A 113,285-nucleotide genomic window follows, 5' to 3' on the forward strand; every position below is an offset into this window, starting at 1 on the left:
GATCGCCGCCGTCAGCGTCGTCTTGCCGTGATCCACGTGACCAATGGTGCCCACGTTCACGTGTGGCTTGGTACGTTCAAATTTCTCTTTTGCCATTTTTTACTCCAAAGAACATTCCCGTGTGTTGGTTTAACGTCTGCACTGGATTGCTATTTCGCTCTGCACGGGAACAGCGCGGCATCCGGTCGCAGACAGCGAAGGCAGGCTCGCAGGAGCGCGACTGCCCGTCCCATTCACTTTGCCCTTGCGGCCATGATGGCTTCCGACACATTGCGTGGAGCCTCGCTGTAGTGCTTGAATTCCATGGTGTAGGTGGCGCGGCCTTGTGTGGCCGAGCGCAGAGAGGTCGAGTAGCCGAACATCTCAGACAGGGGCACTTCCGCCTTGATAGCCTTGCCGCCCCCAACCATGTCCTCCATCCCTTGCACCATACCGCGTCGGCTGGAGAGGTCGCCCATGACCGTACCGGCGTAGTCTTCCGGTGTTTCGACTTCAACAGCCATCATGGGCTCCAGGATCACTGGCTGCGCCTTCTTGCACCCCTCCTTGAAGCCGAAGATCGCGGCCATCTTGAACGCGAGTTCGTTGGAGTCCACGTCGTGGTAGGAGCCGAAGTGCAACGTGACTTTTACGTCCACCACAGGATAGCCTGCCAGAACGCCCTGATTGACCGCTTCGTTGATGCCCTTTTCGACTGCGGGAATAAATTCTCGCGGCACCACGCCACCCTTGATGGCATCGATGAATTCCACCCCTTTGCCGGCTTCGTTCGGCTCAATCTTGAGCACCACGTGCCCGTATTGCCCCTTACCGCCCGACTGACGCACGAACTTGCCTTCGGCCTCGTTCACGGTCCCGCGGATGGTTTCGCGGTATGCCACTTGCGGCTTGCCAACGTTGGCTTCGACGCCAAACTCGCGCTTCATGCGATCGACAATGATCTCCAGGTGCAACTCGCCCATGCCGGCGATGATGGTCTGGCCGGATTCTTCGTCGGTCCGAACACGGAATGATGGGTCCTCTGACGCCAGACGATTCAGGGCGATGCCCATTTTTTCCTGGTCGGTCTTGGTCTTTGGTTCGACAGCCTGCGCAATCACAGGTTCGGGGAATACCATGCGCTCCAGTGTGATGATGGCGTTCGGATCGCACAGCGTTTCACCAGTCGTCACTTCCTTCAGCCCGACACAGGCAGCAATGTCGCCGGCGCGGATTTCTTCCACTTCCTGACGATTGTTGGCGTGCATTTGCACGATCCGGCCGATTCGTTCGCGCTTGCCTTTGACCGCGTTGTAAACGGTATCGCCCTTTTTCAAGACGCCGGAGTACACACGAACGAAGGTGAGCTGCCCGACAAACGGATCAGTCATCAGTTTGAATGCAAGAGCGGACAGCTTCTCATCATCACCAGCCTTGCGACTGGTCGGCTCTTCGTTTTCGTTGGTGCCGGCCACCGGCGGGATATCCACGGGCGAAGGCAACAGCTCGACCACCGCGTCCAGCATACGCTGCACGCCCTTGTTCTTGAACGCCGTACCGCACAACATGGGCTGAATTTCGCAAGCCAGCGTCCGGGCGCGCAGACCCGCCGTGATTTCTGCTTCGGAGAGGTCGCCCTCTTCGAGGTACTTGTTCATCAGTTCTTCGGAGGCCTCGGCCGCCGCCTCGACCATCTTCTCGCGCCACTCCTTGGCTTGTTCGACCAGATTGGCGGGGATGTCTTCGAAGGTGAACTTCATGCCTTGTGAGGCTTCGTCCCAGATGATGGCCTTCATCTTGCGAAGATCCACCACTCCGGTGAAATGCTCTTCGGCCCCAATGGGAATCACGACCGGAACCGGATTGGCCTTCAGACGCAGTTTCATCTGATCGTGAACTTTGAAGAAATTGGCGCCCGTACGGTCCATCTTGTTCACGAAAGCCAGCCGCGGAACCCGATACTTATTTGCTTGGCGCCAGACGGTCTCAGACTGGGGTTGCACGCCGCCGACAGCGCAGTAGACCATGCACGCTCCGTCCAGAACACGCATGGACCGCTCCACTTCAATGGTGAAGTCCACGTGACCCGGGGTATCGATGATGTTGAAGCGGTGCTCGGGGAACGAGTTGTCCATGCCACGCCAGAAACAGGTGGTTGCGGCGGATGTAATCGTGATGCCGCGCTCCTGCTCCTGCTCCATCCAGTCCATCGTGGCCGCACCGTCGTGCACTTCCCCGATTTTGTGATTAACACCGGTATAAAACAGGATACGCTCGGTTGTGGTGGTCTTGCCGGCATCAATGTGTGCCGAAATGCCGATATTGCGGTAACGCTCAAGGGGCGTATTGCGTGCCATGAAAATTCTCCATTGATGATGTACTAAAGCCCGCCAGCCCCTGGTTGGGGTTGCGGGCTCGCTTCTGACGTTCTGCCGGGCATCGATGACGCCCGCACGAATCAGAAGCGGAAGTGGCTGAACGCCTTGTTGGCTTCGGCCATACGGTGCACTTCGTCACGCTTTTTCATGGCGCCGCCACGGCCTTCGGTGGCCTCCATCAGCTCGTTGGCCAAGCGCAACGCCATGGATTTTTCGCCACGCTTGCGGGCGGCTTCCTTGATCCAGCGCATCGACAAGGCCAGGCGACGGACCGGGCGCACTTCCACGGGCACCTGGTAGTTGGCGCCACCCACGCGGCGGGATTTGACTTCCACCATCGGTTTGACGTTGTTGATGGCAGTGGTGAAGAGTTCCAGCGGATCTTTGCCGGTCTTCTTTTCCATCGTTTCGAGAGCGCCGTAAATGATGCGCTCTGCAACAGCTTTCTTGCCGCCTTCCATGATCACGTTCATGAATTTGGACAGCTCAACATTGCCGAACTTCGGATCCGGCAAGATTTCACGTTTAGGGACTTCGCGACGACGTGGCATTTTTCACCTCTTTGCTTCAGTTGGCACCTTTGCAGGCACCGCGAGAGTTAACTGATAAGACTCTCACTTACTCGACCCAAACCCGGGTCACTTCGTTCATCTGCTGCGCCACACAGCAAACAAACACCATTTGCTTTTCAGATCCAAACTAATTGGCCTTGGGGTCAGCTCAATTTACTTGGCCTTTGGCTTCTTCGCACCGTACTTGGAGCGAGACTGCTTGCGGTCTTTCACGCCTTGCAAGTCCAGCGAACCGCGGACGATGTGGTAGCGCACACCGGGCAAGTCCTTGACACGACCGCCACGAACCAGCACCACGCTGTGTTCCTGCAGGTTGTGGCCTTCGCCGCCAATGTAGGAAATGACCTCGAACCCGTTCGTCAGGCGCACTTTGGCAACCTTTCGCAGCGCGGAGTTCGGCTTCTTCGGCGTCGTGGTGTACACACGGGTGCACACGCCGCGGCGCTGAGGCGAGTTTTGCATCGCGGGGCTCTTTGACTTGGTCTTTTCGACCTCGCGCCCCTGACGCACCAATTGATTGATGGTTGGCATTGAAAAAACGTCCCTAAACGTTCGAAAAACAATAAACGCTTCTCCGCCCCAAACGCGGAAAAGCTCTCCAGTATAGCGCGGCGAGGGCTTCTACGCAAATCCTGACGCGGCTTGACACGGCGTTCACCGCTTCAACGGATCAAGCTTCAGCGAATCCAGAGCCGCAGGGCATCCCAGGCGCGGCCGATCACACCGGACTCGCCAACCTCATCGAGAACCTGCAGCGGCACATCAACCAACACCTGCTCGCCCCGGCTGACCCGCAGCGTTCCCAGCGCCTGCCCTTGGCGCAAGGGCGCGACCAGCGGATCCGGTCGCAGGACCTGTGTCTTGATCTGGGCTGCTGCCCCGGACGGTACCGCAACCACAATCGCCTGCCCCCGGCCCAGCGGCACATCGGGGCGGACGCCTTTCCAGACTTTCGGCGTCACCACAGCCTGGCGCGCTTCAAAGAGCTTGACGGGCTCGAAAGCGGCATAACCCCAATTGAGCAGCTTCTGCGCTTCTGCAGCCCTTGCCTGTTCACTGGCGGCACCCAGAACCACCGCCAGAAGACGGCGCTCACCGACATTCGGATACGGGCGCTTTGCGGTGGCGACAAGACAGTAGCCCGCCGCATCGGTATGCCCTGTTTTCAGACCGTCAACCGTCGGATCGCGAAAAAGCAGCAGATTCCGGTTGGTTTCGTTGGCCGCCGGAGTGCCCGGATAGCGGTAGCGCTGGATCGCGTAGTAATGCATGAACTGCGGAAAGTCCTGAAGCAGACGCGTTGCCAGCAGGGCGAGATCTTTCGCGCTGGTCTGATGCCCGGGTGCGGTCAGCCCTTCCGGATTGTGGAAGCGAGTTCCTTTGAGGCCGAGGACACCGGCCTGTTCATTCATCAGCCGAACAAACCGGTCAACCGAACCGGCCACCCCTTCTGCCAGGGCCACCGTCGCGTCATTGCCAGACTGGACGATCATGCCCTTGAGCAAGTCATCGACCGGCACGGTCATCCGGGGATCGATGAACATGCGTGACCCCGGCATCTTCCAGGCCCGCTCGCTGACCGGAAGCCGCTGCTGGAGGTCCAGCTTTTTCGACTTGAGCGCATCAAAAACGACATATGCCGTCATGAGTTTTGTCAGCGAAGCCGGTTCGACTGCGTCGTCCGCATTGCGGCTAGCCAAGGTCTGACCGGAGGACAGGTCCATCAGCACATACGCGCGTGCTGCAACCTCGGGGGGCTCTGGCAATTGAGCCCAGGCAGCCGGGCTTTGGATCAGGAACAGAAAAAGGGCCAGCAACAGGCTCGCAAATCGGCAGCTCATGGAAACAACTCGGGAGAATGAAGATGACGCAAGACGACAGAGGGTCAGCGGTCGGGGTGAACAGCGGCCTCGCTGACAAGGTGGCGCGAGACCAGTGACTTGAGAAGGTTCAACTGCCCATGGAAGAAATGTTCGCCACCCGGAACCACCGTAACCGGCAAACCTTGCGGTCGCGCCCAGTCAAGCACCGCAGCCAGCGGCACCGTTTCGTCTTGCTCGCCGTGGATCACCAGGACATGCGAACGAAGCTCCTGCGCTATCTCCGGCACCGCGAACCGGGAAGCTGCGGTGCCGACCAGCACCACCGGTCGCACCAAACGGCTGGCGCCGATACGCGCCAGCGTACTGGCGGCAACAAACGCGCCGAACGAAAAACCGGCCAACGCGACGACCTGATCGGTGGGGCCGACCTGGGCAAGGACCGCGGCCATGTCGTCAACCTCACCAACGCCGTGGTCGTACTGCCCCTCGCTGGCACCGACCCCCCGAAAGTTGAACCGTATCGCCGACCACCCCGCGTGGACAAACGCCCGTGCCAGTGTCTGGACCACCTTGTTGTTCATGGTGCCGCCGAACAGAGGGTGGGGATGCGCAATAACCACTGTCCCGGCACCGGGAGCCGGGTGGGGCGGCGTGTCCACCAGCGCTTCCAACAGCCCCACCGGCCCGCTCAGTGTCAAGGCTTTGGTGTGCAGGTTCACGTCCGTTCCCCGTGGCCGGCTGCACGACCAGCCATACATGACTTGCCCATCGATCGGAAGCCGTTCACCGGCCCAGGTGCGCCGGTGTCAGCAGTCGCTGCACCACCTGCCCGCGCTGCAGATGCGAGGCGACAATCTCGTCAATGTCGGCTTCATCGACATAGGTGTACCAGACGCCTTCGGGATACACCACCAGAACCGGTCCACCCGCGCATCGGTCGAGGCAGCCCGCCTTGTTGACCCGGGTCTGGCCCGGGCCGGCAAGCCCCAGGGCCTTCACCCGGGCCTTGCACCGGTCAAACGCTTCCTGCGCACGATGCTGGGCACAACAGGCTTGCCCGTTGGTGCGTTCATTCAGGCAAAAGAAGACATGGTGGCGGTAGTAGCTGGTGGAATCACTCATGACCCGATTTTAGGGCGCTACCGGCGCATCAGCGAGGCGGGGTCGGACTCGCGACCGGACAGTCGCATCAGCAGATAGCCCAAAGTTGCGAACGGCCAGAGCCAGCCAATCCATTGCGCAAGCCCGTGAAACCGGATGAATCTGCCTTGTTCCCACGCCTGCAAGGTCTGCGAGAAATACGCGCCCTGAGGCGCATTGTTGAGCAGGGCCAGATGCACGGTCACCGCGACCAGCGCCAAGGCGGCGCACCCCCGCCGGGGCAAGGGCACGGTGATCAATGCCGCCACCAAATATCCCAGCAGCCCGGCACGAACCGGCGGGGTCAGCCACGCCCATGCATGAGCAGGCCCGAAACTCAATGCTGCCGAGAGTGCCGATACGCCTACGGCGACGAAGGCCAGGACCAATCCCAGCGCGACACGCCGAACGCGGTCGCGGACAACCGAGTAGGCCAACAGGCAGGGCACCAGAGCGCCCAGCAGCACCGCGACCAGTTCCGCGCCGGGCAGCAGGGGTTGCAGTTCCACTTCGCGCACTGGAACCCACTCCAGAAAAGGCGTATCCATCAGCCAGTCCGCCAAAGTCTCTTCCAGACGCTCCAGAACCTGCCCCAGTCCCAGCGGAACCGGTGCAGGAAACAGCAAGGCCGGAGGCCACAGAGCCAGCAGCACCAGTTCTGCCCGCGTGCCAGGCACGAACCAGCGGTCACGAAACTGGCTCCAACGCGTCAGCAAGCCCAGTTGCAAGCCCAACCAGGCAATCAGACTACCGCAAAGCGCGCCGAGGGTATTGAGCCCCCAGTCCACGTTGGAGGGAACCCGCGACGGCAACAGGACCTGCATCGTCTCCAGGCCGAGCGACCAGGCCGACCCCACCACCGTGGCGACCAGCACCGCACCGAAACGCCAGCCGCTGCGCAACAGGCCCAGCGCCACCAAGAAGCCCAGCGGTCCGTAGCCGACCAGATTCGCCGTGAGGTCAAAGGCAGTCCAGTAGCGAGGCCAAGGCAAGGCGAGAAAGCTCCACAGCGAACCCGGTGGCAAGCGCCACCCGTCGAACGGGTACAAGCTGGCGTAGGCAATGAGTACCGCAAAACACAGGGCCAAAGGCCATGCCAGCGATCGGTTCATTGCGGCGGCCTTTCGGTGGGAATAGCCTGCGTCAGAACGGTTTGAGAACCACGAGCAGCACCGCAACCAGCATCAGGATCACCGGAGCTTCGTTGAACCAGCGGTACCAGCGGTGGCTGCGCCGGTTCTGGTGGCCCGAAAACTGCGCAAGGATCCGCGCGCACGCATGGTGGTAAGCCAGCAGAACCGCCACGACCGCAAGTTTCGCGTGCATCCAGCCATTGCCCGGCCCTTGACCTATGCCATACCCCAGCCAGAGCCACAGCCCCAGGCCGAGTGCAGGGATGGCCAACAAGGTCATGAACCGGAGCAACTTGCGCGCCATCAGCAACAGTCGTTCATATTCCGCCACCGATTCCGAGGGCACCATGGCCAGATTGACGAAGATGCGCGGGAGATAGAACAGACCGGCAAACCAGCTGGCGATGAAGACGATGTGGAGGGCTTTGATCCAGAGCATGGCCGCAGTGTAAGGACACAGGGGTCGCGTCCGGCGTGGCAAGGCAGAAAAAAAACCCCAGCCACACGGCTGGGGTAACAAGCCTTTTTGCTGTCACACATCAAGGCCCCGCTCAGGGAGGAAAAGCGGGGGGCACCGAAGCGCCCAATCAAACTTTAGCAAACACGGCGCCGCATCACAAGGGCTCCCGAAGGATTTCGCGACACTGTCCGATCAGGGAAACCACGTACACGTGCCAACCGGGGAGCGGCCGCGCGCTATCGGCGATCGCGTTGTTCGGGCACAATTTTCCGCATGACCCCCTACGCCCCCTACCCCCATGGCCGCCCGCGCCGCCTGCGCCGCGACGAATTCACCCGCAACCTGGTGCGCGAGCACGCAGTCGGCGTCAACGACCTGATCTACCCCGTCTTCGTGCTCGAAGGACAAGGCCGGCGCGAGGCAGTGGCCTCCATGCCCGGCGTCGAGCGCCTGAGCCTGGACCTGCTGCTGCCAGTGGCCGAGGACTGCGTGAAGCTCGGCATCCCGGTGATGGCGCTGTTTCCGGTGATCAGCGCGTCGTTGAAAGACCCGGTGGGCAGCGAGGCCGCCAACCCCGACGGCCTGGTGCCCACGGTGGTAAGGGCGCTCAAGAAGGAATTCCCCGGCCTGGGCGTGATGACCGACGTGGCCCTGGACCCCTTCACCAGCCACGGCCAGGACGGCCTGCTCGACGACACCGGCTACATCCTGAACGACGAGACGGTCGAAGTCTTGGTGAAGCAGGCCCTCACCCAGGCCGAAGCCGGCGTGGACATCGTCGCCCCCAGCGACATGATGGACGGCCGGATCGGCGCGATCCGCGCCGCGCTGGAAGCCAAAGGCCTGATCCACACCCGCATCATGGCCTACAGCGCCAAGTACGCCAGCGCCTTCTACGGCCCGTTCCGCGACGCGGTGGGCTCGGCCGCCAACCTGGGCAAGAGCAACAAGAAGGTCTACCAGATGGACCCCGGCAACAGTGACGAGGCGCTGCGCGAGGTGGCGATGGACATTGCCGAAGGCGCCGACATGGTGATGGTCAAACCCGGCATGCCCTACCTGGACATCGTGCGCCGGGTGAAGGACGAATTCCGCGTTCCCACCTTTGCCTACCAGGTGTCCGGTGAATACGCGATGCTCAAGGCCGCCGCCGCCAACGGCTGGCTGGACCACGATCTGGTGATGATGGAAAGCCTGCTGGCCTTCAAGCGCGCGGGCGCCGACGGCGTGCTGACCTATTTTGCCCGGGATGCCGCCCGAACGATCCTAAAGATATAGCATTCAAAGACCGTTTCACGCTGGGTATTGACCATTTCTAGCATAAATCGCTTCCTGGCGACACCGGCGGACTGCCACCATGCGAATCTTCCACATAGAGCCACGCGGAGCGCGTGAACTGGCCGACCTGCCCGGGCAGGCACCGACCGAAGGCTTCGTCTGGATCGGGGTGACCCGACGGGAATTCGAAGTGGAGCAGGCCCGAGTCCAGGGCGCGTTACACCGCCTGGCCGGTTCCGGCCTGCTGGACCTGCATGTCTCCGACCTGCTGAACAACCAGTTGCCGTCGCATCATGACTTCACCTCGCAGTACGACGTGCTGGTGTTTCGGCGGCTGGCCACAGGGCTCAGCGAAACGGACCTGTCCCGACCGGGGGAGCCGCTGAGCCGCCCCACGCGCCGCTCCGGCCCGCCCATCCTGCACCGGATCGATACCAGTCCGGTCGGTTTCGGGATTTTCGACACGGTCCTCTTGACCGTCCACCCGGCCAGCTGCACCGTGCTCGACACCTACGCCACCCGCCTGATCGCCAGCCAGCGCGCCGATGAACGGGGCGCCGGCGTACGGGCGCCGGCCAGCCCGGCCGACCTGATGCTGCGCATCGTCAACCACATGGTGGACGGCTATCTGGAGCTGCGCCGGGAGCTGACGCGCCAGCTCGATCACTGGCAGGATGAACTGCTGGACCCCCATGCGCCGTTTCGCAACTGGACCGCACTGCTGGATGCCCGCTTGACCTTGCACCAGCTCGACGACATTTGCGCCGACCAGCGCGACACGCTGGAAGACTGGATCGAGGCCGTTTCGGCCTGGCCGGATGCCGACACGGATGCGGGCCGGCGCGACCGCGAACTGCTGCAGGTACGCAGCCGGGATGTCCTGGAGCACATCGAACGGGTGGTGCACCATGTCCGGCGCCTGGAGCACCATGCCGAAACAGCGGTCCAGATCCATTTCGCGGCGCAAGGCAACCGCACGAACGACACCATGCGCACCTTGACAGCACTGACGGCCATCTTTCTGCCGTTGAATCTGATTGCCGCGGTCTTTGGCATGAACTTCGAGTTCATCCCGCTGTTGCACGAAAAAGCGGGATTCTGGTGGGCGCTGATGGGAATGGTGGGGGTCGGTCTGGCGATGGGCCTGTTCTTCTGGCGCAAGCGTTACCTCGCGCGCAGCGGCCGCTGAGCCCGCGCAGGGCCGCCTCAGACGTAAGGCGGCTGCAGTCCCTCTGCCGCCAGCACGCGCCGCACCGCCGGGCGCTCCAGCATGCGCTGCAGGTACGGACCCAGGCGCGGACGTCCGCGCGCCGGCAGCGCGGCAAAGTTCCGGGTCCAGCGGCACAGGGTGAACACGTAGGCATCCAATGCGCTGTAGCCGGCCCCCATGAACCAGTCCTGTCCGTGCCGGGCGAGTTCGGCATCCAGCTGATCGAGAAGCCCGGCAATCTTGTGTTCGGCCGCGGCCCTGACCTCGTCGGCCCCCGCGGCGTTGCCCTCCGCCACCCAGCGTTCCGGGTAGAAATAGACGATCAGCGCGGTCTGCAGTGTGTTGGTGAGCCACATCAGCCACTTGTAGAACTGCGCCCGCGCGACGCTTCCCACCGGTGGCGCCAGCCCTGCCTGGGGATGGGTGTCACACAGGTGCAGCACGATGGCGGCGGTTTCGTACAGCACCAGAGGCCCGCCAGGCGCGTCGTCCTGCACCAGCACCGGAATCAGGCCGTTGGGGTTGAGCCGCAGGTAGGTCGGGGACTTGTGGGCATCGACCGTGCGATCCACCAGCACCCGTTCGAACGTAACGCCCAGTTCTTCCAGGAGGATGTGCGGCACCATGCTGGCGGTGCTGGGATAGTGGTGGAGCCGAATCATGGTTCGCTTTCCGACGGGAATGGAGTGGACGCAGGTCGCCAGACCCGTCATTTCAGGCCGAACAGCCCGGCCCCGTTCTCCCAGGCCACCTTGCGCGCCACGTCGGGCGGCAGGTCGCCCAGCCAGGTGCGGTAACCGGCCATGGTGTCTTCGTAGTACATCCAGCGCTGGTTGACCCAGGTGTCGGAGCCGGTCAGAAAGCGCCCAGGGTACTTGAGCATCAGCGCGCGCCATTCGGGACACAGTTTGCCACCGTCACAGGTGAGGCCTGGCCGATAGGAGAGTTCGCCCATCAGGCCCGGATATTTCGCCAGCAACGCATCCACCCGCTCCACCGGGGTGCCGCCGATGCCGGTATGGGCCCAGATCAGCCGTGCCTTCTGGCCTTGGGACGGGGTGGCCGCCATCAGCAGGTCGATGGCCACGTCGTCCACATGGGCGAGCACCACCAGATTCTTCTCCTCGGCCAGCGCCATCAGCTTCCTGGCCACCGGCCCGTTGGCATTGGCACTGTCGTAGAGATGGAACTCGCCGATGCCGCGGTAGGGGCCGGCGCCGGTGCCGCGCGCCAGTTCCGCCACCACCATGTCGTAGATGGTGTCGTCGCGAAACCAGCTGTTGTAATCGGCGCGGTTGCGGTAGAGGCGGATGAAGGGCACCACGGTGACGCCGGCGGCACGGGTTTCGGCCCGGGCTTCGGCCAGCGCCCGGGTGCCGTCGTTGGGCCGGGAGTTGGCGACGATGGCTTTCACCCCCGCGCGCTGCATGCGCGCCAGCACATCCGCCAGCGGGTGCGGGCCGGTCTGGCCGTTCCAGGCCTCCTCGTTGTAGTGCAGATGCGCGTCGAACAGCGCTCCCCGGTACTGGGCCTGGACGCTTCCGAAAAAAACTATCAAAAATATAGCTGCAAGCGACCTTTTCATGCTGGGTATAGCCCTCAAACACCCCAAAATCCGATTCGTCATCATGCCCACCGTTCCTGACTACGCCAGCCGGGTCGCGAGATCGGGCGCGAGGGGGCTGACGCCATCGCGCGCCGCCGTTCACCCGACATAGCGGGCGAAAAAAGCCAGCGTACGTTCGCGGGCAAGCGCGGCGGCGCCGGCATCCCAGGCACCCCGCTGGTCGCAGTTGAAGCCGTGGTGGGCCGCATAGACCTGCACCTCCACGCCGGGCTGTGCGGCCTGGAAGGCCTGCACCGTGTCCAGCGGAATCCAGCGGTCCTGCTCGCCGAAATGCGCCTGCACCGGCACTCGCGGCACGCGGGCCGCCTCCTCGGGTGTGGTCATGCCGCCGCCGTAGTACGGCACCGCGGCAGCCAGGCCCTTGAGGGTGCAGGCGGCGCGCCAGGTCAGCAGGCCGCCCCAGCAGTAGCCGACGATGCCGACCTTGCCGCCGGATACCTGTGCCGCGTGGTCGATGGCGGCCTGGATGTCGGCCATCACGCCCGGCGCGGGCAACGCTTCGACCGCCATCTTGTAGCCGAAGCCTTCGGTCATGTCGGCCTCGCCATAGCCCAGTTCCACCCCCGGCTTGACGCGGTGGAAGGTCGACGGCGCCACCGCCAGGTAGCCGGCAGCCGCATAGCCGTCGGCCACGGCGCGGATGTGGGCGTTCACGCCGAAGATTTCCTGCAGTACCACCACGGCGCCACGCGGGGCGCCGGCAGGCGGCGCGACATAGGCGGGGAACACGAATCCGTCGGCGGCGGTGATGACGATGAAGGTGCCCATACAAAGCTCCGATGAAACAATTTGATGCGGTCGGGTTTCAGGCGCGCAGCGCCCGCTCGACGAAATCCAGGCGATCCTGGCCCCAGAAAATCTCGCCCCGGATGACGTAGCTGGGCGCCCCGAACACACCTGCCTCGATGGCGGCCTGGGTGTCGCGTTCGTAGCGCTCCTGCACGTCCTGGCGGTGGGACTGTTCCAGCCTCGCGGAGTCCATGCCTTGTTCGTGCAGCAGCGCGCCCAACACCTTTTCATCGGCGATGTTGCGCTCCTGCGCCCAGCAGGCTGCCAGGATGGCGCCCGTCAGGCGCATCGCGGCGTCGGCGCCGTCCAGCATATCCACCGCAATGATCAGCCGTGCCGCGTCGTCGCCGCTGACAGGAAAGTAGCGCGGGTGCAGGTTCAGGGGTGCATTCAGATGCCTGGAAAAGCGCTGCAGTTCCACCAGGCGGTAGGCCTGCCGCTGGGGCGCGCGCTTGGGCAGTGGCAGGCCACCGGAAACCGGGAACACCTGCCCCAGATCTACCGGGAGCACCCGCACCGTGGCGCCGGTCTCGCGCGCCAGCGCGGCAAACCGGGCGTGGCCGAGGTAGGTCCAGGGGCTTTGGGGCGCGAAGTAATAGTCCACAGTGTGACGCACGGCAGTCTCCGATCGGGTTGTAATAGGGGGTCGCCAACCGCTTTGTACCCGGATTGCGTGAAATCTGCCGAAGTGCTCCCATGAATCAACCCGTATTGCTCATCACCGGAGCCAGCCGCGGCATCGGTGCGGCCACGGCGCACCGCGCCGCGCGCGAAGGCTGGGCAGTGGCGGTGAACTACACCACCCATTCGCTGGCCGCCGACGAGGTCGTGCGCAGCATCCGCGCCGCCGGCGGCAACGCCATTGCCGTGCAGGCCGACGTCGCCGACGAGGCGCAGGTGCTGCGCATGTTCGAGCGCATCGACGCCAGGTTCGGCCGCCTCGATGGTCTGGTGAACAACGCCGGAGTGGTCGATTTCACCGCCCGGCTCGATGAGATGGACATGGCCCGCTGGCGCCGCATGTTCGACATCAATGTGTTGGGCAGCCTGCTGTGCGCCCGCGAGGCGGTGCGGCGCATGAGCACGCGCCACGGCGGCACGGGCGGCGCCATCGTCAACGTTTCCAGCGCCGCCTCGCGCCTGGGCTCGCCCGGGCAGTATGTGGACTACGCCGCCGCCAAGGGCGCGATCGACGCCTTCACCCTCGGACTGGCCAAGGAGGTCGCGGCCGAGGGCATCCGCGTCAACGCCGTGCGCCCCGGCCTGATCGAAACCGACATCCATGCCAGCGGCGGCCTGCCCGACCGGGTGCGCGACCTGCAGCACCTGGTGCCGATGCAGCGCGGCGGCACCGCCGCCGAAGTGGCCGAAGCCATTGTCTGGCTGCTGTCGCCAGCGGCCAGTTACACCACCATGAGCCTGCTGGACGTATCCGGCGGGCGCTGAAAACTTGGAAACCATGACCCCCCCGACCATCCGCTACTACTGGGAAGACATGCCCGTGGGTTTTGTGCGCGACCTGGGCACCGTGACCCCCACCCGGGAGGCGATCCTCGATTTCGCCCGCCAGTTCGACCCGCAGCCTTTCCATCTCGACGACGAGGCGGCCAAGGCCTCGGTTTTCGGCGGCCTGTGCGCCAGCGGCTGGCACACCTGCGCAATGGCCATGCGGCTGATGGTGGACCACTTCCTGTCCGAGGCTGCCAGTCTGGGCTCGCCGGGGCTGGAGTCGATCAAATGGCTCAAACCGGTGTTTCCCGGCGACACGCTGCGCCTGCAGCACCGGGTGGTCGACAGCCGGCCGCTGGCCAGCCGGCCCGAAGTAGGCCTGGTGCGCACCGTCTGGGAAATGTTCAACCAGCGCGGCGAGCAGGTGCTGCACATGGAAGGCTACGGCATGTTCCGCCGGCGCCATCCGGCGTCGCAAGTCTCGCCTGCAAAAATGGCACCCTCCGCCGGAAATGCTCCTGCAGGCTGATTTCGCAAATTAACCAAAGGTTCTTCCGCCAGCTGAAGCCGATTGGAGCGCGCAGTTCCATGTGTAGGCTCTCCGGAAAAAAGCTCCAACGCACCCGATTCCGAATCAAGATATCCGACCCATGACCCAGAGAAGCGATGGCCTGCAGTTGGTTCGAGCGTTTGCCGCATTGTTGGTCGTGGGCTTTCATTTCACGCCACATTTGCCACCTGACTTCCAGAAGATCTCTCACTGGGGATTCATGGGTGTCGACATCTTCTTCGTCCTGAGTGGCTTCGTTGTCGCCTTGAATTCGGAATCGGCTACCGGTTTCGGGGGTGCCAGCCGATTCCTGATTAAGCGAAGTCTGCGCATATATCTGGGGTACTGGCCGGTATTGGCCTTATGGATCGTCGTCGCAGAACTGCTTTTCAACCAGTCGCCGAACATCGCGCACCTGTGGTCCAGCCTGTTGCTCACAGACACCTCCATGGCCAGGCAATGGTTGCCGGTCGCATGGTCTTTGGCGTTCGAAATGCTGTTTTACTGCATGGCTGCGGTATTCATCGCAACGATTCGGCCGAACTGGCGACTGACGGGCTATGCCTGTCTGTTTTTGATCTTGGTGACGTGGAACATGTATTGGCTGGTAGCGCGGCGAGACGAAGTGCTGGCCGGCGTGCAACCTTGGCGCGGCATTCTTTCGGCGTATGGAGTCGAGTTTCTTGCGGGCGCCATGCTGGCCGGCGTCCGAAAGAATTTTCGATGGCACCCACAGTGGCTCCCGTTTCTGCTCGGGTTGGCTGGACTGGGTTTCAGTGTGGGCTCGTTCTCCGACTGGTTTGACAAGGTGGAGTTGCTACGAGCGGGCTCCTTCGGCCTGATCGGCGTGTCGGTGGTACTTCTCGGATGGCTCTCTCCGGTTGGTGATGCCGGCCGGTCCCGCGACAGACCAGCACCACTCCTTCGCGTTGGGGTCTCAATCGGCAATGCATCCTTTGCGCTGTATCTTCTGCACCCGATCGTGCTCGAAGTAGGAGTGTGGGCGGCATCTCGGTGGAGCCCGACAAGCACCGGCGAACCGGCCTTTCTGTCCGCCATGTTTGTTGCCTGCGTGTTGTTTGCTTGGGTGTGGTACCGGATTCTTGAACGCCCGATGTACGACTTCGCGGTAAATCAGCTCCTGACTCGCCCATTTTCGATCGACCATCGCGCCGCCGGATCTTGAGAGGTTTCAGATGGGAGTGGCTCGGGCTGAGGTGTGGCGCACATTTATAACCCGCACAATCGCCGCCATGGACTTCAAACCGCTGATCACGCTGCTGGCCATCGTCAACCCGCTGGCCATCGTGCCGTTCTTCATCCACTACACCCAGGGATTCCCGCGTGAGCAACGCCGGCGCACGATCTGGATTTCGTCGTTCAGCGCCTTCGCGGTCATCGCCACCAGCGCGCTGCTGGGGCTGCAGATTCTGGAGTTTTTCAGCATTTCGCTGGCCAGTTTCCAGGTGGGCGGCGGCATGCTGCTCCTGATCAGCGCGATGAACATGCTCAACGCCCAGCCCGCCGAGGCCAAACCCAGCACCCACGAGTTGGAGGACGGCGCCGAAAAGGCCGCCATGGGCGCCAGCATTGCGGTGGTGCCACTGACCATCCCGTTGCTGACCGGCCCCGCCACCATGTCCACCGTGGTCATTTATGCGGACAAAGCCAAGTCATTCTGGCAATTGGCGACGCTGGTGGGGTACGGCGCGGTGATTGGCCTGGCGACGGCCGTGTGCTTTTCACTCGCGGGACCGATCGCCCGGGTGCTGGGCAAGACCGGCATCAACGTCATGACCCGGCTGATGGGCCTGATCCTGGCCGCGCTGGCGGTGGAGGTGATGAGCGACGGCCTGCACAAGCTGTTTCCGGCCCTGTCGCGCTGACGGATTGGCCCGGGGACGGCCAACCGACGGATTTATTGAAGATTTTTGGCCATACCCAGCGCAAAATCGTCATTCTTTGCTATTGTTTTCGATGAGCCGCATCATTTGATGTGTGGTGTTGCGCAGCCGCTGGGCCAACAGCTGTGTCAGCTTGACCAGCAGTTTGGCGCCCACGGTCGGGTGATCGCGAATCAACCCGGCAATGGCAGCACGGGTCAGGATGGCCGCTTCGACCGGCTCGATGGCGGTGCAGGTGGCGAAACGGGGCTCCCCATCGAGCATGGACATCTCGCCCACCGCCGCGCCGGGACACAACACGGCCAGCCGTTCGGGCGGGGCATCAGCGGCCGGCGCCACGCCTTTGCGCGTCACGGGGCGTTTGGTGACATCGACGGTACCGTCAAGAACCAGCAGCATCCAGTCGCCGCGTTCGCCCTCTCGCACCAGGACACGCCCGGGCTGTGCCCGAACGAACCAGACGGCCTGGGCCAGGGTATCGAGCTCTTCCAGGGTAAAGAAGTCCAGCAACTGCGACTGCTGCAGCCACGGTGCGCTGCGAACCGACAGCGGCGCCGGCGACTCGACCCGCTCCAGACCCTCGCGGGTCAGCCAGTTCTCCAGGTTCGTCGGCGCCTGCATCGCCGGCTCAGCGCAGGTTCTGGCGGCCCAGCCACTGAGCGAGGGCGTCCACGGCCGCGTCACTGGCGGCGGTCAGTGCGCGCACGCCACCGCCGGCGTCGGCGCTGGGTGCCGGGCGCTCGGCGCTGAACACCTGGTGCACCGGCAGGCGCCGCTCCGCCCCGCGACCGCCTGCCGCAGCGGGCGGGATGAGTGTCGCCCGCAGGCGCACCAGTGCGCGCGAGCGGTCGGGTGCGTCAAATACCTGGCTGAACTCCTCCAGCTCCAGCTTGAGCTGCGCCACCGGCGCCTGGCCGGCTTCGAACACAGGTCGATCCTGTTCGAGCCGCGTGCGCAGGCGCTGACGTACCAGATGCGCGGGCGGCATGCTCCAGCGGGCCTGGGCATACGGCCGCAGTTCATGCACGTCTGCGTAGGCCAGGCGGTAGAGCACCGGCACGGCATCCAGCGCGGCCAGCGCATCGGCCTCGGCAAGTACCACAGGCAAACCGGCCACCGCGGGCGCCGGTGGCGCAGCGGCCGCAGACACCGGCCCGAAGTCGTACACCGCCACCGGCAAGGGCTTGTCCGGCAGCGCGGCGCAGCCCCCGAGCAGCGCCAGCGCCAGCGGAAACAACCGGAACGAAAGAAGGGGTGTTTTCATGGGAATGTCTTTCAACGGGCCACCGGCACCGGCGCCACAAAGCCGGCCTCGCCCGGGCCTGGGGGTGTCGGGCCGGTACCGAACAGCAGGGACTGCGGGTTGTCCCCGACGATCTGCGCCGCCCGGCCCACCTGACGGCTGGTCCGCGCCAACTCGTCACCCACGGCGTTCAGACGCGGCAAGCTCTGCTCATTGAGCGTCGCGGCGCCCTGGGCCAGCGCATCGGCGCCGTGGCCCAGGCGCTCGACCAGGCCACTGTCGTCCAGGCGTTTGAGCGTCTGGCGCAGATCGTTGACAGCCAGCCGCGTATCCGACGCCGTGGCCTGCAGCGCCTGCATGGCGCCACGGGTGTCCTGCACCAATTGCGGAATGGGCGTTCGCACCGGCCCCAGTTGCTGGTCCAGCAGCGTGCCGATATCGCGGGACAGCTTGCCCACACTGGCGGCGGATTCACCCATGCGGCCGACCGCGCCGAGCAGCGCGGCCTGGTTGTCGGCGGCCAGCAGCTGGTTGAAACGCCTGGCGGCCTCTTCGAGCTGCCCCAGGGTGCGACCGCCTTGCTCCGTCAGGCGCCCGATCAGACCGGGGCGGACCGGAATCCGGGGTACGCCGCCATCCGCCGCGACCAGCGGTTCGCGTGAGGTGCCATCGTCATCGAGCTGAACGTGGGCAATTCCGGTCAGGCCCTGATAGCCGAGGGTCGCCACGGTCGAGCGGGTGATTGGCGCTTTGGTGTCGATCGCGATTCGCATCAGCACGTTACCGGGGATCTGCGGGTCAAAGCCGATGCTTTGCACCTTGCCGACCAGCACACCTTTGAGCCGAACACCCGCCTGCACATTCAGGCCGCTGACCGCCTCCGGGGAGCTGATCTCGTATTCCGACCGGATCGAGCCATCGCGCGTCAGCCACCAGGCCATGGCCAGCAGCAAGGCGGCCACCAGCAGCACAAAGGTGCCGGCGGCCAGAGCGTGGGCTTTGTTTTCCATCGAGTCGTACCTCCTAGACCACAAACGGGTATTCGCGCAACAGCTCCATCGCGCGCTGCCCCCGCTCACCCAGGAAAAAATGGTGAATGAACGGATGGGCAAACGCTACCACCTCCCGCGGCGGCGCGTTGACAATCACACGCTGGTCGGCCAACACCGCCACCCGCGTGCTCAATTCGAACAAGGTGTCCAGATCATGGGTCACCATCACCACCGTCAGGCCCAGCTCGCGGTGCAAGGATCGCAGCAGCGCGCAGAACTCGTCGGAGCTGTCCGGGTCCAGTCCGGCCGTCGGCTCATCCAGCAGCAGGAGCGGCGGGTCCATGATCAGCGCCCGCGCCAGGGCAACCCGCTTGATCATGCCCCCCGACAGCTCGGACGGCATCTTGTGGGCGTGTTTGACATCCAGTCCCACCATCTGCAGCTTGAGCAGGGCGGCGTCGCGAATCAGTTCATCGGGCAGGCATTTGAGCTCGCGCAGCGCGAAAGCGATGTTCTCCAGCACCGTGAAGGCCGAATAGAGTGCGCCGTGCTGGAACAGCATGCCGACGCGACTGGATGCCCCTTGCCGCCCCATCTGTTCGGCGCTTTCGCCGAGCACCGTCACGGTCCCGCGCGCCGGGCGGGCAAGACCCAGAATCTGACGCAGGAGCACGGTCTTTCCGGTCCCCGAGCCGCCGACCAGCGAGAGCATCTCTCCGGACGCCACCTGCAACTGCAGGTCCTTGTGCACCACGATGTCGACCCCGGCCTGATGGAACACGGTCCACAGGCCGCGGATGTCGATCACCGGGTCGGCGGCGGGCACGGCGGGAACGGTGGAAGTCATGCTCAGATTCCGATGTTCTTGAACAGCACGGCAAACAGCGCATCGATCAGGATCACCACCGTAATCGAGGTCACCACCGATGCGGTGGTTCCCTGGCCCAGACTCTCGGTGTTGGGTTTGACCCGCAAACCGTAGTGACAACCGACCAGCGCAATCATGATTCCGAAAACCGCCGACTTGCCCATCGCCAGCCAGAGGTTGCTGACCTGCACGGCCCGCGGCAGGTTGTTGACGAAGTACGCCGGCGTGATGCCCAGCGCCAGGTCGGCCGCCAGCATGCCGCCGATCAGCGCGGCCAGGGTGGTCCAGAGGGTCAGCAGGGGCATGGCCAGCGCCAGCGCAATGGCCCTGGGCAGAACCAACCGGAATCCCTGGGATATCCCCATGACTTTCATCGCGTCCAATTCTTCCGTCACCCGCATCACGCCGATCTGCGCGGTGATCGCCGAGCCCGAGCGTCCGGCGATCAGTACCGCCGCCAACACCGGGCCCAACTCCCGCACCAGTGACAGGCCAAGGATGTTGACGATGTAAATCTCTGCCCCGAATTGCCGCAACTGCTGCGACGTCAGGTACGCCAGCACCACGCCGATCAGAAAACCGACCATGGCGGTAATCGGCAATGCCGTCGCACCGATGTGATACACATGACCGGAGATGTCGCGCCACGGCCCCTGCCGCGGAGCACGGGCCAGGCGCGCGATGTCCAGCACCAGTTGACCTATCAGTGCCACGGCGTCGCGCAGGTGGTCGACCAGTACGAGCAGGAAATTGCCCAACCCCAGGAAACGCTCCCAGATCGAACGCCGACGCGGAACGGGCGGTGGAACACTCAGGCGGGCCACACGCTCCAGCACCGCCCGGTGCTCGACCGACACCACCAGTTGACCGGGCCATTGGCGACCCCAATGGTTCCAGAGTATCTGGGCCCCCAGGTGGTCCAGGCGGCGCAGCGCGCCAAGGTCCCAGTGGGCATCCAGCGACGGCCCGACCTGGTCCAGCGCACCGGCCAGACTGTCCCATTGCCCGCTTGCGGACACGGCAGCGGCAGTCCAATGGCCGGTCACCGCCACCCGGTCCGGGGCGTCGGCGGTCAGGCGCTGGCGCTCGATGATGGGTGGCGAAGAAGCTTCGGGCATGGGGTGCGGTGCGAGTGCGGTGATGGTAGCGGAGGCTTCGCCTGGCGGGGGTCGATCGCCGCAGCCGGCGGGACTCCTTCCCCGGCAGCTCACCGGCGCCCGCTTTGCGGTATTGTCGTGATCATGCGCCACGAACGCACCCCCCTGGTCTCGGTGGTCATGCCGGCCTACGACCGCGCCGACCGCGTCGGTGCGGCTGTCGAATCCATCCTGCAGCAGAGCCTGACCGACTTGGAACTGATCGTCATCGATGACGCCTCCCGCGACGGCAGCGCCTCGATTGCAGAGCAGTTCCGTGACCGCCGCATGACCGTGGTGCGGCTGCCCGCCAACCTGGGCAACGCAGCGGCCCGAGACATCGGCATGCAACTCGCGCGCGCGCCCTTCCTGGCCGTCATGGATTCGGACGACATCAGTCTGCCGCACCGCCTGGAGCGGCAACTGCATTTCCTGGAGACAAACGCCGAAGTGGATCTGCTGGCGGCTGATGCGACTCGGGTTACCGGCCCTTTGCGCGAGCCGATGCGCTGGCCCCGCGATGACGGGCAGATCAAGGCGATGCTGCTGCATGTTGACGGCGCGATGATCCATCCGACGGTGGTAATGCGCAGCGCCTTCGTGCGATCGTGCGGCATCCGCTACACCGCCGCCATGCGAACCGATGCCGACAATGATTTTTACGTCCAGGCCATGGCGGCCGGAGCGCGCTTTCACAACCTGGGCGAGCCGTTGCTCGACTACCACCGCCACCCGGGCAACGTCACCAACGACCCCCTGTTGCGGCAGCGCAAACGCAGTGTGCGCCGGCGGGTTGCCGGGCTTTTTTTCCCCGAATTGCGGGGCGTCGAAATTGAAGCACTGATTGCCACTTTCGATCCGACCGGCCCGCTGACCGTGCAACAGGCCGCGCATGGACTGAGTGCCCTGGACCATGCGCGGTTGGAGGAGCGTTCATTCTTCGGCGAAAGCCGCGCCCAGGTTCGCCTGCTGGTGGATGAACGCCGCGCAGCGCTGGTGCGGGCCTTGCAGCGGGTCGGCGAGGCCTGAGCGCTGCGACCGCGTCGCTCGCTCATCGGCGCCGTCGTTCGACGGCGTCCCACCCCATAAATGAATACCTAAGTATTTACATAACCCATTGATTTCATGTGGTATTTACAACAAAGAGTCCCCCACCACCGAACCGAATTACCGGAAAACCACACAAAAACCGAGAACTAATGCCGCAATAACACAAACTGGATTGACATTCGCGTAACGGCTCGTAACGAAACCCATCAACTGCAAGCGCGCTTCCTACAATTTCTCCACGGCCAAAGGGCTGGAGTTTCCCGTTGACGTGGCCGACCAAGAGTCAAACAGCATGAAAATTTCAAAAATCAGTCTCGCACTGGCGATCGGCTTCGCGGCTGCTTCTGCCTCGGCACAAACCGCCAACATGGCGGTTTCGGCCACCATCGCCGGTTCCTGCAGCCTTGTCGCCAACCCGCTGGCTTTCAGCGTCTACGACCCTTTGGCCGCTTCCCCTCTGGACGTTGCCACCACCGTCGCCGTTACCTGCACCACCGGTGCCGGCGCGACCTTGGCCATGGGCCCGGGTCTGAACGTGACCGGAGCCGGCGCGGGGGCACAGCGCCGCATGCGCGTCGGCGCGACGGCCAACTACCTCAACTACTCCATCTTCCAGCCGTCCGGCACGGCGCCGGGTGACGCCTGCGCCTACACCGCCGGCTGGGGCAATGGCACCACCGCCGGAGCGGTGCTCGCCATCGGCGCGGCGCCGGGGCCCACCGCCCGCAGCTACAACGTATGCGGTCGTATTCCCGCCGGGCAGTCGTCGGCAATCGGCAGTTATGTCGACACCGTTGTGGTCACCGTCACCCTCTGATTGATCGCCCCCCATTTCTTCCTACTCGTCTCGAACGGAGTTCCCATGTTTTTCAAGAAGTCCCTCCTCGCGCTCGGCCTGACCTTCGCCGCCGCCGGCGCTTTCGCCCAAACCACCGGCAACATCAACGTCAGCGCGACCGTGCAGGCCGCCTGCACCATCACCACCAACAACCTGGCCTTCGGCAACTACAACCCACTGTCGGTTTCCCCGAGGCAGGTCGACACCACCATGGATGTGACCTGTAGCGTAGGCTCCGTCCCGACGGTGTCCCTCGGCGCCGGCAACAACGTGTTGGGGAACCAGCGGCGTATGGCCAATGGCACCGAGCGCCTGAACTACAGCATCAACCAGCCCAGCGCCAACACCCCCGGTGCAGGCTGCGTCTACACCACCTCCTGGGGTGATGGCACGGTCGCCGGGGCCGCGCTGCTCTTGACCGCTGCGCCCAGCCTTGCCGCACGGACCTACAACGTCTGCGGCGAGATCCCGGCCGGCCAGAGTGCCGCGACGGGCAGCTACACCGATGTGGTGGTCGCCACGGTGTCGTTCTGACGCGGCACGGTCCGCTGAGCCCCCGAATGGCCCGCTCGCGGGCCATTTTTCTTGGTTCTCCCCCGTGGTTCAGTTCGCCCCGCGCCGCTACACTGCAGCCATGCAACGCTCCCTGATTGCCGCCTTGGTCGCGCTGACCTTCGCCAGCGCCGGCATCACCCATGCCGGCGAGTTTTCCATCACACCGGTTCGGCTTGATCTGGCCAGTTCGGCACGGTCCCAATTGCTGTCGGTGACGAATCTGGGCTCGACACCCGCCCGCTTCATGGTTCGGGCGGCCGGCTGGACCGTCAATGAGGGCGGCGGAGTGGATCTGGTGCCCGACGACAGTCTGCTGGTTTTTCCGGCCAGCTTCACCATCCCGCCCAAAGGCACCCAAAACGTGCGTGCCGGCACTGACCTGGCACCCGCCGATGTGGAGCGCACCTGGCGTATCGTGCTGGAAGAACTGCCCGACCCCAACCCCACAGCCCAACAAGGCACCACCATCAACGTGTTGTCGCAGCTGTCGGTTCCGGTCTTCATGGCGCCGCGCCAGGTTCGCCGTGAGCTGAAGCTGGGCCCACCGGCCGTGGACGGCAACCAGGCCCGCATCCTGGTAGCCAACACCGGCAACGTCCACGCCCTCGTGACCGCCGTTTCCCTCACCGCGCTGCGTGAGCAGCAGGTCCTGGCCGAAGGGCGCAAGGAGGGCTGGTACCTGCTACCGGGCAGCCAGCGAACGTACGCCATCACCGGCACGGCCGCGTGGTGTACGTCCGGGGTCAACCGCTTCGAGTTGCGCGCCTTTGATCGCGATGGGCAACAGCTTGCCCAACAGGCCCTGGATGCCCGCGAGGTTTGCCGCTAGCACCTTGCGCGAACACAGGCGAAGGGGCGGCGGGTGGGTGCTTGGCCTGCTGCTGGTGAGCAGTCTGAAACCAGCATGGGCGCAAACCCCGCCGGAGCGGCCAGCGCTGTCCTCATCTGCCGCGAATCGGGCCCCATCGGCACCGACGGGCCTGCAGCGGCTGGTTCTGCCGCTGGTGACCAACGGAAGCCCGCGCGATCCGGTGACCGCCTGGATAGGCGACAACGCGCTGTGGCTGAAGGTCGAAGATCTGGTGAACGGCGGCATGCTGGAAGGCAAGGTTCCCCGCGAACGGATTCGAATGATCCGTGACCAGGCCCATGTTCGCCTGCAGGAATTGGCTGACCTGCTGGAGTACCGGTTCAACGAGGCCGAACTGAGTCTGGTGGTCGATTTGCGCCAGGAGGCCATGACGGTCAACGCGGTCAACCTGTTGCAGCGGCCTGCGGCGCCATCGGACAGACCGGCGCCCGTTTCTGCGGCCTACCTGAACTATTCGCTGGTGGGTGCCAGCGGTACCGCCCCGACCCTGTTGACCGAATGGGCTGCCAGCTACCGCGGCCACTCCCTGCTGGCGCAGTGGGTCCGCGACGGACAGGGGCGGTCCTACCGCGGCCCGGTCAGCCTCAGCCTCAATGAGCCGGAACAGAAACGCCAGTGGGTCCTTGGCGACACGCAGTGGCCGGGAACCAGTTTGTTGCCGGGCCTCTCCCTAGGCGGTGTGAGCGTGCGCCGCTTCTACGATTTCGAGCCCGGCATCGTGACGACACCCACCATGGGACTGCGCGGATTCGCCACCACACCGTCGACCGTGGAGATACAGGTCAACGGCGCCGTGGTCTCGCAACGCCCCATTCCTGCCGGCCCGTTCGAGCTCACCGGCATTCTGGCGCAAGCGGGGAGCAACGAAGTGGTCGCCATCATCCGGGACGCTTTCGGACGGGAAACCCGGCTCAGCGGCGAATCGCTGTACGGTTCGCCGTTGCTGCTGCAGCCGGGCCTGTCCACCTTCGCCCTGGCGATGGGGCAGCAGCGGGTGGGCGGCACCGGTCCGGCGCCCGCCTACGGCGACACGGTGGTGGCCGGGCAGTTCAATGTCGGCCTTCGACCCTGGCTGACGGTCGGTGCTGCAGCCCAGGCTGCGCCGGACCATGTGGCTGCGGGCGGCGAAATGACCGCGACCGGCCGGTGGGGTGAATGGAGCGGACAGGTGGCGGGCACCCGCACACCCGAGGGCAGCGGCGTGGCGCTGGCCTTGAGCTACCGGCTGAGCACGCCCCAATGGAGCATGCAGGCCGCCACGGTGCGTCGCCAACGACGCTTTGCCGAAATCGGTGCGGTGGACACCGGCCAGGAACGGCTGCTGGAGCAGACCGAATTTTCGCTGGGCCGACGCTTGGGCGGGGTGGACTGGGCATTGCGGTACAGCCAGCGGCTGACCACCGCGCCCGGGCGAAGTCAGCGCTGGAGCCTCGCGGCCAGCCGCCGCTGGAGCAGCCATCTCAACACCCAGCTGGAATGGTCGCGCCAGACAGGCGCGATCACCGAGACGGCGGTTTCCCTGATGGCCAGCTATTCCCTGGACCCGGAGCACAGCCTGACAACGATTGCGCGCCGGGAAGGCGGGCGATGGTCCGGCTCTGCGGATGTCACCCGGACGCCGCAGACGGCGTTCCGCACCGGGTACCGCTTGTCCCACAGCTGGGCCGGCGACGGTCGCACCCGCCAATCGGCCGTGGTCACACGCGATACCCGGCTGGCGCAGCTGGAACTGCAAGCCAGCCATGAAGCCGGGCGGACGCAGGGCGCTTGGCGCGTTTCGGGTGCCGTGGTGGCCGTTGACGATACCGTGGGACTGACACCGCCGGTGCGCGACGCCGTGGTGCTGGTCCAGGTACCCGATGCGCCGCAGGTCCCGGTCCGGGTCGAGGGACGGGAGGTTGGCCAGACCGACGAGCGGGGTCGGTTGCTGGTCCCGGGCCTGTCGTCGTATTCACGGCAGCGGGTATCCATCGATACCGACGCCCTTCCTTTGTCCTATGAAGTCGGCACGGTCGAGCAACGGGTGAGCGCCCCCCTGCGCGGGGCCGCCGTCGCGAACTTCGAAGTGAAGGTTTACCGCGCGACCATGGGTCGCATCCTCGACCCGGAAGGCAAACCTTTCGTCAATGCGGTGCTGATCCTGCCCGATGGACGCCGCGTTGCGACCGGGACCGCCGGCGATTTCGTGATCGAGGGAGCCGCCCCGTCCGGCACCGCCCGCGTCGAACGCCCCGGAGCGCAGCATTCGGGCTGCACGGTCCGATTCCCGGCGCCGGCTTCAGACCGTTCTGCTTTTGTCCGGATGGGTGCTCTACCATGCACACCATGAGTCTGGTCCGTCCTGCCCTGCGATTCGCCGCCTTGACCGCATTGGCCGTCGGAGGACTGCTGGGCGCCACTGGGGCAAAAGCCCAACTGGCGTGCAATTTACGATCGGTCCAGCCCGTGTTGTTCGGCGCCTACAACCCCTTGAGTGCCAACCCACTGGATGCCCAAAGCAGCATCACCGTCCGCTGCACCGGCCTGGGAATCGGCATCATGAGAATCCAGATGGGGCCGGGCCTTGCCGGCACGGTCGGCAACCGGCAGATGCAGCAGGGTTCGTATCGGTTGTCGTACGGGCTCTATACCAACAACGCCCGGACCACCGCCTGGGGCGACGGCACGGCCGGCACGTCGGCGGTCGTGCGGCTGGTCTTCACCGGGCTGGAGTTCACCCAGCAGATTTATGGGCGCATTCCGCCCGCGCAGAATATGCCGGTAGGGCCCTACTCCGACCAGCTGATCGTTCAGCTCGATTTCTGAGATCCCCTTCGTGTGAGATCGATCGCTTCATCGCCCGCGAGGCCTCTGGCCGAGCCCCCGCCCACCGTCACCCGAGGTGTGAAGCCGTGGCTTGGTCTGGTGGCGTTGGCTCTGTCATGCAGCCCCTGGCCCGCCTGGGGACAGGTGACGCCACTGGACCGCCTGGGGGTCGAACAGGAACGCCTGCGCAAGCTGATCGAAGGCAAACCCAAAGCCTATGAAGATCGCTTCATCGAGTCCGCCGTTGCTGACAGCCCCGCCAATCCCACCGCTGAAGCGCCTGGTGTTCCGCCCGACGGCCAACGCTCGACCATGATCGAGGCCCGGACCAATCTGGGCCAATCCCGCGACGAACCGGTCGCACTGCGCTCGGCGCAGGAACTAGGGATTCGGTTGCTGCATCGCCGCGAAACGCTCAACCACGGCGAATGGATCATGGAAGCGGACTGGCGGCAACGACAGGGTGATGCCGATACCGTCGTCGGCAACACTCCCTCGTTTGGTACACCGCGCGGTCAACGTCTGACGCTGCGCAACCTGGGATTGCCTCTGACCGAACAATGGTTCGCCGATTCCGTGGCCGGCGATTTCACCGCCGAGATCACCGACGCACTGGCGCGCAGTTCCCGCGCCTCACTGGGCGGCAGCGTGGTGCGGGGCATCGGGGCGCGTCTGTACACCCCGGGGGTGGACATCCGACTGGGACAGGGCCGGCTCGGGGGCCTCAGTGGCGGACCGTTTCCCGGCTTCGAGCCCGATGGTGACGCCCGCCTGGCCTGGGTCGGCGCCAGCTACCGCTTCAACCCGCGCGTTTTTGCCGGTTTTCAGCTGATGGATTTCCATCGCAGCGGGTCGCCCAATGATCCTTCTGGGGCAGCCTTTGAATCGACTTATGACCGGACTCGGTCCCTGGCCCTTGCGATCGGGCATGGCCAGGAACCTGCCGCCAACGGCGAGCACCGCGTTCGGCTGGTGGCCATTCACAGCAATGCAAGAAACCTGTCGCGGGGTGGTCACTCGGCGTGGGGATGGTTCCTCGAAGGCGCGCTGCGGCACGGCGGCCTGCGCCATGAGGCCGGGTTGTACAGCGCCCAGCCCTCTCTGTGGTTCGGCGATCGCGCACTCAGTGCCGACAATCGGGGGGTATTCTGGCGCGTCGACGGCCGGAGCGGCGCGGTCAACTGGGGTCTGGGCGCGGACTACGAGTTGACCAATCCGGATGGCGCACCGGGCCGTCCCAGCGGACGGCGGATCGGCCTGTCCTCGCACGCCAACTGGCGAATCGATCGGCGAACGAGCCTGGGCTTTTCCTTTGGCAGCCAGTCGAACCGGCCACGGGCCAGTGGCGAATCGGAGCCGTCCAGCCAAGGCCTGCGAAACGCCCATGCGAACCTCTGGCTGCAAGCCGATCGCCCCCAGTGGGGACGCAGCCGCTTCGGACTGATCCTGCAGCGCAACCAGGCCCTGGTGGCCAACGCGCCGGCCGCGACCGGCGAAGAGATTCAGTGGGAACACGACTGGGTGACCGGGCGTTTCGAAACCTTGCGCCCCGAGTTCACCACCGTTCTGGGCTGGGCCCGCGACCGCAGCTCCGGTGATACGCAGACCTACCCCACCGCAGGCGTCAGCTTCCGAGCCTGGCTGGATGCTGACTGGAGCGTTCAGGGGCAGATGCGCCTGAGCTCCCGCAGCGGCAACCTGAGCACTTCGCGGGGCTTGTCGGGCAGCGTCAGTACGGAGCGTCGCCTGTCGCCCAGCCTGCGCGGAGGGGCTACCGTGCAGTTGAATCAGGCCCGTGTCAGTGCCAACCCGGCGGGAGGCGTCGACCCCCTCCCGGTGCGCAGCGATGACCGGTCGGCGCTGATCTGGCTGCGCTGGGAACAGGCGCAAGGTGCCCCTTTCGGGCCCATCGGCGTTCGCAATCCGGGGTATTCCGGCAGCGGCGACATTGACGGCGTGGTCTTTTTCGACCACAACCGGGACGGCGATCGCCAGATCGGCGAGGCAGGGGTCGCGGGGGTCGAAGTGATTCTGGACAAGCGCTACCGCACCACCACCGATCGCGATGGACGGTTTGCGTTTCCCCTGGTCACCACCGGCCCGCATCAGCTGACCCTGACGCTGGAAACCGTTCCACTGCCCTGGGGGTCGCCACCGAATCCGATGACTGCGGCGACGGTGCCGCTGCGGGGCAGCGCCGCTGTGCGCATCCCGGTCGTCCGCCTGAACGAATAACGATGAGTTCTTTGGTACTCAGCGATAACATGATCCCAATCAAAAACATCGACAACAGGCAGTAACTCTTTGTAATTCCGGCATTTTTTCACTCGCATTGGAGATGACAAAGCCGGAAAATCATGGCATGGCGAATCCCCGCCAGCAATTTACGTCCGGAGATTCTTATGAAACGCAGCATTCGACGCCTCGCAACGGTTGCGGCCGTGTCCACCTTGTTCTGTTCCGGTCTGGCCCAGGCTGAAAGCCAATATGGTTACGACCCCGCCGGTGGCGCTGGCGCCCGCACCGCAACGGCGCGTGTCACCATCACGGTCAACACCCCCAAGCTCATCCTCTTGCGTATTGGCGCATCCGCAGCCGGCGCCGAGGCGGTAACGCTGAACAACGGCATTGCCGGCGCCATTCCCGGCGGTGCCATCACCCCGGGTGCGGCCACCAACAACGCTGTGGCCGACTGGGATGGCACGGCACCGAGCTTTGCCGGCGCCACGGCTGGCGCCGTTCGGGCCTACGCGTGGACCAATGCGCTGAACGGGGGCAGCCTGACCGGCGCCATCACCACCGCATTTGCCGGTACCACGGGCGTCACGGACGCCATGATTGATGTGGCCAGCACCACGGTCAGCGGTGGCGGCCTGAACCATCCGGGCGGTGCGTCCACCACCACGGCGGCGGCAAACCTCGCCACGGCAACGACTTTTGCACGCAACGCTGTTCGCTCGGCAGACTGGGTGTATTCGATTTCGGCCGTGAACGGCGCTGCCATTGCAGCCGGTTCGGATTCGATGACCATCACCTACACTGCTACCACGCTGTAATGCCAGGGCACCCGGCCGGCTGACGACCGTGCCGCGCACCCCTTGCGCGGTACGCCGTCTCGGTCGGCTGGCGGCAGCTGCCTCACATCGAAGCGCCTGCCACCCAAGGACTGCCACCATGTCACGTCGCCTCTTCAACACCTCGCCGGTCGCCCGCACGCTGGCGCTGCTTGCCTGCTTTGGCACCGTCCCGGCGGCCTTGGCCGAGAGCACCTACGGGTACGCGGCGGCGGGGACTGGCACGGTGACAGCCACCGCCCGAGTCAACCTCAGCGTGACCGTTCCCAAACTGATTCTGCTGCGGATCGGATCGGCCAACGCCGTGGTGGACACCGCATCCTGGACCGTGGGCGCCAGCATCCCCGCCGGACCCACGGTGCCGGTCAACGGCAACAACACGGCGGTCAACTGGAACGGCGCCGCGCCCACGCTGACAGCTTCTGCCTCGCCGGCCGCGCTGAACGTGTTTGCCTGGACCAATGCCACCACAGGCACGATCAACTGCGCCTTGGGCGCCTGGTCGCAGGCGGGTGGTCCCGCCAACGCCAACTTCACCGTCACGGTAACCGGCACTTTGGCCCACCCGGGTGCCAACCTGGGCGCTTGCGCATCGGCCGGTTTCACCTCCAACACCCTGCTGTCCGGGACCTGGCAATACGTGCTGGGCGGAACACCTGGGACCTGGGCGGCGGGCGTTTACACCAATGTGGTGACCTATACGGCCACCGGCGTCTGACCAGGGACACCTATGGAACTGCGGCGGGCCGGTGATCTCCACGGTCGGTCGCGCAGGCATCCGCCGGCCTGGCGCCTGCTGGCCGTAACCAGCCTGTTGCTGGGCGTCAGCGCGGATGTGGCCGCCGTGTTCACCTGGGCCAACGTGGCGGTCCCGCGACGGCAGGTCACCCTGCGCATTGGCACCAACACCACCGGCGTCATCGACAACGTGGTCTTCGATGTGACGGGCGCCAACGTCGGCTCCGGCACGGCGGTGACGGCCGGCTCCGGTGACATTTTTGTCCAGGTCACCGTCCGCAAGCCGGTCACCGGCAACCCGGCGCGGGCCCAGTCGCTGACGGTCAACTCATCCGCCGGGCTGACCTGCGTGGGCGGCAGCGGTTGTGGCACCACCGTGATTCCGTTCACCACCATCAGCTGGGACTCGGTGGTGCAGGAAGGCGGCACCTACGCCAACTGGGATGTGCCCAGCGGCACCTTTACCGGCGCAGCCGCCCAGACGCTCTATACGAACAACGTCAACCCGGCTTTTGAAGGCGTCATGGACAGCATCAACACCCTGACTTTTCGCTACGCCAATACGGTCGTCTATCCCTCAGGCAACTACACCGGCCGTGTGGTGTTCACGGCGGCATCGCTGTGACGACCGGGCTGGCCGCCATGCGCTGGCGGGTGCGGCTGGCGGCCATGGCCCTGAGCCTCGGGACGGCCGGAGGGGCGACTTTCGCGCAGCGGCTGGACGACAGCGCGTCGCCGCGTCAGACCATACAGGCACCGCAGGTCCACAGCGAACGCGGCCTGAACCTCGCCGACGACGACCGCGCCCGTTTTGCCGTGTTGTCGTTCGGTCGCATCGAATACAAGCTGGCCACCGCCGCCTACAAGGGCCGCCGCGCCCGCATCGACCTGGTCATTCCCGCTGTCGTGCGGGGGCTGATGGCGCCGGACGGCTTGCAACTGCGCTGGCGCGGCGGGCGCCTGTTTGCCGACGGCGAAGGGCGCGGAGGGGAGCGGGTGCCGGTGTGGTCTGGCATCGTCGCCGATGCGTGGATGATCGACACCCTGGAACTCACCGCCAGGCTGGAGCTTCGCAAGCTGGATCTGCGGGATACTTCCTTCGGTTTTGAATCCTATTTCCAGATCGAGGTGTTGCCGTGATGTTCCTGCCCCCCTTCCGTCGCTTCGCCCTGGGCCTGACCGTGATCGCCGCGTCGGCGGGGCCGGCCTGGGCCGCGCCGTTTGAGATCGCCGTGTCGCCGTCACGCTTCGAGCTGTCGGGCAAGGCGAAGGCGCGCATTGGCCAGTCCCTGACCATCCACAACGTCGGTTCCCAGCCGACCGAGGTTTCCGTCCGTACCATCGACTGGACCTATTCACCGGAAGGACAGATCGGCTATCACGACGAGCTGCTGCCCGGCAGTTGCCGGCCCTGGGTGTTGCTGGAACGAAAGACCGTGAAAATCGCCGCGCGCAGCCAGACCAACTTCCGCTTCCAGGTGGAAATCCCGCCGGATGCCGCACGCTCGGAATGCCGTTTCATGCTCGCGGTCGAAGGGGTCGAGCCGGCGCACAAGGCGGTGATCGACAGCGGCGGTGCCAGCCTGAGCCTGCCGGTGAGCGGTCGGATTGCGGTGGCGGTCTACGTCGGCGTTGAAGGCGCCGAACCCCGCCTGGAGATGGTGCAATGGGGCGTCAAGGACATTCGTGGCAAGCGCACCCCGGTGGTCACCGTGGTCAACAAGGGGGACGCGCACGGCCGCCTGGAGGGCGCGCTGGAGGCGCAGGATGCCAGCGGCCAGAAATTCGAAATGATTCCGGAGGGAACGCCGGTGCTTGCCGGGCAGACCCGCACGCTGCCGCTGCTGGTCAAGCCCGAGGAAGGCAAACCGCCGGTGGAATTTCGCCTGCCACTCAAGACCCGAGGCACCCTCGAATGGGAAAAGGGTGGATTCAAGGTCGAAGCCGAGTTCCAGTGATTGCCTGGAACCACGCCTGTTGCCGGCCTGTCCACGGCGTGGTGGCGGCCACGTTGGTATGGCTGCATTCCAGCGCAGTCGCCGACACCCAGACAGTGACCGCTCCGGTCGGCAACCCGACCCAGGCGGTTTCGGTCACGGCCCGGCTGGATTTCACCGTCAACATCGGAAAATTTCTGTTCTTCCGCGTCGGCACCGGCGCGTTCCCCACACCAAGCATGTTTGTGGATACCGTCGCCTTCAGCTACGCTCCCGCCACGATTCCGGCGGGCGCCGTGGTGCCGATCGACGCCAACAACACCGCTGTCAACTGGAGCGGCGGCGCCCCGGGCTTTGCCACGCCGGGCACGACCGTGCTCCCGGTGGAGGTGCGCAGCAACGCCGGGCCGGTCACCATTCGGGCCACCGCGACGTCCGGGCTGGTCAGCGGGGTCAATTCGATTGCGCTGTCCCGGGTCAGCATCGCATCCAGCGACGCCAATCTGCCGGCGCCGACCATACCGAACGCCGGAACCGGGCCGGCGGTGAATGTGATCGGGACGGCCTTTTCCAATCTGGTGACAGTGCGCAGCGCCAACTGGACCTTTTCCTTCAACCCGGTGCCCGCGCCACTGGCCGGCGCCTATACCGGTCAGGTAACCTTCACGGCGTCAGCGCCTTAACGGGACGGAGCGAAAAAAAGCCGCCCGGCCCGGCGGCTTTTTTTTCGGCAGGTCAGCGGGCCAGGCCGGGTCAGCCGCCGATCACGCCGCCGTCGGTGCGTCGCACCACCACCGTGGCAGAACGCGGGCGCTCACCCTTGTTGGGCCATTGCGAAAAGGCCGTCGCGTTGCGCGCGATCTGGTTGTCGGTGAGGGTGCTGCCGTCGGCGTTCTTGGGGCGGTTGGGGTGGCTGCCAATCTCGCCCGGGTGCTGCACGTTGATGAACATGGTCTTGCGGTCCGGCGTCCAGGTCACGCCGGTGATCTCGCAGCCCGACGGGCCGACCAGGAAACGGCGGATTTCCTTGGTCGCGGGGTCGGCCGCCAGCATCTGGTTGTTGCCCATGTTGGCGAAATCGCCGGTGTTGGCATAGCTGCCGTCGGTCTGTATCCACAGGCGGCCGAAGCTGTCGAACGCCAGCCCGTCCGGGCTGTTGAACAGGTTGCCGGCGTTGATGTTGGCCGAGGGCTTGCGGGCGTCGGTGATGCCGGGTTGCCCGGCCATGACGAAGATGTCCCAGGTGAAGGTCAGCGCGGTGCCGTCGCCGCCGGCTTCGTTCCAGCGCAGGATGTGGCCCCAGGTGTTGTTGCTGCGCGGGTTGGCTTCGTCTACCGGCGGGCGGGCGCCGCCGGCGCTGGTGGTGCCATCAGCGTTGTTGGACGAGGCCGGGCTGCCACCGCGACGGCTGTTGTTGGTCAGGGTGATATAGACCTCGCCGGCATTCTTGGGATTGGCAGCGATCCACTCGGGCCGGTCCATCATCGTGGCGCCCACCCGGTCGGCGGCCTGGCGGCACTTGATCAGCACATCGGCCTGGCTGGCAAACCCGTTGGCGGCCGTGAGGCCGTTGCTGCCTTGCACCAGCGGAATCCAGACACCCGTGCCCATGGCGTCGCCGGTGGTGGCGCCGGCGTCGAAGCGGGCGACGTACAGGGTGCCGCTCTCCAGCAGGCGGCGGTTGGCGGCGCTGGTGGGGTTGGCCTTGTCGAAGGTCCCACTGGAGACAAATTTGTAGATGTATTCGTTGCGCTCGTCGTCACCCATGTAGACCACGACCTTGCCATTGGGCGCAATCACCATCTCGGCGTTCTCGTGCTTGATGCGGCCCAGCGCCGTGCGTTTGACCGGTTTGGAGGCCGGCGCGAAGGGGTCGATTTCGACCACCCAGCCGAAGCGGTGCGGCTCGTTGGGGTTCACGTCGGCATCGAAGCGCGGGTCGACCGTATGCCAGCGGTAGCCAAAGCCCTCCTTGGTGATGCCGTAGCGCGATTGCCCGCCGATGATGTCGGCCTTCTGGTCCTGGAAGCCGGCGGCGATGGTGGCGCCACTGGTGGGCGCGCCGAAGTAGCCGTTCCAGTTCTCTTCGCAGGTCAGGTAGGTGCCCCAGGGGGTCCAGCCGTTGGCGCAGTTGTTCAGCGTACCCAGCACTTCGGTGCCACTCGGATCGGCGGCGGTTTTCATCAGTGCGTGGCCGGCCGCCGGGCCCTGGAGGCTCATGGGTGTGTTGCCATGGATGCGTCGGTTGTAGGGCGAGGCTTTGACATGCTGCCAGGCCCCGTCGGCATGGCGTTTGACATGGTAGACGCCCACGCCATGAGCGGCCTGCGCCTTGCGGGCTTTCTCCAGCGTGAACGGGGCCATCCAGTCGTCAGCCGGCGTGGCGGCTTCGATGGCGTAGAAGTACTCCGGATTGATGTACTCGTGGTTCATCACCAGCAGGCCTTCGTCGCTGCGGTCGCCCAGGGCGTTGCCGGCGGCATTGAAGGGGAAGAACCACATGCCGTCGTGGTTGTCACCAACCTGCTGCTCCTGGTCGGCGGCGGTGTTGCTGGCATCGGCCTTCCAGGCCGGCGCGGTGGGGCTGATGGGTTCGCCCCAGGGCAGGAAAGCACTTGCGACATACCCGGCCGGCACCACCACCGCGTCCGCCATCGAGATGCCAACGGCTGTGAAACCCAGCATTTTTTCGGCGGCAGCCGCCGCGGGCGCCGGTTCGTCGTCACTGCCGCATCCGGCCAGGCCGGTCAAGAACGGCAAGGTCGCAACCCCGAGGCCGCCCAGCAGCAGGCGACGGCGGCTGGGTTGGGCGGCGATCGCCTGCTCGACCACCTGGTCCAGATTGAGGTTGTGGCTGGGGTTGGAGACGCCGTCATCGTCTCGGATGGAATGGGCCATGGTGAACTCCGTGGGGTTGTGGGAAACAAAACCCGCACTGTCACAGCCGGTCATGACATCCGTGTGGCGCCTCCATGGCATTTCGATGAAACCGGGGCCGACGGGACGCCCGCCGGGGCCGCTTTTCATCGGGTTTGGCATCTTTTCGGCCAATACCCAGCGAAAAAAGGTGCTTTTTCGCTATTGTTTTCGAACTTCTGCACGGGGCCAGAGGGCCCACAGCGCCAGCGGCTGCTTCAGGCGTCCGGCCAGTTCGCCCGCCTCGGGGCCCCAGCCGGCGAACCAGTCGGCCCGCACCGCGCCGACGATGGCGCTGCCGGTGTCCTGCGCCAGCACCAACCGATTCAAGGACGTCTGCGGCCCGGCCGACGACAGCCAGACCGGGGTGCCGTAGGGAATGCTCAGCGGGTCGACGGCGATCGATCGGCCCGGCGTCAGTGGCACACCCTGCGCGCCGCGCGGGCCGAACGCGGCGTCAAGCCCTTGCAAGGGCTCCTCGCGGAAGAACACCACCCGCGGGTTGCTCCACAGCAGTTCGTTCAGGCGCTGCGGGTTGCGCGCAATCCAGGCCTTGATGCCGGGCCAGCTGGCATCGCGCACCAAGCCCTGGTCCAGCAGCCATTTGCCCACGCTGCGGTAGGGCTGATCATTGGTGCCGGCGAAGGCCAGGCGCACGGAGCGCAGCTGGCCATCCGCCTCGCGCACCTGCAGGCGCCCGGAGCCCTGGATGTGCAGGATCAGCGCGTCCACGGGATCGTTCAGCCAGGCGATTTCGCGGCCCCGCAGCGCGGCGCGGGCCTGGGGCAAGGTGTCGATGTCCTGGCGGGTGAACCAGGGTTGCCCGGCCGGACGTCCGGCAGGTGGCGCGTACAGTGGTACGGTGAATTCAGCCGTGCGTTGCCGGCTGGCGGTCAGCATGGGTTCGTAATAGGCGGTCAGCAGGCCGGCAGTCTGGGCAGTACCCGATCGCGGCGTGATCCGGTACGGCTGCAGGGTCTGGCGCATCCAGGCCCGCTTTTCATCGTCGCTGCCCAGCGACAGACGTCGTACCGCATCACACAGACCGCGCCAGGGCAGCGCGGGCCGCTCGCAGCTTTTGAGCCAGGCGTTCCAGGCTTCGTCCAGCGCATCGGCGTCGAAGCCGGGAAGTTCGGCCCAGTCAACCGGGCTCCAGACGCTGGCGGCCCGCTCGATGACATCGGCCCCGGGTGGTGGTGACGGAGGCGCAGGCTGTGGGGGCACAGGTGTCGTCGGGGGGGCTGCAAGTGGGCCGACGTCGGCCGGGGAATTTGGCGCGGGCGGGCTGGCGCAGGCAGCGAGCATTCCTACAATCGCTGCCATCACAAGAGGCCACAGGAGTCGTTTCATGGGACTGATTCTGCTTGAAGCGCTGGCAGCCGGAATCTTGCTGGTGCTGATCGTCTGGTGGACGATGTTCTCCGGCCGCAAGGGCGGCGAGCTGCGCCGACCCGACGAAGACACCGCAAAACCGTCGTCCGCGCCCGCTTCAGACAAAAAACCTCAGTAGCCAGCGCAATTTGGTGGTTTACAGCTACACTTTACGTAGCACATTGGCCAACTCGACGGCCGAGCGAACTTCCATCTTGTCGAACACCCGCGAGCGGTGCACTTCGACCGTGCGCACGCTGATATCCAGCCGGTCGGCAATCAGCTTGTTGGGCAGGCCCTCGACCACCAGGTTCATGACGTCGCGTTCCCGGTCGGTCAGGTCGGCCAGGCGCTGGCGCAGCCGCGACTGCAGGGAGCGGTCCTCGCGGGCGGCGCGTGACTGGGCCAGCGCCTGCTCGATCCGGTCAACCAGCTGGTTGTCGGAAAACGGCTTCTCGCAGAAGTCGAAGGCGCCGCGCTTGACGGCATCTACCGCCGTGGGCACATCGGCGTGACCGGTAAGGAAAATGACGGGCATGACCGCCACCAGGCCCCGTTCGAGCAGCCGGTCGAACAATGCCAGGCCACTCATGCCGGGCATGCGGACGTCCAGCAGCAGGCAACAGGCCTGCGGCGGAAGGCCGTCGGGACGCAGCCCGAGCATCGGGTCGGACAAGTGCTGCTCGAACCGCTCGGCGCTTTCGAACGCTTCGCTGAAGATGCGCCGCGAACGCAGCAACCAGGCCATGGCCTCGCGCACGCCCCCGTCGTCATCGACGATAAAAACGGTATCGGCGCTCTGCGGTTGCATCGACGCATTCTAGGTGCGCGCATCGCCTGCGCACCATGGCGCTTACCCGGACCGGCTGGCCGCGTCGACCTCTGAACCCGCCGCAAGTTGCTGCGGCGGGACCGCCAGCGAGAACCGGAATTCGGTTCCCCGCGGACGGTTGGGCTGATACTCCAGCTGACCGCCGTGCTGTTCGACCACGGTGCGGCACAGGCTCAGCCCCAACCCCATGCCTTCGGCTTTGGTGGTGAAAAACGGCGTGAACAACTGGCGGGCGACTTCGTCCGGGATGCCCGTGCCGTGGTCCACCACCGAAAACATGAGGCCCCGACACTGCGCACGCGAGGGCACGGCGCGCACGGCCAGGCGCAACAGGCGTTCTTGCGGCGCTACCGCCTCCATCGCCTGCATGCCATTGCGCACCAGGTTCAGCAGCACTTGCTCGACCATGGTGCGATCACACCAGACCGGAGGCAGATCCGCTTCGATTTCCCGTTCCAGCCGAACCCCGAGCTTGCGGGCCTGCAAACTCACCAGCGGGCCGATGGCATCGAACAGGGCCTGTGCGGAAACGGCCTCCCGGCTCTGGTCGCGGCGACGCACAAAGTCGTGCACGCTGTTGATGACTTTGCCCGCGCGATCGGCCTGACCGGCAATCCGCTCGACCGCCATGCGCAGGTCGGACAGGGCCTGGGCCGTCGGTACACCGTGGGCATCGGACAGCAGATTGAGCGAACCGGTGGCATAACTGGCGATCGCCGCCAGCGGCTGGTTGAGTTCGTGGCTGAGCAGGGATGCCATTTCGCCCACCGTGGCCAGGCGGGCGCTGGCCTGCAGGCGCTCCTGCGACGCGCGTGACAGCTCCTCGACCCGCCGCTGCTCGCTGATGTCCAGAAAGGCACTCATCCACCCGGCCTGTTTGCCCAGCACGTCGATCAGCGGCGCCTCGATGATGAGCACCGGGAAACGGGTTCCGTCCTTGCGCATGAAAACGGACTCGAAGCCCTCCCGCGGGGGCGCGTTGCCCGCCAGGCGAATGGCCTGACGCTGCCGGTACTCGTCGGCCATCTCCGGGGGCCAGTACGGCATGGGAGCACTGCGGCCGAGCAATTCCTCCGCCGCAAAACCGACCATGTCACAGAAGGCCGGATTGACGTAGGTGATCCGCCCCTGAAGGTCCCGCGCGCGCAGGCCGGTCACCAGCGAATCCTCCATGGCCTTGCGAAAGGCCAGCGCCTCGGCCAATTCGCGTTCGGCACGCAAGCGCCTGCGGGTGTCACGCGCCAGCAAGGTCAGGACACTGACCAGGGCGATGGACAGGGCGGTGACCAATGCGGTCAGGAGATTGGGAAACAGGTCGGGCGCCGTGCGCCAGCCGTCCACCCGCAGAACCATCGTGTTGCCGGGCAAATCCAGCAGGTGGTTGGCCGTGAAGACCCGGCTGCCACGCCGCGCGCCGCCGTGCATCGCCAGACGGGTGCCGTCCGCTTCGGTGAGGGAAACCTCCTGGCTGCGGGTAACTTGTTTGCCGATCAGTTCGGTCAGGATGTGGTGCAACGAATAGGTGGCCACCAGGTAACCCGAAACCCCACCGCCGGCGCCCAGCGGCATGCACAGCTCCATGACCTCCAGGCCAAGCCCGTCATACATCGGGACAAAGTAGCTCGCGGAATAGGCGGGTCCGTTGAACTTGCGCGCCGCAGTGCAGGCCAGGGCCACGTCCTGGGACGCACTGGCCCGACCGAGACGGTCAAACACGTCGCTGCGGTACGGTGATGCCGAATGCGCCCTGACGGTCAGATCGGCGTCGCGCCATTCCAGACGGACCAGTTCCCGGTGCTGGCGCAACAGCGCATCGGCGGCCAGGCTCCACAGGACCGGTGTCGCCGGCCCGGTCTGCAGCGCCTGGAGGCCCTGAATATTGCGCGTCAGGGCGGTCCGGATGTCGGTGACCGCCTCGGCCGCGTCCCGATCAAGCCGGCTCTGGAACTGGCTGATCTCGTAGCGCCCGGCAAGCCAGACCAGGGTGGCCAGCAACGCCCCCACCAGCGCCACCAGGGCACCCCAGAGGGACCAGCGGCGATTCCAGGTCAATGCCGGCCATCGGGCCGCAGGAGCGCCCGTCACAGTCGCCGATGCCCCAGGGCCGGAAGGGATTGGCGGCATTCGGTCAGGCGGCTGTGGTCCAGGTCGGCGAGGACCACACCTTCGCCCGAGTCGAGCTGGGCGACGATCTGCCCCCACGGATCAACCGCCATCGAATGACCCCAGGTCCGTCGACCGTTTTCGTGCTGCCCGCCCTGCGCTGCCGCAAGCATCCAGCACAGGTTTTCGACGGCGCGGGTACGCAGCAACAGCTCCCAGTGAGCGCGTCCGGTCACATCGGTAAACGCACTGGGGGCCAGCAGCAGATCGGCCCCTTCCCGGGCATACCAGCGATACAGCTCGGGGAAACGCAGGTCGTAGCAGACGCTTAGTCCGATCTGCCAGACGAAGCCGTCCCGCGACGGCAGGGCAAAACGGGTCGGCCGGTCGCCCGGCTGCAGGACACGGGCTTCGTCGTAGCTCTCGCGCCCGTTGTCGAACCGGAACAGATGCAGCTTGTCGTAGCGTGCGGCCACCTCGCCATTTGGCGAATAGACGAGCAGGCTGTTGCGCACCCGGCCATCCTGTGCCGGGGATGCCTCCAGCGGAAGTGTGCCCCCGGCGATCCACAGGCTTCTCTCGCGGGCGGCTTCGGCCAGAAAGGACTGGATGGGCCCGTCACCGTACGGTTCGCGGATCGCGAGCTTGTCGTCATCCCGGTGGCCCATCAGGCAAAAATACTCCGGCAATACGGCCAGTTCGGCCCCTTGCGCGGCGGCCTGGTCGAGCAGACGGCGCGCACAGGCCAGGTTGTCGGCAAGACGGGGGCTGGAGACCATCTGAATGGCGGCAACTTTCATGGTTTTCCTTCCGGGTTGGCTGGCGTCGAGGAGGGGTTTGCGACGACCCGGGTGACGCGAGGGTCGGCCCAGGTGCCATCGATACGAAACTCCTGGGTCGTGGCGCGGATCAGCGGCTGGCGCAGCACCAGTTGGGCCAGGAACGAGCCGATCCCGACGGCCGGATTGATGGCCGTGGCAATCAGCGATGCGGTACCCGCGTTGATTTCCGGAACCACCAGCACCCGAAGATCCTGGGTTTCCCGGGCGATGTCGGCCTCTCCGTCGAGAAGCACGGCGGCATTGATGCCTTTCATCTGGATATTGTTGGTTCGGGCAATACCGGAATCGAGGGTGACGTCGCCACGAATGAAGTCGAAGGCAAAGCCGGCGGAGAAAACATCGCGAAAGTCCAGCGTGAGGCGGCGCGGCAGGGCCTGCAGACTCAGAACGCCCAGCAGTTTGGCAACCCCCGGGTCAGCCTTGAGAAACTGCCCGGACTGTACGGCCACAGCCATCTGCCCGCTCAGCGTGGGGTAGTGCACAGCAAGCGGCGAACCGTTCCAGGCCACCGTGCCTTCCAGCCGTCCGGAGGCGCGGCGGACCACGTCCCGCATGCCCAGGCGTGCCAGAAGGGCGCCGCCATCGGTAATGTCCAGGGCAAAACGCATGTCGGTGCGTCGGCGGGCTCGGTCAGACCGGGCCGAGCTCTCGACTGGCGCGGCCGCCGGGACGCCCCACCGACCGGAGGCCTGCAAGCGGGCCTCGGGGTTGGAAATATTGAATCGGCTCAATAGCCACTCGCGGCTTGTACCCAGGCTCCGGTTGACCGCTTCCACCTCGACCCGACCCATCTTGATGCCTCGCAGTTCAAGCTCGTCCACCACGATGTCCAGGCCGGGAACCGTCTGCGGCTGTTGGTCCAGCAGCGACTCCACCTCGAACTCGGTACCGGACTCCAGGCGCAGGTGCGCCAGCCGCGCAAAGACGCGACCCGGGTTCGCACCTGCGGCCGGCCGGTATTCCAGATAGCCGCCCAGCTGGGCAGAGTCCACATTGGCCTTCCAGGTTGCGCCGTCGCGGCTGGCGCCCACGGTCACGCGGTCCAGTCGACGATGGCCCACCACCAGTTCTCCCGTCCGGATCGACAGCCGCTGCGGCAGGTAGGTCTGCCATTCACTCCGGTCGAGGCCGCTGGCCGCCTCGCCGGTCAGGGCGGCCGCAGCCTGCTCCCAGGCGTCGACATGCAAAGCCGGCGTCCGAATCGTTGCGGAAACCCCGTCGGGGGGCAGGGCCGGCTGGTCCGGGGATTCGGCGCCGACAAGAACCGTCCCTCTGAGCACACGCGGCTGCGACGTCGACAGGTCGCGCACATAACGCACCTGCAACACGCGGCCCAGGTCCAGTGCGATCTGGTCGCGCAGTGTCCCGGCGCGCGCCCCGGGTTGGACGCTCTCGGTGACCAGCTGACGCTCGAATCGGAGCGGCAGCTGGGTCTCGGCAGGTTTTTGCAGCGGCGCCGGCAGGTTGATTGCCAGCCCCTGCAGACTGCTGCTGATGGACAGCTCAGGCACCCCCCGTCGGAGCGAGAGAACACCGCTGTAGGAGGTGCCGCCCGACAGCAGCCCTGCCGGACGCGACAGAAACGCCAGATCCCCGCCCGCCTGTCGCAAACCCTCGGCCGTTGCCGTGCCTTGTGCGCGGATAACGACGCTGGTCTCGCCGCCGACAATCGGTCGGGTGCCTCCGTCAAGTCGAACCTCCCCACCCAGAAAGCGGGCTTGCGCCCCCACCAGCGCGAAGCCGGATTCGCTGAAAGTCACCAGTCCGCGCAGGCGCGCCAGGCGAGGCGTTGCCGCGCTGATCTGCACGTCATTGCCGGGCAGCGTGACACTGCCCTGTACGCGCGATCGGTCCAGATCCGCCAGCGGAAGACTCAGGCGAAGGCGGTAGTCGGCGTCGCCTGTCGCGGTTGCATCGTCAAGCACCCCACCAGTCATTGTTGACAGGGGCGAGCTGCGCAGGGTGCGCAGCAGGGTATCCACACTGCCACTGGCATCCGCGGTTACGACCACGGTCGAGGCATGACTGAGGTCGGCGATCTGGGCTTCGGCACGGACCAGCCGCAAACCGTCCGCGCCACCGATCGCGCCCCTGGCACCCCGCACCGCCATGGACAGTCGGTCGAACACCAGCTCGCCCTCCAGAGCCGTCAGACGCGGCCACGGCAGTTGATCCCGCGGCTGGATGGATCGGGGCACAAAGGCGAAGTGGGTGTCGCGAACCTTGCCGGCGAAACGGAACTCCCCCTGACGCGGGTCGGCATACGGCAAATCCCACAGGTCGCCACGGATGCGCACGGCCACGTCGCTCGCCATTCCCTGGACAACCGCATCACGGACGTAATGCCGAACGTCCGCCGGGATACCCAGCGGTAGATATCGATGCACACGTGCGCCTTTGGCTCTGACAATCGTTCCCTGCAGGTCCAGCACTCCGGGAAAACGGGATCGGCTGGAGGAAGTCGCCGGATCGCTGGTTCGCCAGGAGCCGCGGGCCTGACCTTCCGCATCGGCGTTCGCGAATCGGACGCTGGCCTGGTTGACCGCGATCGCATCGCCCTGCACCTTCCAGCTGGCCTGGACGTCAAGACGGTCGAAGGCGAGGCGAGGCTCTTCAAATACGCCCGGAAACTCGGCCCACCCGTTGGCAATATCGAATCGGATCTGCCCGCCCCCTTCGTTCAACACCAGATCGACCCGCGCCCCACGAAAGCCGGGGTAACCCGGCGCAGGAACGCCCCCGGTTTCGCGAAAATCCGCCGCGCGGGCGCGCAGCTCCAGATCCCGGCCGTTGACACGGACCTCATACCGTTGCAAGGCACCCCAGGGGCCTTGCCAACGCGCCTCGACCTTCTCCAGTACCCCCGACGCGGGATGCTTTGCCAGCATGGCGTGGGTGCTCGTTCCCAACGGAAGCCGACTGGCCAGTTGACCAAGGACCGCCAGATCCAATCGGTCGGCGTGAAACTCGCCCAATGTGGGCTTTTTCCCCTCGCCGGCCTGATAGACCAGATGCACATTTCCGCCGGGCCAGACCAGGCCATCCGACGTCTCGAACTGCAGATTGCGGGTCTGAAACTCGAACCCGCCCGCAAGGGTCCGGCCGACGACCCGGCCGGTGACCGATTGCAGCGCCAGCGAATCCAGTTCCGGCGCGAGTTGCACAGTGGCACGGGCCAGCGCCAGATCGGCGGCGAGGCCGGTGAGCTGTCCCTGAACCACATCCCCCCAGAAGCGGACCGCGCCGTACCCCTGTCGGACCTGGACATCCAGGGTCAGATGCCGGTGCAAGCGTGAAATGTCTGCCCTCGGGAACTCGCCGAAGATTTGCCCATCCCAATCCGCCCGGTTGCTGGCCTGCCGGGACAACAGCGGGCGACGAAACTGGCCGATCAGGGTAAACCGGTCACCCCAGCCGGCCGGGGGTGACGCCGTCAGGCGCAACTCATGCCGGCGAGCCCGATTGCGAATGACCAGGTCCACACCACTGAGGTCCAGCGGTTCCGCCCCGCGCAACTCATCGGTCCAGCGGATGCGTCCGCCACGAACAACCACTTCACGCTGGGACAGAAACCAGTCGGCGAGGCCCGTATCTTCGCCTCCCCCGGAGGGATCGATGCCGGCAAGAAAGATGCGTCCCTCAGTGTCCCGCCGGACATCCAGTTCGGGGCCGTCCAGGACCAACTGGTCAAACCCGAGCCGCAGGACCGACTGTACCGACAGGGCGACCTGAATCCTGGGCAGTTGCAATGCGGGGCGCCCGAGCGGATCGAGCAGCTGCAAGTTCACCACTTCGACCGAAGGAACCAGCCCGCCTGAGCCGGCTCGCAGCGCGCCGATCTGAACCGGTATGCCCAGGACCTCGCTGGCAATCACCTGCAATGCCGGGCGATAACTGTCGATTCTTGGCAGAATCCAGCCTTGGAGGGCGCCCCAGAACAACGACAGCACCATCGCCGTCGCAATCAGCGCCCACGTCGCGGCGCGCACCAGCGCGGTGACCACTTTCAGCCATCGCGCAGGGGTAGGTGCGGTTTCAAGCATTGGAAAGGCGAGTGTGGAAGGAATTATGACGGGGCAAGTGGAACTGACATCGACCGCGCTCACCATCGGCACCCCCTCCGGCCCGGTCGATCATGTCCCACAGTCCTTCGCCCCCGCCGCCCATTCGCGGTTTGCGCAAAGAATCCGACGCCGTTACGAAACCGACCTGAGTCTGTTGCCGGCGGGACCGCCTGACAAGGCTGCGATATCGGCGATGTTTCACACCTTGCGGCAAAGGGGATTACCGGTCGGCGCAGCGTTGCGCATCGTTCGACAGTTGGTCATGGAACGCCTGATCGTGCTCGATTGCGAGCAGCAGGCCCCACTGGACCTGATCACGCGTGCGGTCACCCACCTGGCGGAATTTGCTCTGGACCAGGCCTGCGAGGCGGCCTACGCCGAGCTGGATACCCGTCATGGTGCGCCGCTGCGCCCGGACGGACAACGGGCCAATCTGTGGGTCATCGGGATGGGCAAGCTTGGCGCCCGCGAGCTGAACGTTTCCAGCGACATCGACCTGATCTACGTTTACGACGAAGACGGGCAAACTGCCGGCACACCGGAAGGCCGAGGAAGAATCTCCGTCCAGGAGTATTTCGCCCGGGTTGTCAAACTCATCTACGGGCTGGTCGGCGAGGTCACCGAACACGGTCAGGTTTTTCGGGTCGATCTTGCGCTTCGTCCGAACGGCAATTCCGGCCCCAGTGTCGTTTCGCTGGGAGCGCTGGAAGAATATCTGTTGGTCCAAGGTCGCGAATGGGAGCGGTTTGCATGGCTCAAGAGCCGTGTCATTGCTCCTGACAGTGCCCTGCGCAGCGGATCGGCACGCAGTCTCGGTGGCGTTGTGCTTCCCTTTGTCTTTCGTCGGTACCTGGACTACAACGTCTTCGAATCGCTGCGCACGCTGCACCGCCAGATTCGAGACCATGCCGCCCGCCGGAGTGCCGGTCATCCGGAGCGGGCCAACGATGTAAAGCTTTCGCGGGGCGGGATTCGGGAGATCGAATTCACCGTCCAGCTGCTGCAGGTCGTCCGTGGCGGACAATTTCCCGAATTGCGCACGCGTCCGACCCAGGATGCACTGCACCGTGTGGCGCGCGCAGGCCTGATGCCACAGGAAACGGCTGATGCGCTCGCACGGGCCTATATCTTCCTTCGCCGCGTCGAGCACCGGATCCAGTACCTGGACGACCAGCAAACCCATGTGCTGCCAACAAGGGACGACGATATTCTGTGGATCGCCCGATCCATGGGGTTTCCGGACAGTTGCGCGTTTCTCGGGGAGCTCGACAGCCATCGCGAGTTGGTTGCCTGTGAGTTTGACCGTCTGCTCGGCGGAGCGGGGGAGAAAGAATGCAAGGGCTGTCAGGGCAAAAATCGCGCTGCACCGCCTCCGGATCTGGAGAGCCTGCTGGAGCGGCTTTCGCCCTTGCTGCGCGAGCGGGTAGGCTTGTGGAGCCAGAACCCGCGACTTGACGTGTTGCGCGATGAAGCGCGTGCCCGACTGATCCGTCTGATTCTGCGGACATCCCAGTGGGTACAGGAGCAGTCCGTTCCCGAAACCGCCGCTGTACGTATGGTGGACTGGATCGAACCCTTGATGCGCCGCGAGAGTTATCTCGCTTTGCTGCTGGAACGCCCCCCGGTCCACCAGCGCTTGCTCCACATGCTGGGCGCGGCCCGTTGGCCGGCCCGGTACCTGCTCAAACACCCGGGCGTCATCGACGAACTGGCCAGCGACGCCTTGCTGGCAGAGCGCTTTGTTCCGTCGGAGTTCCTTTCGGACCTGGAGCAGCGCCGTACCGCGCTGCGCCGCACCGGCGAAGATGACGATGAAAGCCTGCTGAATCTGCTGCGCCGTGCCCATCACGCCGAGGTGTTTCGAATTCTCGCCCGGGATGTGGAGGGGCGGCTGAGCGTCGAGCAGGTCGCCGATGACCTCTCCGCACTGGCCGACGCGGTCTTGCAGGTCACAGCGGATTGGTGCTGGGACCGGCTGCGCAATCGTCACCGGGATCACCCCTCGTTCGGGATCATCGGCTACGGCAAGCTCGGTGGCAAAGAGTTGGGCTATGGCAGCGATCTGGACATCGTTTTCGTGTTCGACGACGACCACGAACGCGCTTCCGAAGTCTATGCGGCTTTTGTCCGCAAAATGATCAACTGGTTGACGGTCAAGACGGGTGAAGGCGACCTGTTCGAGATCGATACCGCCCTGCGCCCCAACGGCAACTCTGGGCTCCTGGTCACCAGCTTTACCGCCTACGCGGACTACCAGCAGCAAAGGGGCAGCAATGCCGCCTGGACCTGGGAGCACCAGGCCATGACGCGAGCCCGCTTCGTGATGGGCAACGCCGCGCTGCGGGTGAAGTTCGACGCGGTTCGCGCCAGTGTCATCACCGCCCCCCGCGACGCCTCAGCGCTCAAGGCCGAGGTGGTGTCGATGCGCGAGCGCGTGCGCGCAGCCCATCCGGTTGCCGCAGACCGGTTTGATGTCAAGCACAGCCCCGGTGCCATGGTTGACGCCGAATTCGCGGTGCAATACCTGGTTCTCTTGCACGGGGCAAAACACCCGTCTTTGACGGATAACGTGGGCAATATCGCCTTGTTGGCCCGCGCAGAGATGGCTGGCTTGCTCCCGGTCGGTGTGGGTCTCGCAGCCGCCCAGGCCTACCGCGAGTTGCGTCGACTTCAGCACCGTGCCCGGCTGGACGAGGCACCCACCCAGATCGACCCGCAACAGGCGGCACCCCAGCGTGAGGCAATTCAGGCGCTCTGGGCACAGGTATTCGAGCCGGGGCCAGCACCCGGATAAGGGGTCGGAGTCCGGGCGATCACAAGGCCCAGTCGTATTCGATGGTCAAAGGGGCATGGTCGGAAAAGCGCTGCGCTTTTTCGATGTGCACGCGCCGGGCGCGCTGCGCAACTGAGGCGGTGGCCAGCTGATAGTCGAGGCGCCAGCCAACGTTCTTCGCCCAAGCCTGGCCACGGTTACTCCACCACGTGTAGCACGCCTCGGTCGCCTCGGGCTCCAGATGCCGATAGACATCGACCAGCCCGCTGTCCAGCAGTCGCCCCATCCAGGCCCGTTCATCGGGCAAAAAGCCGCTGTTTTTCTGGTTGCTCTTCCAGTTTTTGAGGTCGATCGCCTGGTGGGCGATATTCACGTCGCTGCAGATGATCAGTTCTCGTGCGTTGCGGTGTTGCTGAATGAACGGGAAGACGCGGTCGAGAAAGCGGTACTTGGCATCTTGCCGATCGGGGCCCGACGAGCCACTGGGAAAGTAGATGCTGAAGACGGAGAACCGCCGCACGTGCGTGTCGAAGCGCAGTTCGATACATCGCCCCTCCGAATCAAACTCATCCGGATCGAAACCGTAGACCACGTCCGTGGGTTCACGACGGGTGTAAACACCGACGCCGGAATACCCCTTTTTCTCGGCAAAGTGAAAATAGCCCCGCAACCCGGCCAATTGTTCGAAGCGGCCCTGGACATCGGGCGCCTGCGCCTTGATCTCCTGCACGCCCATACAATCGGGGCGAACCTCGTCGATCCATTGTTCCAGACCTTTGGAAGTCGCGGATCGGATACCGTTCAGGTTCAGACTGGTCAATTTGAACAAGGGCTTCCTCATGACGTTAGAAGACCCACACGGGCGGTCGGGAGAACTTGCACAGGCTTTTGTGCAGTTTGCCGTCGATTCCGGGGTGCTTCGGTTTGGTGAATTCAGAACCAAGGCGGGCCGCCTCAGTCCCTATTTTTTCAATGCCGGCCTGTTTGATGACGGCGCCAAGCTGGGCGAGCTGGCCCGATTCTATGCACGTGCCATCGTGGCCAGCGGCATCGAGTTCGACATGATCTTCGGGCCAGCCTACAAGGGCATACCGCTGGCGGCGGTGGTGGCTGTTGAACTCTCCCGCATGGGTCGCAACGTGCCGATCGCCTACAACCGCAAGGAGGCCAAGGACCACGGCGAAGGCGGATCGCTGGTGGGCGCGCCGGTCCGGGGACGGGTTCTGATCATCGACGACGTGATGTCGGCCGGAACAGCAGCCAGGGAATCCATCGCCTTGATTCAGGCCGCCGGGGGCACCCCCCAGGCCGTGGCCATCGCGCTGGACCGGCAGGAAAAGGCAACGGAAGGTGGTGCCGACGTGCCCTGGAGTGCTGTTCAGTATGTCCAGGACCGCCTGGGGCTTCAGGTCTGTGCCATTGCGCGTCTGGCCGATTTATTGCAGTATCTCTCGAAACAGGAAAACAGCGTGCTTTCGACCTACTATGAGAGGGTTGCGACCTACCGGGAACGCTACGGCGTCGAATGACAGGCTGGCTGGCCATGAGACCTATGCACTTGCGCGCCTTTGCACTCGGAATGTCGGTTTCAGCCGCGGCCCTGGCCCAGGTCGAGCAAGGCATATACACCTGTATCGACGGCAAAGGACGGCGCCTGACCTCCGATCGTCCGATTGCCGAGTGCAATGACCGCGAGCAACAGCAGCTCAACCCCAGCGGAACCGTGCGCCGCCGCATTACACCACCGCCGACGGCTCAGGAGTTGGCGGCGCAGGAGGAGCGGGCACGGCGCGAGGCGGAGGAACGTGCCCGGGTGGCCGAAGAAAAGCGCCGGGATCGTGCCTTGCTGATCCGATATCCGAACAAAGAGACCCATGATCGGGAGCGCGTCGCTGCCTTCAGCCAGGTTGACGAAGTCATTGCGGCCGCGCAACGGCGCATTGTTGAATTGACGACCCAGCGCAAAAAACTGGAGACCGAGATGGAGTTTTACATCAAGGATCCGTCCAAGGCACCAGCAACGCTGCGGCGCCAGGTGGACGAGAACACCCACAGCATGCAGGCGCAGCAGCGGTTCATCAGCGACCAGGAGCAAGAAAAGCGGCGTATTGCCGGGCGCTTTGACGAAGAGCTCGCCAAGCTGCGTCAGCTCTGGCAGCTGGCGGCAGCCCCTGCGCAAACCGCCACGCCGTCAGCCGCCATGCGATAGATCGGCGCCAGCGCGTCAGACCAGGCGCTTGCGCAACGCCTCGTTGACCTGCGCCGGGTTGGCCTTGCCCTTGCTGGCCTTCATGACCTGACCCACCAGCGCGTTGAAGGCTTTTTCCTTGCCGGCCTTGAACTGGGCCACGTTGTCGGCATTGGCGGCCAGGACCTCGTCGATGATCTGGTCCAGCGCGCCGCTGTCGTTCATCTGCCGCAGCCCCTTGGCGTCAATCACGCCGTCGACATCCGCACCTTCGCCATTCCACAGGGCATCGAACACCTGCCGCGCCGCGTTGTTGCTCACCGTGCCGTCAGCGATCCGTCCGATCAGCGCGGCCAGCTGGGCCGCCGACACCGGCGCCTGCTCGATGCCCGTTTCACCGGCATTCAGTCGCCGGGACACCTCGCCCATGATCCAGTTGCTGGCGAGTTTGGGTTGGCCGCAGGCGCGGGCAGCGGCCTCGAAATAGCCGGCCATGGCCTTGCTCTGCGTCAGGGTGCTGGCGTCGTACTCGGGCAGACCGTAGTCGGCCACAAACCGCGCGGCCATCGCACGGGGCAGCTCCGGCATGCGCTCCCGCACCTGGGCGATCCATTCCGGAGCAATCACCAGCGGTGGCAGGTCGGGGTCCGGGAAATAGCGGTAGTCGGCCGAGTCTTCCTTGGTGCGCATGGCGCGCGTCTCGCCGGTGTCGGGATTGAACAGCACCGTGGCCTGCTGGATCGCGTGACCGTCTTCGATCTGTTCGATCTGCCAGCGGATCTCGTAGTCGATCGCCTGCTGCATGAACCGGAAACTGTTCAGGTTCTTGATTTCGCGCCGCGTGCCCAGGGGCGCACCAGGCTTGCGTACCGAGACATTGGCGTCGCAGCGGAAGGAGCCTTCCTGCATGTTGCCGTCACAGATGCCGATCCAGGTCACGATCTTGTGCAACTCCTTCGCATAGGCCACCGCCTCGGCGCTGGAGCGCATGTCGGGCTCGGTCACGATTTCCAGCAGTGGCGTTCCGGCGCGGTTCAGGTCAATCCCCGACTGGCCGATGAAGTCTTCATGCAGCGATTTGCCTGCGTCTTCTTCCAGGTGCGCACGCACCAGGCGCACGCTCTTCTTCTCGTCGCCCAGGTAGAACTCGATGGCACCGCCTTGTACCACCGGGATTTCGAACTGGCTGATCTGGTAGCCCTTGGGCAGATCGGGATAGAAATAGTTCTTGCGGGCAAAAATGCTGCGTGGTGCCACGTGCGCGCCGATGGCGAGTCCGAACTCGATCGCGCGCTCGACGGCGCCCCGGTTCATCACCGGCAACGTGCCGGGCAGGGCCAGATCAACCGCGCAGGCCTGGGTGTTGGGCTCGGCCCCGAAGGCGGTGGCGGCCCGGCTGAAAATCTTGCTTTGTGTGGACAGCTGGGCGTGGGTTTCGAAACCGATCACCACCTCGTAACCGTGAATGAGTGTGCTCATGTCAGAAGCCCTCCGGCTTGCGGGTGTGCCAGTCGGTGGCCTGTTGCAGGCGATGGGCGGCGTTCAGCAGCCGCGCTTCCTGGAAATAGTTGCCGATCAGCTGCAGGCCCACCGGCATGCCCCCTTCGCCGAAGCCGGCCGGCACACACATGCCAGGCAGTCCGGCCAGGGAAGCCGGCAGCGTGAAGATGTCGGCCAGGTAGTCGGCCAGCGGATCGCTGCCGTGGTCGCCGAGGTGCCAGGCGACCGTGGGCGCCACCGGGCCGGCGATCACATCGCAGACCGCAAAGGCCTGCTGGAAATCGTCGGCAATCATGCGGCGGATCTTCTGCGCCTGCAGGTAATACGCGTCGTAATAACCATGGCTGAGCACATAGGTGCCGATCATGATGCGGCGCTTGACCTCATCGCCGAAGCCTTCGGCGCGCGTCTTGCGGTACATGTCGGCCAGATCGGTGTAGTCGCGGGCCCGGTGGCCGAACTTGACGCCGTCGAAACGGCTCAGGTTGGAACTCGCCTCGGCCGGCGCGATGATGTAGTAGACGGGAATGGACAACTCGGTGCGGGGCAACGATATCTCGACCAGCCGCGCCCCGAGCTGTTCGTATTGCCTCAGTGCGCTGTCGATGGCCGCCCGCACATCGGCAGCCAGACCGTCTCCGAAAAACTCGCGAGGGACCCCGATGCGCAGACCGTCCAGACCGTCATTCAGCGTGCGGGTGAAGTCCTCGGCGGGGAGATCCAGCGACGTCGAATCGCGGTCCGGATCCGGGCCGCACATCGCCGATAGCAGCAGGGCGCAGTCTTCGGCCGTTCGCGCCATCGGGCCGGCCTGGTCCAGGCTGGAGGCGAAAGCGATCATGCCGTAGCGGGATGCCCGTCCGTATGTCGGTTTGATGCCGGTGATGCCACAAAACCCCGCCGGCTGCCGGATGGAGCCGCCGGTGTCGGTGCCGGTCGCGGCCGGCGTGAGCCGCGCCGCCACCGCCGCCGCGCTGCCACCGGAGGAGCCACCGGGCACCCGGGTCAGGTCCCAGGGATTGCGCACCGGACCGTAGGCCGAGTTTTCGTTGGCCGAACCCATGGCGAACTCGTCGCAATTGAGTTTCCCCAGCGAAACCATGCCGTTCCCAGCGAGATTGCGTACTACAGTGCTATCAAAAGGTGACTGGTAACCTGCCAGCATGCGCGAACCGGCGGTGCTGGGAAAGTCTTTGGTGACAAAAATGTCCTTGTGGGCGATCGGCACACCCTCCAGCGCGCCGCCGGTGCCCGCGGCCAGACGGGCGTCGGCCGCGCGGGCCTGCGCGAGGGTCACCCCCTCGTCCATGGCCAGGTAGGCGCCCAGCCCGGCGTAGGCATTTGAACGGGCCAGAAAGTGGCGCGCGGTTTCTTCGGCGGACACCTCGCGCGCGCGCAGGCGCTCCGCAAGTTCCGCCACGGTCAGATCGTGCAGTTGCGTCATGACGGCGCCCTCACTCGATGACCTTGGGCACCAGGAACAGGCCCCGCTCCACCGCGGGCGCGCTGCGCTGGTTGGCTTCGCGCTGATCCGGTTCGGTCACCTGATCTTCGCGCAAGCGCAGCTGAACCTCTTGAAATGCAGCCACCGGATGCGCCAGCGGTTCGATGCCATCGGTGTTGACGACGCGCATCGCCTCCACAATGCCAAAAAAACCATTGATATTTGTGAGCATGCGCTCACTTTCTTCGGCCTTCAATTCAAGGCGGGCCAGATGGGCAATGCGATCGATTTCCTGGAGGGTCAGGGACATGGTGGCGACAGGTAAGAAAGAACGCGAAAAGTCGCTGTTTCTGGAGGAAACAGCCCAAAGGAGCGACAGGGGATCAGTTATTATCACGCGTTTATGTCCCGGCTTCGGAAGCTGTCCGTGTGCTGGGTAAACGACGTCGTCAAGAATAGAAGTTGCGGGCGATAACCGGCCGATGCGCCGCTCATGCCCGATAGGATGCTGCATGTTTGAAGCTTTTCGTCGGTATTTCTCCACCGACCTGGCCATTGACCTCGGAACGGCCAACACCCTGATTTACGTACGGGACAAAGGCATTGTCCTCGATGAGCCATCGGTCGTTGCCATCCGCCAGGAGGGTGGCCCCCAGGGCAAAAAGACCATTCAGGCCGTCGGCCATGAAGCCAAGGCCATGCTGGGCAAGGTGCCCGGCAACATCGAGGCGATCCGCCCGATGAAGGACGGCGTCATCGCCGACTTCACCGTGACCGAACAGATGCTCAAGCAGTTCATCAAGATGGTGCATCCGCGCGGCGTGCTCAAGCCCAGCCCGCGCATCATCATCTGTGTGCCCTGCGGCTCCACGCAGGTGGAACGGCGCGCCATCCGCGAATCGGCCCTGGGTGCCGGGGCGTCCGAGGTCTACCTGATCGAAGAACCCATGGCGGCCGCCATTGGCGCCGGCCTGCCAGTGTCCGAAGCCTCCGGCTCCATGGTCGTGGACATCGGTGGCGGCACCACCGAAGTGGGGGTGATCTCGCTGGGCGGCATGGTCTACAAAGGCAGCGTGCGGGTGGGCGGCGACCGGTTCGACGACGCCATCATCAACTACATCCGCCGCAACTACGGCATGCTGATCGGCGAGCCCACGGCCGAGGCCATCAAGAAAAGCATCGGCTCGGCGTTCCCTGGCTCCGAAGTCAAGGAAATGGAAGTGAAGGGCCGCAACCTGTCCGAAGGTGTGCCGCGCAGTTTCACGATTTCCAGCAACGAAATCCTCGAAGCCCTGACCGACCCGCTCAACCACATCGTCTCAGCCGTCAAAACCGCGCTGGAGCACACGCCGCCTGAGCTGGGCGCCGACATCGCCGAACGCGGCATGATGCTGACCGGTGGTGGCGCCTTGCTGCGCGACCTGGACCGGTTGCTGGCGGAAGAAACCGGCCTGCCAGTCCTGGTGGCCGAAGAGCCCCTGACCTGCGTGGTGCGCGGCTGTGGCCTGGCACTGGAGCGGATGGAGCGCCTGGGCAGCATCTTCACCAGCGAGTGATGCCGCATCCGGACCGCGCGGTGCCTCCCCCGCCCGGTCCACCTGCCGCACCCCGGATTCCTGAACCATGCCACTGGGAACACTGGACCGGACCCCGCCTCCCTTCTTCAAGCAGGGGCCTTCGGCCCTGTCCCGCCTGGTTTTTTTCAGCGCCCTGGCCGTCTTTCTGATGGTTGCCGATACCCGGCTGCGCATCTCGCAGCCCGTCCGGGCCGCCGTCTCCGTCGTCATCTATCCGCTGCAATGGCTGATCCTCCAACCGGTCCAGGCCGCGCGACACGGTGCCGAGTATTTTTCCGGCCTGCAGGGCGCGCTCGCCGACAAGGACCGGGTTCAGCGGCAGCTGGTCGAACAGGGACGCCGGGCGCAACAGGTCGAGCAGCTGGTCCTGGAAAACCGGCGCCTGCGCGCGTTACTCGACTTGCGTCCGACCGCCAGTCTGGACAGCCAGACGGCCGAAGTGCTGTACGACGCGGCAGACCCCCATGCGCGACGGGTGATCATCGACCGCGGCATGACACACGGCATCACGGCCGGTGCACCGGTCATCGACGAACGCGGCGTCATCGGTCAGGTCACACGGGTCTACCCGCTGGTCAGCGAGGTGACACTGCTGTCCGACCGCGACCAGGCCATCCCCATCCTGAACACCCGAACCGGGGCGCGCGGCGTCGCCTATGGAGATCCGCAAACGGCCGGCGGTTCGCTGGAATTGCGCTTCACGCCGGCGAGTGCCGACGTCCAGGCCGGCGACCTGTTGACCACCAGCGGGGTCGACGGCGTGTATCCGGCGGGTCTGGCAGTTGCCACCATCGTCAAAGTCGAGCGCCGTGCCGATTCTCCCTTTGCCCGCATCATCTGCGCCCCGACCGCGCTGATGGCGGGCAGCCGGCATGTGCTGGTTCTCAAACCCGTGGTGCCGCCGGCACCGCTGCCGGACGTGCCCGCGACACCGGCGGGCAAGGGCGCACGCAAATGAGGGCGGCAGCATGATCATGCGCCCCGGCCAGCAACTGCTGTTGCCGGCCAACCCGCTATTCATCTGGAGCAGCCTGCTGGTGGCTCTGCTGGTCAACATGCTGATCAACATCGGTGGTGGCGGTCGCCCGGCCTGGGTCCCTGACCTGCTGGCCGTGGTGCTGGTGTTCTGGGGGGTCCACCAGCCGCTTCGGGTGGGCGTGGGTGCTGCGTTCTTCTTCGGCCTGTGCATGGACGTGCATCAGGCCAGCCTGCTCGGGCAGAACGCGCTGGCCTATACCGGGCTGTGCTACCTGGCCATCACCATTCATCGCCGGCTGCTGTGGTTCCCGGTGCCATCGCAGGCGATTCAGGTGATGCCCCTGTTTGCGGCCGCACACCTGATCGAGTTGCTGGTGCGGATGATCACCGGTGGCTTTTTCCCCGGCTGGGCCGTCGTGTTCGCACCCCTGCTGGAGGGCTTGTTGTGGCCGGTGGTCAGCATCTTGCTGCTGGCACCCCAGCGCCGGTCGCCCGATCCGGACGACAACCGTCCGCTCTGAGCGCGCCCATGACCGAACTACGCAACGTCGAAGCCGAGATTTCGCGGTTCCGGCTACGGGTGCTGGTGTTCACCGCCATGGTGCTTGTGGCCTTCAGTCTTGTCGCCGCCCGTCTGGTCTATCTGCAGATCGTGCGCCATGACGATCTGGACGAGCAGGCCGAAAGCAACCGCACGGCCGTCGTGCCCATCGTGCCCAACCGGGGACTGATCCTGGATCGCAATGGCGTGGTGCTGGCCACCAACTACTCTGCCTACACCCTGGAAATCACGCCGTCTCGCACCATGAATCTGGAGCAGACGATCGATGAGCTGGCCAAGGTGATCGATATCCAGGCGCGGGACCGGCGGCGCTTTCGCAAGCTGCAAAGCGAATCCAAGAGCTTCGAATCCCTGCCGATACGCACCCGGCTGACCGACACCGAAGTCGCCCGTTTCGCCGCGCAGCGTTACCGCTTTCCCGGTGTGGACATCAAGGCGCGGCTGTTCCGCAACTACCCGTTCGGGCCGGTGGCCAGTCACGCGATCGGCTACATCGGCCGCATCAACCCGGCGGAGAAGGAGCGCATCGAAGAGTCGGACGACGCGGCCAACTACCGCGGAACCGAATACATCGGCAAACTGGGCATCGAACAGAACTACGAAGCGCAATTGCACGGCCAGACCGGGGTGGAGCAGATCGAAACTTCTGCGGGCGGGCGGGCCGTGCGCCGGCTGGCCAGTGCGCCGGCGACACCGGGCAACGCGGTGGTGCTTTCGCTGGACATCAAGCTGCAACAAATGGTGGAAGAGCTGTTTGGCGAGCGGCGGGGGGCGCTGGTGGCCCTGGACCCCGAATCGGGCGAGGTGCTGGCCCTGGTGAGCAAACCCACCTTCGACCCCAACCTGTTCGTCGACGGGATCGACTCCGAGAACTGGCAGGCGCTCAACGAATCCATCGACAAGCCCCTGCTCAACCGGGCGCTGCGCGGCACCTATCCGCCAGGCTCCACCTACAAGCCGTTCATGGCCATGGCGGCCCTGCAAAGCGGCAAACGGACACCCGGCACCATCATCAATGACTCCGGCTCCTGGGCGTTCGGCGGCCATGTGTTCCGCAGCCACGGCGACCATGGCCTGGGCGCGGTGGACCTGCACCGCAGCATCGTGCTGTCGAGCAACGTGTACTACTACACCCTGGCCAACGAACTCGGCGTCGATGCGATGCACGACTTCATGAAGCCGCTGGGCTTCGGGCAACTCACCGGAATAGACCTGCAAGGGGAAGTGCGCGGGGTCCTACCCAGCACCGAATGGAAGCGCAAGACCTACCGCCGGCCCGAACAGAAGAAATGGTATGGCGGTGAAACGATTTCGCTGGGTATCGGCCAGGGCTACAACACCTTCACCATGCTGCAGCTGGCTCAGGCGACGGCAACCCTCGCCAACGGCGGGCGCCGCTACCAGCCACGACTGGTGATCGCCACGCAGGATGCGGTATCGCGGCAACAGCAATCCTTGCCCGGCGTCGAGCCAGTGGACCTGGGCTACCGTCCGGAACATGTCGAGGTGATTCGCAAAGCGCTGGTCGGCGTGACTCAGGAAGGCACCGCAGCCCGCGTTTTTGCCGGGGCCGGATACCTGTCGGGCGGCAAAACCGGTACCGCGCAGGCGGTCACCATCGGGCAAAAAGAGAAATACAACGCGGCCAAACTGGAAGAGCACCAACGCGACCACTCGCTGTACATGGCCTTCGCGCCGGCCGACAAGCCGCGCATTGCCGTGGCCGCCGTGGTCGAGAACGCCGGCTTCGGCGCGGCCCATGCGGCGCCTATTGTCCGCCGCGTGTTCGACTACTGGCTGCTGCGGCAGTATCCCAGTATCGAAGACGTCGCCGCCGTCCAGAAAGGCCAGGCGGCCGCGCCGCTGGGCAAACCCCGCATGGCCGACGAGATCACGGTGGCGCCCCCCGAGTCGGCGTCACTGTCGGTGCGCCGCTGAAGCCTGCGCGGTGCGCGGCCCCCCCACGGCATCTGCCCCGGCCCGAAAAACCGCCCGGCGACACACGCCGGGGGTATCATGATTGCCTGACTGCACTGCGAAGGAGCTGACACCATGGCCCTGATGGACTTCATCAAGAAACAGTTCATTGACATCATCCAGTGGACGGAGTCCGGCGACGGCACGCTCGCGTGGCGATTCCCGATGGCGGAGATGGAAATCCAGCACGGCGCCTCGCTCACCGTGCGCGAGTCGCAGATGGCGGTGTTCGTCAATGAAGGCCAGGTGGCCGACGTGTTCGGCCCAGGCATGTACAAGCTCAGCACCCAGACCCTGCCGGTGCTGACCTACCTGAAGAACTGGGACAAGCTGTTCGAGTCGCCCTTCAAGAGCGACGTCTACTTCTTCAGCACCCGCCAGCAGGTGGACCAGAAATGGGGCACACCCCAGCCGGTCACCATCCGCGACAAGGATTTCGGCGCCGTGCGCCTGCGCGCCTTCGGCAACTACAGCTACCGCGTGGCGGACCCCAAGTTGTTCCACACCGAAATTTCGGGCACGCGCGAGACCTACACCACCGCCGACCTGGACGGCCAGCTGCGCGGCCTGGTGCTGCAGCACATCAGCAGCGCCATCGCCTCCAGCGGCATTCCGTTCCTGGACCTGGCGGCCAACCAGATCCAGTTTGCGCAGGCGCTGGCCGCCGACCTGACGCCGGCGTTCGAGAAGATCGGCCTCACGCTCGAAGCCATGACGGTGCAGAGCGTGTCGCTGCCCGAAGAGCTGCAGAAGGTGCTGGACCAGAAGATCGGCATGGGCATGGTCGGCAACGACATGGGCAAGTTCATGCAGTACCAGACCGCGCAGGCGATTCCGAAATTCGCCGAGGGCGCGGCGGGCGGTGGCGGCGGCAGCGGCATTGCCGGCGACGCCATGGGCCTGGGCGCCGGCGTGGCGCTGGGCCAGGTGCTGGCGCAGAACCTGGCGGCCGGCCTGCAGGGCAACCCCGCCGGTGCGGCGGCCGCTGGCGCAGCGCCTGCGGCCGGCGTCAAGCCCGAAGACATCATGGCGACGCTGGAGAAGCTGGGCGATCTCAAGGCCAAGGGCATCCTGACCCAGGAAGAGTTCGACGCCAAAAAGGCAGAGCTGCTGAAAAAGCTGGTCTGAAGTCTGCCGTTCGATCCTGTTTTCATAGCTGAAAGTGACCGTTTTGCGCTGGGTATGTACTGATTTCGCTTGAAATCGGCCCGCTCCCGGCCCTTCGGGCGTCTCCTCCCCCTCATGGCTGAACCCGCCAGCTCCACCCAGCGCCATTACCGCGCTCCCTGCCCTGGCTGTGGCGCGCCGGTGGAGTTCCGCAGCGCGCAGTCCACCCACGCGGTCTGCGGCTACTGCCAGAGCACGGTCGTTCGCGACGGCGAGGTGCTCAAGCGGCTGGGCAAGATGGCCGAGCTGTTCGACGACCACAGCCTGCTGCAGCTGGGTGCCGCCGGTCGGTTCGACCAGCGCGCCTTCACCCTGGTCGGCCGGCTGCAATACAAGTACCGTGAGGGCAGCTGGACCGAATGGGTCGCCCTGTTCGACGACGGCACGACCGGTTCGCTGAGCGAAGACAACGGTGCCTATGTGTTCGCCCTTCCGGTGCAAAACGTGCGCTCGCTGCCTGCCGCCAGCGCATTGCGGGTGGGCCTGACCACAGCCATCCAGGGCCAGGCTTTCACGGTCGCCTCCAGCGAAAGCGTCGCGCTGATGAGCGCACAGGGTGAGTTGCCGCATTTGCCGCCACTGGGCCAGTCGTTCGCGCTGGTCGAGCTGCGCAGCCGAAGCGACACCGACGAAAGTCCGAAGGTGCTCAGCCTGGACTACGGCAGCGAGCCGCCTTCGGCCAGCCTGGGCCGCCCGGTCACGCTGGACGAACTGGCCATGACCGGTCTGAAAAGCGAATCCGGAAAAGAGGAAAAAGGCCGCCAGTTCGCCTGCCCGAACTGCGGCGCGGCGGTCAGTGTGACGCTGGACCAGAGCCGCAGCGTCACCTGCGGCCAGTGCAACAGCCTGATCGACATCAGTGCCGGTGTGGGCGGTGAACTGCGCCACGCCGAACAGGCCGAGCCGGTCCGGCCCCTGATCGCGCTGGGCACGGTCGGGCAACTGGCGGGCGGCAGCTGGCAGGTGGTGGGCTTCCAGCACCGCATGGGCACCGAGCCCGATGACCCCGACGAGCATTTCGGCTGGAGCGAATACCTGCTCTACAACGCCAAAAAGGGCTTCTGCTTCCTGGTCGACGCCGAAGACGGCTGGAGCCTGGTGCGCCCGGTCACCGGCGCGCCGGCGCTGGCGCGCGATGGCCAGTCGGCCAAATACCTGGGCAAAACCTACGCGTTGCAGTACGCCTACCGGGCCGAGACCACCTACGTGGCCGGCGAGTTCTACTGGCAAGTGCAGCGTGGCCAGACCACGGACAACAGCGACTTCGCCTCCGGCCCGGCCTTGCTCTCGCGGGAGCAGACCCCGAGCGAGGTGACCTGGTCGGCCGGCGAAAGACTCGGCAGTGACACGGTGGCCAAGGCCTTCCGCATGACCGACCGCAAGGAACAGCTCCAGCGCGCCGACCCCTCGCCGGTCAGCGCCTCGCGGGTCGGCATCGGCACCATCATCATCTTGCTGGTGGTACTGTTGCTGGTGCTGACGCTGCTCAGTCGCTGCAGCCGGTGCGACCCCAAGGTCGAGAACTGCTCCAGCGGGACCACGACCCGGAGCTCCGGCGGTTCCTGGGGCGGATACTCGGGCGGCGGCAGCCACAAATGACCCTCACTACCCCACCACTCAGGAGCACATCATGGGACTGGAATGGTTGAAACCCGGCGCCTTCATCGGCTCCATCGTCTTCGCGCTGATTGGCGTGCTGGTGTTCTGGCTCAGCTTCATCGTCATCGACAAGATCACGCCCTACAACCTGTGGCAAGAACTGGTGGAAAAGCAGAACAAGGCGCTGGCCATGGTGGTCGCGGCCATGTGCCTGGGCATTTCCATCATCGTGGCGGCGGCGATCCACGGCTGAGGGCCGGTCTTCGCCCCGGCGGTCTGCAGACCGCGTCGCATCTGCCATGACCACGTCCGCCTTCCCCCCCGGCGAGGTGACCGGGCCGCCTGCCGCGCCGCCCGGCCCGGTCGAAGTCGCGCTGCTGGCCAGCGTGTTTGTGGTTGCCGCCTGCGGGCTGCTGTACGAACTGGCGGCCGGCACGCTGGCCAGCTATGTGCTCGGCGACTCGGTGCTGCAGTTTTCCACCATCATCGGCACCTACCTGTTTGCCATGGGCATCGGCTCGTGGCTGTCGCGCTACTTCGAGCGCCAGCTGCCCGCGCATTTCCTGCGGGTCGAGCTGCTGGTGGCCCTGATCGGCGGGTTCCTGCCGGTGCTGCTCTTTCTGGCCCATGCGTGGGCGCCCGGTGCGTTTCGGCTGGTGCTCTATGGCCTGGTGCTGCTGGTGGGCACGCTGGTGGGGCTGGAGATTCCGCTGGTCATGCGCATCCTCAAACGCCATGTGGTGCTGCGCGACCTGGTCTCGCAGGTGCTGACCTTCGACTACCTGGGCGCGCTGGCGGTGTCGATTGCCTTTCCGCTGGTGCTGGTACCCCGGCTGGGTCTGGTGCGCACCGGGCTGCTGTTCGGGCTGCTCAATGCCGCGGTTGCCCTGTGGGCGCTGTGGCTGTTTCGCCACGAGTTGCGCCGGCCGCTGGCGCACCTGGCCGCCTGTGTGGCGGTGATGGGCACGCTGGCGGGCGGCTTTGCCGTCGCCGAGCGCATTACCTCGCTGGCCGAAGACCAGCTCTACCAGGATCAGGCGGTGGTAACCCACAGTTCACCGATCCAGCGCATCGTGGTCACCCAGGGCCGCGAGGGGCACCGCCTGTTCCTGAACGGCAACCTGCAGTTCGCCGAAAAAGACGAGTACCGCTACCACGAAGCCCTGGTCCACCCGGTCATGGCCGCGCATGGCGGCCCGCGGCGGGTGGCGGTGCTCGGTGGCGGTGACGGCATGGCGGTGCGCGAAATCCTGCGTTACCCGTCGGTGGAAAGTGTCACCCTGGTCGAACTCGATCCGGCCATGACCCGCCTGTTTGCCGAAAACCCCGCCCTCGCCCGCCTCAACGGTGGCGCCCTCGCATCCCCCAGGCTGCGCATCGTCAACACCGACGCCTTCCAGTGGCTGGCCGGCGGTGAGGCCGCGAGCGCCCTTGCGGCGGGCAGCGCGGCGCAGGCGGCCCCTGCGGCGGCGCGTCCGGCTGACGACGCGCCGTTCGATGTCATCGTGGTGGACTTTCCCGATCCGACCAATTTCCATATCGGCAAGCTCTATACCCAGACCTTCTATGCCCTGCTGGACCAGCGCCTGGCCGCCGGCGGCTATGCGGTGATCCAGAGCACCTCGCCGCTGATCGCCCGCCAGAGTTTCTGGACCGTCGCCACCACGGTGGAGGCGGCCGGTCTGCGCGCCACGGCCTATCACGCCCATGTGCCCAGCTTCGGAGAATGGGGCTTCATCATCGCCAGCCGGCGACCGTGGCGCCTGCCCTCCACGCTGCCCGAGGGCCTGCGGTTTCTGACGCCCGAGACGCTGCCCGCGATGTTCAGCTTCCCGGCCGACATGGCGCGGGTACCCACGCCGGTGAACCGCCTGTCCAACCAGGTTCTGGTCCACACCTACGAGCGCGAATGGGGCAAGGTGCACCCGTGACGCTGCGCCGCAGGGCCTGGCTGGCGGCGGCGGCCACCGCGCCCCTGGCCGCCTGCGCGCCGGCACAACACGAAATGACCGGCGGCTTCAGCGGCCTTGCGCTGGAGCGCGGGCACCGCCTGCGCGCCGCCGCAACGCCGCCCCCGCCCGTCACGCCCGATGTCACCCGCCAGGTGCACACCGTCATTGCCGGTGCGGGCGTCGCCGGACTGGCGGCGGCCCGCGCGCTGCGCCAGGCGGGGGTGGACGACTTGGCCGTCCTGGAGCTGGAAGACTCGGCGGGCGGCAACGCCCGCGGCGCCCGGGTGCAGGGCATGGCCTGCCCGCGCGGTGCCCATTACCTGCCGGTGCCCGGCGACAACGCACCGGAGGTGCTGGACCTGCTGGAAGAGCTGGGCCTGCGCCAGCGGGTCGCCGGCCGCTGGCAGCTGGACGAACGCCACCTGTGCCACAGCCCGCAGGAGCGGCTGTTTTTCCAGGGCGAATGGCAGGAGGGCCTGCTGCCGGTCGCCGGTGTCGGCGCCGGCACACTGTCCCAATACCGGCGCTTTGGAGCGGCCGTGGAACAGCTGCGCCGCGCGGCCCGCTTTGCCATGCCGGCCGCCCGCGCGCCGCTGGCGCCGGTGCACGCGGCGCTGGACAGCCGGACCTTCGCCGCCTGGCTTGACACCGAGGGCCTGGACGACCCGCACCTGCGCACCTACCTGGACTACTGCTGCCGCGACGACTTCGGCGCGGGCACCGCCACCGTTTCGGCCTGGGCCGGCATCCATTACTTCGCCAGCCGCCACGGCTTTCACGCGCCCGGCGATGACGATGGCGCCGACCCGGCACGCGACGCGGTGCTGACCTGGCCCGAAGGCAACGGCTGGCTGACCCAGCGGCTGGCCGCCCCGCTGGGCGCACGGCTGCGCACCGGCCAGGTGGTGCTGCGCATCGAAGACGGCCGCCACGGCGTCCGGGTGGACGCCCTGGACACCGCCACCGGCCGCACCGAGCGCTGGCTGGCGCGGCAGTGCGTGGTGGCGCTGCCGGTGTTTGTGGCCGCGCGTGTGGTCGCCCAGCCGCCCGATCTGCTGCGCCAGGCGGCCTCCCGCATCACCTACGCGCCGTGGCTGGTGGCCAACATCGCCATCGACCGCCCGCTGCATGACCGTCCTGGCGCGGCCCCGGCATGGGACAACGTCATCCACGGCAGCACCGGCCTGGGCTACGTGGACGCCAGCCACCAGAACCTGCGCACTGTGCCCGGCGCCACCGTCCTGACCTGGTACCTCGCGCTGGGCGACAACGCCGTGGCCGCCCGCCATGCGCTGCTGAACCAGCCCTGGACCCACTGGCGGGACACCGTGCTGGCAGAACTCGCCCCGGCCCACCCCGACCTGCCCCAGCGGGCCCGCCATATCGATCTGACCCGTTACGGCCACGCCATGGCGATCCCGCGCCCCGGGCTGGCCCGCTTTTCGAATGATTTCGGCCAATACCCAGCGAAAAATGGTCGCTTTTCGCTATCAAAAAAGGATTCTTATCCGCCCTTTCCGGTTCCGCGCCAGGGCCGGCTGCTGTTTGCCCACAGCGACTGGGCGGGGTATTCGGTGTTCGAGGAGGCCTTTACCCGCGGGCACCACGCCGGCCACACCGCGGCGCGGGGCTGAACCCGCCCGCCCGGGCCCCCCGAGCAGCCGGCGCGGCGGCAAAAGGCGCGTTTGCAGTCCATTTCGGTCAATACCCGGCGCAAAAAGGTCGTTTTCAGCTATGGTTTCAGGAGTTTTCGGCGCTCAGCGCAGGTGCTTGATCCGCTTGGCCGCGAACGCCTGGGCGACACTCAGGCCCCGCGGGCCGGGAACCAGCGTGAACACCTGGCCGGCCGCCACCGTGCCGGGCTGCACCACCGCCAGGTAAAAGCCACTGGCCGATGCGGCCACCATGTCGCGGGCCGCCTGGGCATAACCCATGATGGCGGTGAACTTGCCGCACGGCTCGCGGGGCGCGGTCACCCGCAGCACGCAATCGGGCAGGTGCAGTTCGTCGCCAATCCAGACCTCGTGCTCCCGCAGGCCGCTGATGCACAGGTTCTCGCCCAGAAAACCCGGCCACAAGGTCTCCTCGAACAGGGACACCCCATGGGCGCGGCGCTGCGCCTGCCAGAAGGGAAGATGTTCGACGGGGTAGGCGTAGACGGCCTTGTCCAGACCACCATGCACCGACAGGTCGGCCTGCTCGTCGCCGGCCAGCCCGAGCGGCGCGACCGCCACCGCCCCGGCGCGCTCGCGTTTGCCGATGGCGCTGAGATGGCGGCGCCCGGCCATCAGCCGGGGCTCGGCCGTGCCGGTGCATACGGCCTGCACGGTGCCACCAGCCGCGGCCACCACGCTGCCGGGCACCGGAGGGCAGGATGGGGCGGGCGACGCGGACGCAACCGGGGCCGAAGCGGGTGGTACTTGCATGGGGACAGGTGGCAATCGCCGTACCGCGCCCGGGAAATCGGCAGCGCGGCGGGTTCCGATTGTCGCCGCTGGCGGGTCATGACAGGCGGGGGGCGGCAGCGCTATAGTTCCGCTCAGCCTGACATCGCCATGAGCCGCAAAAAAACCCTCTACGAAATCCTGTCGGTCGCGCCGACCGCCGACGGCGCAGCCATTGCCGCGGCCTACCAGAGCCGCCGCGAGGCCCTGGAGGCGCTGCGCGGCACCCCCGAGGGTGCGTCGGTGAACACCGATCTGACCGTGCTGAAACTGGCCTGGAGCACCTTGTCCGACCCCGGCCAGCGCGCCGCCTATGACGCCAAGCTGCTGCTGGAAAGCCAGGGCGACCCGCTGGCCCGCCCCGGCGGCAAGGAGCTGGTGCTGGTACCCAAAGAAGACCGGCCGCTGCCCGCCGACGCCCAGGCCTTGAAGGCTGAAGTGCTGGCGCTGCGGGCCGATGCGCTGGCCTTGCGGGCGGACGCCATCGCCGCCCGCTCCGGCATCGCCGTGACGGGACATTCGCCCTTCGGGGCCCCACCCAGCGCCACCGAGCGCCTGACCAGCAGCGCCAGCACCCTGGCGCGCCGCATCCTGATCGGCCTGGGCACGTTCATGGTGATCTCCATCATCATCCAGCTGGTGTTCTTCAGCTCCGCCCGCCGCAGCGACGACATGATGCGCCGCGCCAGCGACAAAGCCGTGCTGCAGGAGATCAACCAGACACACGGCATCCAGGCCGCGACCCGGGCTGAAGCGGAGCGTATGGAAGCCGAACTGCGCCGCGAAGAGAACGAACGCCGCCGCCTGGAGCAGGAAAAGCAGAAGGCTGAAGAAGACCGCAAACGCTCGGCCGAAGAGGAAAAGCAGTGGGTGCGCGACGCGACCGAACGGGTGCGCCAGTCCGAAGAGGCCGCGCGCTGGGCCGCGCAGCAGGAAGCCCAGCGTCTGGAAGCCGAGCTGGCGCGCCGCCAGGAGGCCGAGCGCCAGCGCGCCGAAGCCGAGCGCTGGCGGATCGAGCGGGAAAAGCAGCAGTGGGAAAACGTGCTGCGCCGTTGATCCGCCCCACCGCGCCGTGACCCATTACGACATCCTGCAGGTCAGCCCCACCGCCAGCGCGGAGGTCATCCGCGCCGCGTACAAAAGCCTGATGCAGTCCTGCCACCCGGACCGTCACCCGGGCGACGCGCAGAAAGCCGAGCTGGCGGCCCGCATCTCCCAGGCCTACGAGCAACTGTCCGACCCGGTGCGGCGCCAGGCCTACGACGCGCAATTGCGCGCGGCCCAGGCCAGCCCCGACCCAGGCGCCACGCCACCGGCACCCGGCCTGGCGGCGGCGGCTGTCCGCGCCCGGCCCCCTGCCGCGGCACCCGCGCGGACCGGCGGACGACTCTGGCCCTGGGTGGTGGTGGGCGGCCTGGCCGCGACGGCGCTGGCCTGGTGGCTGCAGCCGGGTGGCGCCGCGCCGACAGACACCCTGGACGGGCTTCGCACCGCCATGGCTGCACCCGACCGGACCGAAGCCGAGCGGCGCGCGCTGTCTGACCGGAAGATGGCCCTGCTGGCCCGCGACCCCGCCGCCCGCGCCCGCTACCAACAGGAGCTGCTGGCCGACCGCGAAGCCGCCAGCCTGCGCCTGTTCGACCAGCCGGTCACCGTGGAAATGGCCGGCAGCACGACCGCCGATCCGCCCGCCGAGCGTTACCGCGTCACCGTGCCGGACCTGCAGCTGCGCCTGGGCAGCGTGGACCGCGCCAAGCTGCTGGCGCACCTGGAGCGCCAGCGCGAAAGCCTGCAGCGCCAGGTGCTGGCCCATCTGGAACGCCAGAGCGGCGCGCAGCTGCTGCGCGCCGGCGGCGAAACGGTGCTGGAAGGCTGGATCCTGGACGCGCTGGACACCGCCCTGGGCACCCGTCGCACCGAGGAATACCCGAGCACCTGGCTGGAATCCCCCGGCCGCTACGGCGTGGTCGCCGCCGTGCTGCCGGACGGTTTTGCCATCAAGCCGGCCAACGCGCCCTGAGCGGGGCCGGAAAACGGCCTTTTCGCCAGTTTTCAGGTCTTTTCGGCCCGTACCCAGCGTGAAAAGGTCATTCATTGCTATGAATTGGTGAGTGCCCGAGACCTCACCGTTTTCGCCTGCCTTGCCTGAAGCATTCCTTATGGCCCATCTCGGCGGGCTCGCCCTAACGGCCGCAGTCGCGCACCTCCGTACCCAGCCCGTGCCCGGTGCGGTGCATGTAGCGGGCGGAGTAGTGGCGGTGTTGGATAGCGTCTTCCAGCGTGCCGCACTGATCGCGGTCGAGCAGGGCCAGGTCGAACTTGCCTTGCGTCAGCACCTTGGCGGTGGCCTCGTGCGGGTCGGTGAAAGCCGCTTTTTTAGCTTTCGCAATATCTCAAATGCGCTATAGTCAACGCTTGAAATGGGAGATCAAGTACCACGATGAGAAGTTGCAGTCAGCGGTGCTGGCGCTTCCACCGGGCATCCTGGCGCGGTACTTTCATTGCACGGATCGGATGATGGAATTTGGCCCTGATCTTGGCATGCCCCATACCCGTGCGATGAGTGCCGGCCTGTTCGAGTTGCGCTTGAAATCAGGGGAAGGTATTGGCAGGGTGTTTTACTGCACGCTGGTGGGTCGGAAAATCATCATGCTTCACCAGTTTGTAAAGAAGACCGACAAGACACCCCCGAAAGAATTGAGTCTTGCGCGCCAGCGCCTGAAGGAGTGGAAAAATGTTGACCCATAAGCAGATGCGTGCGAAGGCACTGGAAAACGCTGAGGTAAAGGCCGAGTTTGATCGACTGGCCGATGAGTTTTCGCTTCTGGACGAGTTCCTGAAGGCTCGCACCGATCAGGGACTCACCCAGGCGCAGGTGGCAGAAAGAATTGGAACCACCCAATCGGCTGTGGCGCGCATGGAGTCGGGTCGCGGCAAACATTCCCCCTCGCTGGCCACACTGTCCAAATATGCGGATGCGCTGGGTTGCAAGCTGGAGGTCCGGCTGATTCGCCGGTCTCGGCCTGCGAAAAACTCAGCGAGTCATTCAGGCAGTCTCACTTCGCGCGCTGCCGAACCCTGACGCCAAAGACAAGCACCTGAGCAACCCGAGGACCGGCGTCATTTGCAGGCCGTGATCGGCCGCGCCCCCCTCACCCCCGCATCACCGCTTCGATCTCGTCCGCCTGCACCGGCACGTCCCGCGTGGTCAGTTCGCAGCCGGTTTCGGTGACGAAGGCGTCGTCTTCGATGCGGATGCCGATGTTCCAGAACTCTTTGGGGATGCCGTCGCTGGGGCGCACGTACAGGCCGGGTTCGATGGTCAGGGCCATGCCGGGGCGCAGGATGCGGCTGGGGCGGTCGGTGATGGTTTCGCCGCTCAGGGGGTCGCGGCGCTCGTGGGTCTGGCCCACTTCGGTGGGCTCGACATAGCTGCCGCAGTCGTGCACGTCCATCCCCAGCCAGTGGCCGGTGCGGTGCATGTAGTGGGCGAAGTAGTGGCGGTGGTGGATGGCGTCTTCCAGCGTGCCGTGCTGGTCTTTGTCCAGCAGCTTCAGGTCGAACATGCCCTGGGTGAGCACACGCACGGCGGCTTCGTGCGGCTCGGTGAAGCGGGCGCCGGGCCGGGTGGCGGCAATGGCGGCCTCCTGTGCGGCCAGCACCAGGTCGTACAGGGCGCGCTGCGGGCCGGTGAAGCGGCCGTTGGCGGGGAAGGTGCGGGTGATGTCTGAGGCGTAGCCGTCCAGCTCGCAGCCGGCGTCGATCAGCACCAGTTCGCCGTCGCGGATGGGGGCGTTGTCGGCGCGGTAGTGCAGCACACAGGCGTTGGCGCCGGCGGCGACGATGCTGCCGTAGGCCGGGTATTGCGAGCCGTGCTGGCGGAATTCGTGCAGCAGTTCGGCGTCCAGGTGGTATTCGCGCACGTCCTGGCCGGCGCGCAGCATGGCGGCGCTGCGCTGCATGGCACGGATGTGGGCACGGGCGCTGATCTGGGCGGCGCGGCGCATCACGTCCTGCTCGTGGGTGTCCTTGATCAGGCGCATCTCGTCCAGGATGGCGCACAGGTCGTGCTGGGCGCCGGGGCACAGGGCGCCAAAGCGCACGCGGGTACGCACGCCGGACAGCCAGCCGTCCACCCGGGTTTCCAGCCCGCTGTGGGTGGCAAACGGGTACCAGACGGCCGTCCGGTTCTCCAGCAGCCGGGGCAGATGCGTGTCGATCTCGGTGACGGCAAAGGCTTCGTCCACGCCCAGGCGCGCCGGCGCGGCGTCGGGGCCGAGGCGGATGCCGTCCCAGATTTCGCGCTCCAGGTCCTTGGGCTGGCAGAACAGGGTGCTGCGGCCGTCGCCGGTGATGACCAGCCAGGCGTTCGGCTCGGAAAAGCCGGTGAGGTAATAGAAATAGCTGTCGTGCCGGAACAGGAAGTCGCTGTCGCGGTTGCGGGCGCGCTCGGGTGCGGTGGGCACGATGGCGATGCCGCCGGCACCCAGCTGGGCCGCGACGCGGGCGCGGCGCTGGGCGTGGATCGAAAGGGTCATGGGCGCTCCGAAAGGAAGGGGTTCAGGCGGTGGCGTTGAGTTCGGCCAGGCGCTCGGGCGTGCCGACGTCGGTCCAGCGGCCGGTGTACAGCGCGGCGCTGACGCGGCCGGCGTCGATGGCGCGGCGCAGCAGGGGTGCCAGCGGCGCGACCACGCCGTCCGGGTTGCCGGGCGGGATGTCGCACCAGGGCGCCTCAAACAGCGCGCGGCGGTACAGCGCGATGGTGCTGAAGGTGTAGCGGGTGTCCGCCTGGTTGAGCGCCAGGCCGCCCGGCGAAAGGCCGAAGTCGCCCCCCGGGTGGTGCGGCGGGTTGGGCACCAGCCAGAGATGGGCCAGCTGGCCGCTGGCGGTGAACCGGTCCACGGCGGCCTGGGTGAAGGTGAAGTCGGGGGCAAACACGTCGCCCGCCAGCACCCAGAACACCTCGCCCAGCTGCGGCAGGGCGCGGGCGATGCCGCCGGCGGTCTCCAGCGCACGGCCGAAGTCGCGGCCTTCGGCGGAGAGGGTCAGGCCGATTTGCTCCCCGTTCAATAGCAAAGAATGACCATTCCACGCTGGGTAAGCGGCAAAAAAGCCTTCAATCTGGCCGCCCAGCCAGTCGGTGTTGACCACCAGGCGGCGAAAGCCCCCGGAAACGAGCGCTTCCACCGGCCACAGCAGCAGGGGCTTGCCGCGCACCACCAGCAGCGGCTTGGGCGTGGCATCGGTCAGGGGCCGCATGCGCTGGCCACGGCCGGCGGCCAGGATCATCGCGGCGGTCATGTCGAGAGGCGTCGGGGCTGGCGGGGCATCGGCGGATTATCGGCGCGCACAAAAAAGCCACCGCAGGCGGTGGCTTTGTGCGGTGGCGGGCGCCCGGGCGGGCGCGGGCGTCACTGCAGGTTGATGGTGAAGGCACCGGCCGCGCAGCTGGCCGAGTAGCTGTAGGCCAGGTTGGCGGCACCGGTCACACCCTGCTGGCCGCTGATGGCCTGCGACAGCGAGGCGTTGCCGCTGGTGCAGGAGCCGGCCGCGATGCCGGTGACGCAGTAGTTCAGGTCCAGCGGCACGGTGAAGCCGTTGGCGGTGACGGTGCCGGTGACGTGCACACCGCAGGTGCCGCTGCCGCCGCCCGCGCCCGAGCCGCTGATGTTGAAGCCGTTGGCGGTGAAGGTGACGCGCATCGGCGAGCCCACGGCGGCCAGGGCGTTGTTGTAGAGGGTGTTGAAGCTGGACAGATCGGTGGCGTTGGCCATCAGGGTGCCGTTGGTGATGGTGGCCAGCGTCTTGCCGTTGTCCGCCATGTAGCGCGACAGGGCGCGCAGGGAGTCGCCGTAGGCGTTGGTGGTGCCGGTGACCTGGGGCAGCGTGGTGGCCAGGTTGACGCCCGACAGCCCGAACTGGCCGGCCAGGTTGGTCGCCTGGGTGGTGAAGGCGGCATGGGTGACGGTGCCGCTGCTGGCGGCGTAGGTGTAGGCCAGCGTGGTCAGCGGGGTGGCAATGCCGGTGACGGCGCCGCCGTTGGCCACCACCACCACCCGCATCGGGGTGCTCAGCGAGGTGGGGACGTTGGTGGCTTCGTCGGTGTAGGTGCCGCCGGAGACTTCGATCACCAGGTCGCCGGTGCAGGTGGTCTGCAGGCTGTAGGTGCCCGACGCGTTGGTGGTGGTGCTGCCGCAGGCGGTGCCGTCGGGCTTGCGCGCGGTGACGGTGGCGCCGTTGACCGGGCCTTTCACGGCCGAGCCGGACACCGTGGTGGTGGTGGCCGCCGCCGGTGTGGTGGTGCCGTCCGAGCCGCCACAGGCGGCCAGCAGGACAGCGGCAGGAACAGCGAGCAGGCTCGCGCGGATGATGGTGCGCATGGTGGTTTCCTCGAAAAAAGCCAACGATGGACGCCAGTCTGACGCCGCCGCCCCCCGGCGCCTATCCCCGAAACGCGGGGGAAGGCCGGCGGTCAGGCCGTTGGCGCCGGGCCGGGCGCCCCCACCGCGCCCCGCTGCCAGGCCTGCTGCTGCACGGCCCCGGGCTGGAACACGGCCAGCAGCGCGGCCAGCAGACGGTGGGCGGCCGCCGAATGGTCGGCGCCGAAATTGCAGACATACACGTCCAGCGTCGCGGCGCGCTGCTCAGGCCAGGTGTGCACACACAGGTGACTCTCGGCCAGCAGCACGGTGGCGGTGACGCCGCCGGGGCCCAGCGGCGTGGCGGGAAAGGTGTGAAACAGCTGGCCGACGGCCCGCAGGCCCGAGGCCCGCACCGCGTCGGCACAGGCCGCACCCAGGGCGTCGGCGTCCAGCAGCCAGCGGGCCTCGCAGCGGCAGTCGTGGCAGTCGGCGGTGAGGTGCAGGCCTTGCATGGCCGCACTGTAGACGATGCGCCGGCACACGGCCGGGCGCCACCTGCCGGGGGCCCGGCGGTAAAATTTGCGGTTTACCTGACTTTCCCTCCGGAGCCGCCTCCATGGCAAACACCCAACAGATGGCCAGCGCGATTCGCGCCCTGGCGATGGACGCCGTTCAACAAGCCAACTCCGGCCATCCCGGTGCGCCCATGGGCATGGCGGACATGGCTGTGGCCCTGTGGGGCAGCCACCTCAAGCACAGCCCGCGCAACCCGGGCTGGTTCAACCGTGACCGGTTCGTGCTGTCCAACGGCCACGGCTCGATGCTGATCTACGCGCTGCTGCACCTGACCGGCTACAAGCTGCCGATGGCCGAGCTCAAGAACTTCCGCCAGCTGCACAGCAAGACCGCCGGCCACCCGGAAACCGGCATCACCCCCGGCGTCGAAACCACCACCGGCCCGCTGGGTCAGGGCATCACCAATGCGGTGGGCATGGCACTGGCCGAGAAGCTGCTGGCCAAAGAGTTCAACCGCGAAGGCCACACCATCGTCGACCACCACACCTGGGTGTTCCTGGGCGACGGTTGCCTGATGGAAGGCATCAGCCACGAAGCCTGCGCGCTGGCCGGTGCCTGGAAGCTGAACAAGCTGATCGCGCTGTACGACGACAACGGCATTTCCATCGACGGCCAGGTCAGCCCCTGGTTCATCGACAACACCGCGCTGCGGTTCGCCGCCTACGGCTGGAACGTGATCGGCCCGGTGGACGGCCATGACGCCGACGCGGTGTCCCGCGCCATCGCCGACGCAAAAAACAGCGCCGACAAACCCACGCTGATCGTCTGCAAGACCCACATTGGCAAAGGCAGCCCGAACCGCGCCAACACCGCCAAGGCCCACGGCGAGCCGCTGGGCGCCGACGAAATCGCCCTCACCCGCGCGGCGATCGGCTGGAACCACCCGGCGTTTGTCATCCCCGACGAGGTCTATGCCGACTGGGACGCCAAGGCCAAGGGTCTGGCTGCCGAGGCCGAATGGGACGCCGCGTTTGCGGCCTACAAGGCCGCCCACCCGGCCCTGGCGCGTGAATTCATCCGCCGCATGAAAGGCGAGCTGCCCAAGCACTTCGCCCAGACCGCCGTGGACGCCACCATTTCCGCCCACGAAAAGGCAGAAACCGTCGCCTCGCGCAAGGCCTCGCAGATTGCGCTGGAAGCTTTCACTGCCGCCATGCCCGAACTGCTGGGCGGCTCGGCGGATCTGACCGGCTCCAACCTGACCAACACCAAGTCCACCCCGGCGATGCGCGTGGACCTGGCCGGCGAGGTGGTGCTGACCGAAAACGGCCAGATCGGCCGCCACATCAACTACGGCGTGCGCGAGTTCGGCATGGCCGCGATCATGAATGGCGTGGCGCTGCACGGTGGCTACATCCCCTACGGCGGCACTTTCCTGACCTTCAGCGACTACAGCCGCAATGCCATCCGCATGGCCGCGCTGATGAAGCAGCGCGTGATTCATGTGTTCACGCACGATTCCATCGGCCTGGGCGAGGACGGCCCGACGCACCAGTCTGTCGAGCACGCCGCCAGCCTGCGCCTGATTCCCAACCTGGACGTCTGGCGTCCGGCCGATACCGCCGAAACGGCCGTGGCCTGGGCCGTGGCCCTGCAGAACAAGGACAAACCGACGGCTTTGCTGCTGTCGCGCCAGAACCTGCCCTACGCGCCCAAAAGCGATCTGGGCGAGATCAGTCGCGGCGCCTACATCCTGGCCGAGCCGTCCCAGCTGGGACTGAAGAAAAAGTTGCAGGCCGTGATCATCGCCACCGGCTCCGAGGTGCAACTGGCACTGAAGGCCCAGGAACTGCTCGCCCAGAAGAAGATCGCCGTGCGGGTGGTCTCCATGCCCAGCACCACCGCCTTCGACCGCCAGACCGCCGAGTACAAGGCCGAGGTATTGCCGGCCCGGCTGCCCCGTATCGCCGTGGAGATGGGGTCCACCGACGGCTGGTGGAAGTATGGCGTTGCGGCCGTGGTCGGCCTGGACACCTATGGCGAATCGGCGCCTGCGCCGGTGCTGTTCAAACACTTCGGCTTCACCCCAGAGAACGTGGCGGATACGGTGCAGGCCGTGCTCGCACGCTGAGTTCCTTGTTGTTCAACCCCTGACGAAAGACCCCTCCCATGACCCTCAAGATCGGCATCAACGGCTTCGGCCGCATCGGCCGCAACGTGCTGCGCAGCGCCATCCAGAATTTCAGCGACATCCAAGTCGTGGCCATCAACGACCTGCTGGAGCCCGACTATCTGGCTTACATGCTGCGTTATGACAGCGTGCATGGCCGCTTCAAGGGCACCGTCAGCGTCGAGGGCAACACCCTCGTCGTCAACGGCCAGAAGATTCGCCTGACGCAGGAGAAAGACCCCGCCAACCTGAAGTGGGCCGAAGTTGGCGCCGACATCGTGATCGAATCCACCGGCATCTTCCTGGACAAGGCCGGTGGCGAGAAGCACCTGGCCGCGGGCGCGAAGAAGGTCATCTTCTCCGCCCCCTCCAAGGACGACACCCCGATGTTCGTCTACGGCGTCAACGACAAGAGCTACGCCGGCCAGGCCATCATCTCCAACGCCAGCTGCACCACCAACTGCCTGGCCCCGGTGGCCAAGGTGCTCAACGACAAGTGGGGCATCAAGCGCGGCCTGATGACCACCGTGCACGCCGCCACCGCCACGCAAAAGACCGTGGACGGCCCCAGCAACAAAGACTGGCGCGGCGGGCGCGGCATTCTGGAAAACATCATCCCCAGCAGCACCGGCGCGGCCAAGGCGGTGGGGGTGGTGATTCCCGAGCTGAACAAGAAGCTGACCGGCATGTCGTTCCGGGTGCCGACTTCCGACGTGTCGGTGGTGGACCTGACGGTGGAGCTGAACAACGCCGCCACCTACGCCGAGATCTGCGCCGAGATGAAGGCGCAGAGCGAAGGGGCCCTGAAGGGCGTGCTGGGCTACACCACCGACAAGGTGGTAGCCACCGATTTCCGCGGCGAGACCTGCACCAGCGTGTTCGACGCCGACGCCGGCATTGCGCTGGACAGCACCTTCGTCAAGGTCGTCGCCTGGTACGACAACGAGTGGGGCTACTCCAACAAGTGCCTGGAGATGGTGCGGGTGGTGGCCAAATAAAGCCCCCTCCGCCGGAAAAATGAAACGCGCCCTCGGGCGCGTTTTTTTTGGTTCGGTCGGCCTTGGTGCCGCCGATCAGCCCAGGTGCTTGCCAGCGATCCCCGCCAGTTCGAACATGGTCACCTTCGGCTTGCCGAACACCGGCAACAGTTTGGCATCGGCATTGATGCTGCGCTTGTCGGCGGCGTCCTGCAGGCCGTTGGCTTTGATGTAGTCCCACAGCTTCTTGATGACCTGGGTGCGCGCCACGGGCTCGGGACCGATCACGGCAGCCAGGGCCTCGCTGGGGACCTGGCCGGCTGCGGTGCTCGCCGCGCGGGTGCGCGGTGTTTTGGCCGCCGACGCAGCCGCAGTTTTCCTGGCCGGTGCCTTGCGGGCGGTCTTGGCGGGTGGTTTCGATGATTTTTGGCCCATACCCAGCGTATTTTGGTCTTTTTCAGCTACTGTTTTTGTAGCTGCTGCGCGACGCGGCGGGAACTTCGACGCCCGGGGTTCAAAGGCAAAGTTCACCTTCCCGGCTTCGGCATCCCAGACCAGGAAGGCTTTGAAGCTGCGACGTGTACGCATCGACACAAACTTGTCCAGCAGGTCGGTTTTACCTTCCGCCAGCAACTTGGCCATCTGTTCAGGTGCGACCGGCTGCTGCAGGATCACCTTGCCACTCTTGAAGTCGCAACTGGGTGTCGGCTGCGCCGCTGTCGGGACGGCCTTTTCGCAAACGTAGCTGCTGCCGTGCTCGCGCACGGGCGCGCCACATTTCGGGCAGGCCCCCAGCGGCGGGCTGTCGGACAGGTCGACCAGTTCACCGGTTTCTTCGGCTTTGCGGTCGTCACCGAAGTCGAACTCCAGCTTCCAGTTGCCCTCGTCTTCGCTGAATTTGAGCAGGAGTTCGGCGACAAACGGCCAGCCGGCCTTGGAGCGGAATCCCTCCAGCGGCCCGATTCGCCGATCCCGCAGGAACTGCTCGGCTTCGGCTGCTTCGAAGGTCCGCCCGCCGGGCACTTTGGTGAACGAGAAGCCACACCCGTCGGACTGCCCATCCGCGCCGGTGCAGGCGAAACGACGGTAGTTCTCCTTGACGATGCCACCGCAGTGCGGACAGGGCGCGGCGAGCGTGGCGTAGTCGCCCGGCACGGTGTCGCGGTCGTACTCCTTGGCCTTGCGCACGATGTGCTCGGTCATGGCGGCAATGTCGCGCATGAAGGCTTCGCGGCTGAGTTGGCCATGCTCCATCTGGGCCAGTTTGTATTCCCACTCGCCGGTCAACTCGGGGCGCGACAGTTCTTCGACCTGAAGGCCTCGCAGTAGTGTCATCAGCTGAAAGGCCTTGGCCGTGGGAATCAGCTCGCGGCCCTCGCGCAGGATGTATTTCTCGTTGAGCAGGCCTTCGATGATGGCGGCACGCGTGGCGGGCGTGCCCAGGCCTTTCTCCTGCATGGCCTCGCGCAATTCGTCGTCGTCGACCAGTTTGCCGGCACCTTCCATCGCGCCGAGCAGCGTGGCTTCGGAGTAGCGCGCGGGCGGGCGGGTCTTGAGTCCCTTGGGCTCGACCGCCTCGGCGCGCACCATCTCGCCAGGTTTCACGGGCACCAGGCTTTGGCCCTTGTCGCCCTCTTTCGCATCGGCCACTTCGGCAGCCGCTTCCTTGCCGTAGATGGCCAGCCAGCCAGGCCTGACCAGCACTTTCCCCTCGGTCTTGAAAGAATGACCGACTGCCTGCGAAATGCGGGTGGTCACCAGGTATTCGGCGCTGGGGAAGAACACCGCCACGAAGCGCCGCGTCACCAGGTCGTACAGTTTTTGCTCTGCCTCGGACAGGCCGGATGGCGCCTGCAGCGTGGGGATGATGGCAAAGTGGTCGCTGACCTTGCTGTTGTCGAAGATGCGTTTGCTGGGCTTGACATAGCCCTCGTCCAGCGCGGTGCGGGCAAACGGCGCCAGGTGCCGCAAGCCGCTGTCAGCAAGCACGCCCATCGTCTGCCGTACCACCGGCACATAGTCTTCCGGCAGATAGCGGCTGTCGGTACGGGGGTAGGTCAAGGCTTTGTGGCGCTCGTACAGCGACTGTGCCAATGCCAGCGTGGTCTTCGCCGAAAAGCCGAAACGGCCATTGGCCTCGCGTTGCAGCGAGGTCAGGTCAAACAGCGCCGGCGAGGCCTGTGTGGTGGGTTTGCTCTCCTCGGTTACCGTGGCCGCTTTGCCGCGAACCGCATCGGCGATCGCCAGTGCCTCCCGGTGGCTCCACAGCCGGTCAGCCTTGCGCTCGGCATCGTCGGGGTCCTTTTTCCAGGACGGGTCGAACCACTTGGCGGTGTAGGTGCCGGCCTCGGCCAGGAAGCTGGCGTGAATCTCCCAATAGTCGCGGCTGACAAACCGGCGTATCTGTTCCTCTCGCTCCACGACGACGGCCAGCGTCGGAGTCTGCACCCGGCCCACCGTGGTCAGGAAGAAGCCCCCGTCGCGGGAATTGAAGGCCGTCAGCGCGCGGGTGCCGTTGATCCCGACCAGCCAGTCTGCTTCGGACCGGCTGCGGGCCGCGTCGGACAAGCCTTTCATCTGCCCGTCCGAGCGCAAACTCTGGAAGCCTTCGCGGATCGCCTGCGGGGTCATCGACTGCAGCCACAGTCGGCGCACCGGCTTGCCCAGGGGCTTGGCGCCGCCGGCATATTGCTCGATCAGGCGGAAGATCAGCTCGCCTTCGCGTCCGGCGTCACAGGCATTGACGATTTCGCCGACGTCCTTGCGGCGGGCCAGACGCACCACGGCATTCAGGCGCGTGCGGGTCTTGTCCACCGGCTTGAGGTCGAAGTGCGGCGGGATCACCGGCAAATGGGCAAAACTCCACTTGCCGCGTTTGACGTCGTACTGCTCGGGGGCCTGGATTTCCACCAGATGTCCCACCGCACTGGTGACGACATGGGTGTCGTTTTCGAAATGTTCGTCGTGTTTTTCGAATCGGCCCACGACCGGCGTCAGCGCACGGACGATGTCCTGCGCCACCGAAGGCTTCTCGGCTATGACCAAGGTTTTCATCACTCTACAATCCCTTCCTCGCGTGCGCCAGCGCGCGGACACCCGCACATGCACCCGTGCGCACACACACCCACTGACCTTACCAAAAAATGCCCACGGCACCGCAAGCGTCCCGCACCAAGGGCCGGCGTATCCAGATCCGGCGCTCGGGCGTCCACGGCAAGGGCGTCTTTGCACTGGTCCCGATCATGGCCGGTGAGACCCTGCTGGAGTACACCGGCGAGGTCATCACGTGGCAGGAAGCGCAGGACCGCCATCCTCACGACCCGGCCGATCCGAACCACACGTTCTATTTCCACGTCGACAATGACCGCGTCATCGACGCCCTGGTCGGGGGCAATGCATCGCGCTGGATCAATCACAGTTGTGATCCGAATTGCGAGGCCGATGAACGCGACGGACGAATCTTCATCGTCGCGATGCGGGACATTGCGGCAGGCGAGGAATTGAACTATGACTACGGCCTGATCGTGGAAGAGCGTTACACGCCCAAGCTGAAGGCAGAGTACCCCTGCCACTGTGGCAGCGCCCACTGCCGCGGCACCCTGCTGGCACCAAAACGGGGGGGGCGTCGACCCCTTTCACGTGAAGGTGGTGGTCGCTGAATTCCATGGGCGAAAACGGCATGTCTGCAAACCCACCTGCAGCGGCGCGCGAGCTGGCGCAGGCAGCCCGGTCAATAGCGTCCGAGTGGAGCGGCACGATGCCGGGCTGGGCGGTCGAGGTCGTCGAAGAGATTGACTCGACCAACTCGGAACTGATGCGCCGCATCCGACAAGGGCGCGGACAGCCGGTACTGCTGGTCGCGGAACACCAGACGGCTGGCCGTGGCCGCCTGGGACGCGACTGGGCATCGCAGCCCGGCCGCAGTCTGACGTTTTCCCTGAGCCTTCCCCTGACACCCCGGGATTGGTCGGGTTTGTCACTGGTCGTCGGACTGAGTCTGGCCGAGTCACTGCACCCGCAGATCGGACTGAAGTGGCCCAATGACCTGTGGTGGCAGGACCGCAAACTGGGCGGCATCCTGGTGGAAACCGCGTCGCTCGGCGAGCAGCGCCATGTGGTGGTCGGCGTAGGCCTCAATCTCACCGCGCCAGGCCCCTCCCGGGCCATGCGCACACCGCCAGCCGGCCTGGATTCGTTGCTGCCCGGGATTTCGGCCGCGGCGGCGCTGGCCTGTGGGGTTTCGCCGCTGCTGATGGCTCTGCGCGCCTTCGCCCAGGCGGGCTTTGCGCCCTGGCAGAGCCGGTTCAACAGCCGCGACGTCCTTCGGGATCGCTTGCTGACTCTGTCGGATGGAAGCACCGGTTGGGGACGCGGGACGAACAGCACTGGGGAGTACCTGGTCGAGTCACCGTCGGGGATGGTGCGGGTTTCCAGCGCCGAGTTGAGCCTGCGCCCCGCCGAAGCGGCAGGAGCGCCCTGATGCGCCTGTTGGTGTTGTTGCTGCTGGCACTCAACGGCCTGTATTTCGGCTGGACGCAAGGCTGGTTTGCCGGGCTCGGCCTGGCTCCGGGCGCGCTGACCGAGCCTCAGCGACACGGGCAACAGGTGGCCCCGGAGCGGATTCGCCTGCTGGCGGCCTCGGAAGCGCGACAGCTGGAGTCTGCAGCAGCAGCGGCCGCAACGGCCTCAGCGGCGGCGGCGGGCGGGTCGACAGTCTGCCTGATCGGCGGCTTGTTCGATGAAGCAAAAGCCCGGACCGTTCGGCAAGCCCTGGAGCAGGCCGGCCTGCCGGCCGGTTCCTGGGTCATCGAGCCCGCGACCGAGCCGGCGCGCTGGATCATCTACATGGGGCCGTATCCCTCCGCCGAGGCGGTCAATCGCAAGCGAACCGAGTTGCGCGGCATTGGCGTGGTGTACAGCCCGCTGGTCAATCCGGCACTGGAGCCGGGTCTGTCGCTGGGTCGTTTCGCAAGCTCTGCCGAGGCCACGACGGCCATGAATGGCCTGACCGCACGGGGTGTACGGACCGCCCGGGTCGTGCAGGAGGTGGCGGAAGTCCGCGGCTTCCAGCTGCGGGTGGTCGAGGCGGACAGCACACAGCGCACTCGGCTCGATGAACTTTCGCGCGGCTGGTTCGGGAAAAGCCTGCAACCATGCCGCTGACCGCGGTTGTTTCGTTTTCTTTGGAGGCCTACGATGACCATGAAACTTTTCTTCGCTGCTGGCGCCTGCTCCTTTGTTCCTCACACGTTGCTGGAGGCGAGCGGGCGGCCATTTGACAGCCAACTGGTCAAGCTGCACAAGGGCGAGCACCGCGAGGCTGCTTTTCTCGCCCTCAATGCGCGCGGGCAGGTTCCTGTCCTGGTAGCGGATTCGGTGGCGATCACCCAGATTGTTGCGATCGCACTGTTTCTGGACGAGCAGTTTCCGGACTGTGGCTTCCTGCCCCGCGAGGGCATCGCCCGGGCCAAGGCGCTGGAGACCTTGTGCTGGATGAACAACACCGTGCATCCGACGTTCACCCATGTTTTCATGCCCCAGAAATTTACGGACGATCCCCAAGCGCAGGCCAGTGTTCGGTCGGCCAATACCCAGCTCTTCCGGGAGCAGTTGCGGGAACTGCAGGCGATCGTGACCGGTTCAGCCGCCACGGCTAGTGGCTGGCTTTCCGGGTCGCATTTCGGCCCACTGGACGCCTATGCGTTGACCTTGGTTCGCTGGGGCAGCATGGTCGGCATTGACCCGGCTTCGATGCCCGAATTGTGGTCTTTTGTTCAGCGTGTGGCGGCCCATGAGCCGGTTGCTGTGGTCATCGCCCGCGAACGCCTGCAACTGAACATGTTCCGACCGGCCTGAACGGTCAGGCGTCGACGATCGGCAGCGACTGGAAACGGACCTGGAAGCGTGCCCCCGGTGGGGTCTTGCCGGGGTAGGTTTCTTCGACCTCGACGGCACCCTGGTGCTGGCGCGCAATTTCGCTGACGATGGGCAGCCCCAGCCCGGAGCCGTCGACATTGGTTCCCAACGAGCGGTAGAAGGGGCGGAAAACCAGCTCGACTTCAGCCGCGGGGATGCCCGGTCCATTGTCTTCCACCTGCAACAACAGAATCTGGCCATAGGGATCCGCCAGTACCCTGACGGTCACCACCCCCGGCGCCTGGGGTGATGTCGGCGTGTAGTTCAACGCGTTGTTGACCAGATTTCGCACCATTTCCTGCAACAGAACCGGGTTTCCGCGCATCATGACGCCGGGGGCGCCGGGTTCCACGCCTTCGTAGCCGAGATCGTGGCCTTTCTCGAGCGCCCGTGGCACCGTGTCCCGCACGACATCCATGGTGAGTGCGGCGAGGTCGCAAGGCTGGGTCTGGATCGATGTGCCGCCACTTTCCGCTCGGGCGAGTGCCAGCAGCTGGTTGACGGTATGGGTGGCGCGAACGCTCGAGTGTTCGATCTGCCGCAGGGTATGGGCCAATTCCTCTTTGCTGGCGCCTTCCCTCAATGCCAGATCGGCCTGCATGCGCAGGCCAGCCAAGGGGGTTTTCAATTGGTGGGCGGCATCGGCCAGAAACCGCTTCTGGGTCTGGATCGAATCCTTGAGGCGCTGCAGCAGGCCGTTGACCGAATTGACCAGCGGTGCGACCTCCAGGGGTACGGACCGGGTATCGAGGGGGCTGAGGTCATCGCTGCGGCGGGCACGGATTCGGGCTTCCAGCTGCGACAAGGGCTTGATTCCCCGCACCAGCGCCAGCCAGACCAGAAACACGGCAAGCGGCAGGATGACAAACTGCGGCAACATGACCCCCTTGATGATCTCGGTGGCGAGCACCTTGCGCTTCTCTCGGGTTTCGGCCACCTGAACCAGCGCCGGGCGGGCGGTTCCGGGCCCCAGGCGAATCCAGACATAAGCGATGCGGACGTCGGTTCCCCGGAATTCGTCATCGCGCAGCAGGACTTCACCGGGCTTGACCAGATCGAGATTGTCGGTGGGTGCCGGCAGGTTCCTTTCGCCACTGAGATAGTCACCGCGCGGTCCGAGCACCTGGTAGTGAACCTGGTCGGAATCGTCGGCGCGGAGCAGTTCGCTGGCCGGTTGGGGAAGATTGAACTGGATTCGAGCGGAAGGGCCGACATGCAGCAGCTGGGCCAAAGCCTGAGCGTTGTAGACCAGTGCCCGGTCAAATGGTTTGTTGGCAATTTCCTGGGCAACCAGCCAGGTCAAGGCCAGGCTGACCGGCCACAGCAAAAGCAGCGGCGTGAGCATCCAGTCGAGGATCTCCCCGAACAGGGAACGCTGGTCTCGGTGAAACATCGGCGCGGGTGCCGGTGTTCAGTTGGGGATTTTTTCCAGGCAGTAACCCAATCCCCGCACGGTTGCGATCCGGATCGGTCCCTTTTCGATTTTTTTTCGCAGCCGGTGGATGTAGACCTCAATGGCGTTGTTGCTGACTTCTTCACCCCATTCGCAAAGACGTTCTACGAGCTGGTCTTTGCTGACGAGCCGCCCGGCGCGCTGGAGCAGCACTTCCAGAAGGCCCAGTTCACGGGCAGAGAGCTCCACCATCTTGCCGTCAATGGTGGCCACGCGACCGGTCTGATCGTAGATCAGCGGTCCATGCTTGATCTGGGATGACGCCGTGCCCAGTCCTCGCCGTGTCAGCGCCCGAACGCGGGCTTCGAGTTCATGCAGGCTGAACGGTTTGGCCATGTAGTCATCAGCGCCGTAATCCAGCCCTTTGACCCGTTCTTCCACGCTGTCGGCCGCGGTCAGTATCAAGACGGGTAACGCAGAACCCCGTCCGCGCAGGCGTCGCAACACTTCCAGTCCATGCATCCGGGGCAGGCCCAGGTCCAGGATGAGCAGGTCAAACTCATGGTTGGTCATCAGCGCCGCATCGGCTTCGGTGCCCGTCGCGACATGATCCACCGCGGCGCCAGATGCCCGCAAAGTGCGCAACAGGCCGTCGGCCAGGACATGGTCATCTTCAGCGATCAGAATCCTCACGGCTTGCCTCCTGGGAATGACATTCCCTGCCGAGGGAATTCTAGAACGATGGCTCCTGTTTGTGGTAACTCATGACGCATAGACATCCAGTCCGATTGCGATGACTGCGGCAACCTGCTCGCCGACCGCTTCCTTGAATTCTTCTTCTGCCTGCGCGATGGCGCGCCCGAATGCTCCGTGCCAGGCGAGTCCCAGCGCGGTGTAGCGGATGATTTTGGCCCGGGCATCCCGGGTGTCTGCCTCTTTTCGGACCAGCCCCCATGCCTCACATTGGGCAACGAGGTCCGCCATGGCCTGTTTGCTCATGTTGGCTCGTTCGGCCAGTTCGGTCAGGCGGGTACCACCGAGGTCCAGATGCCGGGTAATGTGAATGTGGGCCGCGCCGACCTTCTGGCGTGTCGCCAGATTTGCGAGCGCCAGAGGAACTTCGTCGTCGTGGGCCATCAGGACAAGGACACGGTTGTCAAAACGCCGCAACGCTTCGCCAAGTCGGCGACCCAGATGTTGATGACGCCAGGAGTCAGATCGGTCGCTCACCGGGGATTTGGTCATTTAAACTGACTAAATTTTCTGTTGTTTAGGGTTTATCTGTCAATACAATGCTGCTCATTCATCCAGCTGTTTGTATTTACAGTTTCTTTAATCTGTCCTTCCGGAGGCCACCATGGATACCGCAACCAAATCCCTGTCCCCTGCGCAAAGCGAGCGCGCCAAGGCGTTGCAGGCAGCACTGACCCAGATAGAGCGTCAGTTCGGCAAGGGCACGATCATGCGCCTGGGAGAGGGCGAGGTCATTGAGGACATCCAGGTGGTTTCTACCGGTTCGCTGGGCCTGGACATCGCGCTCGGCGTGGGCGGGTTGCCCCGCGGTCGCGTGATCGAGATTTACGGGCCCGAGTCGTCCGGCAAGACGACCTTGACCTTGCAGGTCATTTCGGAGATGCAAAAGCAGGGCGGGACCTGCGCTTTTGTTGATGCGGAGCATGCACTGGACGTGCAGTACGCCCAGAAACTCGGTGTCAACCTTCAAGAGTTGCTCATCAGTCAGCCCGATACCGGCGAGCAGGCGCTGGAAATCGTGGACAGCCTGGTACGGTCCGGGGCGGTGGATCTGGTGGTCGTTGATTCTGTGGCGGCATTGACCCCGAAAGCGGAAATCGAGGGGGAAATGGGAGACAGCCTTCCTGGCCTGCAGGCACGCCTGATGAGCCAGGCCTTGCGCAAGCTCACAGCAACGATCAAGAAGACCAACTGCATGGTCATCTTCATCAACCAGATCCGCATGAAGATCGGCGTGATGTTCGGTAGCCCCGAGACCACGACCGGCGGCAATGCGTTGAAGTTTTACGCTTCGGTGCGCCTGGACATCCGCCGGACCGGAACGATCAAGAAGGGAGAAGACGCCATTGGCAACGAAACCAAGGTCAAGGTCGTGAAGAACAAGGTTTCCCCTCCTTTCAAGACCGCCGAGTTCGATATCCTTTTCGGCGAGGGCATTTCGCGGGAAGGCGAAATCATCGACATGGGGGTCAACGCCCGGATCATCGACAAATCCGGTGCCTGGTATGCCTACAACGGCGAGAAGATCGGTCAGGGCCGGGACAATGCTCGCGAGTTTCTGCGTGAAAACCCGACTTTGGCGTACGAAATCGAGAACAAGGTGCGCGAGTCGCTGGGTATTCCATTGCTGGCGAGCGCAGCGGACACCGGGAGCGGAGCCTGAGCTTGGCCGGAGAACTTGCGGGGCTCGGTCCGTCGTTGAAATCCCGCGCCTTGCGCTTGCTGGCGCTGCGTGAACATTCCCGGGCGGAACTGGTACGCAAACTCAGCCACTTCGAGAAGGCGCCCGGAGAGCTCGCCGCCGTGCTCGACGCTCTCGCGGCCAAAGGTCTGATCAACGAAGCACGCGTCGCCGAGTCGGTCATGCACCGTCGCGCCGACAAACTGGGCGCCGTGCGGCTGCGGGCGGAACTGCAACAGAAAGGACTGGCCTCCGACTTGATCGACGCATCACTGGAGAGGGTCCGCGCCGGCGAGTTCGACCGCGCCCGGCAGGTGCTGGCGCGACGGTTTGGCGCGGCTCCGGCAACCGAGGCCTCGGAGCGGGCCCGCCGGGCGCGCTTTCTGATCGGTCGCGGATTTGCCGCAGATGTCGTCCGGCGCGCCATTGACGCCTCAGAAGACGTCGAGGATGGATTTTAGAGGCGAAGTAGCCAATACCCAGCGTTATTTGGTCACTTTATGCTATATTTTATATAGCTATTCAAGTGCAAACATCAGCTTGAGGTTCTGCACCGCTGCCCCGCTGGCACCTTTGCCCAGATTGTCCAGGCGCGCGACCGCAACGGCCTGTCCCGATTCATCGTTGCCAAAGACCCGCAACTCCAGATTGTTGGTGTCGTTGAGTGCCAGAGCGTCCAGCTTGCCGTCAGGCGTCGGCTCACAAACCCGTACCGCGCCGCCCGACCCGTCCGACATCGGGTAGTGCTTGCGCAGGGCGTCCACGACGTCGGCTGTGCGGGGCCGCCCCGGTAGCGCGTGCAGGTGCAAAGGCAATTGAACCAGCATGCCCTGACGGAAGTTGCCTACGGCGGGGACGAACAACGGCCGGGTGGTCAGGCCGGTGTAGCGCATGATTTCCGGGAGATGCTTGTGCCTCAGTCCGAGTGCATAAAGCTCGTAGGCCGGCGCCGTTCCGTTTTCGTAAGCCTCGATCATGGACCGGCCACCGCCCGAATAGCCACTCACCGCCGGTAACGTCAGCGGCCAGTCGGATGGGATCAGGCCGGCATCGATCAGCGGCCGGATCAGGGCGATCGCACCCGTCGCGTAGCAGCCCGGGTTGGACACCCTCTGCGCGGCTGACACCAGTCCTCGCTGCCCGGCGGTCAACTCGGGAAATCCGTAGACCCAGTCCGGTGCACAGCGATGGGCGGTTGAGGCGTCAATGATCCGCGGGCGGGATGGTCCGAGACCGTCAATCATGGCCACCGATTCGACAGCCGCATCATCATGAAGACACAGGATGACTACGTCCGCGCCGGCCATGATGGCTCGCTTGACCTCCGGGTCCTTTCGCCGCGAAGGGTCAATGGACACCATCTCGACGGCCGGCAAATGGACCAGCCTGTCGCGAATCTGAAGGCCGGTCGTACCCGCTTCCCCGTCGATGAAAACCTTGACCATTGCTGCGATCTCCGTCAGTTTGTATTCAGATGGGCGCCCATATAATTATGCATTATGTTGCGCGGGCGCCCTGCCAATTTGGTGCATTGCAGCATGATACATTTCGACGTTGCTGTGTCCAGTGCCACCGGGCGGACTTGGAGGTCCGGCCGAGGGGTTCAACAAATCCACTCCTGAGAGAGACCTCATGAAGATTCACGAGTACCAGGGCAAGGAAATCTTGCGTCAATTCGGTGTGCCGGTGCCGCGCGGCATCCCGGCGTTCACGGTGCAGGAGGCGGTGGAAGCCGCCCAGAAACTGGGCGGCCCCGTGTGGGTGGTCAAGGCGCAAATCCACGCCGGCGGCCGTGGCAAGGGTGGCGGCGTCAAGGTGGCCAAGTCGATTGACGACGTCAAGCGCCTGGCCGGCGACATCCTGGGCATGCAGCTCAAGACGCATCAGACCGGCCCTGAAGGCCAGAAAGTGCGTCGCCTCTACATCGAAGACGGCGCCGACATCAAGAAAGAGTACTACGTGTCCCTGGTGACCGACCGCGCCACCCAGAAAGTGGCCGTGATCGCGTCCAGCGAAGGCGGCATGGACATCGAAGAGGTCGCGCATAGCACCCCCGAGAAAATCATCACCGAACTGGTCGATCCGCTGACCGGTCTGGGCAAGGAACAAGCGCTGAAGATCGCCACCGGCATCGGCCTGACCGGAGCATCCGGCGAGCAGGCCGCCGACGTGCTCCAGAAGCTCTACACCTGCTACATGGACACCGACGCCTCGCTGGTGGAAATCAACCCGCTGAACTGCGACAGCAAGGGCAACATCATCGCGCTGGACTCCAAGTTCAATTTCGACGCGAATGCGCTGTTCCGTCACCCGGAAATCGTCGCCCTGCGCGATCTGGACGAGGAAGATCCCGCGGAAGTCGAGGCCTCCAAGTTCGACCTGGCCTACATCAGCCTGGACGGCAACATCGGCTGCCTGGTCAACGGCGCCGGCCTGGCCATGGCGACCATGGACACCATCAAGCTGTTCGGCGGCGAGCCGGCCAACTTCCTGGACGTCGGCGGTGGCGCCACCCCGGAGAAGGTCACCGAAGCGTTCAAGATCATGCTCAAGAACCCCAAGGTCAAGGGCATCCTGGTCAACATCTTCGGCGGCATCATGAAGTGCGACACCATCGCCACCGGCGTGATCACCGCCTGCCGTGCCGTGAACCTGAACGTGCCACTGGTCGTGCGCATGAAGGGCACCAACGAAGAGCTGGGCAAGAAGATGCTGGCCGAATCAGGTCTGCCCATCATTGCGGCCGACACCATGGCCGAAGCCGCGACCAAGATCGTGGCTGCCGTCAAGTAAGCCCGGAGAACACACATGTCGATCTACATCAACAAAGACACCAAGGTCATCACCCAGGGCATCACGGGCAAGACAGGCCAGTTCCACACGGAAAAGTGTCAGGAATACGCCAATGGCAAAAACTGCTTCGTTGCGGGCGTGAACCCCAAGAAAGCCGGCGAATCGATCTTCAACATCCCGATCTACGCCTCCGTCAAGGAAGCGGCCCAGCAGACCGGCGCCACCGTGTCGGTGATCTATGTTCCGCCGGCGGGTGCCGCTGCCGCGATCTGGGAAGCTGTCGAAGCCGACTTGGACCTGGCCGTCTGCATCACCGAGGGCATTCCGGTGCGCGACATGCTGGAAGTGCGCAACAAGATGAAGGCCAAGGAAGCTGCGGGTGGCAAGAAGACGCTGCTGCTCGGCCCCAACTGCCCCGGCCTGATCACGCCCGACGAGATCAAGATCGGCATCATGCCCGGCCACATCCACCGCAAGGGACGCATCGGCGTGGTGTCGCGCTCCGGCACCCTGACCTATGAGGCCGTGGCCATGCTGACCGAGGTGGGCCTGGGCCAGTCGAGCGCGGTGGGTATCGGCGGCGACCCGATCAACGGTCTGAAGCACATCGACGTGATGAAGGCCTTCAATGACGACCCCGACACCGACGCCGTGATCATGATCGGCGAGATCGGCGGTCCGGACGAAGCTGAAGCCGCCCGCTGGTGCAAGGCCAACATGAAAAAGCCGATCGTCGGCTTCATCGCCGGCGTGACAGCCCCTCCCGGCAAGCGCATGGGCCATGCCGGCGCGCTGATCTCCGGCGGCGCCGACACCGCCGATGCCAAGCTGGCCGTGATGGAAGAGTGCGGCTTCATCGTGACCCGCAATCCCTCCGAACTGGGCAAGCTGCTCAAAGCCCAGCTCTGATGCAACGGGGCCGCCACGCGCCCGTTGGGGCGATTGCGGTTACCCACAATAGAAGGCCGGATTCTTCGGATGGAGAATCCGGTTTTTGATTTGGGCCTGCCGCCTTGCAGACCCTAACCGGAGGCGATTCGTGGAAGCATTCTTGACACCCCAGTTCTGGGTGGCAGTCGGTCAGATCATCCTGATCGATATCCTGCTCGGGGGCGACAATGCCGTGGTCATAGCGCTCGCATGCCGTCAGTTGCCAGCAGCGCAGCGGACCAAAGGCATCATCTGGGGAACAGCGGGCGCCATCGTATTGCGGGTCATCCTGATCGCGTTTGCGCTGACCTTGCTGCAAGTCCCGTTCCTGAAACTCGTCGGCGCCATCTTGCTGATTTGGATCGGCGTCAAGCTACTGGTCCCCGAGGAAGAGGATGCCCATGGCAGCATCCAGGCCAGTGACAAACTCTGGGGCGCTGTCAAGACCGTGATCGTTGCAGATCTGGTGATGAGTGTGGACAACGTGATCGCCATTGCGGGTGCCGCCCAGGGCGCGGGCCAGCAACATCAGATGCCGTTGGTGATCTTCGGTTTGCTGGTCAGCATCCCGATCATCGTCTGGGGCAGCCAACTCGTTCTCAAGCTGATGGATCGCTTCCCGACGATCATCACCCTCGGCGGGATGTTGCTCGGCTGGATTGCTGGAACCATGGCCCATACCGACCCGGGCATTGTTGCTTACCTGCCGCAGGACAAGCTCTGGCACTATGGTCTCGGCGTAGCCGGTGCCCTGTTGGTTCTGGCTCTGGGGAAGATGCTGAGCCGCACTCGCCCTTCTCCAGCCGCATGACAGGCTGGCGGTGCCAGATGGCATTGCCCCCAACTGTGACTGTTTCACCACAGACCGAACAGACAAGGCCGCCTTTGAGGCGGCCTTGTCATGTCCGACCGAGATCGGGCCAACCGATCGACTTGTGCGGAACGATGCCATCTGTTAACTTGAGCAGCCCTGCACGGGTCAACGTCTGACTGCTCGCCCTTTTGGCGAATGGAACAGAGGGTTGCTCGGCGCTTGCGCACTTGAGGGATATTCATGAAGGCGGCGAAATCCGACGGAAAAACAAGCATTTGGCGCAGCGACGCCTTTATTGGCGCCGCCGCATTGGTGACCGTACTGATTGCTCATCAGGCGACCAACTTCTTCGGCACGCTGGAGCGACGCTTCTACGATTACTCCAGCACCCACACTCAGCGCGCGCCCAGCGACCGGATCGCCGTGATCGCCATTGACGATGCGAGTATTTCCCGCATAGGCCGCTGGCCGTGGTCCCGCGATGTCCATGCCGAGTTGATCGAAAAGCTGTCCAGTGCGAAGCCGAAGTCCATTGCGTACACCGCGTTCTTCTTTGAGCCGCAGACCGACCGCGGCTTGGTCTACATCAAAAAGATGCGGGAGCTTTTCCCGCCGCCGCCGGAAGGCACCGCAAATGCGGAAGACGCCAACGGGAAGCTCCAAGCGGTTCTGTCTGAAGCTGAAGCGGCTTTGGACACGGACGGAAAGCTGGCAAAGGCCATGGGACAGGCCGGAAACGTGTTGCTGCCATCGGTATACAAGCTCGGCGAACCGCGCGGGCGACCTGACGAGCCGATGGCACCGTTTGCGGGCCGTTTCACGCTCAGTGATGCGCAAGGCTTTTCTATTCCCTCAGAAAGTGGCCAACAACCTCTGCCGTTACTCGGCTCTGTCGCTGCAGGTATCGGGCACTTGAATCAGACGCCGGACGCGGACGGGACAGTCCGGCGCGAACCTTTGCTGGTCAACTATTTCGGGCGGGCAGTACCGTCTATGGCCCTTGCCATTGCCGCCCACAGCCTCAACCTCACCATGAACGATATCCGGCTTGATCCGGGAAACGAAATCGTTCAACTTGGGCGCCTGCAGATCAAGACCGACGCTCAGGCCGCCATGCTGCCTCAGTTCTACACCGAAAACGGAGGGCGACCGGCGTTCACGGTTGACTCTTTCCATGACGTGCTGACAGGCAAGATTCCGCTGGAGAAATACGCTGGAAAGATTGTCCTGGTCGGCGGAACGGCTGCCGGTCTGGGTGCAACTTTTGCCACACCGGCCAGCCCCACGGTGCCCCCCGTGGAGTACGTTGCTCACACGACTTCAAGCCTGCTGGGTGAGCACTTCCTGTCACAGCCCGGTTGGGCTGTCTGGGTTCAGTTGGCGGCGCTGCTTGTTGTCGCCGCATACATTACCGTCGTGTTGCCGCGCCTGTCGGCGGGTGTCGGTGCTGCCGCGACCGTGGCGCTGCTGGTTCTTCTTTTGGGCTTCGAGTTTGGACTGCTATCGCGTGCCTTCCTGTGGATCGAGTTGGTCCTGCCGGCAGCCATGCTGGTGCTGGGACATGTTGCCCTCACCACCAAGCGATTCCTGGTTACCGAAGCAAGCAAGCTCAAGACCGACGAAGAAAGCGCGGAAACCAATCGGATGATGGGTCTTGCCCTGCAGGGCAAAGGCGACCTGGACATGGCTTTTGACCGCTTCCGCCGTGTCCCCGTCAGTGATGCCCTGATGGACAATCTCGGCCACCTGGCTCTGGACTTCGAGCGCAAACGCCAGTTCAACAAGGCACAAGCCGTCTACGAGCACATGTTCAAACTGGATCCCAAATATCAAGGGCTTGCGGCGAAGCTCAACCGCGCGAAGAACCTCTCAGAGACGGTCATCCTGGGTGGGTCCGGTGGACACCCCGGCGGAACTCTCGTCCTGGGTGATGGGTCTGTGGAAAAACCGATGCTGGGTCGCTATCAGGTTGAAAAAGAACTGGGCAAGGGCGCGATGGGGGTGGTCTACCTTGGAAAGGACCCGAAAATCGGGCGCGTCGTTGCAATCAAGACGATGGCCCTCAGCCAGGAATTTGAAGGTAGCGACCTGGATGACGCACGCGAACGCTTTTTCCGCGAAGCCGAAACCGCAGGCCGTTTGCAGCACCAGAATATCGTTACGATTTTCGATGCCGGAGAGGAACATGACCTCGCATACATCGCGATGGAGTTCCTCAAGGGCAAGGACATGGCCGATTTCTGCCGCGATGGGCATCTGCTCCCGCCAGCTCTGGTTGTTTCCATTTGCGCACGGGTGGCAGAAGCACTCGCCTACGCCCATGCGCAAAACGTCGTGCACCGCGATATCAAGCCTGCCAACATCATGTATGACAGCGCAACCGATACCGTCAAAGTCACTGATTTCGGGATCGCTCGGATTACTGATTCGAGCAAGACCAAAACAGGCCTTGTTTTGGGTACACCCAGCTTCATGTCGCCCGAACAGATTGCCGGCCAGAAAGTGGACGGGCGATCGGACCAATATTCATTGGGAGTGATGCTGTTTCAGCTCCTGACCGGCGTTCTGCCGTTCAGGGGCGATTCCATGGCTGAACTGATGTACAAAATCGCCAATGAGCCGGCCCCCGATATCCGAAAGATCAAACCCGGACTGCCAGCGCGGCTGGGTGCGATTATCGACAGAACACTCCGCAAGAATCCGAACGATCGCTACCCCAGTGGTAATGAGTTTGCGGCTGAATTACGTGCGGTTGCGCCAGAAATCACGGGGGATCCTCCGATGCCTGAGCCCGCGAAGAGTAGTACCGTTTATGATCAGACGACTCAGCTTCCGGCGGCCGATGACCCGTCCATGCTTCCCACCCAAGCTTTGCATCGCCCTCCCCAGTGATGCAAAGCCTCACTTGAACCGCTGATTGTCTTCGCACCCGATGGACTACGAACTCTTCGCGCTGACTGATACCGGCCGTGCACGCGAAAACAATGAAGACTCCGTTGCCATCAAGGAAGCGGCTGGCTTGGCCGTTCTCGCCGACGGGATGGGAGGCTACAACGCGGGCGAAGTTGCCAGTGGCATGACCACTGCCTTCATATCGTCTGAATTAGGCCGGTGGCTGGTCGAGGCGGGAGAGCAGGCGAAGCCCCGCGAGGTCAAACGCGCCATCGAAATCTGTGTCGACAACGCCAACCGGTCGGTCTACAACGCAGCAAACTCGAATCCAAGCTATTCCGGCATGGGGACCACACTGGTTATCGGTGTGTTTCACGGGCGAAACGCCATCTTGGGGCATATCGGCGACTCGCGTGCATATCGTTACCGCGAGGGTTGTCTGACCCAGGTGACACGGGATCACTCGTTGCTTCAGGAACAGCTCGACGCCGGTCTCATCACCGAAGAAGAGGCTGCAACTGCGAGTCACCGCAATCTCGTCACACGCGCACTGGGAGTTGACCCCGCCGTCGCAGTCGAATTCACCGAGTTGGATGTCCAGGAGGGTGACCTCTACCTGATTTGCTCTGACGGACTTTCCGACATGATCGATGATCGCGCCATGGAGGGTTTGTTGCACAACGGAGGAACACTCCCGACCTTGGCAGCCCAACTGGTCAGCGCCGCCAATAATAACGGGGGGCGCGACAACATTTCGGTTATTCTTATCAGAGCATTCGCATCGGCGAAAAAGCAAGGACTACTTTCCAGGCTGCTGAGAAAATGAGTTCGTCCAACAAGTACAAGCCCAGAACAGACAATATTCGGAGGTATGGATCATGCCGAAAATGATCGTTTCTATAGACGGCGTCGTCATCAAGGAGGTGCAGCTGACGAAAGACCGCACCTCACTCGGACGGCGTCCCTACAACGATATTGTTATTGACAATTTGGCGGTCAGCGGCGAGCACGCCGTCCTGCTGCTGGAGGGCTCCCAAGTCTATCTGGAAGACCTCAACAGCACTAACGGAACCTATGTCAATGGCAAGGCGGTGAAGAAGCAGCTGCTTCAAAACAACGACACCATTGAAATCGGCAAGTACAAAATTCGTTACCAAGGTGATGCGGTCGGTGGCGGTTTTGAGAAGACCATGGTGTTCCGGCCGGGCGGAACCGCAGCTGCTGCGGCGCCGCAAATGGCTGCGCCCCAGGCCGGCACTGAGCACCATGCAGAAGCTCACGCGCCGGGAGCTCCTTCTTTCATCCGCGTGCTCACCGGCGCGGCTGCTGGTCGTGATGTGCCGCTGGTCAAAGTCGTAACCACTATTGGCAAGCCCGGCGTTGCCGTCGCGGCGATCACCAAACGGCAACAAGGATATGTGGTCGCACATGTCAGTGGTGTTGAAAGCACCAAACTGAATGGCTCTCCGTTGGGCCAGGATCCAGTGCCACTCCAAAATGGTGATCATCTTGAGTTGGCTGGCATCCAGCTGCAATTCAAGCAAGGCTGACGGACTGCGCGAGTCCCGTCAGAGGCGGGCTTGAGCATGTCTGATTTTCTACTCGCGATCCGCCGGCATGGGCTACGTGTCGGGGTGACTCTCGTTCCCCTCCTGTTCGCACTTTTGCATGCGACGGGTACTCTCCATATCGGCGTCATTCAAACGCTCGATAACATCATCTACGATGCGCGGCTACGCCTAACGATGCCGCGAACTATGGATGATCGGGTCGTCATAGTCGACATCGACGAAAAGAGTCTGGCTGAAATCGGGCGGTGGCCATGGTCCCGCGATCACGTTGGCACCATGTTGCGCGAAATCCTCGGGCGCCAAGGGGCAGCCATCGTTGGCTTCGACGTAGTCTTCGCGGAACCCGATACAAGCTCCGGATTGGCAAAACTCCAGCAACTTGCACAAACAGATCTCCAAGGTGTCCAAGGATTCGCCGAAAAAGTCGACAGCCTGAGGGATCGACTTGACTTTGATGCCGCGTTTGCCCGGGCGCTGTCGTCTCAGCCGGTCGTCCTAGGCTACTATTTCTCCAGCGACCGCGATGGTCGACGTGCCGGGGTACTCCCTCAGCCCGTAATGAATGAGCGCTCCATGGCCGGACGTAGTGCGCGGGTGACCAAATGGAACGGTTATGGCTCCAATTTGGCCCAGTTCGCCTCCGCAGCGCCAAAGGCAGGCTTTTTCAATGCCATAACCGATGACGATGGGGTCGTACGCTCTCTGCCACTGATAGCGGAATTTGAAGGCCGTTATTACGAGTCCCTCGCCCTTGCGATGTTTCGGCATCTGCTTAACTCGCCAGTGGTCGAGCCCGGGTTTCCTAAAGATGTCGTCTTTGCTCGAAAGTACAACAACCTTGAAAGCCTCATACTGAAGGCGGACGGGCAATCGATCGCGATCCCCGTCGACGACAAGGCGGCGGCACTGGTACCCTTCCGAGGAAACGGGGGGCCTTCCGGCGGGTCTTTCAGATATGTGCCGGCCAGCGATCTTGTTCTGGGGCGGCTTCCTGAGGGGAATCTGAAGAACCGGATCGTGCTCGTCGGAACCACTGCGCCCGGCTTGCTTGATCTCCGCGTCACGCCAATCAGCGAGGCATACCCAGGCGTCGAGACCCATGCCAACCTGATTTCCGGGATGTTGGACGGCAAAATCCTGGTCAAACCGGACTATGCACTGGGTTTTGAAGTGGTCGCCTTGATCGTCTCGGGACTGGTGCTTGCACTTGGACTGCCTCTACTCAGCGCAAGCCGAGCGGTGCTCCTCAGCGCAGTCATCCTTGTTGTTCTGGTTGGTGTCAACATGTGGCTCTATCTCGGCTACGGTTTGGCGCTCCCGCTGGCGTCATCCATCGTTTTGGCAGTACTCGCGTTCGCGATGAACATGAGCTTCGGCTACTTCGTGGAGAGCCGATCAAAACGCGAACTTGCCAACCTTTTCGGCACCTACGTACCGCCTGAGCTTGTCGATGAGATGGTCAAGGATCCCGACAGTTACAGCATGAAAGCCGAAAACCGGGAGCTGACCGTGATGTTCAGCGACATGCGTGGTTTTACCAAGCTCTCGGAGAAGATGGATCCGGTCAAACTGCAGGATTTGCTCAACAGAGTATTCAGTCGGCTCAGTACCATTATTCGACAACAGAGGGGAACGATAGACAAGTATATGGGTGACTGTGTCATGGCATTCTGGGGTGCCCCAGTGCCAGCGAATAATCATGCTACTTTGGCATTGCTTGCATCAATGGAAATGGTGCATGAAATTACCCGCATCAATGCAGAGCACAAAGAAATCGGCTTGCCAGAAATCGGGGTCGGGGTTGGCCTGAATTCCGGACCGATGTGCGTCGGCGACATGGGGTCAGATGTTCGGCGCTCCTACACCGTTATTGGAGATGCGGTCAATTTGGGATCGCGCCTCGAATCATTGACTCGTTTTTACGGCGTCGACATCATCGTGAGCGAAGCCACTCGGAAACAGGCGGAGTGGTCCTATTGGCTTGAACTTGACCGGGTGCGCGTCAAAGGCAAAGCCGAAGCCGTTGCGATTTTCTCGCCACTCACCAAAGAAGAGAGCGAATCCCAGAAGAGTGAACTGCGGCTCTGGCACCAGTTGCTATCAGCCTACAGATCGCAGGATTGGGAACAGGCGGAACTGCTATTGTTGAACCTTGAGCGCATTTCTGCCAAAAAAGTCCTTTGCTCCGTCTACAAGGAGAGGGTAGCCTACCGGAAGTCGCTGCCTTTCGATCCGTCTTGGGATGGCACGACTGATTTCGAGACGAAGTAAGCGTTCCATGGCGAAAATGACAATCAGAGTTCTCGGGTGTTCTGGCGCCATTGCGAAGGACTGCCGAACTACGGCTTTCTTGGTCGATCAAGACACCCTGATAGATGCCGGAACCGGTGTCGGTGACCTGACGTTGGATGAGATGGGCGCTGTTGACCGCGTTTTTCTGACTCATTCCCATCTCGACCATATCGCTGCATTACCACTCATGGTTGACGCAGTGGCATCGCGACGTCACGCCCCCTTGGAGATCTACGCGCTAGAAGGGACCATTCAGGCCCTGCGACAGCACATATTCAATGACCAGATCTGGCCGGATTTCAGTCGAATTCCCTCCTTGGAAGCACCCTTTATTCGGTTTATTGAACTCAAGATCGGCGATCAGTTTGTCTTTGGCGACAAAACCATAGAAGTTCTGCCTGCCGTGCACAGCGTCCCGGCAGTTGGCTATGCAGTCACTCGCAAGGGTCGGTCTTGGGTTTTTTCGGGGGATACCGAGCGAAACCCGGAATTCTGGAGGCGAGTCAATCAACTTTCAGTTTCCTCTTTGGTCATCGAAACTGCATTCAGTAACCGGGAGCGGGAACTGGCCAAGCGCAGTTTGCATTTGTCGCCCAGTGTATTAGCCGAGGAGCTTGACCACATTTCGGAGTCTCAAAGGTTCCCCATCTATATTACGCACACGAAACCAGCGGAAACTGATCAGATCATGGAAGAGATACAACGATTTGATCAGACTCAACCGGCTGACCCCTCCCAGTCTCACGATATTCGGTGGATGCGAACTGGGCAGATACTGGAAATTTGATCTGTTTCCCGGAGTTGGCGCGTTAGGACTGCGCACTCCCCAGCGCCGACAGCCGCTTGGCACATTGACCCCAGTGATTCCGATCAACGTCCGGAACCGGGGCCACGCAACAATCGCTCTTCCGCTATTGCAAGCGCTTCTGCCCGCCCCGAAAGAACCAAGATGTCGCCTTCTTTCAGGACGGTATTTTCATCTGCTGAGACACTCTGTCCATCAGTCCTTTTGAAGCTGACAATCTGAACCGGAATCGCGGTCAATCCCACTTGTTCGAGCTGGTGATTGATTGAGCGCGCACCAAGTGGAAGTATCAAGGTCATCAGGCGGTGTTGTCCCACCTCGTTGATCGTATCGTCATCGGCGCCATGGAAATACCCACTCAGCAGGGTGTACCGGGCGTCGCGTTGTTCCTGAACAATGCGGATCACGCGTCGCATGGGGACACCAACCAAGGCCAGTGCATGGCTTGCAAGCATCAGACTGGCCTCGAAGGCCTCCGGGACGACTTCTGTAGCACCCGCAGTCCGCAAGCGATCCAGGTCCGCATCGTCAATGGTACGTACAACTGCGGGGACGTTCGGCGCATGTTCATGTACAAGCCGCAAGACCTTGAGTGCGCTCGGAGTATCTACGTAAGTGATCACGACCGCGCTTGCGCGGTGCAAACCCGCAGCCATCAGGGCCTGCAGTCGGGCCGCGTCTCCAAAAACCACCGAGTGGCCCGCAGCGGAAGCCTGCCGAACCCGGTCTGGGTCGAGGTCAAGCGCCATGTAGGCGATGCCTTCGCCTTCCAGAAGACGCGCCATACTTTGGCCGCTACGGCCATAACCACAGATGATCACATGGCGATCGGCGTTGATGGCCTTGCGAGCAATGCTGGTCATCTGCACCGATTGCATCATCCAATCACTGGCAACCAGTCGCATGACAATGCGATTGCTGTACATGACGATAAACGGCGTCAGCAGCATCGACAAGATCATGGACGCCAGGATCGGGTTGAACAGTGTTGCCGGAACCAGATGGTTCTGCCCCGCCAACGTCAGCAGGACAAGCCCGAATTCGCCCGCTTGTGCAAGATAGAGCCCGACCCGAAGCGAGACTCCAGTGGTCGCGCCACTCAGTCGCACCAGCGAAGAGATCAGCGCCAATTTGAAGATCATCGAAAAGCTCAACAGAAGAAGAACCAAAGGAAGACGGTCAAAAACGAGACGCCAATCCAACATCATCCCGACGGTGATAAAGAACAAACCAAGCAACACATCATGAAAAGGCCGGATATCCGTCTCAACAAGGTGCTTGTATTCAGTTTCCGAAATCAGCATGCCGGCGACAAACGCCCCCAACGCCAGCGAAAGGCCCGCGCGCTCTGTTAGCCAAGAGAGCAGCAAGGTGATGAACAACAGGTTCAACATGAAAAGCTCATCACTCTTGCGTCGTGCAACCAGCGTGAGCCACCAGCGCATCACGCGCTGCCCTCCGGTCAGGAGGATCGTGAGCAAGACCACGGCCTTCAGCAAGGCCCAGCCCAGAGATGGCAACAAACTTCCGGGCTCTGAGGCCAACGCCGGTATCAAGACAAGCAAGGGCACAACGGCAAGGTCCTGGAAGAGAAGAATGCCAACAACCCGCTTGCCATGTTCTGATTCCAGTTCCAGGCGGTCTGATACCAGTTTCACCACGATCGCGGTACTGCTCATGGACATAATGCCCCCGAGCGCGAGCGCAGTCTGCCAGGACATGTCCCACCATCGGGGGATAAGAAAAGCCAAGGCGAGCGACGCAGCGGTTGTCAAAATGATCGTCAGACCTACCTGCAGGGTCCCCAGACCGAAGACATGTCGGCGCATTGCGCGTAGTTTCGGAAGGCTGAATTCGAGCCCGATGACGAACATGAGGAAGACAACGCCGAACTCGGCCAGATGCCGGATGCCTTCGGAGTTCTGTGCAAGGGCCAAGGCGTTTGGTCCGATGAGCACGCCCACGGCGAGGTATCCAAGCATGGGAGGCAATTTGAAGGTCCGGCACGCCACCACCCCCAGCACGGCCGCAAAGAGATATAGCAGTGTCAATTCCAGTGACGACATGACGCCATCCTAGCAATGAACCATCCACTCGATAGAATCAAAGCATGACTTTCGATCCCGAACGGGTGATTCAGTTGGCGCGGGAAACTTTGGAAATTGAAGCCAGCGCGCTACTCGCCTTAAATTCACGCATCTCTGAATCGTTCAGTCGGGCGGTTGAAATCATGCTGAGCGTTCGAGGGCGGATCGTGGTCATGGGCATGGGCAAAAGCGGCCACATTGGGCGCAAGATTTCTGCGACTTTGGCCTCAACGGGTACACCTGCGATGTTCGTCCATCCGGCCGAGGCGAGTCACGGGGATCTGGGGATGATCAAACCGGTGGACATCGTGCTTGCAATCTCCAATAGCGGAGAAAGCGAGGAAATGGTTTCGATCTTGCCGGTTCTCAAACGCTTGGGTGTACCGTTGATCGCCATGACCGGAGATCTGAACTCCACCCTGGCACAACATTCCGATGTGGCAATCGACAGCAGCGTCACAAAGGAAGCCTGTCCGCTGAACCTTGCCCCAACAGCCAGCACGACTGCGCAGCTCGCGCTGGGTGACGCTTTGGCTGTGGCACTTCTTGATGCCCGTGGGTTTCGCGCAGAGGATTTTGCCCGCTCCCACCCCGGCGGGGCACTCGGGCGGCGCCTGCTCACCCATGTGGCGGACGTCATGCGCGCAGGCAGTGACGTTCCATTTGTAGCGCCGTCCGCCTCCTTCTTTGACTTGATGCGTGAGATGAGCGCCAAGGGACTGGGAGCCTCGGCTGTTGTTGATTCGGAACGCCGCGTTCTCGGCATCTTTACCGATGGCGACCTGCGTCGTTTGATCGAGCGAGGAGTTGACCTGCGTCCACTGACTGCCGAGGAAGTCATGCACCGCAATCCTCGTACGGTCCGTGACGATGCGCTCGCCGTCGAAGCGGCGCAACTGATGGAACTCAACCGAATCACCAGTGTGCTGGTTGTCGACGCCTCGCAGCGTTTGTGCGGTGCGCTCAACAGCAACGACCTGATGCGTGCAAAAGTCATCTGAGGTCACTGTGCCATCGGAACTGAAACCCGTTGTTGAGTTCACGCCGGAACTACACCTGAAGGCACAGTCGATCCGTATCGCATTTTTTGATGTCGATGGTGTTCTGACGGATGGCGGTTTGTACTATGACGCCTCCGGCGAGTGCCTCAAGCGCTTCAACGCACTTGACGGACTGGGATTGAAGCTTTTGAACAAGGCCGGAATTGTCCCGGTTGTCATCTCAGGTCGCGAATCCCCGGCGCTACGTATGCGCCTGACCGACTTGCGCATTGCCCATTTCCAGCTTGGAGCAGAGCGCAAACTCGAGGTCGCGGAATCGTTTCTGCGTCAGTTCAGCCTCACATGGTCTGAGGCCGCCGTCATCGGCGATGACTGGCCCGACATTCCCATGATGGCTCGGAGCAAGCTTGCATGCGCAACTCCAGCAGCCCATGCCCAAGTCAAGCAACTTGCAGACTACGTTACCCGCTCTGAAGGAGGGCATGGCGCAGCCCGTGAGTTCTGTGACCTCCTGCTTGTGGCAAGTGGAAACTACGCCCGATTGTTGCGCGCGGTCCAAGACTCCCCATCATCCGGATGAACCGACTCGCACGGCTTTTCTGGGACAGGCTGTCAATCTACCTGCCTATTTTGCTGATGGGCATGGCAGCCTTGGCGACTTGGTGGCTGGTTCGCGGACTTCCCGCACCCAAGCCGCTCGACCCATCCCGGGCCGTACGGCACGAGCCAGACTACACCGTGAACGACCTGAAATTGCGCAGCTTCGACCCGGAAGGTCGGCTGAAGAGTGAGCTCGCGGGCCAGGCAGCGATGCACTACCCCGACACTGACACACTTGTATTGACCGACGTCCGCTTGAAGGGGTACGGACAGGAAGGGTGGCTCACCGTCGGCCGCGCCAACACCGCAACTTCCAATCGAGATGGTTCTTCGGTAACTTTGTCCGGCGCTGTTCGCCTGGAGCGCCGCACGCTCGGGACTTCTGGAGCTCCCAAAACCACTTTCTTCGGCGAGCAGCTTGACTACACCCGCAACCCGAATCGGATTCGCTCGGATGCATCGGTGAGGGTGGAACGTGGCAGAGATTGGTTTACTGCCAACCGGATGGTGCTTGACGACAACGCTGGCACCTTGGTACTGGATGGTGCGGTGAAGGCGCAGTTTTCGCCGCGGGCCCAACCCTGATCGAATTGGAGCAAGGATTGCGATATGACCCGTTTGGTTTTCATTACCGGCGCATCCAGTGGAATTGGTCAGGCCCTCGCTCTTGCGTACTACCGGGGCGGCGCACGCCTCGCACTGGTTGCCCGAAGGACCGAAGAAGTTCGCGCTTGGGCCGAAGTCCAGGGGCTCGCCGCCGACAGGTACCAAGCGTATTTTGCCGATGTGGCGGAAATTGACAGCATTGTTCAGGCGGGTGCCGAATGCCTCCGCAAGCAAGGCCTGCCGGATGTCGTGATTGCCAATGCTGGCATCAGCATCGGAATGGATACGAAAGAACGCGGCGATCTTGACGTGATGGCGCGACTTTTCGCGACCAACAATACAGGCTTGGCGGCCACTTTCCACCCATTCGTAGCAGCCATGGCTGCTCGTGGTTCGGGCACTCTGGTGGGGATCGGGAGTGTGGCGGGCATCCGGGGGCTGCCCGGCCACGGTGCCTACTGTGCGAGCAAAGCGGCCGTGATCGCGTATTGCGAGAGCCTTCGCGGTGAGCTGCAAGGCACAGGAGTGCGCGTTGTGACCATTTGCCCCGGATATATTGATACGCCACTGACACGCAAGAATCCTTACCGCATGCCTTTTCTCATGCCGGTTGACGAATTCGCCCGCAAGGCGTACGCCGCGATCGACGCGCAGACGAGCTACTGCGTCATACCGTGGCAGATGGGCTGGGTGGCCAAGTTGCTTCGCCTATTGCCCAATGCGTTGTTTGATCGCCTTTTCCAGGCCCGCCCGCGCAAACTCCGGCAAAGTTCTTGAAGCTCACCCGCAAAAAATACCCGCAAAGAAGCAATAAAGGCCCCGAAGGGCCTTTTCAATTCAGGGGAAAACGGGGCTCTGATCAATAGCCGCCACCGTAGCCGCCACCACCGCTACGACCACCACCGCCACCACGCGGGCCCGATCCGTAAGGGCTGCGGAAGCCCCCATCGCCACCGCCGCCTTCGCGGCGACCACCACCGAAACCACCACCACCGCCGCCCTCACGGCGACCGCCACCGAAACCACCACCGCCACCGCCGCCACCACCGAAACCACCGCTACGGGGCGGGCGGGCTTCCATCGGGCGCGCTTCGTTCACGACAACGTTACGACCACCCAATGCCTGACCATTCATGCCGCTGATGGCGGCCTGTGCTTCGGCATCACTGCCCATCTCGACAAAGCCAAAACCTTTGGAACGACCCGTATCGCGTTCCATCATGACTTTAGCGCTGGATACCGCGCCGAACTGGCTGAATGCTTGTTCAAGATCGCCGTCACGCACCGAGTATGGGAGGTTGCCGACGTACAGTTTGTTGCCCATGAAGGGGACTCCTAATAAACCAAAAACAAAGCGATGGAGTCCCGAAAACGCATTCAACCATCCGAACGGAAACTGGGAGAGGACGCGAAACTGACCTGTTCACCGCGAAACGCGGCTCAACCCTCACGGATTGAACCAAATACATTATGCGTCAGCTTTTTCCGCTTGGCTATCCGCACGGACCCGTTAATCCCCCGGCGAGCGGGTGAAAACGCCACAGTTCCGGCCTCTCGCCTTGAGAAACGCCCTCCGAGCCCATCGTTCCGACTTGGGTCCCCGGCATGACGCAGTGCGGTAAAATCCCCGTCGTCATTGGGGAGTAGCCTCCTTTCCGCCTTGGAGAGGGCGCGCGTCAACATACTTGTCCTGCTGCGGCGGGCATGGCGTGCGCGGTTTACCACTTGGCGAGACCTTTGATCACACGTGCCTCCACGTCCCAAAGCGGGTCAGGCCGGAGATGCCGTGTGGTCACTGGTTGATCCGGCCTGCCCCCCGCATCATGGAAGCCTTCCTCGTCTCTACCGGCATCGTCGCACTCGCTGAAATGGGCGACAAAACACAGCTGCTGTCGCTCGTATTGGCCGCGCGATTTCGCAAACCCTGGCCCATCGTGCTGGGCATTCTGGTTGCCACCGTTGCCAACCATGCCATGGCGGGCGCGCTGGGTGCGTGGGTCACCACCACCGTGGGGCCTGATACGCTACGCTGGGTCTTGGGCGTTTCGTTCATAGCCATGGCTGTCTGGATGCTGATCCCTGATCAGCTGGATGGCGTGGGGGAAACCGAAAGGCTGTCCCGGCTGGGAGTGTTCGGCACCACCGCGGTCGTTTTCTTCCTGGCCGAAATGGGCGACAAGACCCAGATAGCTACCGTGGTGTTGGCTGCACGCTACAGTGATTGGGCTTGGGTGGTCATCGGCACGACCTTGGGCATGTTGCTGGCGAACGCGCCGGTCGTCTGGCTGGGCGAGCACCTGGTCAAGAAAATCCCCCTCAAAACGGTGCACCGGGTGTCGGCTGGCGTGTTCGCCCTTCTGGGTCTGGCTGCGCTGCTGGGTCGGGGCTGAGGCGGTTGCCTCAGGGCTGAGGCTGGCCACGACGGTAGATGACGTAATAGGTCAGCCCGACCAATACGCTGCCTCCGAGCAAATTGCCGGCGATCACCGGTACCAGATTTGTGGCCATGCCGACCCAGGTGACGGTGCTTTCGGCACCGGAACCCGCTTGGACCAACATGGCCAGCGGGAAAAAGTACATGTTGGCGATGCTGTGCTCGAAGCCTGCGGCGACAAAAGCGCTGATCGGAAACACGATGGCAACCGCCTTGTCCACCACACTGCGGCCAGCCAGCACCATCCAGACCGCCATGCAGACCAGGACATTGCACAGCACGCCCCGGAAGAATGCCTCCGCCACAGGCAGATCCTGCTTGGCCTGGGCGATCCGGACCACGGTGCGGCCGATGGCGCCACCGTTCATGCCGGTGTGTCCGCTGGCGTAGACCAGCAAGGCCATGCCCATCGCACCGACCAGATTGGCCAGACACACCAGCACCCAGTTGCGCAGGACCTCGGCGCTGCTGATCTTGCCGTCAGCCCAGGCCATGGCCAGCAGGTTGTTGCCGGTAAAGAGCTCCGCACCCGCCACTACCACCAGCAGCAGGCCCAGCGAAAAGGCAACACCCCCCGCCAGCTGCCCAGCCGCGTATCCCAATGTCGGGTCGGATCGGACAATCACAAAGAACAGCGCCCCCAGACTGATGAACGCACCGGCCAGCAGTCCGAGCATCAACAAGGGCAAGGTCGCCATGCGCGCCTTGGTGACCCCGACCGCTTCGACCCGGGCGGCGATTTCCCGTGGCGCGTAGGCGTCGGATCCGTACAGTTCTGACATGGCTTTCTCCCTGCGGGGGTTGCGAACAGCGTGCAAACCGTATACTAGCCCCAGCGCCGATTTGCTCCGGATTGCGGGCGCCGGAACCGTCAGGGTTCCGAAAACAGCTAAAGAGGGACTCCGAAACCCGGTCTCGCTTCTTTGGCGCCGCCGGGTTTTTTTGTTGCCATGACGCTGATTGCCACTGCCCAATCCATGACGTTCGACGCGCCGCTGGCGCTGCAAAGCGGTGCGTCGGTGCGCGGCTACTCCCTGGCCTACGAGACCTACGGCACGCTGAACGCCGATCGCTCCAACGCCGTGCTGATCTGCCACGCGCTTAACGCGTCGCACCATGTTGCCGGTGTCTACGAAGGCCAGCCCCGGTCCGAGGGCTGGTGGGACAACATGATCGGACCCGGCAAGCCGGTGGACACCAACCGGTTTTTTGTCATCGGTGTCAACAACCTCGGCTCGTGCTTTGGTTCGACCGGACCGATGCACGTCAGCCCGGACACCGGCCGGGTGTACGGCGCCGACTTTCCGGTGGTGACGGTCGAAGACTGGGTCAACGCGCAGGCGCGGCTGCTGGATGCGCTGGGCGTCACGCAATTGGCGGCCGTGATGGGCGGCAGCCTGGGCGGCATGCAGGCGCTGTCCTGGACACTGCAGCACCCCGAGCGCGTGCGCCACGCGGTGGTGGTGGCCAGCGCGCCCAACCTGACGGCGGAAAACATTGCCTTCAACGAAGTGGCGCGCCGCGCCATCGTCACCGACCCGGACTTCCACGGCGGCCATTTCTACGCCCACGGCGTGGTGCCCAAGCGGGGCCTGCGCATCGCGCGCATGATCGGCCACATCACCTACCTGAGCGACGACGTGATGAACGAGAAGTTCGGGCGGCAGCTGCGGGAAGCGGTGCTGGACAGCGCCAGCGGTTACCGGTACTCGACCCAGGAGGTCGAATTCCAGATCGAGAGCTACCTGCGCTACCAGGGCGACAAGTTCGCCGAGTATTTCGACGCCAACACCTACCTGCTGATCACCCGCGCGCTGGATTATTTCGACCCGGCGCGCGCCCATGGGGGCGACCTCACGGCCGCGCTGGCGCGGGCCGCGTGCAAGTTCCTGCTGGTCAGCTTCACCACCGACTGGCGGTTTTCGCCGGCGCGCAGCCGCGAAATCGTCAAGGCCCTGGTGGCCAACCGGCGTGAGGTCAGCTACGCCGAAATCGACGCGCCGCACGGGCACGACGCCTTCCTGCTGGACGACCCGCGCTACCTGGAAGCGGTGCGCGCGTATTTCGCCAACATTCCGACCGGAGCGACGGCATGAGTGATGTGCAGATCATGCAGTCGGTGGCCCGACTGGTGCCCGAGGGCGCGCGGGTGCTGGACCTGGGCTGCGGCGACGGCGAACTGCTGGCCCTGCTCCAGCGTAAACGCGGCTGCAGCGGCTATGGCATCGAAATCGACGACGCCAACGTGGCCGCCTGTGTGCGCCGGGGGGTGAACGTGATCCAGCTGAACCTGGACGAAGGGCTGTCGATGTTCGGCGACCAGAGCTTCGACGTGGTGCTGCAGATCGACACACTGCAGCACCTGCGCAACGCCGAGACCATGCTGCGGGAAACCGCGCGGGTGGGGCATATCGGCATCGTGGCGTTCCCCAACTTCGCGCACTGGCCCAACCGGCTGAGCATCCTGCGCGGGCGCATGCCGGTGACGCGCCGCCTGCCCTACGAGTGGTACGACACGCCGAACATCCGCGTCGGCACCTTCGCCGACTTTGCCGTGCTCGCCCGCAAGACCGGCCTGCGGGTGCTGGACGCCTTTGGCCTGCAGGACGGGGCCGAGGTGCGCTGGCTGCCCAATGCGCGCGCCGGCACCGCCGTGTTCAAGATGCAACGCGCCGGTTGACCGGGCTTGGGGTTGGCGGTTGGCGGTTGGCGGTTGGCGGTTGGCGGTTGGCGGTTGGATGCTACTGAATAGGTAGCAAACAATGACCATTTGACGCTGGGTATCAGGCTTTTTTGACCAAAAACGCCGCTGTCGCGGCGCCGGGGGCCTTACTCACCCGCCGTGTTGGGCGCAAATTCCTTTTCGTGCATCCAGGCGGCGTGTTTCGGGGCGCGCTTGGTCTGGCTCCACTCTTCCAGCATGTCCCACTTGACTTCGTCGAGCTGGCGGTACATCTCGGGCGTGCCGACGTCGGCGGCCAGCTCCAGGCGGTGGCCGTTGGGGTCGAAGAAGTAGATGCTCTTGAAGATGGCATGGTCGGTCACGCCCACCACCGGAATGCCCGCGGCTTCCAGCCTCGCCTTGGTGGCTTCCAGCGTGGCGACGCTGTCCACCTTGAAGGCGATGTGCTGCACCCAGTCGGGGGTGTTGGTGTCGCGGCCCATGGCAGGGGAGTTGGGCAGCTCGAAGAACGCCAGCACATTGCCCTGGCCGGCGTCCAGGAACAGGTGCATGTAGGGGTCGGGCGCGTGGGTGGACGGCACCTGGTCTTCGGCAATGGCGAGCACGAAGTCCATGTTCAGGTGCTTGACGTACCACTCCACGGTTTCCTTGGCGTCTTTGCAGCGGTAGGCGACGTGGTGAATGCGGTCGATTTTCATGGGGGTCTCCTGGGGAACGGGGTGGGGGCTCAGCGGGCGTCGCGCGCCAGGCGCATCGCCTCGCGCAGCACGGTGATGTCGCCGATGTGGTTGGCGAGCAACAGGATCAGGCGGGCGTTGACCCGCTCGCTCTGCTCGTCGCTGAGGTCGCGGTGCATGTCGATCAGCGCCTCGTAGAAGTCGTCACCGGGCGAGAAATCACGGAAGTAGCGTTTGCCGGCTTCGCGGAAGTTGGGCGTCAGGATCAGCGTTCCGGCGCCGGCCGGGGTGGTCTGGGAGGTGGTCATGGACGGGTCTCCTGTGGGGTTCAGGCGTTGCAGGTGGCGCGGGCCACGGCGGCGCGCACGGCGGCGGCATCAAACGCGCGCCAGCGGGCGGCGACATGCTGGTCCGGGCGCACCAGGTAGGTGGTGCCGGGGCGCGCGTCGTAGCGGCGCGCCACCAGGCCCTGGGTGTCGACCAGCACCGGCAGGTCACGGCCTGCCACCGCCGCGGGGCTGACAAGCAGCGCCTGAACCGGAATCGGGCCGGTCGCGAGGGCCGCCAGCGCGGCCCGCTGGGTGTCGCTGACGCCCGTGGCCGCGTCGACGAACAGCAGGCACTGGAAGCGGTTGCCCAGCTGGTCCAGCAGCCAGCTGTCCCGGCCGTCCACCTGCACCGGGGCGTCGTCCATGGGCGCGCCGGGCACCATGTCGCCGGCGAAGAAGTCGGTGTCCGGTGTGTTCAGCGCGGAGTGGGTCAGGAACGACGGCACCGACAGCCGGCCGGAATTGACCAGCTTGCGCGCAAACGGGTGGTGCCGGGCCAGATCGAGCACCGCGTTGCGGAAGGTGCGGCTGGTGCGGCTCTTGGGGGTGATGAAGTCCGTCGAGCGGGTGGAGTTCATCAGATTTTCGTCGGCGGCGTAGGTGCGGTCGGCGCTGTAGGTGTCCAGCAGCCGCTCGGGTGCCTGGCCCTTCATCACCAGCGCCAGCTTCCACAGCAGGTCGTCGGTGTCCTGAAAGCCCGAGTTGGCGCCGCGCGCGCCAAAGGGCGAGACCTGGTGCGCCGCGTCGCCGACAAACAGGATGCGGCCATGGCGGAAATCCTTCATGCGGCGGCACTGGAAGGTGTAGATGCTGGCCCATTCCAGCTCGAACTCGCGCTCGTCGCCCAGCATGGCCTTGACGCGCGGGATGATCTTTTCCGGCTTCTTCTCCTCTTCCGGGTCGGCATCCCAGCCGAGCTGGAAATCGATGCGCCAGACGTTGTCGCTCTGTTTGTGCAGCAGCACGCTCTGGCCCGGGTGGAACGGCGGGTCAAACCAGAACCAGCGCTCGGCCGGGTAGTCGGCTTTCATGATCACGTCGGCGATCAGGAAGCGGTCCATGAAGATGCGGCCTTCGATGTCCAGCCCGAGCTGGCGGCGGATGGGGCTGCGGGCACCATCGGCCACGATCAGCCAGTCGGCTTCGATGTCGAAGCTGCCGTCCGGTGTCTCCACCGTCAGCCGGGTGAAGCCGTCCTGCGGCTGCACCGAGATCACCTTGTGCTGCCAGCGCACATCGGCGCCGAGCGCCAGCGCGCGGGCGATCATCATCTCTTCCAGGTAGTACTGCTGCAGGTTGATCATGCCGGGGCGCTTGTGGCCAGCCTCCGGCACCAGGTTGAACTGGTAGACCTCGTCTTCTTCGACAAAGGTGCGGCCCACGTTCCAGCTCACGCCTTTGGCGCAGGGCGCCTCGCCCACGCCCAGCCGGTCCAGCACCTCCAGGGCGCGTTTGGCATAGCAGACCGCGCGCGAGCCGACGGAGACGGTCTTGTCGTCGTCGAACAGCAGCACGTCCAGGCCCTGTTGCCGGGCGTCGATGGCGGCGGCCAGGCCCACGGGGCCGGCACCCACCACGATCAGCGCACGGCGCTGCGGCGGGCTGGAACGAAGATCGTCGGGGGATCGGTAGGGATAGGTCGGGCTGACGTAGGCACCCATGGCAGGTCTCCGGAAACAGGTGACGGCGCAGGCTGCGCCAACGGAGCCTGAAATTTACTATAGGTAAACGAATTCACCTAATCGTAATTAACAAAAACCACAAAATACCGGGTAAACCCTGATCTTCAGGGCCCGTTGATCGGGCTCAAACCCCGGTTTCGCGCTGCACGTCGGCCAGGAAATCGCTGCGGGCCAGCGGGTCGGAGCCGCTGGCGGCGCTCATCCAAGGATACAGCTCGCGGAAGGTTTCCAGGATCGACGCCAGCGGCAGGTCGTCGAAGGCGCCGCGCTGGCGCACATATTCCATGTGGCGGTTGCCGGCGCGGTCGAAGGGGTGGTAGATCGAATCGTCCACACCGTCGAAGTCCAGCGGCAGCAGGCCGAATTTCTCGCACAGCGACAGGTTGAAGGCCGGCGTGGCCTTGCGCCAGGCGCCGTCGATCCAGAGGTCGGTGTAGCCATGCCAGGCAAACAGGTCGGTCTTCATGGCCTCGCGCATGCGCTCGGTCGAGAGGTGGTTGCGAACGTCGGCATAGCCCAGCCGCGCGGGAATGCCGGCCGCCCGGCAGACCGCCGCCAGCAGCGTGGCCTTGGGCACACACCAGCCGTAGCCCTGGGCGAGCACCGTGCTGGCGCGCAGGCCGTCGAGCGTGAGCTCGATCCGGTAAGGGTCATATCGAAAGCCGTCGCGCACCGCGAGGTAGAGCGCCACCGCCCGCTCGCGGTCGTTCGCCCCGGTGGCATGGGCTCGGGCAAACGCGACCACCTCCGGATGGTCGGCATCGATGAACGGCGTGGGGGCCAGGCAGGCGGCGGTGGGGTTCATGGCTCAACGGTAGCACGGGGCCACTGCGCGTGATGTCGCCTCTGCAGCGCCGCGGTCGGCAATCAGCCCCGGCCGCGGGCCTGCTCGTACAACGGCAACACACGAGGCACGTTGTCCTGGAGTTTGCGGATGCGGTCGGGCCCGGACGGGTGGGTAGAAAGGAAGGACGGCCCGCCCTCGCCGCCACTGGCGGCAGCCATTTTTTGCCACAGGCTCACACTGGCTTGCGGTGCGTAGGCGCCCCGGGCCGCCATTTCTAGCCCGACCAGGTCCGCCTCGGTCTCGTCCTCCCGGCTGAATTTGAGGGTGAGCAACTGCGTTCCGACATCGGCGGCCACACCGCCCAGGTCCCCCAGACCCAGCAGCTGCGCGCCCAGCCGCAAGCCGATGCCGGTGGCCTGGCTCTTGGCCAGACGTTCGCGGGCATGTTCTCGCAGCGCATGGGCCATTTCGTGCCCCATGATCATCGCGGCTTCATCGTCGGTGAGTTTGAGCTGATCGAGGATGCCGGTGTAGAAGGCAATCTTGCCCCCGGGCATGCACCAGGCATTGATTTTTTTGCTGCCAATCAGGTTCACTTCCCACTGCCACTGGCGGGCCCTGTCGTTCCAGGGCAAGGCAAACGGAATCAGGCGGCGCGCCATGGCCCGCAGCCGCTGCAGTTGGGGATGGTGGTCTGGCGCCAGCGCCCCTTGGGCCCGGGCCTGGGCAATCACCTGGGCATATTGCTGACGTGCCGAGCCTTCGAGCATTTCCGCGGGAACCAGCTTGCGCAAGCCCGAGGCCTCACCCACACTGACCTGGGCCTGGGCGGCTTGGGGCACCAGCACCGCACCCGCCGCCGCGGCGCCGGCAAGCTGGAGGAACGCACGCCGGGGCGCCCAGGGCGAATGCGCGGAAACCGACGGGCTTTGAATCCCGGCGTCAGGGCCTGAAGCCGCAGCCGCAGCGTTCTTGACATCGCAAAGCCAGCACATGATGGGTCAATAATAGCCCGATGTCCGATTCCACGCCTTCCACACCGACTTCGCCAGCGTCGCCTTCCCCCCGCTCCTGGCGTGAGGCGCTGCGCGTCTACCTGGAGCCGGCCAGTCTGCGGATGCTGACCCTCGGTTTTGCCGCCGGCCTGCCCCTGCTGCTGGTGCTGGGCACCCTGAGTTTCCGCTTGCGCGAAGCCGGCATCGACCGCTCGACCATCGGCTATCTCAGCTGGGTGGGGCTGGCTTACGGCTTCAAATGGGTCTGGGCTCCGCTGGTCGACCGGTTGCCGATACCGCTGCTCACCCGGGCACTGGGACGGCGGCGCAGCTGGCTGCTGCTGGCCCAGCTGATGATCGTCCTCGGCCTGGTCGGCATGGCGCTGGCCGATCCGCGCCAGTCCCTGGGCCCCATCGTCTGGTGCGCACTGGCGGTCGCGTTCGGCTCCGCCACACAGGACATTGCATTGGATGCCTACCGTATCGAGTCGGCCGATACCGAGCGCCAGGCCGCCCTGGCTGCAACCTACCAGGGCGGCTACCGCCTGGCGATGATCTGGGCCGGCGCAGGTGTCTTGTGGATTGCCGCGCGGGCAGAAGGCGCCGGGGCCACGGGCTACCAGCAGGCGGCCTGGACGACCGCCTATCTGGTGATGGCCGCGTCGATGGCGGTGGGGGTGGTCACCGTGCTGCTGTCTCGGGAGCCCGCGCCCGCGCCGCTCCCCCCCGCGCGAAACGTCGCCGAATGGCTGCAAGGCGCGCTGGTGGAGCCGTTTGCCGACTTTTTCCGCCGCTATCGCTGGCAGGCGGCGCTGATTCTGGCCTTGATTGCCGTCTACCGCATCAGCGACGTGGTCATGGGCATCATGGCCAATCCGTTCTACGTCGACATGGGTTACACCAAAGACGAGGTGGCCGGCGTCACCAAGGTCTATGGCGTGATCATGACCCTCGCGGGCGCCTTCATTGGCGGTGTGCTGTCACTGCGCCTGGGGGTGATGCGCATCCTGATGCTGGGGGCGCTGCTGAGCGCCCTGACCAATTTGCTGTTCGCCTGGCTCGCCGGGCACGGCCACGATCTGCTGGCCCTGATTGCCGTGGTTTCGGCGGACAACCTGGCCAGCGGCATCGCTTCGGCGGCCTTCATCGCCTATCTGTCGAGCCTGACCAATGTGAGCTATTCGGCCACGCAGTACGCGCTGTTCAGCTCGATGATGCTGCTCCTGCCGAAATTCATCGCCGGTTTCTCGGGCGACTATGTCAACGCCTTCGGCTACGCCCATTTTTTCACCGCCACGGCCCTGCTCGGCTTGCCGGTGTTGCTGCTGGTGGCGCTGGCGGCCAAGGCGGCCACACCAAGCCGAAACTCTTGATGTTTTCGGTCTGTAGCCAGCGTAATCAGGTCTTCTTTTGCTAATTCTTTGATAGCTAGCGGCGGCGACTTCGGCTGTGCCGCTTTTGCGCTTGCGGTCCGCGGGTCGGCGGCCGCCCGTGGACCATCGCCCTTTGCGCAAAAGCCGGCCTGGCCGAATCTGCGGCATGCGTGATCCCACCTGTCCGGGGGATGTCCGATTTGATCGCGTGAGAGAGGATCACTTTCCGGCCCCTGGTGTAGGCACATTGCCACTCCGTGGAAACTTTACCTGGCGCCTCGCGCCTGCTCTGGAGATTCTTCATGTTTCCCAATCCGCGTCTGAAACTTCTGTCGAGCCTGATCCTGCTGAGCGCGCTGGGCGCGTGTGGCGGCGGGGATGATCCGCCTGTTACTGCGCCAGCTCCGGCCCCCGCGCCGGCTCCCGCCCCAGCTCCGGCTCCCGCCCCGGCGCCTGCACCCGCCCCGGCGCCGGCACCGTTGGTCCTCAGCGGCACTGTGGCCATCGACGGGCTGTTGCGCAATGCGGTGGTGTGCCTGGACATCAACAACAACGGCGCCTGCGACGGCAATGAGCCGGCTTCTGCGGCGACCGGCAGCAATGGCGCCTATTCCGTGACCGTTGACACGACCAGAATCAGCGCTGCCGATGTCGGAGCCACGTCGCTGATTTCCGTCATGGGCCAATCCGTGATCGATACCTCCGATAACGGGGCCGCCGCCGAAGGTGCGAAGACCTACGTCTTGCGCCAGGTCAAGGGCAAGGCCGGCCAGATCAATCCGCTGACCACCCTGGTGGCTGTCGGCATGGCGGCGGGGATGGCCGAGTCCGCCGCCCGCGCCAATGTCGCCAACCAGCTCGGCATCGCGGCGGCCAAAATCGACAACTACCAGGACGATCCGGCAACCGACGACAACCTGGTCCGCGACAACGCCCGCACGATGGCGAACGTCGTCGCCAAAGCCCTGGAGGACGGCAGCACGCTGTCGGTCTCCGATCCTTCGGTCGCGACCGCCGCCCAGCCCAACGATTTGACCAGCCTGCGCTTTACCGACCTGGACAATTTCTCCTACCGATACCTGGAAGGTGCCCCCCGCGCCGCCGGTGCGCTGACGGTCACACTCAAGGATGTGCGCGCCGGCAAGGACGGCGGGGTGCCCAACACCCAGCTTTACAACCAGGCGTATCTGAACGCCGGTGGGTGGGTGGTGTGTGACGCGGACATGCCATTCACGTCGGCAGCCGGCTCGCCCAGCCGCTCCAGCTTCTGCGGCAACTCGCTGACCGTCGGTCGCACGGTCGGGGTGGACATCGGCGGGCGCCGCATGGCCGACGTGGTCTCCGAATTGCAGGCCGACACCACACGCAACGTGATCAACAACGGCCTGGCGACCACCAAGCTGCTGCAGACCCTGGCTTTCGCCACGTTCCCGGCCGGCAGCCGCATCAACTATCGCTGGAGCGTGAACCTCAACCAG

General features: G+C 64.5%; 108 protein-coding genes and 1 riboswitch (1 of these 109 running past the window's edge). Of the genes, 62 read left to right on the forward strand and 46 right to left on the reverse strand.

Annotation, left to right across the window (positions count from 1 at the left end):
- The 9 genes from AC2EBU_RS15645 to AC2EBU_RS15685 form a co-directional block, all read right to left on the reverse strand.
- Positions 1-96 (reverse strand): GTP-binding protein (locus AC2EBU_RS15645; RefSeq protein WP_039011239.1); only part of this gene is annotated, 96 nt, incomplete at its 3' end.
- A gap of 137 nt (positions 97-233) precedes the next feature.
- Positions 234-2,336, reverse strand: a complete 2,103-nt coding sequence (gene fusA, locus AC2EBU_RS15650) for an elongation factor G (protein WP_484611378.1) — start codon at positions 2,334-2,336, stop codon at positions 234-236.
- Positions 2,337-2,437: 101 nt separating this feature from the next.
- Positions 2,438-2,908, reverse strand: a complete 471-nt coding sequence (gene rpsG, locus AC2EBU_RS15655) for a 30S ribosomal protein S7 (protein WP_484611379.1) — start codon at positions 2,906-2,908, stop codon at positions 2,438-2,440.
- Between the two features lie 174 nt (positions 2,909-3,082).
- Positions 3,083-3,460 carry a 30S ribosomal protein S12 gene (gene rpsL / locus AC2EBU_RS15660; protein ID WP_055837642.1) on the reverse strand — a complete coding sequence of 126 codons (378 nt, stop codon included), beginning with the start codon at positions 3,458-3,460 and terminating at the stop codon, positions 3,083-3,085.
- A 146-nt stretch (positions 3,461-3,606) separates the two neighbouring features.
- Positions 3,607-4,770: a D-alanyl-D-alanine carboxypeptidase family protein gene (locus AC2EBU_RS15665; protein WP_484611380.1), complete on the reverse strand. Its 1,164-nt coding sequence runs from the start codon at positions 4,768-4,770 to the stop codon at positions 3,607-3,609.
- 44 nt (positions 4,771-4,814) lie between these two features.
- Entirely contained in the window at positions 4,815-5,471 is a 657-nt protein-coding gene (locus tag AC2EBU_RS15670) for an alpha/beta hydrolase (protein ID WP_484611381.1), read from the reverse strand.
- Positions 5,472-5,535: 64 nt separating this feature from the next.
- Complete coding sequence (locus AC2EBU_RS15675) at positions 5,536-5,874, reverse strand: (2Fe-2S) ferredoxin domain-containing protein (protein WP_484611382.1); 339 nt, start codon at positions 5,872-5,874, stop codon at positions 5,536-5,538.
- Between the two features lie 17 nt (positions 5,875-5,891).
- Positions 5,892-7,004: a VanZ family protein gene (locus tag AC2EBU_RS15680; protein WP_484611383.1), complete on the reverse strand. Its 1,113-nt coding sequence runs from the start codon at positions 7,002-7,004 to the stop codon at positions 5,892-5,894.
- Between the two features lie 31 nt (positions 7,005-7,035).
- Positions 7,036-7,464 carry a CopD family protein gene (locus AC2EBU_RS15685; RefSeq protein ID WP_484611384.1) on the reverse strand — a complete coding sequence of 143 codons (429 nt, stop codon included), beginning with the start codon at positions 7,462-7,464 and terminating at the stop codon, positions 7,036-7,038.
- A gap of 294 nt (positions 7,465-7,758) precedes the next feature.
- On the opposite strand from AC2EBU_RS15685, the gene hemB reads away from it, so the two are divergent.
- Together hemB and AC2EBU_RS15695 are read left to right on the forward strand one after the other, a co-directional pair.
- Positions 7,759-8,763 carry a porphobilinogen synthase gene (gene hemB / locus AC2EBU_RS15690; protein WP_484611385.1) on the forward strand — a complete coding sequence of 335 codons (1,005 nt, stop codon included), beginning with the start codon at positions 7,759-7,761 and terminating at the stop codon, positions 8,761-8,763.
- A gap of 79 nt (positions 8,764-8,842) precedes the next feature.
- The gene (locus AC2EBU_RS15695) at positions 8,843-9,952 is read left to right on the forward strand and encodes a magnesium transporter CorA family protein (protein ID WP_484611386.1); all 1,110 of its coding nucleotides are present in this window, start codon (positions 8,843-8,845) and stop codon (positions 9,950-9,952) included.
- 17 nt (positions 9,953-9,969) lie between these two features.
- Here AC2EBU_RS15695 and AC2EBU_RS15700 read toward each other — a convergent pair whose 3' ends face one another.
- The 4 genes from AC2EBU_RS15700 to AC2EBU_RS15715 form a co-directional block, all read right to left on the reverse strand.
- Entirely contained in the window at positions 9,970-10,635 is a 666-nt protein-coding gene (locus AC2EBU_RS15700) for a glutathione S-transferase family protein (RefSeq protein ID WP_484611387.1), read from the reverse strand.
- Between the two features lie 47 nt (positions 10,636-10,682).
- Complete coding sequence (locus tag AC2EBU_RS15705) at positions 10,683-11,558, reverse strand: amidohydrolase family protein (RefSeq protein ID WP_484611388.1); 876 nt, start codon at positions 11,556-11,558, stop codon at positions 10,683-10,685.
- 120 nt (positions 11,559-11,678) lie between these two features.
- Positions 11,679-12,368: a dienelactone hydrolase family protein gene (locus AC2EBU_RS15710; protein ID WP_484611389.1), complete on the reverse strand. Its 690-nt coding sequence runs from the start codon at positions 12,366-12,368 to the stop codon at positions 11,679-11,681.
- A 37-nt stretch (positions 12,369-12,405) separates the two neighbouring features.
- On the reverse strand, positions 12,406-13,005 hold the full coding sequence (locus tag AC2EBU_RS15715; protein ID WP_484611390.1) for a DsbA family protein: 600 nt from the start codon (positions 13,003-13,005) through the stop codon (positions 12,406-12,408).
- 80 nt (positions 13,006-13,085) lie between these two features.
- Between AC2EBU_RS15715 and AC2EBU_RS15720 the strand changes: the two genes are divergently transcribed.
- The 4 genes from AC2EBU_RS15720 (at position 13,086) to AC2EBU_RS15735 (ending at position 16,274) form a co-directional block, all read left to right on the forward strand.
- Positions 13,086-13,835 (forward strand): SDR family oxidoreductase, encoded by a 750-nt coding sequence (locus tag AC2EBU_RS15720; protein WP_484611391.1) that lies wholly within the window; start codon positions 13,086-13,088, stop codon positions 13,833-13,835.
- Between the two features lie 13 nt (positions 13,836-13,848).
- The gene (locus AC2EBU_RS15725; protein ID WP_484611392.1) at positions 13,849-14,367 is read left to right on the forward strand and encodes a MaoC family dehydratase; all 519 of its coding nucleotides are present in this window, start codon (positions 13,849-13,851) and stop codon (positions 14,365-14,367) included.
- A gap of 121 nt (positions 14,368-14,488) precedes the next feature.
- Positions 14,489-15,574, forward strand: a complete 1,086-nt coding sequence (locus AC2EBU_RS15730; RefSeq protein ID WP_484611393.1) for an acyltransferase family protein — start codon at positions 14,489-14,491, stop codon at positions 15,572-15,574.
- Positions 15,575-15,641: 67 nt separating this feature from the next.
- On the forward strand, positions 15,642-16,274 hold the full coding sequence (locus AC2EBU_RS15735) for a MarC family protein (RefSeq protein ID WP_484611394.1): 633 nt from the start codon (positions 15,642-15,644) through the stop codon (positions 16,272-16,274).
- A 69-nt stretch (positions 16,275-16,343) separates the two neighbouring features.
- Here AC2EBU_RS15735 and AC2EBU_RS15740 read toward each other — a convergent pair whose 3' ends face one another.
- The 5 genes from AC2EBU_RS15740 to AC2EBU_RS15760 are packed head-to-tail and all read right to left on the reverse strand — an operon-like array spanning position 16,344 to position 20,513.
- Positions 16,344-16,913: a cyclic nucleotide-binding domain-containing protein gene (locus AC2EBU_RS15740; RefSeq protein ID WP_484611395.1), complete on the reverse strand. Its 570-nt coding sequence runs from the start codon at positions 16,911-16,913 to the stop codon at positions 16,344-16,346.
- A gap of 7 nt (positions 16,914-16,920) precedes the next feature.
- Positions 16,921-17,556: an ABC-type transport auxiliary lipoprotein family protein gene (locus AC2EBU_RS15745; RefSeq protein WP_484611396.1), complete on the reverse strand. Its 636-nt coding sequence runs from the start codon at positions 17,554-17,556 to the stop codon at positions 16,921-16,923.
- 11 nt (positions 17,557-17,567) lie between these two features.
- Complete coding sequence (locus AC2EBU_RS15750; protein ID WP_484611397.1) at positions 17,568-18,545, reverse strand: MlaD family protein; 978 nt, start codon at positions 18,543-18,545, stop codon at positions 17,568-17,570.
- A 13-nt stretch (positions 18,546-18,558) separates the two neighbouring features.
- Positions 18,559-19,374, reverse strand: coding sequence for an ABC transporter ATP-binding protein (locus tag AC2EBU_RS15755; protein WP_484611398.1), 816 nt, complete (start codon positions 19,372-19,374; stop codon positions 18,559-18,561).
- 2 nt (positions 19,375-19,376) lie between these two features.
- Positions 19,377-20,513 (reverse strand): MlaE family ABC transporter permease, encoded by a 1,137-nt coding sequence (locus AC2EBU_RS15760; protein WP_484611399.1) that lies wholly within the window; start codon positions 20,511-20,513, stop codon positions 19,377-19,379.
- 123 nt (positions 20,514-20,636) lie between these two features.
- Here AC2EBU_RS15760 and AC2EBU_RS15765 point away from each other — a divergent pair, with 123 nt between their 5' ends.
- The 13 genes from AC2EBU_RS15765 (at position 20,637) to AC2EBU_RS15825 (ending at position 33,082) form a co-directional block, all read left to right on the forward strand.
- A complete protein-coding gene (locus AC2EBU_RS15765; protein WP_484611400.1) occupies positions 20,637-21,560 on the forward strand; it encodes a glycosyltransferase family 2 protein in 924 nt (307 codons plus the stop codon).
- A 313-nt stretch (positions 21,561-21,873) separates the two neighbouring features.
- Positions 21,874-22,398 (forward strand): spore coat protein U domain-containing protein, encoded by a 525-nt coding sequence (locus tag AC2EBU_RS15770; RefSeq protein ID WP_484611401.1) that lies wholly within the window; start codon positions 21,874-21,876, stop codon positions 22,396-22,398.
- Between the two features lie 45 nt (positions 22,399-22,443).
- Positions 22,444-22,953 (forward strand): Csu type fimbrial protein, encoded by a 510-nt coding sequence (locus tag AC2EBU_RS15775; RefSeq protein WP_484611402.1) that lies wholly within the window; start codon positions 22,444-22,446, stop codon positions 22,951-22,953.
- Positions 22,954-23,053: 100 nt separating this feature from the next.
- The gene (locus AC2EBU_RS15780; protein WP_484611403.1) at positions 23,054-23,803 is read left to right on the forward strand and encodes a fimbrial biogenesis chaperone; all 750 of its coding nucleotides are present in this window, start codon (positions 23,054-23,056) and stop codon (positions 23,801-23,803) included.
- Positions 23,804-23,858: 55 nt separating this feature from the next.
- A complete protein-coding gene (locus AC2EBU_RS15785) occupies positions 23,859-26,174 on the forward strand; it encodes a fimbria/pilus outer membrane usher protein (RefSeq protein WP_484611404.1) in 2,316 nt (771 codons plus the stop codon).
- A complete protein-coding gene (locus tag AC2EBU_RS15790; protein WP_484611405.1) occupies positions 26,171-26,650 on the forward strand; it encodes a Csu type fimbrial protein in 480 nt (159 codons plus the stop codon). The genes AC2EBU_RS15785 and AC2EBU_RS15790 overlap by 4 nt, the downstream gene beginning before the upstream one ends.
- Positions 26,651-26,728: 78 nt before the next feature.
- Positions 26,729-28,885, forward strand: a complete 2,157-nt coding sequence (locus AC2EBU_RS15795) for an SdrD B-like domain-containing protein (RefSeq protein WP_484611406.1) — start codon at positions 26,729-26,731, stop codon at positions 28,883-28,885.
- Between the two features lie 167 nt (positions 28,886-29,052).
- Positions 29,053-29,706, forward strand: coding sequence for a hypothetical protein (locus AC2EBU_RS15800; RefSeq protein WP_484611407.1), 654 nt, complete (start codon positions 29,053-29,055; stop codon positions 29,704-29,706).
- A gap of 118 nt (positions 29,707-29,824) precedes the next feature.
- Entirely contained in the window at positions 29,825-30,442 is a 618-nt protein-coding gene (locus AC2EBU_RS15805; RefSeq protein ID WP_484611408.1) for a hypothetical protein, read from the forward strand.
- Between the two features lie 12 nt (positions 30,443-30,454).
- Entirely contained in the window at positions 30,455-31,087 is a 633-nt protein-coding gene (locus tag AC2EBU_RS15810) for a hypothetical protein (protein ID WP_484611409.1), read from the forward strand.
- Positions 31,084-31,602 carry a hypothetical protein gene (locus AC2EBU_RS15815; RefSeq protein WP_484611410.1) on the forward strand — a complete coding sequence of 173 codons (519 nt, stop codon included), beginning with the start codon at positions 31,084-31,086 and terminating at the stop codon, positions 31,600-31,602. The genes AC2EBU_RS15810 and AC2EBU_RS15815 overlap by 4 nt, the downstream gene beginning before the upstream one ends.
- Positions 31,602-32,420, forward strand: coding sequence for a COG1470 family protein (locus AC2EBU_RS15820; RefSeq protein WP_484611411.1), 819 nt, complete (start codon positions 31,602-31,604; stop codon positions 32,418-32,420). The genes AC2EBU_RS15815 and AC2EBU_RS15820 overlap by 1 nt, the downstream gene beginning before the upstream one ends.
- Positions 32,417-33,082: a hypothetical protein gene (locus tag AC2EBU_RS15825; protein ID WP_484611412.1), complete on the forward strand. Its 666-nt coding sequence runs from the start codon at positions 32,417-32,419 to the stop codon at positions 33,080-33,082. Before AC2EBU_RS15820 ends, AC2EBU_RS15825 begins: the two co-directional genes overlap by 4 nt.
- Before the next feature lie 70 nt (positions 33,083-33,152).
- Here the strand turns inward: AC2EBU_RS15825 and AC2EBU_RS15830 are convergent, their stop codons facing one another.
- Positions 33,153-35,297, reverse strand: a complete 2,145-nt coding sequence (locus AC2EBU_RS15830) for a PhoX family protein (protein ID WP_484611413.1) — start codon at positions 35,295-35,297, stop codon at positions 33,153-33,155.
- Positions 35,298-35,477: 180 nt separating this feature from the next.
- Positions 35,478-36,731 carry a murein transglycosylase A gene (mltA, locus tag AC2EBU_RS15835; RefSeq protein ID WP_484611506.1) on the reverse strand — a complete coding sequence of 418 codons (1,254 nt, stop codon included), beginning with the start codon at positions 36,729-36,731 and terminating at the stop codon, positions 35,478-35,480.
- On the opposite strand from mltA, the gene AC2EBU_RS15840 reads away from it, so the two are divergent.
- Positions 36,664-36,825: a hypothetical protein gene (locus tag AC2EBU_RS15840; protein WP_484611414.1), complete on the forward strand. Its 162-nt coding sequence runs from the start codon at positions 36,664-36,666 to the stop codon at positions 36,823-36,825. The genes mltA and AC2EBU_RS15840 overlap by 68 nt on opposite strands.
- Positions 36,826-36,849: 24 nt before the next feature.
- Here the strand turns inward: AC2EBU_RS15840 and AC2EBU_RS15845 are convergent, their stop codons facing one another.
- From AC2EBU_RS15845 to AC2EBU_RS15860, 4 genes are read right to left on the reverse strand one after another with little or no spacing between them, the layout of a single operon-like run.
- Positions 36,850-37,497: a response regulator transcription factor gene (locus AC2EBU_RS15845; protein WP_484611415.1), complete on the reverse strand. Its 648-nt coding sequence runs from the start codon at positions 37,495-37,497 to the stop codon at positions 36,850-36,852.
- A 42-nt stretch (positions 37,498-37,539) separates the two neighbouring features.
- Positions 37,540-39,642 (reverse strand): two-component system sensor histidine kinase NtrB, encoded by a 2,103-nt coding sequence (locus tag AC2EBU_RS15850; protein WP_484611416.1) that lies wholly within the window; start codon positions 39,640-39,642, stop codon positions 37,540-37,542.
- Positions 39,600-40,421 carry a carbon-nitrogen hydrolase family protein gene (locus AC2EBU_RS15855; RefSeq protein ID WP_484611417.1) on the reverse strand — a complete coding sequence of 274 codons (822 nt, stop codon included), beginning with the start codon at positions 40,419-40,421 and terminating at the stop codon, positions 39,600-39,602. The genes AC2EBU_RS15850 and AC2EBU_RS15855 overlap by 43 nt, the downstream gene beginning before the upstream one ends.
- A complete protein-coding gene (locus AC2EBU_RS15860) occupies positions 40,418-44,506 on the reverse strand; it encodes a YhdP family protein (protein WP_484611418.1) in 4,089 nt (1,362 codons plus the stop codon). Before AC2EBU_RS15860 ends, AC2EBU_RS15855 begins: the two co-directional genes overlap by 4 nt.
- Before the next feature lie 25 nt (positions 44,507-44,531).
- On the opposite strand from AC2EBU_RS15860, the gene glnE reads away from it, so the two are divergent.
- Positions 44,532-47,321: a bifunctional [glutamate--ammonia ligase]-adenylyl-L-tyrosine phosphorylase/[glutamate--ammonia-ligase] adenylyltransferase gene (gene glnE, locus AC2EBU_RS15865; RefSeq protein ID WP_484611419.1), complete on the forward strand. Its 2,790-nt coding sequence runs from the start codon at positions 44,532-44,534 to the stop codon at positions 47,319-47,321.
- 19 nt (positions 47,322-47,340) lie between these two features.
- Here glnE and AC2EBU_RS15870 read toward each other — a convergent pair whose 3' ends face one another.
- A complete protein-coding gene (locus AC2EBU_RS15870; protein WP_484611420.1) occupies positions 47,341-48,129 on the reverse strand; it encodes an exodeoxyribonuclease III in 789 nt (262 codons plus the stop codon).
- A 10-nt stretch (positions 48,130-48,139) separates the two neighbouring features.
- Here AC2EBU_RS15870 and pyrE point away from each other — a divergent pair, with 10 nt between their 5' ends.
- Positions 48,140-48,829: an orotate phosphoribosyltransferase gene (gene pyrE, locus AC2EBU_RS15875; RefSeq protein ID WP_484611421.1), complete on the forward strand. Its 690-nt coding sequence runs from the start codon at positions 48,140-48,142 to the stop codon at positions 48,827-48,829.
- 50 nt (positions 48,830-48,879) lie between these two features.
- Complete coding sequence (locus AC2EBU_RS15880; RefSeq protein WP_484611422.1) at positions 48,880-49,509, forward strand: DUF4124 domain-containing protein; 630 nt, start codon at positions 48,880-48,882, stop codon at positions 49,507-49,509.
- A gap of 15 nt (positions 49,510-49,524) precedes the next feature.
- On the opposite strand, the gene gatB is transcribed toward AC2EBU_RS15880, so the two are convergent.
- The 3 genes from gatB to gatC are packed head-to-tail and all read right to left on the reverse strand — an operon-like array spanning position 49,525 to position 52,742.
- Entirely contained in the window at positions 49,525-50,967 is a 1,443-nt protein-coding gene (gene gatB / locus AC2EBU_RS15885) for an Asp-tRNA(Asn)/Glu-tRNA(Gln) amidotransferase subunit GatB (protein ID WP_484611423.1), read from the reverse strand.
- A 1-nt stretch (position 50,968) separates the two neighbouring features.
- On the reverse strand, positions 50,969-52,432 hold the full coding sequence (gatA, locus tag AC2EBU_RS15890) for an Asp-tRNA(Asn)/Glu-tRNA(Gln) amidotransferase subunit GatA (RefSeq protein ID WP_484611424.1): 1,464 nt from the start codon (positions 52,430-52,432) through the stop codon (positions 50,969-50,971).
- Between the two features lie 10 nt (positions 52,433-52,442).
- Complete coding sequence (gatC, locus tag AC2EBU_RS15895) at positions 52,443-52,742, reverse strand: Asp-tRNA(Asn)/Glu-tRNA(Gln) amidotransferase subunit GatC (RefSeq protein WP_484611507.1); 300 nt, start codon at positions 52,740-52,742, stop codon at positions 52,443-52,445.
- Between the two features lie 202 nt (positions 52,743-52,944).
- Between gatC and AC2EBU_RS15900 the strand changes: the two genes are divergently transcribed.
- The 9 genes from AC2EBU_RS15900 (at position 52,945) to AC2EBU_RS15940 (ending at position 63,878) form a co-directional block, all read left to right on the forward strand.
- Positions 52,945-53,988 (forward strand): rod shape-determining protein, encoded by a 1,044-nt coding sequence (locus AC2EBU_RS15900; RefSeq protein WP_484611425.1) that lies wholly within the window; start codon positions 52,945-52,947, stop codon positions 53,986-53,988.
- A gap of 67 nt (positions 53,989-54,055) precedes the next feature.
- Complete coding sequence (gene mreC / locus AC2EBU_RS15905) at positions 54,056-54,967, forward strand: rod shape-determining protein MreC (protein ID WP_484611426.1); 912 nt, start codon at positions 54,056-54,058, stop codon at positions 54,965-54,967.
- A gap of 10 nt (positions 54,968-54,977) precedes the next feature.
- Positions 54,978-55,508, forward strand: coding sequence for a rod shape-determining protein MreD (gene mreD / locus AC2EBU_RS15910; RefSeq protein ID WP_484611427.1), 531 nt, complete (start codon positions 54,978-54,980; stop codon positions 55,506-55,508).
- Positions 55,509-55,516: 8 nt separating this feature from the next.
- Entirely contained in the window at positions 55,517-57,487 is a 1,971-nt protein-coding gene (mrdA, locus tag AC2EBU_RS15915; RefSeq protein WP_484611428.1) for a penicillin-binding protein 2, read from the forward strand.
- Between the two features lie 114 nt (positions 57,488-57,601).
- Entirely contained in the window at positions 57,602-58,654 is a 1,053-nt protein-coding gene (locus tag AC2EBU_RS15920) for an SPFH domain-containing protein (RefSeq protein ID WP_484611429.1), read from the forward strand.
- A 114-nt stretch (positions 58,655-58,768) separates the two neighbouring features.
- Positions 58,769-60,292 (forward strand): DUF4178 domain-containing protein, encoded by a 1,524-nt coding sequence (locus tag AC2EBU_RS15925; protein ID WP_484611430.1) that lies wholly within the window; start codon positions 58,769-58,771, stop codon positions 60,290-60,292.
- Between the two features lie 31 nt (positions 60,293-60,323).
- A complete protein-coding gene (locus AC2EBU_RS15930) occupies positions 60,324-60,545 on the forward strand; it encodes a DUF350 domain-containing protein (protein ID WP_484611431.1) in 222 nt (73 codons plus the stop codon).
- Positions 60,546-60,591: 46 nt separating this feature from the next.
- The gene (locus tag AC2EBU_RS15935; protein WP_484611432.1) at positions 60,592-62,223 is read left to right on the forward strand and encodes a polyamine aminopropyltransferase; all 1,632 of its coding nucleotides are present in this window, start codon (positions 60,592-60,594) and stop codon (positions 62,221-62,223) included.
- Positions 62,202-63,878: an FAD-dependent oxidoreductase gene (locus AC2EBU_RS15940; RefSeq protein ID WP_484611433.1), complete on the forward strand. Its 1,677-nt coding sequence runs from the start codon at positions 62,202-62,204 to the stop codon at positions 63,876-63,878. Before AC2EBU_RS15935 ends, AC2EBU_RS15940 begins: the two co-directional genes overlap by 22 nt.
- A gap of 123 nt (positions 63,879-64,001) precedes the next feature.
- On the opposite strand, the gene AC2EBU_RS15945 is transcribed toward AC2EBU_RS15940, so the two are convergent.
- Positions 64,002-64,532, reverse strand: coding sequence for an MOSC domain-containing protein (locus AC2EBU_RS15945; protein ID WP_484611508.1), 531 nt, complete (start codon positions 64,530-64,532; stop codon positions 64,002-64,004).
- 267 nt (positions 64,533-64,799) lie between these two features.
- Between AC2EBU_RS15945 and AC2EBU_RS15950 the strand changes: the two genes are divergently transcribed.
- The 5 genes from AC2EBU_RS15950 (at position 64,800) to AC2EBU_RS15970 (ending at position 67,770) form a co-directional block, all read left to right on the forward strand.
- Positions 64,800-65,744 carry a hypothetical protein gene (locus tag AC2EBU_RS15950; protein WP_484611434.1) on the forward strand — a complete coding sequence of 315 codons (945 nt, stop codon included), beginning with the start codon at positions 64,800-64,802 and terminating at the stop codon, positions 65,742-65,744.
- 16 nt (positions 65,745-65,760) lie between these two features.
- A complete protein-coding gene (locus AC2EBU_RS15955; protein WP_484611435.1) occupies positions 65,761-66,708 on the forward strand; it encodes a J domain-containing protein in 948 nt (315 codons plus the stop codon).
- A 91-nt stretch (positions 66,709-66,799) separates the two neighbouring features.
- The gene (locus AC2EBU_RS15960; protein WP_484611436.1) at positions 66,800-67,096 is read left to right on the forward strand and encodes a hypothetical protein; all 297 of its coding nucleotides are present in this window, start codon (positions 66,800-66,802) and stop codon (positions 67,094-67,096) included.
- 7 nt (positions 67,097-67,103) lie between these two features.
- The gene (locus tag AC2EBU_RS15965) at positions 67,104-67,436 is read left to right on the forward strand and encodes a type II toxin-antitoxin system RelE/ParE family toxin (RefSeq protein WP_484611437.1); all 333 of its coding nucleotides are present in this window, start codon (positions 67,104-67,106) and stop codon (positions 67,434-67,436) included.
- Complete coding sequence (locus tag AC2EBU_RS15970) at positions 67,423-67,770, forward strand: helix-turn-helix domain-containing protein (protein ID WP_484611438.1); 348 nt, start codon at positions 67,423-67,425, stop codon at positions 67,768-67,770. The genes AC2EBU_RS15965 and AC2EBU_RS15970 overlap by 14 nt, the downstream gene beginning before the upstream one ends.
- Positions 67,771-67,840: 70 nt before the next feature.
- Here AC2EBU_RS15970 and AC2EBU_RS15975 read toward each other — a convergent pair whose 3' ends face one another.
- The 4 genes from AC2EBU_RS15975 to AC2EBU_RS15990 all read right to left on the reverse strand — a co-directional run bounded on the left by AC2EBU_RS15975 (position 67,841) and on the right by AC2EBU_RS15990 (position 71,562).
- Positions 67,841-69,226, reverse strand: a complete 1,386-nt coding sequence (locus AC2EBU_RS15975) for an aminopeptidase P N-terminal domain-containing protein (protein ID WP_484611439.1) — start codon at positions 69,224-69,226, stop codon at positions 67,841-67,843.
- Positions 69,227-69,248: 22 nt separating this feature from the next.
- Entirely contained in the window at positions 69,249-69,977 is a 729-nt protein-coding gene (locus AC2EBU_RS15980; RefSeq protein WP_484611509.1) for a nucleotidyltransferase family protein, read from the reverse strand.
- Positions 69,978-70,099: 122 nt separating this feature from the next.
- Positions 70,100-71,068, reverse strand: a complete 969-nt coding sequence (locus AC2EBU_RS15985) for a hypothetical protein (RefSeq protein ID WP_484611440.1) — start codon at positions 71,066-71,068, stop codon at positions 70,100-70,102.
- 92 nt (positions 71,069-71,160) lie between these two features.
- The gene (locus AC2EBU_RS15990) at positions 71,161-71,562 is read right to left on the reverse strand and encodes an S-adenosylmethionine decarboxylase family protein (RefSeq protein WP_484611441.1); all 402 of its coding nucleotides are present in this window, start codon (positions 71,560-71,562) and stop codon (positions 71,161-71,163) included.
- A gap of 104 nt (positions 71,563-71,666) precedes the next feature.
- On the opposite strand from AC2EBU_RS15990, the gene tkt reads away from it, so the two are divergent.
- Both tkt and gap read left to right on the forward strand, forming a co-directional pair.
- Positions 71,667-73,697 carry a transketolase gene (gene tkt / locus AC2EBU_RS15995; RefSeq protein ID WP_484611442.1) on the forward strand — a complete coding sequence of 677 codons (2,031 nt, stop codon included), beginning with the start codon at positions 71,667-71,669 and terminating at the stop codon, positions 73,695-73,697.
- Between the two features lie 38 nt (positions 73,698-73,735).
- Positions 73,736-74,734 (forward strand): type I glyceraldehyde-3-phosphate dehydrogenase, encoded by a 999-nt coding sequence (gene gap / locus AC2EBU_RS16000; protein ID WP_484611443.1) that lies wholly within the window; start codon positions 73,736-73,738, stop codon positions 74,732-74,734.
- Between the two features lie 75 nt (positions 74,735-74,809).
- On the opposite strand, the gene AC2EBU_RS16005 is transcribed toward gap, so the two are convergent.
- Positions 74,810-77,767, reverse strand: coding sequence for a DNA topoisomerase III (locus AC2EBU_RS16005; protein ID WP_484611444.1), 2,958 nt, complete (start codon positions 77,765-77,767; stop codon positions 74,810-74,812).
- A gap of 89 nt (positions 77,768-77,856) precedes the next feature.
- On the opposite strand from AC2EBU_RS16005, the gene AC2EBU_RS16010 reads away from it, so the two are divergent.
- The 4 genes from AC2EBU_RS16010 to AC2EBU_RS16025 are packed head-to-tail and all read left to right on the forward strand — an operon-like array spanning position 77,857 to position 80,569.
- Positions 77,857-78,372, forward strand: a complete 516-nt coding sequence (locus AC2EBU_RS16010) for an SET domain-containing protein (protein ID WP_484611445.1) — start codon at positions 77,857-77,859, stop codon at positions 78,370-78,372.
- A 20-nt stretch (positions 78,373-78,392) separates the two neighbouring features.
- Entirely contained in the window at positions 78,393-79,193 is an 801-nt protein-coding gene (locus AC2EBU_RS16015; RefSeq protein ID WP_484611446.1) for a biotin--[acetyl-CoA-carboxylase] ligase, read from the forward strand.
- The gene (locus AC2EBU_RS16020) at positions 79,193-79,876 is read left to right on the forward strand and encodes an SPOR domain-containing protein (RefSeq protein ID WP_484611447.1); all 684 of its coding nucleotides are present in this window, start codon (positions 79,193-79,195) and stop codon (positions 79,874-79,876) included. Before AC2EBU_RS16015 ends, AC2EBU_RS16020 begins: the two co-directional genes overlap by 1 nt.
- 33 nt (positions 79,877-79,909) lie before the next feature.
- A complete protein-coding gene (locus AC2EBU_RS16025; protein WP_484611448.1) occupies positions 79,910-80,569 on the forward strand; it encodes a glutathione S-transferase family protein in 660 nt (219 codons plus the stop codon).
- 4 nt (positions 80,570-80,573) lie between these two features.
- Here AC2EBU_RS16025 and AC2EBU_RS16030 read toward each other — a convergent pair whose 3' ends face one another.
- The 3 genes from AC2EBU_RS16030 to AC2EBU_RS16040 all read right to left on the reverse strand — a co-directional run bounded on the left by AC2EBU_RS16030 (position 80,574) and on the right by AC2EBU_RS16040 (position 83,267).
- Entirely contained in the window at positions 80,574-82,022 is a 1,449-nt protein-coding gene (locus tag AC2EBU_RS16030; protein ID WP_484611449.1) for a sensor histidine kinase, read from the reverse strand.
- Positions 82,023-82,040: 18 nt separating this feature from the next.
- Complete coding sequence (locus AC2EBU_RS16035; RefSeq protein ID WP_484611450.1) at positions 82,041-82,715, reverse strand: response regulator; 675 nt, start codon at positions 82,713-82,715, stop codon at positions 82,041-82,043.
- 69 nt (positions 82,716-82,784) lie between these two features.
- Entirely contained in the window at positions 82,785-83,267 is a 483-nt protein-coding gene (locus tag AC2EBU_RS16040; RefSeq protein ID WP_484611451.1) for a MarR family winged helix-turn-helix transcriptional regulator, read from the reverse strand.
- Positions 83,268-83,379: 112 nt separating this feature from the next.
- Here AC2EBU_RS16040 and recA point away from each other — a divergent pair, with 112 nt between their 5' ends.
- Both recA and recX read left to right on the forward strand, forming a co-directional pair.
- Complete coding sequence (recA, locus tag AC2EBU_RS16045) at positions 83,380-84,438, forward strand: recombinase RecA (RefSeq protein WP_484611452.1); 1,059 nt, start codon at positions 83,380-83,382, stop codon at positions 84,436-84,438.
- Positions 84,439-84,440: 2 nt separating this feature from the next.
- Positions 84,441-84,917, forward strand: coding sequence for a recombination regulator RecX (recX, locus tag AC2EBU_RS16050; protein WP_484611453.1), 477 nt, complete (start codon positions 84,441-84,443; stop codon positions 84,915-84,917).
- Between the two features lie 57 nt (positions 84,918-84,974).
- Here recX and argC read toward each other — a convergent pair whose 3' ends face one another.
- Positions 84,975-85,901 carry an N-acetyl-gamma-glutamyl-phosphate reductase gene (gene argC, locus AC2EBU_RS16055; protein ID WP_484611454.1) on the reverse strand — a complete coding sequence of 309 codons (927 nt, stop codon included), beginning with the start codon at positions 85,899-85,901 and terminating at the stop codon, positions 84,975-84,977.
- A 187-nt stretch (positions 85,902-86,088) separates the two neighbouring features.
- On the opposite strand from argC, the gene sucC reads away from it, so the two are divergent.
- The 8 genes from sucC to AC2EBU_RS16095 all read left to right on the forward strand — a co-directional run bounded on the left by sucC (position 86,089) and on the right by AC2EBU_RS16095 (position 96,535).
- Positions 86,089-87,249 carry an ADP-forming succinate--CoA ligase subunit beta gene (gene sucC, locus AC2EBU_RS16060; RefSeq protein WP_484611455.1) on the forward strand — a complete coding sequence of 387 codons (1,161 nt, stop codon included), beginning with the start codon at positions 86,089-86,091 and terminating at the stop codon, positions 87,247-87,249.
- A 15-nt stretch (positions 87,250-87,264) separates the two neighbouring features.
- The gene (gene sucD / locus AC2EBU_RS16065) at positions 87,265-88,158 is read left to right on the forward strand and encodes a succinate--CoA ligase subunit alpha (RefSeq protein WP_484611456.1); all 894 of its coding nucleotides are present in this window, start codon (positions 87,265-87,267) and stop codon (positions 88,156-88,158) included.
- Positions 88,159-88,288: 130 nt separating this feature from the next.
- Entirely contained in the window at positions 88,289-88,990 is a 702-nt protein-coding gene (locus AC2EBU_RS16070) for a TerC family protein (protein ID WP_484611457.1), read from the forward strand.
- A gap of 243 nt (positions 88,991-89,233) precedes the next feature.
- Entirely contained in the window at positions 89,234-91,885 is a 2,652-nt protein-coding gene (locus tag AC2EBU_RS16075; RefSeq protein ID WP_484611458.1) for a CHASE2 domain-containing serine/threonine-protein kinase, read from the forward strand.
- 40 nt (positions 91,886-91,925) lie between these two features.
- Entirely contained in the window at positions 91,926-92,711 is a 786-nt protein-coding gene (locus AC2EBU_RS16080; protein ID WP_484611459.1) for a Stp1/IreP family PP2C-type Ser/Thr phosphatase, read from the forward strand.
- 52 nt (positions 92,712-92,763) lie between these two features.
- A complete protein-coding gene (locus AC2EBU_RS16085; protein WP_484611460.1) occupies positions 92,764-93,435 on the forward strand; it encodes an FHA domain-containing protein in 672 nt (223 codons plus the stop codon).
- A gap of 36 nt (positions 93,436-93,471) precedes the next feature.
- Positions 93,472-95,727, forward strand: a complete 2,256-nt coding sequence (locus AC2EBU_RS16090; RefSeq protein ID WP_484611461.1) for a CHASE2 domain-containing protein — start codon at positions 93,472-93,474, stop codon at positions 95,725-95,727.
- Between the two features lie 16 nt (positions 95,728-95,743).
- Positions 95,744-96,535, forward strand: a complete 792-nt coding sequence (locus AC2EBU_RS16095; protein ID WP_484611462.1) for a 3',5'-cyclic-nucleotide phosphodiesterase — start codon at positions 95,744-95,746, stop codon at positions 96,533-96,535.
- A gap of 83 nt (positions 96,536-96,618) precedes the next feature.
- Here the strand turns inward: AC2EBU_RS16095 and AC2EBU_RS16100 are convergent, their stop codons facing one another.
- Positions 96,619-98,619 carry a cation:proton antiporter domain-containing protein gene (locus AC2EBU_RS16100; RefSeq protein WP_484611463.1) on the reverse strand — a complete coding sequence of 667 codons (2,001 nt, stop codon included), beginning with the start codon at positions 98,617-98,619 and terminating at the stop codon, positions 96,619-96,621.
- Between the two features lie 44 nt (positions 98,620-98,663).
- Between AC2EBU_RS16100 and AC2EBU_RS16105 the strand changes: the two genes are divergently transcribed.
- Genes AC2EBU_RS16105 through AC2EBU_RS16120 form a run of 4 tightly spaced genes read left to right on the forward strand, consistent with a single transcriptional unit; the run spans position 98,664 to position 101,624 of the window.
- On the forward strand, positions 98,664-99,641 hold the full coding sequence (locus AC2EBU_RS16105) for a KpsF/GutQ family sugar-phosphate isomerase (RefSeq protein ID WP_484611464.1): 978 nt from the start codon (positions 98,664-98,666) through the stop codon (positions 99,639-99,641).
- A 7-nt stretch (positions 99,642-99,648) separates the two neighbouring features.
- A complete protein-coding gene (locus AC2EBU_RS16110) occupies positions 99,649-100,221 on the forward strand; it encodes a KdsC family phosphatase (protein ID WP_484611465.1) in 573 nt (190 codons plus the stop codon).
- The gene (lptC, locus tag AC2EBU_RS16115) at positions 100,218-100,826 is read left to right on the forward strand and encodes an LPS export ABC transporter periplasmic protein LptC (protein WP_484611466.1); all 609 of its coding nucleotides are present in this window, start codon (positions 100,218-100,220) and stop codon (positions 100,824-100,826) included. Before AC2EBU_RS16110 ends, lptC begins: the two co-directional genes overlap by 4 nt.
- A 24-nt stretch (positions 100,827-100,850) precedes the next feature.
- A complete protein-coding gene (locus AC2EBU_RS16120; RefSeq protein ID WP_484611467.1) occupies positions 100,851-101,624 on the forward strand; it encodes an SDR family oxidoreductase in 774 nt (257 codons plus the stop codon).
- Positions 101,625-101,706: 82 nt separating this feature from the next.
- Here AC2EBU_RS16120 and AC2EBU_RS16125 read toward each other — a convergent pair whose 3' ends face one another.
- Positions 101,707-102,171, reverse strand: a complete 465-nt coding sequence (locus tag AC2EBU_RS16125; protein WP_484611468.1) for an RNA recognition motif domain-containing protein — start codon at positions 102,169-102,171, stop codon at positions 101,707-101,709.
- A gap of 302 nt (positions 102,172-102,473) precedes the next feature.
- Positions 102,474-102,652: riboswitch (yybP-ykoY riboswitch) on the forward strand.
- An 18-nt stretch (positions 102,653-102,670) separates the two neighbouring features.
- Between AC2EBU_RS16125 and AC2EBU_RS16130 the strand changes: the two genes are divergently transcribed.
- The gene (locus AC2EBU_RS16130) at positions 102,671-103,237 is read left to right on the forward strand and encodes a TMEM165/GDT1 family protein (protein WP_484611469.1); all 567 of its coding nucleotides are present in this window, start codon (positions 102,671-102,673) and stop codon (positions 103,235-103,237) included.
- A 10-nt stretch (positions 103,238-103,247) separates the two neighbouring features.
- On the opposite strand, the gene AC2EBU_RS16135 is transcribed toward AC2EBU_RS16130, so the two are convergent.
- Complete coding sequence (locus AC2EBU_RS16135; RefSeq protein ID WP_484611470.1) at positions 103,248-104,063, reverse strand: formate/nitrite transporter family protein; 816 nt, start codon at positions 104,061-104,063, stop codon at positions 103,248-103,250.
- 168 nt (positions 104,064-104,231) lie between these two features.
- Between AC2EBU_RS16135 and metX the strand changes: the two genes are divergently transcribed.
- Positions 104,232-105,377: a homoserine O-succinyltransferase MetX gene (gene metX / locus AC2EBU_RS16140; RefSeq protein WP_484611471.1), complete on the forward strand. Its 1,146-nt coding sequence runs from the start codon at positions 104,232-104,234 to the stop codon at positions 105,375-105,377.
- Complete coding sequence (gene metW / locus AC2EBU_RS16145; RefSeq protein WP_484611472.1) at positions 105,374-105,961, forward strand: methionine biosynthesis protein MetW; 588 nt, start codon at positions 105,374-105,376, stop codon at positions 105,959-105,961. The genes metX and metW overlap by 4 nt, the downstream gene beginning before the upstream one ends.
- Before the next feature lie 149 nt (positions 105,962-106,110).
- On the opposite strand, the gene AC2EBU_RS16150 is transcribed toward metW, so the two are convergent.
- From AC2EBU_RS16150 to AC2EBU_RS16170, 5 genes are all read right to left on the reverse strand, one after another.
- Entirely contained in the window at positions 106,111-106,662 is a 552-nt protein-coding gene (locus AC2EBU_RS16150) for a VOC family protein (RefSeq protein WP_484611473.1), read from the reverse strand.
- A 29-nt stretch (positions 106,663-106,691) separates the two neighbouring features.
- Complete coding sequence (locus AC2EBU_RS16155) at positions 106,692-106,949, reverse strand: DUF2783 domain-containing protein (RefSeq protein ID WP_484611474.1); 258 nt, start codon at positions 106,947-106,949, stop codon at positions 106,692-106,694.
- A 20-nt stretch (positions 106,950-106,969) separates the two neighbouring features.
- Complete coding sequence (locus tag AC2EBU_RS16160) at positions 106,970-108,631, reverse strand: FAD-dependent oxidoreductase (RefSeq protein ID WP_484611475.1); 1,662 nt, start codon at positions 108,629-108,631, stop codon at positions 106,970-106,972.
- A gap of 145 nt (positions 108,632-108,776) precedes the next feature.
- Positions 108,777-109,457 carry a transglutaminase-like domain-containing protein gene (locus AC2EBU_RS16165; RefSeq protein ID WP_484611476.1) on the reverse strand — a complete coding sequence of 227 codons (681 nt, stop codon included), beginning with the start codon at positions 109,455-109,457 and terminating at the stop codon, positions 108,777-108,779.
- Positions 109,458-109,519: 62 nt separating this feature from the next.
- On the reverse strand, positions 109,520-110,434 hold the full coding sequence (locus AC2EBU_RS16170; protein ID WP_484611477.1) for a M48 family metallopeptidase: 915 nt from the start codon (positions 110,432-110,434) through the stop codon (positions 109,520-109,522).
- 20 nt (positions 110,435-110,454) lie between these two features.
- On the opposite strand from AC2EBU_RS16170, the gene AC2EBU_RS16175 reads away from it, so the two are divergent.
- Both AC2EBU_RS16175 and AC2EBU_RS16180 read left to right on the forward strand, forming a co-directional pair.
- Entirely contained in the window at positions 110,455-111,807 is a 1,353-nt protein-coding gene (locus AC2EBU_RS16175; RefSeq protein WP_484611478.1) for an AmpG family muropeptide MFS transporter, read from the forward strand.
- A 302-nt stretch (positions 111,808-112,109) separates the two neighbouring features.
- Positions 112,110-113,285, forward strand: the 5' portion of a protein-coding gene (locus AC2EBU_RS16180) for a hypothetical protein (RefSeq protein WP_484611479.1). 516 nt of this gene lie beyond the right edge of the window; 1,176 of the gene's 1,692 nt are visible here — the first part of the coding sequence; its start codon is at positions 112,110-112,112; its stop codon lies off the right edge, out of view.

This window comes from Curvibacter sp. T50 (assembly GCF_057219955.1).

Bases quoted from the DNA above. Each gene is read 5' to 3' on its own strand.
- rpsL (WP_055837642.1), bottom strand. From the start codon at position 3,460: ATGCCAACCATCAATCAATTGGTGCGTCAGGGGCGCGAGGTCGAAAAG.
- AC2EBU_RS15845 (WP_484611415.1), bottom strand. From the start codon at position 37,497: ATGCAACCGCAGAGCGCCGATACCGTTTTTATCGTCGATGACGACGGG.
- AC2EBU_RS15725 (WP_484611392.1), top strand. From the start codon at position 13,849: ATGACCCCCCCGACCATCCGCTACTACTGGGAAGACATGCCCGTGGGT.
- AC2EBU_RS15755 (WP_484611398.1), bottom strand. From the start codon at position 19,374: ATGACTTCCACCGTTCCCGCCGTGCCCGCCGCCGACCCGGTGATCGAC.
- AC2EBU_RS16080 (WP_484611459.1), top strand. From the start codon at position 91,926: ATGGACTACGAACTCTTCGCGCTGACTGATACCGGCCGTGCACGCGAA.
- AC2EBU_RS16105 (WP_484611464.1), top strand. From the start codon at position 98,664: ATGACTTTCGATCCCGAACGGGTGATTCAGTTGGCGCGGGAAACTTTG.
- gap (WP_484611443.1), top strand. From the start codon at position 73,736: ATGACCCTCAAGATCGGCATCAACGGCTTCGGCCGCATCGGCCGCAAC.
- recA (WP_484611452.1), top strand. From the start codon at position 83,380: ATGGATACCGCAACCAAATCCCTGTCCCCTGCGCAAAGCGAGCGCGCC.
- mreD (WP_484611427.1), top strand. From the start codon at position 54,978: ATGATCATGCGCCCCGGCCAGCAACTGCTGTTGCCGGCCAACCCGCTA.
- sucC (WP_484611455.1), top strand. From the start codon at position 86,089: ATGAAGATTCACGAGTACCAGGGCAAGGAAATCTTGCGTCAATTCGGT.
- mreC (WP_484611426.1), top strand. From the start codon at position 54,056: ATGCCACTGGGAACACTGGACCGGACCCCGCCTCCCTTCTTCAAGCAG.
- AC2EBU_RS15975 (WP_484611439.1), bottom strand. From the start codon at position 69,226: ATGACCCTTTCGATCCACGCCCAGCGCCGCGCCCGCGTCGCGGCCCAG.
- AC2EBU_RS15705 (WP_484611388.1), bottom strand. From the start codon at position 11,558: ATGAAAAGGTCGCTTGCAGCTATATTTTTGATAGTTTTTTTCGGAAGC.
- AC2EBU_RS15810 (WP_484611409.1), top strand. From the start codon at position 30,455: ATGGAACTGCGGCGGGCCGGTGATCTCCACGGTCGGTCGCGCAGGCAT.
- AC2EBU_RS15980 (WP_484611509.1), bottom strand. From the start codon at position 69,977: ATGATCCTGGCCGCCGGCCGTGGCCAGCGCATGCGGCCCCTGACCGAT.
- AC2EBU_RS15800 (WP_484611407.1), top strand. From the start codon at position 29,053: ATGAAACGCAGCATTCGACGCCTCGCAACGGTTGCGGCCGTGTCCACC.
- AC2EBU_RS16005 (WP_484611444.1), bottom strand. From the start codon at position 77,767: ATGAAAACCTTGGTCATAGCCGAGAAGCCTTCGGTGGCGCAGGACATC.
- AC2EBU_RS15770 (WP_484611401.1), top strand. From the start codon at position 21,874: ATGAAAATTTCAAAAATCAGTCTCGCACTGGCGATCGGCTTCGCGGCT.
- AC2EBU_RS15840 (WP_484611414.1), top strand. From the start codon at position 36,664: ATGGGACTGATTCTGCTTGAAGCGCTGGCAGCCGGAATCTTGCTGGTG.
- AC2EBU_RS16165 (WP_484611476.1), bottom strand. From the start codon at position 109,457: ATGAACCCCACCGCCGCCTGCCTGGCCCCCACGCCGTTCATCGATGCC.
- AC2EBU_RS15685 (WP_484611384.1), bottom strand. From the start codon at position 7,464: ATGCTCTGGATCAAAGCCCTCCACATCGTCTTCATCGCCAGCTGGTTT.
- sucD (WP_484611456.1), top strand. From the start codon at position 87,265: ATGTCGATCTACATCAACAAAGACACCAAGGTCATCACCCAGGGCATC.
- gatB (WP_484611423.1), bottom strand. From the start codon at position 50,967: ATGAGCACACTCATTCACGGTTACGAGGTGGTGATCGGTTTCGAAACC.
- AC2EBU_RS16075 (WP_484611458.1), top strand. From the start codon at position 89,234: ATGAAGGCGGCGAAATCCGACGGAAAAACAAGCATTTGGCGCAGCGAC.
- AC2EBU_RS15695 (WP_484611386.1), top strand. From the start codon at position 8,843: ATGCGAATCTTCCACATAGAGCCACGCGGAGCGCGTGAACTGGCCGAC.
- AC2EBU_RS15970 (WP_484611438.1), top strand. From the start codon at position 67,423: ATGTTGACCCATAAGCAGATGCGTGCGAAGGCACTGGAAAACGCTGAG.
- rpsG (WP_484611379.1), bottom strand. From the start codon at position 2,908: ATGCCACGTCGTCGCGAAGTCCCTAAACGTGAAATCTTGCCGGATCCG.
- lptC (WP_484611466.1), top strand. From the start codon at position 100,218: ATGAACCGACTCGCACGGCTTTTCTGGGACAGGCTGTCAATCTACCTG.
- AC2EBU_RS16015 (WP_484611446.1), top strand. From the start codon at position 78,393: ATGTCTGCAAACCCACCTGCAGCGGCGCGCGAGCTGGCGCAGGCAGCC.
- AC2EBU_RS16040 (WP_484611451.1), bottom strand. From the start codon at position 83,267: ATGACCAAATCCCCGGTGAGCGACCGATCTGACTCCTGGCGTCATCAA.
- AC2EBU_RS16125 (WP_484611468.1), bottom strand. From the start codon at position 102,171: ATGGGCAACAAACTGTACGTCGGCAACCTCCCATACTCGGTGCGTGAC.
- AC2EBU_RS15790 (WP_484611405.1), top strand. From the start codon at position 26,171: ATGAGTCTGGTCCGTCCTGCCCTGCGATTCGCCGCCTTGACCGCATTG.
- AC2EBU_RS15780 (WP_484611403.1), top strand. From the start codon at position 23,054: ATGCAACGCTCCCTGATTGCCGCCTTGGTCGCGCTGACCTTCGCCAGC.
- AC2EBU_RS15850 (WP_484611416.1), bottom strand. From the start codon at position 39,642: ATGCCGCCAATCCCTTCCGGCCCTGGGGCATCGGCGACTGTGACGGGC.
- gatC (WP_484611507.1), bottom strand. From the start codon at position 52,742: ATGTCCCTGACCCTCCAGGAAATCGATCGCATTGCCCATCTGGCCCGC.
- AC2EBU_RS15735 (WP_484611394.1), top strand. From the start codon at position 15,642: ATGGACTTCAAACCGCTGATCACGCTGCTGGCCATCGTCAACCCGCTG.
- AC2EBU_RS15775 (WP_484611402.1), top strand. From the start codon at position 22,444: ATGTTTTTCAAGAAGTCCCTCCTCGCGCTCGGCCTGACCTTCGCCGCC.
- AC2EBU_RS16090 (WP_484611461.1), top strand. From the start codon at position 93,472: ATGTCTGATTTTCTACTCGCGATCCGCCGGCATGGGCTACGTGTCGGG.
- tkt (WP_484611442.1), top strand. From the start codon at position 71,667: ATGGCAAACACCCAACAGATGGCCAGCGCGATTCGCGCCCTGGCGATG.
- gatA (WP_484611424.1), bottom strand. From the start codon at position 52,432: ATGACGCAACTGCACGATCTGACCGTGGCGGAACTTGCGGAGCGCCTG.
- AC2EBU_RS15935 (WP_484611432.1), top strand. From the start codon at position 60,592: ATGACCACGTCCGCCTTCCCCCCCGGCGAGGTGACCGGGCCGCCTGCC.
- AC2EBU_RS15700 (WP_484611387.1), bottom strand. From the start codon at position 10,635: ATGATTCGGCTCCACCACTATCCCAGCACCGCCAGCATGGTGCCGCAC.
- AC2EBU_RS16160 (WP_484611475.1), bottom strand. From the start codon at position 108,631: ATGGGTGCCTACGTCAGCCCGACCTATCCCTACCGATCCCCCGACGAT.
- AC2EBU_RS15920 (WP_484611429.1), top strand. From the start codon at position 57,602: ATGGCCCTGATGGACTTCATCAAGAAACAGTTCATTGACATCATCCAG.
- AC2EBU_RS15860 (WP_484611418.1), bottom strand. From the start codon at position 44,506: ATGCTTGAAACCGCACCTACCCCTGCGCGATGGCTGAAAGTGGTCACC.
- hemB (WP_484611385.1), top strand. From the start codon at position 7,759: ATGACCCCCTACGCCCCCTACCCCCATGGCCGCCCGCGCCGCCTGCGC.
- pyrE (WP_484611421.1), top strand. From the start codon at position 48,140: ATGACGTTAGAAGACCCACACGGGCGGTCGGGAGAACTTGCACAGGCT.
- metW (WP_484611472.1), top strand. From the start codon at position 105,374: ATGAGTGATGTGCAGATCATGCAGTCGGTGGCCCGACTGGTGCCCGAG.
- AC2EBU_RS16170 (WP_484611477.1), bottom strand. From the start codon at position 110,434: ATGTGCTGGCTTTGCGATGTCAAGAACGCTGCGGCTGCGGCTTCAGGC.
- AC2EBU_RS15710 (WP_484611389.1), bottom strand. From the start codon at position 12,368: ATGGGCACCTTCATCGTCATCACCGCCGCCGACGGATTCGTGTTCCCC.
- AC2EBU_RS15730 (WP_484611393.1), top strand. From the start codon at position 14,489: ATGACCCAGAGAAGCGATGGCCTGCAGTTGGTTCGAGCGTTTGCCGCA.
- glnE (WP_484611419.1), top strand. From the start codon at position 44,532: ATGACGGGGCAAGTGGAACTGACATCGACCGCGCTCACCATCGGCACC.
- AC2EBU_RS16085 (WP_484611460.1), top strand. From the start codon at position 92,764: ATGCCGAAAATGATCGTTTCTATAGACGGCGTCGTCATCAAGGAGGTG.
- argC (WP_484611454.1), bottom strand. From the start codon at position 85,901: ATGGTCAAGGTTTTCATCGACGGGGAAGCGGGTACGACCGGCCTTCAG.
- AC2EBU_RS15950 (WP_484611434.1), top strand. From the start codon at position 64,800: ATGAGCCGCAAAAAAACCCTCTACGAAATCCTGTCGGTCGCGCCGACC.
- AC2EBU_RS15900 (WP_484611425.1), top strand. From the start codon at position 52,945: ATGTTTGAAGCTTTTCGTCGGTATTTCTCCACCGACCTGGCCATTGAC.
- AC2EBU_RS15750 (WP_484611397.1), bottom strand. From the start codon at position 18,545: ATGGAAAACAAAGCCCACGCTCTGGCCGCCGGCACCTTTGTGCTGCTG.
- mrdA (WP_484611428.1), top strand. From the start codon at position 55,517: ATGACCGAACTACGCAACGTCGAAGCCGAGATTTCGCGGTTCCGGCTA.
- AC2EBU_RS16175 (WP_484611478.1), top strand. From the start codon at position 110,455: ATGTCCGATTCCACGCCTTCCACACCGACTTCGCCAGCGTCGCCTTCC.
- AC2EBU_RS16025 (WP_484611448.1), top strand. From the start codon at position 79,910: ATGACCATGAAACTTTTCTTCGCTGCTGGCGCCTGCTCCTTTGTTCCT.
- AC2EBU_RS15765 (WP_484611400.1), top strand. From the start codon at position 20,637: ATGCGCCACGAACGCACCCCCCTGGTCTCGGTGGTCATGCCGGCCTAC.
- AC2EBU_RS15805 (WP_484611408.1), top strand. From the start codon at position 29,825: ATGTCACGTCGCCTCTTCAACACCTCGCCGGTCGCCCGCACGCTGGCG.
- AC2EBU_RS15925 (WP_484611430.1), top strand. From the start codon at position 58,769: ATGGCTGAACCCGCCAGCTCCACCCAGCGCCATTACCGCGCTCCCTGC.
- AC2EBU_RS15680 (WP_484611383.1), bottom strand. From the start codon at position 7,004: ATGAACCGATCGCTGGCATGGCCTTTGGCCCTGTGTTTTGCGGTACTC.
- AC2EBU_RS15985 (WP_484611440.1), bottom strand. From the start codon at position 71,068: ATGCGCACCATCATCCGCGCGAGCCTGCTCGCTGTTCCTGCCGCTGTC.
- AC2EBU_RS15665 (WP_484611380.1), bottom strand. From the start codon at position 4,770: ATGAGCTGCCGATTTGCGAGCCTGTTGCTGGCCCTTTTTCTGTTCCTG.
- AC2EBU_RS15880 (WP_484611422.1), top strand. From the start codon at position 48,880: ATGTCGGTTTCAGCCGCGGCCCTGGCCCAGGTCGAGCAAGGCATATAC.
- AC2EBU_RS15740 (WP_484611395.1), bottom strand. From the start codon at position 16,913: ATGCAGGCGCCGACGAACCTGGAGAACTGGCTGACCCGCGAGGGTCTG.
- AC2EBU_RS15945 (WP_484611508.1), bottom strand. From the start codon at position 64,532: ATGGCCGGGCGCCGCCATCTCAGCGCCATCGGCAAACGCGAGCGCGCC.
- fusA (WP_484611378.1), bottom strand. From the start codon at position 2,336: ATGGCACGCAATACGCCCCTTGAGCGTTACCGCAATATCGGCATTTCG.
- AC2EBU_RS15745 (WP_484611396.1), bottom strand. From the start codon at position 17,556: ATGAAAACACCCCTTCTTTCGTTCCGGTTGTTTCCGCTGGCGCTGGCG.
- AC2EBU_RS16150 (WP_484611473.1), bottom strand. From the start codon at position 106,662: ATGAAAATCGACCGCATTCACCACGTCGCCTACCGCTGCAAAGACGCC.
- AC2EBU_RS16030 (WP_484611449.1), bottom strand. From the start codon at position 82,022: ATGTTTCACCGAGACCAGCGTTCCCTGTTCGGGGAGATCCTCGACTGG.
- AC2EBU_RS15930 (WP_484611431.1), top strand. From the start codon at position 60,324: ATGGGACTGGAATGGTTGAAACCCGGCGCCTTCATCGGCTCCATCGTC.
- metX (WP_484611471.1), top strand. From the start codon at position 104,232: ATGACGCTGATTGCCACTGCCCAATCCATGACGTTCGACGCGCCGCTG.
- AC2EBU_RS15990 (WP_484611441.1), bottom strand. From the start codon at position 71,562: ATGCAAGGCCTGCACCTCACCGCCGACTGCCACGACTGCCGCTGCGAG.
- AC2EBU_RS16010 (WP_484611445.1), top strand. From the start codon at position 77,857: ATGCCCACGGCACCGCAAGCGTCCCGCACCAAGGGCCGGCGTATCCAG.
- AC2EBU_RS16095 (WP_484611462.1), top strand. From the start codon at position 95,744: ATGACAATCAGAGTTCTCGGGTGTTCTGGCGCCATTGCGAAGGACTGC.
- AC2EBU_RS15830 (WP_484611413.1), bottom strand. From the start codon at position 35,297: ATGGCCCATTCCATCCGAGACGATGACGGCGTCTCCAACCCCAGCCAC.
- AC2EBU_RS15820 (WP_484611411.1), top strand. From the start codon at position 31,602: ATGTTCCTGCCCCCCTTCCGTCGCTTCGCCCTGGGCCTGACCGTGATC.
- AC2EBU_RS15675 (WP_484611382.1), bottom strand. From the start codon at position 5,874: ATGAGTGATTCCACCAGCTACTACCGCCACCATGTCTTCTTTTGCCTG.
- AC2EBU_RS15760 (WP_484611399.1), bottom strand. From the start codon at position 20,513: ATGCCCGAAGCTTCTTCGCCACCCATCATCGAGCGCCAGCGCCTGACC.
- AC2EBU_RS15940 (WP_484611433.1), top strand. From the start codon at position 62,202: ATGGGGCAAGGTGCACCCGTGACGCTGCGCCGCAGGGCCTGGCTGGCG.
- AC2EBU_RS16100 (WP_484611463.1), bottom strand. From the start codon at position 98,619: ATGTCGTCACTGGAATTGACACTGCTATATCTCTTTGCGGCCGTGCTG.
- AC2EBU_RS16155 (WP_484611474.1), bottom strand. From the start codon at position 106,949: ATGACCACCTCCCAGACCACCCCGGCCGGCGCCGGAACGCTGATCCTG.
- AC2EBU_RS16135 (WP_484611470.1), bottom strand. From the start codon at position 104,063: ATGTCAGAACTGTACGGATCCGACGCCTACGCGCCACGGGAAATCGCC.
- AC2EBU_RS15855 (WP_484611417.1), bottom strand. From the start codon at position 40,421: ATGAAAGTTGCCGCCATTCAGATGGTCTCCAGCCCCCGTCTTGCCGAC.
- AC2EBU_RS16120 (WP_484611467.1), top strand. From the start codon at position 100,851: ATGACCCGTTTGGTTTTCATTACCGGCGCATCCAGTGGAATTGGTCAG.
- AC2EBU_RS16130 (WP_484611469.1), top strand. From the start codon at position 102,671: ATGGAAGCCTTCCTCGTCTCTACCGGCATCGTCGCACTCGCTGAAATG.
- AC2EBU_RS16020 (WP_484611447.1), top strand. From the start codon at position 79,193: ATGCGCCTGTTGGTGTTGTTGCTGCTGGCACTCAACGGCCTGTATTTC.
- AC2EBU_RS15720 (WP_484611391.1), top strand. From the start codon at position 13,086: ATGAATCAACCCGTATTGCTCATCACCGGAGCCAGCCGCGGCATCGGT.